The sequence below is a fragment of the Betaproteobacteria bacterium genome, assembly GCA_016709965.1.
GTDB classification, from domain to species: Bacteria; Pseudomonadota; Gammaproteobacteria; order Burkholderiales; family Rhodocyclaceae; genus Azonexus; species Azonexus amarohabitans.
On sequence record JADJLT010000001.1, the window covers coordinates 169,576 to 284,467 of the forward strand.

The 114,892-nt window shown below is 55.9% G+C and carries 112 protein-coding genes, 1 tRNA gene and 6 pseudogenes (2 of these 119 running past the window's edge); 49 read left to right on the plus strand and 70 right to left on the minus strand.

The genetic code is table 11. The annotated features are described in order from the left end of the window. Positions 1-1,060 carry the 5' portion of an endonuclease/exonuclease/phosphatase family protein gene (locus tag IPJ12_00905; GenBank protein MBK7645762.1) on the minus strand. It extends 227 nt beyond the left edge of the window, so the window shows 1,060 of its 1,287 coding nt (coding positions 1-1,060); its start codon is at positions 1,058-1,060; the stop codon falls past the left edge of the window. A 360-nt stretch (positions 1,061-1,420) separates the two neighbouring features. On the opposite strand from IPJ12_00905, the gene IPJ12_00910 reads away from it, so the two are divergent. From IPJ12_00910 to IPJ12_00925, 4 genes are all read left to right on the plus strand, one after another. Beyond that, entirely contained in the window at positions 1,421-1,594 is a 174-nt protein-coding gene (locus tag IPJ12_00910) for a hypothetical protein (protein ID MBK7645763.1), read from the plus strand. A 339-nt stretch (positions 1,595-1,933) separates the two neighbouring features. Beyond that, complete coding sequence (locus tag IPJ12_00915; protein ID MBK7645764.1) at positions 1,934-2,200, plus strand: hypothetical protein; 267 nt, start codon at positions 1,934-1,936, stop codon at positions 2,198-2,200. Further along, positions 2,200-2,385 (plus strand): hypothetical protein, encoded by a 186-nt coding sequence (locus IPJ12_00920; protein ID MBK7645765.1) that lies wholly within the window; start codon positions 2,200-2,202, stop codon positions 2,383-2,385. The genes IPJ12_00915 and IPJ12_00920 overlap by 1 nt, the downstream gene beginning before the upstream one ends. 56 nt (positions 2,386-2,441) lie before the next feature. Further along, complete coding sequence (locus IPJ12_00925; protein ID MBK7645766.1) at positions 2,442-3,623, plus strand: hypothetical protein; 1,182 nt, start codon at positions 2,442-2,444, stop codon at positions 3,621-3,623. A gap of 617 nt (positions 3,624-4,240) precedes the next feature. On the opposite strand, the gene IPJ12_00930 is transcribed toward IPJ12_00925, so the two are convergent. The 5 genes from IPJ12_00930 to IPJ12_00950 all read right to left on the minus strand — a co-directional run bounded on the left by IPJ12_00930 (position 4,241) and on the right by IPJ12_00950 (position 8,593). Beyond that, complete coding sequence (locus IPJ12_00930) at positions 4,241-4,786, minus strand: hypothetical protein (GenBank protein MBK7645767.1); 546 nt, start codon at positions 4,784-4,786, stop codon at positions 4,241-4,243. Further along, positions 4,783-5,106, minus strand: coding sequence for a hypothetical protein (locus IPJ12_00935; protein MBK7645768.1), 324 nt, complete (start codon positions 5,104-5,106; stop codon positions 4,783-4,785). The genes IPJ12_00930 and IPJ12_00935 overlap by 4 nt, the downstream gene beginning before the upstream one ends. Beyond that, complete coding sequence (locus tag IPJ12_00940) at positions 5,103-6,137, minus strand: hypothetical protein (GenBank protein ID MBK7645769.1); 1,035 nt, start codon at positions 6,135-6,137, stop codon at positions 5,103-5,105. The genes IPJ12_00935 and IPJ12_00940 overlap by 4 nt, the downstream gene beginning before the upstream one ends. Then, positions 6,134-7,513, minus strand: coding sequence for a hypothetical protein (locus tag IPJ12_00945; protein ID MBK7645770.1), 1,380 nt, complete (start codon positions 7,511-7,513; stop codon positions 6,134-6,136). Before IPJ12_00945 ends, IPJ12_00940 begins: the two co-directional genes overlap by 4 nt. Before the next feature lie 771 nt (positions 7,514-8,284). After that, positions 8,285-8,593, minus strand: coding sequence for a hypothetical protein (locus IPJ12_00950; GenBank protein MBK7645771.1), 309 nt, complete (start codon positions 8,591-8,593; stop codon positions 8,285-8,287). Positions 8,594-9,318: 725 nt separating this feature from the next. Here IPJ12_00950 and IPJ12_00955 point away from each other — a divergent pair. After that, positions 9,319-10,735: pseudogene (locus IPJ12_00955) on the plus strand (IS1182 family transposase). 114 nt (positions 10,736-10,849) lie between these two features. Further along, positions 10,850-11,110, plus strand: coding sequence for a hypothetical protein (locus IPJ12_00960; GenBank protein MBK7645772.1), 261 nt, complete (start codon positions 10,850-10,852; stop codon positions 11,108-11,110). 500 nt (positions 11,111-11,610) lie between these two features. On the opposite strand, the gene IPJ12_00965 is transcribed toward IPJ12_00960, so the two are convergent. Then, a complete protein-coding gene (locus IPJ12_00965) occupies positions 11,611-12,717 on the minus strand; it encodes a hypothetical protein (GenBank protein ID MBK7645773.1) in 1,107 nt (368 codons plus the stop codon). After that, a complete protein-coding gene (locus IPJ12_00970) occupies positions 12,707-13,345 on the minus strand; it encodes a hypothetical protein (GenBank protein MBK7645774.1) in 639 nt (212 codons plus the stop codon). Before IPJ12_00970 ends, IPJ12_00965 begins: the two co-directional genes overlap by 11 nt. Before the next feature lie 296 nt (positions 13,346-13,641). Between IPJ12_00970 and IPJ12_00975 the strand changes: the two genes are divergently transcribed. Further along, a complete protein-coding gene (locus IPJ12_00975) occupies positions 13,642-14,010 on the plus strand; it encodes a mCpol domain-containing protein (GenBank protein MBK7645775.1) in 369 nt (122 codons plus the stop codon). A 1-nt stretch (position 14,011) separates the two neighbouring features. Further along, positions 14,012-14,620 carry a hypothetical protein gene (locus tag IPJ12_00980; GenBank protein ID MBK7645776.1) on the plus strand — a complete coding sequence of 203 codons (609 nt, stop codon included), beginning with the start codon at positions 14,012-14,014 and terminating at the stop codon, positions 14,618-14,620. Positions 14,621-14,869: 249 nt separating this feature from the next. Here the strand turns inward: IPJ12_00980 and IPJ12_00985 are convergent, their stop codons facing one another. Beyond that, on the minus strand, positions 14,870-15,412 hold the full coding sequence (locus tag IPJ12_00985) for an endonuclease (protein MBK7645777.1): 543 nt from the start codon (positions 15,410-15,412) through the stop codon (positions 14,870-14,872). Positions 15,413-15,817: 405 nt separating this feature from the next. On the opposite strand from IPJ12_00985, the pseudogene IPJ12_00990 reads away from it, so the two are divergent. The 4 genes and pseudogenes from IPJ12_00990 to IPJ12_01005 all read left to right on the plus strand — a co-directional run bounded on the left by IPJ12_00990 (position 15,818) and on the right by IPJ12_01005 (position 22,015). After that, positions 15,818-17,176, plus strand: a pseudogene (locus IPJ12_00990) (IS5 family transposase). Between the two features lie 349 nt (positions 17,177-17,525). After that, entirely contained in the window at positions 17,526-18,587 is a 1,062-nt protein-coding gene (locus IPJ12_00995) for a hypothetical protein (GenBank protein MBK7645778.1), read from the plus strand. Next, complete coding sequence (locus IPJ12_01000) at positions 18,584-19,900, plus strand: hypothetical protein (GenBank protein MBK7645779.1); 1,317 nt, start codon at positions 18,584-18,586, stop codon at positions 19,898-19,900. The genes IPJ12_00995 and IPJ12_01000 overlap by 4 nt, the downstream gene beginning before the upstream one ends. Positions 19,901-20,014: 114 nt before the next feature. Further along, positions 20,015-22,015, plus strand: a complete 2,001-nt coding sequence (locus IPJ12_01005; GenBank protein ID MBK7645780.1) for a sensor histidine kinase — start codon at positions 20,015-20,017, stop codon at positions 22,013-22,015. A gap of 276 nt (positions 22,016-22,291) precedes the next feature. On the opposite strand, the pseudogene IPJ12_01010 reads toward IPJ12_01005, so the two are convergent. Further along, a pseudogene (locus tag IPJ12_01010) lies at positions 22,292-23,050 on the minus strand (tyrosine-type recombinase/integrase). A 62-nt stretch (positions 23,051-23,112) separates the two neighbouring features. Here IPJ12_01010 and traC point away from each other — a divergent pair. From traC to IPJ12_01070, 12 genes and pseudogenes are all read left to right on the plus strand, one after another. Then, a pseudogene (gene traC / locus IPJ12_01015) lies at positions 23,113-24,753 on the plus strand (type IV secretion system protein TraC). Between the two features lie 86 nt (positions 24,754-24,839). Continuing rightward, positions 24,840-25,208, plus strand: coding sequence for a hypothetical protein (locus IPJ12_01020; GenBank protein MBK7645781.1), 369 nt, complete (start codon positions 24,840-24,842; stop codon positions 25,206-25,208). Next, positions 25,205-25,801, plus strand: a complete 597-nt coding sequence (gene traF, locus IPJ12_01025; GenBank protein MBK7645782.1) for a conjugative transfer signal peptidase TraF — start codon at positions 25,205-25,207, stop codon at positions 25,799-25,801. The genes IPJ12_01020 and traF (IPJ12_01025) overlap by 4 nt, the downstream gene beginning before the upstream one ends. 10 nt (positions 25,802-25,811) lie before the next feature. Then, positions 25,812-26,210: a hypothetical protein gene (locus IPJ12_01030; protein MBK7645783.1), complete on the plus strand. Its 399-nt coding sequence runs from the start codon at positions 25,812-25,814 to the stop codon at positions 26,208-26,210. Further along, a complete protein-coding gene (gene traW / locus IPJ12_01035) occupies positions 26,207-26,842 on the plus strand; it encodes a type-F conjugative transfer system protein TraW (protein MBK7645784.1) in 636 nt (211 codons plus the stop codon). Before IPJ12_01030 ends, traW begins: the two co-directional genes overlap by 4 nt. Beyond that, entirely contained in the window at positions 26,839-27,867 is a 1,029-nt protein-coding gene (locus tag IPJ12_01040; protein MBK7645785.1) for a TraU family protein, read from the plus strand. The genes traW and IPJ12_01040 overlap by 4 nt, the downstream gene beginning before the upstream one ends. Beyond that, positions 27,854-28,612 carry a type-F conjugative transfer system pilin assembly protein TrbC gene (trbC, locus tag IPJ12_01045; GenBank protein MBK7645786.1) on the plus strand — a complete coding sequence of 253 codons (759 nt, stop codon included), beginning with the start codon at positions 27,854-27,856 and terminating at the stop codon, positions 28,610-28,612. Before IPJ12_01040 ends, trbC begins: the two co-directional genes overlap by 14 nt. A gap of 9 nt (positions 28,613-28,621) precedes the next feature. Continuing rightward, positions 28,622-30,727, plus strand: a complete 2,106-nt coding sequence (gene traN / locus IPJ12_01050) for a type-F conjugative transfer system mating-pair stabilization protein TraN (GenBank protein MBK7645787.1) — start codon at positions 28,622-28,624, stop codon at positions 30,725-30,727. Next, positions 30,724-31,098 carry a hypothetical protein gene (locus IPJ12_01055; GenBank protein MBK7645788.1) on the plus strand — a complete coding sequence of 125 codons (375 nt, stop codon included), beginning with the start codon at positions 30,724-30,726 and terminating at the stop codon, positions 31,096-31,098. The genes traN and IPJ12_01055 overlap by 4 nt, the downstream gene beginning before the upstream one ends. Before the next feature lie 8 nt (positions 31,099-31,106). Then, a complete protein-coding gene (gene traF, locus IPJ12_01060; GenBank protein ID MBK7645789.1) occupies positions 31,107-31,970 on the plus strand; it encodes a conjugal transfer protein TraF in 864 nt (287 codons plus the stop codon). Then, the gene (locus IPJ12_01065) at positions 31,967-33,415 is read left to right on the plus strand and encodes a conjugal transfer protein TraH (protein ID MBK7645790.1); all 1,449 of its coding nucleotides are present in this window, start codon (positions 31,967-31,969) and stop codon (positions 33,413-33,415) included. The genes traF (IPJ12_01060) and IPJ12_01065 overlap by 4 nt, the downstream gene beginning before the upstream one ends. 33 nt (positions 33,416-33,448) lie before the next feature. Then, complete coding sequence (locus tag IPJ12_01070) at positions 33,449-36,220, plus strand: conjugal transfer protein TraG N-terminal domain-containing protein (GenBank protein ID MBK7645791.1); 2,772 nt, start codon at positions 33,449-33,451, stop codon at positions 36,218-36,220. On the opposite strand, the gene IPJ12_01075 is transcribed toward IPJ12_01070, so the two are convergent. The 11 genes from IPJ12_01075 to rpoE form a co-directional block, all read right to left on the minus strand. Beyond that, positions 36,221-36,544 (minus strand): hypothetical protein, encoded by a 324-nt coding sequence (locus IPJ12_01075; GenBank protein ID MBK7645792.1) that lies wholly within the window; start codon positions 36,542-36,544, stop codon positions 36,221-36,223. A 295-nt stretch (positions 36,545-36,839) separates the two neighbouring features. Next, positions 36,840-38,075: a tyrosine-type recombinase/integrase gene (locus tag IPJ12_01080; protein ID MBK7645793.1), complete on the minus strand. Its 1,236-nt coding sequence runs from the start codon at positions 38,073-38,075 to the stop codon at positions 36,840-36,842. 194 nt (positions 38,076-38,269) lie between these two features. Next, positions 38,270-38,998: a DNA repair protein RecO gene (gene recO, locus IPJ12_01085; protein ID MBK7645794.1), complete on the minus strand. Its 729-nt coding sequence runs from the start codon at positions 38,996-38,998 to the stop codon at positions 38,270-38,272. Continuing rightward, the gene (gene era / locus IPJ12_01090) at positions 38,995-39,879 is read right to left on the minus strand and encodes a GTPase Era (protein MBK7645795.1); all 885 of its coding nucleotides are present in this window, start codon (positions 39,877-39,879) and stop codon (positions 38,995-38,997) included. The genes recO and era overlap by 4 nt, the downstream gene beginning before the upstream one ends. After that, on the minus strand, positions 39,876-40,544 hold the full coding sequence (gene rnc / locus IPJ12_01095; protein MBK7645796.1) for a ribonuclease III: 669 nt from the start codon (positions 40,542-40,544) through the stop codon (positions 39,876-39,878). Before rnc ends, era begins: the two co-directional genes overlap by 4 nt. A 3-nt stretch (positions 40,545-40,547) precedes the next feature. Next, a complete protein-coding gene (locus IPJ12_01100) occupies positions 40,548-40,898 on the minus strand; it encodes a DUF4845 domain-containing protein (GenBank protein MBK7645797.1) in 351 nt (116 codons plus the stop codon). A 10-nt stretch (positions 40,899-40,908) separates the two neighbouring features. Beyond that, positions 40,909-41,697 (minus strand): signal peptidase I, encoded by a 789-nt coding sequence (lepB, locus tag IPJ12_01105; GenBank protein MBK7645798.1) that lies wholly within the window; start codon positions 41,695-41,697, stop codon positions 40,909-40,911. A gap of 8 nt (positions 41,698-41,705) precedes the next feature. Then, positions 41,706-43,496 carry an elongation factor 4 gene (gene lepA / locus IPJ12_01110; GenBank protein ID MBK7645799.1) on the minus strand — a complete coding sequence of 597 codons (1,791 nt, stop codon included), beginning with the start codon at positions 43,494-43,496 and terminating at the stop codon, positions 41,706-41,708. A 58-nt stretch (positions 43,497-43,554) separates the two neighbouring features. Further along, complete coding sequence (locus tag IPJ12_01115) at positions 43,555-43,800, minus strand: glutaredoxin family protein (protein ID MBK7645800.1); 246 nt, start codon at positions 43,798-43,800, stop codon at positions 43,555-43,557. Positions 43,801-43,950: 150 nt separating this feature from the next. After that, complete coding sequence (locus tag IPJ12_01120) at positions 43,951-44,382, minus strand: SoxR reducing system RseC family protein (GenBank protein ID MBK7645801.1); 432 nt, start codon at positions 44,380-44,382, stop codon at positions 43,951-43,953. A gap of 1 nt (position 44,383) precedes the next feature. Then, a complete protein-coding gene (gene rpoE / locus IPJ12_01125; protein ID MBK7645802.1) occupies positions 44,384-44,983 on the minus strand; it encodes an RNA polymerase sigma factor RpoE in 600 nt (199 codons plus the stop codon). Positions 44,984-45,101: 118 nt separating this feature from the next. On the opposite strand from rpoE, the gene nadB reads away from it, so the two are divergent. Next, on the plus strand, positions 45,102-46,730 hold the full coding sequence (gene nadB, locus IPJ12_01130; GenBank protein MBK7645803.1) for an L-aspartate oxidase: 1,629 nt from the start codon (positions 45,102-45,104) through the stop codon (positions 46,728-46,730). Here nadB and IPJ12_01135 read toward each other — a convergent pair. From IPJ12_01135 to IPJ12_01175, 9 genes are all read right to left on the minus strand, one after another. Then, positions 46,705-47,142, minus strand: a complete 438-nt coding sequence (locus IPJ12_01135) for a hypothetical protein (GenBank protein MBK7645804.1) — start codon at positions 47,140-47,142, stop codon at positions 46,705-46,707. The two genes, nadB and IPJ12_01135, sit on opposite strands and share 26 nt — an antisense overlap. A gap of 23 nt (positions 47,143-47,165) precedes the next feature. After that, on the minus strand, positions 47,166-48,401 hold the full coding sequence (gene fabF, locus IPJ12_01140) for a beta-ketoacyl-ACP synthase II (GenBank protein MBK7645805.1): 1,236 nt from the start codon (positions 48,399-48,401) through the stop codon (positions 47,166-47,168). Positions 48,402-48,473: 72 nt separating this feature from the next. Continuing rightward, complete coding sequence (gene acpP, locus IPJ12_01145) at positions 48,474-48,710, minus strand: acyl carrier protein (protein ID MBK7645806.1); 237 nt, start codon at positions 48,708-48,710, stop codon at positions 48,474-48,476. Between the two features lie 73 nt (positions 48,711-48,783). Continuing rightward, entirely contained in the window at positions 48,784-49,524 is a 741-nt protein-coding gene (gene fabG / locus IPJ12_01150) for a 3-oxoacyl-ACP reductase FabG (protein ID MBK7645807.1), read from the minus strand. Positions 49,525-49,527: 3 nt separating this feature from the next. After that, a complete protein-coding gene (gene fabD, locus IPJ12_01155; protein MBK7645808.1) occupies positions 49,528-50,454 on the minus strand; it encodes an ACP S-malonyltransferase in 927 nt (308 codons plus the stop codon). A gap of 16 nt (positions 50,455-50,470) precedes the next feature. Then, positions 50,471-51,430, minus strand: coding sequence for a ketoacyl-ACP synthase III (locus IPJ12_01160; GenBank protein MBK7645809.1), 960 nt, complete (start codon positions 51,428-51,430; stop codon positions 50,471-50,473). Next, positions 51,431-52,459, minus strand: a complete 1,029-nt coding sequence (gene plsX / locus IPJ12_01165; GenBank protein ID MBK7645810.1) for a phosphate acyltransferase PlsX — start codon at positions 52,457-52,459, stop codon at positions 51,431-51,433. It abuts the gene before it with no gap. 54 nt (positions 52,460-52,513) lie between these two features. Beyond that, entirely contained in the window at positions 52,514-52,693 is a 180-nt protein-coding gene (gene rpmF, locus IPJ12_01170; GenBank protein MBK7645811.1) for a 50S ribosomal protein L32, read from the minus strand. Between the two features lie 18 nt (positions 52,694-52,711). After that, positions 52,712-53,263 (minus strand): DUF177 domain-containing protein, encoded by a 552-nt coding sequence (locus IPJ12_01175; GenBank protein MBK7645812.1) that lies wholly within the window; start codon positions 53,261-53,263, stop codon positions 52,712-52,714. Positions 53,264-53,312: 49 nt separating this feature from the next. Here IPJ12_01175 and maf point away from each other — a divergent pair, with 49 nt between their 5' ends. Beyond that, complete coding sequence (gene maf, locus IPJ12_01180; GenBank protein MBK7645813.1) at positions 53,313-53,894, plus strand: septum formation inhibitor Maf; 582 nt, start codon at positions 53,313-53,315, stop codon at positions 53,892-53,894. Continuing rightward, a complete protein-coding gene (locus IPJ12_01185) occupies positions 53,894-54,601 on the plus strand; it encodes an SAM-dependent methyltransferase (protein MBK7645814.1) in 708 nt (235 codons plus the stop codon). The genes maf and IPJ12_01185 overlap by 1 nt, the downstream gene beginning before the upstream one ends. A gap of 3 nt (positions 54,602-54,604) precedes the next feature. Here the strand turns inward: IPJ12_01185 and IPJ12_01190 are convergent, their stop codons facing one another. Genes IPJ12_01190 through IPJ12_01205 form a run of 4 tightly spaced genes read right to left on the minus strand, consistent with a single transcriptional unit; the run spans position 54,605 to position 57,549 of the window. Further along, positions 54,605-55,567, minus strand: coding sequence for a S49 family peptidase (locus tag IPJ12_01190; GenBank protein MBK7645815.1), 963 nt, complete (start codon positions 55,565-55,567; stop codon positions 54,605-54,607). Continuing rightward, the gene (locus tag IPJ12_01195; GenBank protein ID MBK7645816.1) at positions 55,560-55,919 is read right to left on the minus strand and encodes a Rieske 2Fe-2S domain-containing protein; all 360 of its coding nucleotides are present in this window, start codon (positions 55,917-55,919) and stop codon (positions 55,560-55,562) included. The genes IPJ12_01190 and IPJ12_01195 overlap by 8 nt, the downstream gene beginning before the upstream one ends. Next, positions 55,898-56,548, minus strand: coding sequence for an HAD-IA family hydrolase (locus IPJ12_01200; protein ID MBK7645817.1), 651 nt, complete (start codon positions 56,546-56,548; stop codon positions 55,898-55,900). The genes IPJ12_01195 and IPJ12_01200 overlap by 22 nt, the downstream gene beginning before the upstream one ends. Further along, entirely contained in the window at positions 56,545-57,549 is a 1,005-nt protein-coding gene (locus tag IPJ12_01205) for an RluA family pseudouridine synthase (protein MBK7645818.1), read from the minus strand. The genes IPJ12_01200 and IPJ12_01205 overlap by 4 nt, the downstream gene beginning before the upstream one ends. A gap of 400 nt (positions 57,550-57,949) precedes the next feature. On the opposite strand from IPJ12_01205, the gene IPJ12_01210 reads away from it, so the two are divergent. Next, on the plus strand, positions 57,950-60,604 hold the full coding sequence (locus IPJ12_01210; protein MBK7645819.1) for an Rne/Rng family ribonuclease: 2,655 nt from the start codon (positions 57,950-57,952) through the stop codon (positions 60,602-60,604). Positions 60,605-60,665: 61 nt separating this feature from the next. Here the strand turns inward: IPJ12_01210 and IPJ12_01215 are convergent, their stop codons facing one another. Both IPJ12_01215 and uvrB read right to left on the minus strand, forming a co-directional pair. Further along, positions 60,666-61,148, minus strand: a complete 483-nt coding sequence (locus IPJ12_01215; protein ID MBK7645820.1) for a low molecular weight phosphotyrosine protein phosphatase — start codon at positions 61,146-61,148, stop codon at positions 60,666-60,668. After that, positions 61,145-63,157 (minus strand): excinuclease ABC subunit UvrB, encoded by a 2,013-nt coding sequence (gene uvrB, locus IPJ12_01220; protein MBK7645821.1) that lies wholly within the window; start codon positions 63,155-63,157, stop codon positions 61,145-61,147. Before uvrB ends, IPJ12_01215 begins: the two co-directional genes overlap by 4 nt. Before the next feature lie 133 nt (positions 63,158-63,290). On the opposite strand from uvrB, the gene IPJ12_01225 reads away from it, so the two are divergent. Continuing rightward, positions 63,291-64,499, plus strand: coding sequence for an aspartate/tyrosine/aromatic aminotransferase (locus IPJ12_01225; GenBank protein MBK7645822.1), 1,209 nt, complete (start codon positions 63,291-63,293; stop codon positions 64,497-64,499). Positions 64,500-64,552: 53 nt separating this feature from the next. On the opposite strand, the gene IPJ12_01230 is transcribed toward IPJ12_01225, so the two are convergent. Then, a complete protein-coding gene (locus IPJ12_01230) occupies positions 64,553-66,247 on the minus strand; it encodes a hypothetical protein (protein ID MBK7645823.1) in 1,695 nt (564 codons plus the stop codon). A gap of 76 nt (positions 66,248-66,323) precedes the next feature. Between IPJ12_01230 and IPJ12_01235 the strand changes: the two genes are divergently transcribed. The 4 genes and pseudogenes from IPJ12_01235 (at position 66,324) to IPJ12_01250 (ending at position 68,728) form a co-directional block, all read left to right on the plus strand. Next, positions 66,324-66,399: transfer RNA gene (locus tag IPJ12_01235), tRNA-Asn, on the plus strand. A 420-nt stretch (positions 66,400-66,819) separates the two neighbouring features. Further along, positions 66,820-67,359: pseudogene (locus IPJ12_01240) on the plus strand (transposase). After that, complete coding sequence (locus IPJ12_01245) at positions 67,352-67,741, plus strand: site-specific integrase (GenBank protein MBK7645824.1); 390 nt, start codon at positions 67,352-67,354, stop codon at positions 67,739-67,741. The pseudogene IPJ12_01240 and the gene IPJ12_01245 overlap by 8 nt, the downstream one beginning before the upstream one ends. 672 nt (positions 67,742-68,413) lie before the next feature. After that, a complete protein-coding gene (locus tag IPJ12_01250; GenBank protein ID MBK7645825.1) occupies positions 68,414-68,728 on the plus strand; it encodes a hypothetical protein in 315 nt (104 codons plus the stop codon). On the opposite strand, the gene IPJ12_01255 is transcribed toward IPJ12_01250, so the two are convergent. Next, entirely contained in the window at positions 68,706-68,912 is a 207-nt protein-coding gene (locus IPJ12_01255) for a hypothetical protein (GenBank protein MBK7645826.1), read from the minus strand. The two genes, IPJ12_01250 and IPJ12_01255, sit on opposite strands and share 23 nt — an antisense overlap. 13 nt (positions 68,913-68,925) lie before the next feature. Here IPJ12_01255 and moaA point away from each other — a divergent pair, with 13 nt between their 5' ends. Continuing rightward, positions 68,926-69,999 (plus strand): GTP 3',8-cyclase MoaA, encoded by a 1,074-nt coding sequence (gene moaA, locus IPJ12_01260; GenBank protein MBK7645827.1) that lies wholly within the window; start codon positions 68,926-68,928, stop codon positions 69,997-69,999. A gap of 251 nt (positions 70,000-70,250) precedes the next feature. Here moaA and typA read toward each other — a convergent pair whose 3' ends face one another. From typA to IPJ12_01275, 3 genes are all read right to left on the minus strand, one after another. After that, positions 70,251-72,092 (minus strand): translational GTPase TypA, encoded by a 1,842-nt coding sequence (gene typA, locus IPJ12_01265; GenBank protein MBK7645828.1) that lies wholly within the window; start codon positions 72,090-72,092, stop codon positions 70,251-70,253. Positions 72,093-72,162: 70 nt separating this feature from the next. Further along, positions 72,163-72,552 (minus strand): group II truncated hemoglobin, encoded by a 390-nt coding sequence (locus IPJ12_01270; GenBank protein ID MBK7645829.1) that lies wholly within the window; start codon positions 72,550-72,552, stop codon positions 72,163-72,165. 21 nt (positions 72,553-72,573) lie between these two features. Continuing rightward, positions 72,574-74,811, minus strand: a complete 2,238-nt coding sequence (locus tag IPJ12_01275) for a YgiQ family radical SAM protein (GenBank protein MBK7645830.1) — start codon at positions 74,809-74,811, stop codon at positions 72,574-72,576. A 77-nt stretch (positions 74,812-74,888) separates the two neighbouring features. Between IPJ12_01275 and IPJ12_01280 the strand changes: the two genes are divergently transcribed. Genes IPJ12_01280 through IPJ12_01290 form a run of 3 tightly spaced genes read left to right on the plus strand, consistent with a single transcriptional unit; the run spans position 74,889 to position 78,318 of the window. After that, on the plus strand, positions 74,889-75,236 hold the full coding sequence (locus IPJ12_01280; GenBank protein ID MBK7645831.1) for an STAS domain-containing protein: 348 nt from the start codon (positions 74,889-74,891) through the stop codon (positions 75,234-75,236). Continuing rightward, the gene (locus IPJ12_01285) at positions 75,233-76,195 is read left to right on the plus strand and encodes an MBL fold metallo-hydrolase (protein ID MBK7645832.1); all 963 of its coding nucleotides are present in this window, start codon (positions 75,233-75,235) and stop codon (positions 76,193-76,195) included. Before IPJ12_01280 ends, IPJ12_01285 begins: the two co-directional genes overlap by 4 nt. 5 nt (positions 76,196-76,200) lie before the next feature. Next, entirely contained in the window at positions 76,201-78,318 is a 2,118-nt protein-coding gene (locus IPJ12_01290; GenBank protein MBK7645833.1) for a CHASE2 domain-containing protein, read from the plus strand. On the opposite strand, the gene IPJ12_01295 is transcribed toward IPJ12_01290, so the two are convergent. Both IPJ12_01295 and IPJ12_01300 read right to left on the minus strand, forming a co-directional pair. Then, positions 78,305-78,892, minus strand: a complete 588-nt coding sequence (locus IPJ12_01295) for an OmpA family protein (GenBank protein MBK7645834.1) — start codon at positions 78,890-78,892, stop codon at positions 78,305-78,307. The genes IPJ12_01290 and IPJ12_01295 overlap by 14 nt on opposite strands. Continuing rightward, a complete protein-coding gene (locus IPJ12_01300) occupies positions 78,885-79,343 on the minus strand; it encodes a FecR domain-containing protein (GenBank protein MBK7645835.1) in 459 nt (152 codons plus the stop codon). Before IPJ12_01300 ends, IPJ12_01295 begins: the two co-directional genes overlap by 8 nt. A gap of 21 nt (positions 79,344-79,364) precedes the next feature. Here IPJ12_01300 and IPJ12_01305 point away from each other — a divergent pair, with 21 nt between their 5' ends. Continuing rightward, on the plus strand, positions 79,365-79,763 hold the full coding sequence (locus tag IPJ12_01305) for an ATP-binding protein (GenBank protein ID MBK7645836.1): 399 nt from the start codon (positions 79,365-79,367) through the stop codon (positions 79,761-79,763). On the opposite strand, the gene IPJ12_01310 is transcribed toward IPJ12_01305, so the two are convergent. The 5 genes from IPJ12_01310 to IPJ12_01330 form a co-directional block, all read right to left on the minus strand. Continuing rightward, positions 79,760-82,246, minus strand: a complete 2,487-nt coding sequence (locus IPJ12_01310; protein MBK7645837.1) for an FtsX-like permease family protein — start codon at positions 82,244-82,246, stop codon at positions 79,760-79,762. The genes IPJ12_01305 and IPJ12_01310 overlap by 4 nt on opposite strands. After that, on the minus strand, positions 82,246-84,273 hold the full coding sequence (locus tag IPJ12_01315; protein MBK7645838.1) for an EAL domain-containing protein: 2,028 nt from the start codon (positions 84,271-84,273) through the stop codon (positions 82,246-82,248). The genes IPJ12_01310 and IPJ12_01315 overlap by 1 nt, the downstream gene beginning before the upstream one ends. Positions 84,274-84,363: 90 nt before the next feature. Further along, on the minus strand, positions 84,364-85,725 hold the full coding sequence (gene radA, locus IPJ12_01320; protein MBK7645839.1) for a DNA repair protein RadA: 1,362 nt from the start codon (positions 85,723-85,725) through the stop codon (positions 84,364-84,366). After that, positions 85,725-86,864, minus strand: coding sequence for an alanine racemase (alr, locus tag IPJ12_01325; protein MBK7645840.1), 1,140 nt, complete (start codon positions 86,862-86,864; stop codon positions 85,725-85,727). The genes radA and alr overlap by 1 nt, the downstream gene beginning before the upstream one ends. Then, on the minus strand, positions 86,861-87,763 hold the full coding sequence (locus tag IPJ12_01330; GenBank protein MBK7645841.1) for a LysR family transcriptional regulator: 903 nt from the start codon (positions 87,761-87,763) through the stop codon (positions 86,861-86,863). The genes alr and IPJ12_01330 overlap by 4 nt, the downstream gene beginning before the upstream one ends. A gap of 290 nt (positions 87,764-88,053) precedes the next feature. Here IPJ12_01330 and lplT point away from each other — a divergent pair, with 290 nt between their 5' ends. Further along, positions 88,054-89,319: a lysophospholipid transporter LplT gene (gene lplT, locus IPJ12_01335; GenBank protein MBK7645842.1), complete on the plus strand. Its 1,266-nt coding sequence runs from the start codon at positions 88,054-88,056 to the stop codon at positions 89,317-89,319. 181 nt (positions 89,320-89,500) lie between these two features. On the opposite strand, the gene IPJ12_01340 is transcribed toward lplT, so the two are convergent. After that, positions 89,501-91,132, minus strand: coding sequence for a sensor domain-containing diguanylate cyclase (locus tag IPJ12_01340; protein ID MBK7645843.1), 1,632 nt, complete (start codon positions 91,130-91,132; stop codon positions 89,501-89,503). Positions 91,133-91,316: 184 nt separating this feature from the next. After that, positions 91,317-91,880: a phasin family protein gene (locus IPJ12_01345; GenBank protein ID MBK7645844.1), complete on the minus strand. Its 564-nt coding sequence runs from the start codon at positions 91,878-91,880 to the stop codon at positions 91,317-91,319. A gap of 366 nt (positions 91,881-92,246) precedes the next feature. On the opposite strand from IPJ12_01345, the gene IPJ12_01350 reads away from it, so the two are divergent. Both IPJ12_01350 and IPJ12_01355 read left to right on the plus strand, forming a co-directional pair. Next, positions 92,247-92,486 carry a DUF2789 domain-containing protein gene (locus IPJ12_01350; GenBank protein MBK7645845.1) on the plus strand — a complete coding sequence of 80 codons (240 nt, stop codon included), beginning with the start codon at positions 92,247-92,249 and terminating at the stop codon, positions 92,484-92,486. A 65-nt stretch (positions 92,487-92,551) separates the two neighbouring features. After that, on the plus strand, positions 92,552-92,707 hold the full coding sequence (locus tag IPJ12_01355; GenBank protein MBK7645846.1) for a DUF3096 domain-containing protein: 156 nt from the start codon (positions 92,552-92,554) through the stop codon (positions 92,705-92,707). 349 nt (positions 92,708-93,056) lie between these two features. On the opposite strand, the gene IPJ12_01360 is transcribed toward IPJ12_01355, so the two are convergent. Further along, positions 93,057-93,440 (minus strand): PRC-barrel domain-containing protein, encoded by a 384-nt coding sequence (locus IPJ12_01360; GenBank protein ID MBK7645847.1) that lies wholly within the window; start codon positions 93,438-93,440, stop codon positions 93,057-93,059. Positions 93,441-93,524: 84 nt separating this feature from the next. Continuing rightward, the gene (locus IPJ12_01365) at positions 93,525-93,710 is read right to left on the minus strand and encodes a CsbD family protein (protein ID MBK7645848.1); all 186 of its coding nucleotides are present in this window, start codon (positions 93,708-93,710) and stop codon (positions 93,525-93,527) included. Positions 93,711-93,901: 191 nt separating this feature from the next. On the opposite strand from IPJ12_01365, the gene IPJ12_01370 reads away from it, so the two are divergent. Beyond that, positions 93,902-94,171, plus strand: a complete 270-nt coding sequence (locus tag IPJ12_01370) for a hypothetical protein (protein ID MBK7645849.1) — start codon at positions 93,902-93,904, stop codon at positions 94,169-94,171. Positions 94,172-94,329: 158 nt separating this feature from the next. Here the strand turns inward: IPJ12_01370 and IPJ12_01375 are convergent, their stop codons facing one another. Then, entirely contained in the window at positions 94,330-94,938 is a 609-nt protein-coding gene (locus IPJ12_01375; GenBank protein ID MBK7645850.1) for a chemotaxis protein CheB, read from the minus strand. Next, the gene (locus tag IPJ12_01380) at positions 94,928-95,263 is read right to left on the minus strand and encodes a DnaJ domain-containing protein (GenBank protein MBK7645851.1); all 336 of its coding nucleotides are present in this window, start codon (positions 95,261-95,263) and stop codon (positions 94,928-94,930) included. The genes IPJ12_01375 and IPJ12_01380 overlap by 11 nt, the downstream gene beginning before the upstream one ends. Positions 95,264-95,659: 396 nt before the next feature. Between IPJ12_01380 and IPJ12_01385 the strand changes: the two genes are divergently transcribed. Then, on the plus strand, positions 95,660-96,400 hold the full coding sequence (locus IPJ12_01385; GenBank protein ID MBK7645852.1) for a glutathione peroxidase: 741 nt from the start codon (positions 95,660-95,662) through the stop codon (positions 96,398-96,400). Next, positions 96,397-97,839 (plus strand): dihydrolipoyl dehydrogenase, encoded by a 1,443-nt coding sequence (locus tag IPJ12_01390; protein ID MBK7645853.1) that lies wholly within the window; start codon positions 96,397-96,399, stop codon positions 97,837-97,839. Before IPJ12_01385 ends, IPJ12_01390 begins: the two co-directional genes overlap by 4 nt. Before the next feature lie 161 nt (positions 97,840-98,000). On the opposite strand, the gene IPJ12_01395 is transcribed toward IPJ12_01390, so the two are convergent. The 7 genes and pseudogenes from IPJ12_01395 to IPJ12_01425 all read right to left on the minus strand — a co-directional run bounded on the left by IPJ12_01395 (position 98,001) and on the right by IPJ12_01425 (position 101,690). Next, positions 98,001-98,240 carry a hypothetical protein gene (locus tag IPJ12_01395; GenBank protein ID MBK7645854.1) on the minus strand — a complete coding sequence of 80 codons (240 nt, stop codon included), beginning with the start codon at positions 98,238-98,240 and terminating at the stop codon, positions 98,001-98,003. Positions 98,241-98,295: 55 nt separating this feature from the next. Continuing rightward, positions 98,296-98,746, minus strand: a pseudogene (locus IPJ12_01400) (hypothetical protein). A 145-nt stretch (positions 98,747-98,891) separates the two neighbouring features. Then, on the minus strand, positions 98,892-99,074 hold the full coding sequence (locus IPJ12_01405) for a hypothetical protein (protein MBK7645855.1): 183 nt from the start codon (positions 99,072-99,074) through the stop codon (positions 98,892-98,894). Positions 99,075-99,389: 315 nt separating this feature from the next. After that, on the minus strand, positions 99,390-100,175 hold the full coding sequence (locus IPJ12_01410) for a uracil-DNA glycosylase (GenBank protein ID MBK7645856.1): 786 nt from the start codon (positions 100,173-100,175) through the stop codon (positions 99,390-99,392). Next, positions 100,172-100,633, minus strand: a complete 462-nt coding sequence (gene rimI / locus IPJ12_01415) for a ribosomal protein S18-alanine N-acetyltransferase (GenBank protein ID MBK7645857.1) — start codon at positions 100,631-100,633, stop codon at positions 100,172-100,174. Before rimI ends, IPJ12_01410 begins: the two co-directional genes overlap by 4 nt. Further along, positions 100,630-101,319, minus strand: a complete 690-nt coding sequence (gene tsaB / locus IPJ12_01420; GenBank protein ID MBK7645858.1) for a tRNA (adenosine(37)-N6)-threonylcarbamoyltransferase complex dimerization subunit type 1 TsaB — start codon at positions 101,317-101,319, stop codon at positions 100,630-100,632. Before tsaB ends, rimI begins: the two co-directional genes overlap by 4 nt. A gap of 44 nt (positions 101,320-101,363) precedes the next feature. Next, positions 101,364-101,690: a hypothetical protein gene (locus IPJ12_01425; protein MBK7645859.1), complete on the minus strand. Its 327-nt coding sequence runs from the start codon at positions 101,688-101,690 to the stop codon at positions 101,364-101,366. Positions 101,691-101,813: 123 nt separating this feature from the next. Between IPJ12_01425 and ompR the strand changes: the two genes are divergently transcribed. Together ompR and IPJ12_01435 are read left to right on the plus strand one after the other, a co-directional pair. Continuing rightward, the gene (gene ompR / locus IPJ12_01430) at positions 101,814-102,539 is read left to right on the plus strand and encodes a two-component system response regulator OmpR (GenBank protein ID MBK7645860.1); all 726 of its coding nucleotides are present in this window, start codon (positions 101,814-101,816) and stop codon (positions 102,537-102,539) included. 4 nt (positions 102,540-102,543) lie between these two features. Beyond that, positions 102,544-103,845, plus strand: coding sequence for a HAMP domain-containing protein (locus tag IPJ12_01435; protein MBK7645861.1), 1,302 nt, complete (start codon positions 102,544-102,546; stop codon positions 103,843-103,845). Here IPJ12_01435 and IPJ12_01440 read toward each other — a convergent pair. Genes IPJ12_01440 through IPJ12_01450 form a run of 3 tightly spaced genes read right to left on the minus strand, consistent with a single transcriptional unit; the run spans position 103,835 to position 107,930 of the window. Then, positions 103,835-104,677 carry an HDOD domain-containing protein gene (locus IPJ12_01440; protein ID MBK7645862.1) on the minus strand — a complete coding sequence of 281 codons (843 nt, stop codon included), beginning with the start codon at positions 104,675-104,677 and terminating at the stop codon, positions 103,835-103,837. The genes IPJ12_01435 and IPJ12_01440 overlap by 11 nt on opposite strands. Beyond that, the gene (locus tag IPJ12_01445; GenBank protein ID MBK7645863.1) at positions 104,674-104,994 is read right to left on the minus strand and encodes a hypothetical protein; all 321 of its coding nucleotides are present in this window, start codon (positions 104,992-104,994) and stop codon (positions 104,674-104,676) included. The genes IPJ12_01440 and IPJ12_01445 overlap by 4 nt, the downstream gene beginning before the upstream one ends. Then, positions 104,991-107,930 carry an EAL domain-containing protein gene (locus tag IPJ12_01450; protein MBK7645864.1) on the minus strand — a complete coding sequence of 980 codons (2,940 nt, stop codon included), beginning with the start codon at positions 107,928-107,930 and terminating at the stop codon, positions 104,991-104,993. Before IPJ12_01450 ends, IPJ12_01445 begins: the two co-directional genes overlap by 4 nt. Before the next feature lie 449 nt (positions 107,931-108,379). On the opposite strand from IPJ12_01450, the gene IPJ12_01455 reads away from it, so the two are divergent. Beyond that, positions 108,380-108,790, plus strand: a complete 411-nt coding sequence (locus IPJ12_01455; GenBank protein ID MBK7645865.1) for a DUF4332 domain-containing protein — start codon at positions 108,380-108,382, stop codon at positions 108,788-108,790. Positions 108,791-109,035: 245 nt separating this feature from the next. Further along, the gene (locus tag IPJ12_01460) at positions 109,036-110,184 is read left to right on the plus strand and encodes a hypothetical protein (protein ID MBK7645866.1); all 1,149 of its coding nucleotides are present in this window, start codon (positions 109,036-109,038) and stop codon (positions 110,182-110,184) included. A 263-nt stretch (positions 110,185-110,447) separates the two neighbouring features. Here IPJ12_01460 and IPJ12_01465 read toward each other — a convergent pair whose 3' ends face one another. Further along, complete coding sequence (locus IPJ12_01465; GenBank protein MBK7645867.1) at positions 110,448-111,077, minus strand: hypothetical protein; 630 nt, start codon at positions 111,075-111,077, stop codon at positions 110,448-110,450. After that, a complete protein-coding gene (locus IPJ12_01470; GenBank protein ID MBK7645868.1) occupies positions 111,070-111,282 on the minus strand; it encodes a hypothetical protein in 213 nt (70 codons plus the stop codon). Before IPJ12_01470 ends, IPJ12_01465 begins: the two co-directional genes overlap by 8 nt. A 366-nt stretch (positions 111,283-111,648) precedes the next feature. Between IPJ12_01470 and IPJ12_01475 the strand changes: the two genes are divergently transcribed. Beyond that, the gene (locus IPJ12_01475; GenBank protein ID MBK7645869.1) at positions 111,649-112,071 is read left to right on the plus strand and encodes a hypothetical protein; all 423 of its coding nucleotides are present in this window, start codon (positions 111,649-111,651) and stop codon (positions 112,069-112,071) included. On the opposite strand, the gene IPJ12_01480 is transcribed toward IPJ12_01475, so the two are convergent. The 4 genes from IPJ12_01480 to ppsA all read right to left on the minus strand — a co-directional run. Beyond that, positions 112,038-112,742, minus strand: coding sequence for a hypothetical protein (locus tag IPJ12_01480; protein MBK7645870.1), 705 nt, complete (start codon positions 112,740-112,742; stop codon positions 112,038-112,040). The genes IPJ12_01475 and IPJ12_01480 overlap by 34 nt on opposite strands. Then, positions 112,733-113,311, minus strand: coding sequence for a hypothetical protein (locus IPJ12_01485; GenBank protein ID MBK7645871.1), 579 nt, complete (start codon positions 113,309-113,311; stop codon positions 112,733-112,735). The genes IPJ12_01480 and IPJ12_01485 overlap by 10 nt, the downstream gene beginning before the upstream one ends. Next, positions 113,278-113,703 (minus strand): hypothetical protein, encoded by a 426-nt coding sequence (locus IPJ12_01490; protein MBK7645872.1) that lies wholly within the window; start codon positions 113,701-113,703, stop codon positions 113,278-113,280. The genes IPJ12_01485 and IPJ12_01490 overlap by 34 nt, the downstream gene beginning before the upstream one ends. 354 nt (positions 113,704-114,057) lie before the next feature. Continuing rightward, on the minus strand, positions 114,058-114,892 hold the final stretch of the coding sequence (gene ppsA / locus IPJ12_01495; protein ID MBK7645873.1) for a phosphoenolpyruvate synthase. 1,541 nt of this gene lie beyond the right edge of the window; 835 of the gene's 2,376 nt are visible here — the last part of the coding sequence; the start codon falls outside the window, past its right edge; its stop codon occupies positions 114,058-114,060.

Consider the following 114,892-nt stretch of genomic DNA (forward strand, 5'->3'; position numbering starts at 1 on the left):
TGATCAGCTTGGCCGTTTTCGATGCTTCGCAGGCCAGCACTACGTCGGCACTGCCCGCGCATGTTGCCGAAAGCAATATTGCCTTGGACGAGGCCGGGACACCGTCGTTAACCTCGAGAACAAGGTTCCTCGTCGATACTGAAGACACTCGCGGCGTCGTCAGGTCAGTCCCACTATCGCTTCTGACTGGCTCAGAGCCAGCCACCTTGTTGGCCTCGTGCCACAGGTTGCGATTGAAGTCCCCGAGGACGATGAAGTAGTCCACGCCAATCGGAAGCTGCTCCCAGACCTCCTCTAGCGGTTGTACTTGCTGCTGCAGGATCGGGCACGGGTCGTTTGCCCCAACATTTCCATCCAAGCGGTCACCCTCTAAAGAAGACACGCAGCCCGATTTCAGGTGGACCGTGAAAAGGCGAACCTTTTTTCCGCGAAGGTTCAGCGTTACTACATACCCTGGCCGGACCCGCTGCTCCGGCGCGAGCTGCGGCAGCGACATCGCCTTGACGTCGGTACAAGCCTCCACGGCGTTGCCAAGTGCTTTCTTCCAGGCGAATGCGAGGCGCTGCACTTTATAGGCACTGTCGAACGAACACACGTTGTAGTCGACCGAGGCAGGGCCAAGTGCCTCCCTCACAGCCTGGGCTCCCGAGACCTCCTGGAAGGCGATGACGTCGGGCCGAACATCCGACGACAAGACTCTCCCGATCTGCGTCAGCCGCTTTGAATAGGAGGCCTTTGTTACCTCAATTCCCTTCCGCGCTACGGTAGTGTAGACGGCGCAAGGGGGCATCACGGACAGGTCAACTCCTTCCAGCGTTACTCGCGGCTCGGAGATATCCCATCCTTGTTTCGCGCCCGGCGTTCCCGCAGGCGCCAAGCGCCAGACACCCTGGGTATCCTTCGCATACGTCTTCGAGCACTGTGTAATCCACGGGGATAACTCCTGCTGAGAGATATGCCAGCCGAGATTCCAAGTTGCGATGCGCAACACATCGGCGTTAGCCAACAGCGGCGCCCCCAGCACCACACCAAGGGCCAATAGCTTGTAAATAGCTCGCATACGCCTCCTGCGTCGTCTAGCGTATATGATGGATGATTTCAATTCTGCACGCAAGTGCTTGGCGTTTGAATTAACCTGAGGATCTCGCGTGCTACTGAAAACGGGGGGACGTCGGCGTCGGTAAAGAAGGCGTCGAGTGGGTGCTGACCGAAACTCTCGAAGCCGCCCGGGTGGTCAAGGTGGGTCAACGCTAAGAGTTTCGAGAAAATCATCATCGACACGACGGTGGACGATGTTGAGCACTTCGGCAACGGTTAAATATCGGCGCATCTTTAGCAAGAGATGCGCTTCTGCCGTACTGCGTCCTTGGCCTGCCGCTGCATATTGATAAGATGCGCATTTGAACAACAATGGGGTGGCATGAGCGACCTGAAAGAAAGTTTTCGACAGCAACGCGCCGGAATGATTTTAGTTGTTTCAACGTCAAAGGGTGGTGGCAGTACCCTGTTGGCGAATCGGACGCCCGAATACCTAGCAAAGAAATTGCTGCAAAAACTGGTGAGCGAGGGGAAGCCCAAGTCAGAGTGCAATTGATTGCACAGCAGCGTCCCAATTACCGAGCGGCAGCGTACAGTGGCCACTGCGAACTCGCCAAGCGGCTTGATGCTTAGAAAAACTGAGCTGCGCGAACGACAGATAAATAATCAGATACCGACGTCGGCTGGTCGGCCTGATCTGACACTCAAGTTCGCTTAAGACACCGACAGCTAAGGGAAGCATATCGCAGGGCGCAGAGGAGAGAGGCTGGAATCCGTAGTTGACTATGGATTGCAGGTGCGGAAATGCTTCCAGAATTATTCTTGATTTTTATATGTATTTGGTACTAGCATGAAACGGCACTGATCACACTCGAGGCGCCCTTGGGGAGGACACATGTTGAGATGGAATAAAATCCTTTTAGGAGCCTTTGTTGCCAGTTGGGGTCTTGGCGGTCACGCTGCGGAGATCGGTATCGCGGCCTTCAACATAGCGTGGTCCGGCTCCGAGGCCGATTTCAACGAGCGCATCCGCGTTTGCAATGGCGGGTTGGTAAATTGGTGCGACACACGGGCCAAGATTGCCAAGGGCGATAACGAGCCCACGTCCAAGGAAGAGGCCGCTTCCTCTGGCAAGAGGTGTCGGATGGAGATCCCGACCTGATGCAGGTCACTCTGACCCTCACGACAGGATGCTCAGGCTTCGTTGGCCTTGACCACATCCTGATCAGCAAGGAGTTGAAGGCGCGCCAGAAGCTCTCTTCGGCAAAAGGCAGGGTCGAGCAGAAGGACTTGCAGGTAATTGCAACCAGCGACCACTGTCCGTGGGTCACGGTGCTCGAATATTGAACTCGCCATCCAGCGAATCCCATCGACCAGTAACTACCCTAACCATCATTTGAGCCATGAAGACTGAAGTTCGCAATTATGACGAATTGGCTGTTTGGTTGAAGTCCTCCGGGCCCGCCGTCGTCCAGTACCTTGACCTCCGTCCCATGTCAGCAGAAATCGCATCGCGCGACCTCGCTGGCTGCGCCTTTCTGGGCTGTGACATGGGAGCCGAACTCGCTAAGGCCGCGGGCGAGGCGCGTTGTCTGGTACTTCCTCCCATTGAGTATTCCGATGAGGCGCCGTTCAATCCGTACTCGGTGAGCCTTTACAAGCCATGTGAGCTCTACGCGGGCTATAACCCTAACGACTCAGGTACCTTTGACAAATATTTTGACCGCAAGGTGTACTTGTCTTACAAGTCACTCGGCCCGCCAGCTGAACTCAAGCCCGTTGCGGCAGACGTTCTGCTGCTGCGCCGCATGCATGACGCGACGATCGGAACTGCTCTGGACGACTTCGTCGCAAAGGCGAATGGCCGTATCGTCGCGGTCATGGGGGGGCACGACCGTCCACGCACCGACTCGGCTTACTTGGATGTCGCCCTTCTCGCGCTGGAATTGACGAAACGCGGCTACGTCATCGCCACAGGTGGTGGCCCAGGCCTCATGGAGGCTGCCAACCTGGGTGCCTACGGTGCCGGCTTTTCTAACTCTGAAGCGGTGGTTTGCGGTGCAGTTGAGCAGTTGAAAACGTCGCCGACCTACAAGGATCCAAACTGGCTGAGCGTTGGCTACAAGGTCTGGAAGGGTCTAGGCACGCCGTCCGATCCCGAAAAGAGCCGCAATCTAGGCATTCCCACTTGGTTCTATGGCCACGAGCCGCCGAACCTTTTTGCAACAGACATTGCAAAGTACTTCGAGAACAGCATCCGCGAGGAAGGCCTGCTGGCCATTGCGCACTCCGGAGTGATCTTTGCGGAGGGCAACGGCGGTACTGTGCAGGAGATCTTCCAGGATGCCTGCCAAAACTACTACCGAACCTATGCCCAACTTATGAGCCCGATGGTACTACTGGGGACTGCCTACTGGAACTCGGCATATTCGGACTACAGTAACCCGGATGATCGGAGACGGCCGATCTATCCGGTTTTGAAGAAGCTGGCATTTGAGAAGGGATTTGCCGACTACGTTCACATCACAGACAGTACCACCGAAGCGATAGATTTCATCGTCAAACATCCGCCTGTCAAAGCGTAGCGCCAACCGCTGGGCCGCCTGTCTCACTTTACTTCGGAGGGAAATAGAAGGTACGCATTCATTGTAAAGGGCAGAGCCTGACGTATTTCTGCTCCGAAAATTCTCGCGCCCGAATGGAGGCTACTGTCGGCAGTCTCTAAATTCGTTTCTGTGTTGGCCGGCCCTAATTTTCAAGCTTTTTGCCAAATGTTCGCAGGTTGCGGGATATGGGGCGCCAGACTTCTCGAAAAGCCATCCTGTACCCCCAGGTGGTTCCCGATCATCATTTGGCTCAATAAACGTAATCGCGGAAACAAACGGATAAACATATTCGTCCATCGCTAGCGAAGGCATCAGGAGGTTGGCCAGAGATCATGAGAGCTTTCCATGCAACCGGTGACGATGCCAACGAATGAATTAACTTTCACGATCCGAAACTGCGGTGGAACGAGAGATGCGAAAAATGCTGGAAGATATCCACTCACACTCAATGGAGGGATTGAACTTAATTGAGCTACGTGCTCATCGATAGGCTGATCGCTCCGCAAGACCATAACACTGGGAACCTTGCCCCCTTCCCCCAAAGGATTTGAGTCGCCCAGTTCGTAAGTAACGCACCTTCCCGGCGAGTGTTTCTATCACTGGCTAGATGCAGCGCCGCCGGGCCGTGCGGACGCCCATGCGTAAAGCATCTCGATGCAAGACTGTGTATCGAGCTGGTCCGTGCGCAGTATGGGACTGGCGGAGCGCTCCGCTAGCCCCCAATAAACGGATAAATAGTGTCCATGCCAACCAAGTTGGTCATCGTGCTCGTCCGGCCGCGCACCAAGTCGTGCCAAAGTGGTATCCAAGTCGGCCCAGCACAGCGTCGTGGGTATCCAATGGCGCCAGCAATTGAATAATTCCTCGGAAGCGGGCACGAATGACGCTACGGTCATCCATGCGCGATCCAGCACAAGTGGGGCATCGCCGGCGGTACCGAGACAGGCATCCAGCGCGGTGGCGCCGATGCGCAATAGCTCATCGATATCTTGCCTCTCGCCGGCGTGGAGCAGTTGCGCGCCAGTCTCGCCTGCGAACGGGCGCACCATCGTTCCACCCAAGCGCTCGGCTAGTGCGTAAGCCAGCGTGGTCTTGCCCGAGCCGTCGTGCCCATCGAGCGCGACGATTAGGCGTTCGCTCATACGAAGGGGAAAAGCCTTACCTCTAGCCCTGCGTCGTTGAGCTCAATCCAGTAATGCCGGCCGATGCCGGTTTGCAGCAGGCCACGCGCTTCGCCTTGCAGCGCAAGCTGCCCCTTGGGCGAGACCCGAAAGCCACCGGTTCTTTGCGCCGGTGAAATTATGATCTGGCTTTTTTCGACCGCCACGGTGACGTGGCTGCCTTCACCCTTGGTCATGTTCAAGGACTTGCGTGCCGCGACCGGCAGCGTGATGATGCCACCGGGCGACATTTTGAGCCGGCGATTCTTGACCGCGGTGGGTTTAGGTGCATCATTTTTCATAGTGCAGTCTCCTCTGGTTGATAAATGGGCGCCGAGGCGAAGTGCGTAGTCGCGTCTCCAAACACAAGCGAATACAACTTTTCATATTTCGCCAAGACGGCTTCTGGGCTGTCGCCGGAACGCCAAGAATCCTTGTCGAGCACCTCGGTATTGGCAGCGGCGACATCTCGCACACGCATGCAATCGGGGCTGACCTCCCCGTATAGTACCGAACCAGTGCAGTCGATAAAAAAGCAAATATCGACTAGGCGCAGTCCGGCGCGCGCAAACCGCTGCTCAATCCACAGGAAGGCATTGCGTGCTAATTTCTTGGCGTGGTGCAGATCGTCGATCCATAAGGCGGCGTAATCGTCAGGCAAGGGTTCGTCTGCCAGGCGCTTGCCGCTTTCATCCTGCAGGGGATGGCGCCAATCAAAACATACAACCGGTTCCGGAAACCGCGACCAGCGCTGCAGCGGCTTGCCCTGATGCCGGGTCGGATGCTGTTCGGTATACAGATAGCGATGTAGCGGCGAACCGATATGAAAGCGTTTAACGCGCACTTCCAGATTACAGGTATCCACTACCTTTTCCGCCAACAGCATCCCGATGGGTGTGCTGACCAGCCCCAAATAGGCTGAGCACAGCTGGAACGCACCCGGCTCCGCCGCCATCGCCCGGAACAATTCGGCAGTGAAACGGGTGCGCACGGCATCGGTTCCTGGGGCCACACCATAGCGATTATAAGTATACGAATAGACTGTCGGCAGCAATTGGGCCAAAGCTATGCGGGGAGTAAGCAGGCGGATCTCCTTGCTGTCGCCGCGCACCAAGAGGGGGAGCGATTCAAAATCCACATCAAGTTGCGCCAGGACTTGCTCGATCAGGCTATGCGTCGTCCGCATCGTGTCGACGCGTATCGTTTCGCCGCGTGGTCCGGACAGGATCAGTTGATGCCGTCGGTCAGAGGACATCAAATGTACTGGCAGTTGCAGGTCGCTGCATACGTCCAGCAAATACTCGGCCTCGGGCGGCAAAGCGAACGTGCTCATGATGACGAACTCATTGTTTCAGTGGAAAGGGCATCCGAATCGCGAATGACATGGAATTCGCGGTTCAAGGCATGTAGGGCCAGGCCAGTGGCTAGGGACGAGTGTGCTAGCGCATCGACTACCTGCCCGCGCGCGGCTTGTGCCTGCGCGCCGGGAGTATCAAAACAGACCGTCATTTTCAACCAGTCGTGAACTTGTTCTTTGGGCAGGCGCCGGCCCACCGCCCCAAACGTTCCTTTGGCCACGTTCGCAGGAATCTTGACGAAATATTCGTTGAGGTTGAGCCGGTCCGCGTCGCCGGGCGTCGACAAGCCTATCTCGCGGCTGAGCATGCCGAATTGCTGGCGTTGGCGCACGACGCCGAAGCTAAAATTGCGCGCTAGTAAAGTCGCCACCGGTTTGCGCACCACTACTGTCTCGCCGTACACGCACACGCCATAGTCAGACAGATTGTCACCTGAAAGCCGTTGCATGACCAATAACTCGTCGGGTGAATACACGCCGAGATTCAACTCTTTGCCTTGCCATACCGGAGAGGTATTAGAGAGCTTGCGCAACGCGGACACGGGGTCGTCCGTCACCACCAACGCATCGATATCAGCAAAATGTGCGCTTGATACGCTGGATCCATACACCACAATCGCGCGCAGGGACTGATCTAGCGCTTCGCGCACGGTGGAGACAAAGCCAAAGCGGCCGTCCGGTGGCAGATGCTCGGTGCAGCGCAGTGTTTCAAGGGTGCCCAACGAAGGAACGATCAGTTCCAATGCCTGTATGAACAGCTCGCGCAGTTGTAACAGCATCGGAACGCCGGTGTCGCCTTGGGTGGCGAGCGCTTGGATGCGCGCGTGCAGTTCGAGTGGTTGCAGTTCGGGCGCCACGCCCGCCGCTGCCAAGGTTCCGGCATCCCATAAACGATCGAATTTGCTGCCGATGGTGCCGGCCGAGTAGCGTCCCTGGATGATCGCAGCTGACAAGGTAACGCCGGAGAGAAACAGCACCGACTCCAGCCATAAACGCGACAGCGACTGGAAATCTCCCGGCACCGCTTCGTCGGCCCAAACCAGCGGCGGCACGGCAACCGGAAAATCCTCACGCACTGAAGCATAAAACCGCGGATGCAATAGCGAAGACAAACGCACTAGCGCTGGCGTGATCACGCGCGGATTGGGCAGGCCCTGCGCATGCGCCCAGCGCAACAATTGAACCAACTCCGATGCATTAACCTCTCGCGGGGTGAGTAAATACGATAAGGCATAAGGAGCCCCGCGCCAAGTGGCTAGGCGTTCCACTTTGCGCAGCCTGACGGGCATGTCAAATGGTGGAGCAACGCACGCGGTAGCATCGATACTTAACAGAGGTTCGGAGCCGATCATACCAAGGTGTAGTTTGTGTAAATGACCTGTTTCGGTGGTAGGCAGTTTCCCTTCGATGCAGTCATACTGATGTATTTAGCATTAAAGTGCAACTGATAATCTGCATGATTTAGCGCGGTAGCATTAATCGTGCGAACGACGGGAGCGACGGTACTGAGCGAAGTAACGCGGACGCTGTTAAGCAACAAACCGACGGGGCGTACGGCTCGTGCCGGATAACGCATGGCATTGGTGTCTGATCCTGTTGCTGAATGCCGTGCAAGTTTGTCGTAGTTGTGCGGCGCAGATCATCTTGACGCTCAGTGATTCGAGCCCTGCGCTGTAGTCGGCACTGGTCAAATTTGCGGACAGGAACGTTAGACCGTGGACCGACCTTGATTGGACACCGATGGCCAAGGGCTTAACTGCTTGGCAGTGTGAGTGTCGGCAATGCCCTGATTGCCGTCTTTCCCCGTCTGGCGTTCGTTGGCTGCAGAGGGGCGAGATGGGGAGTTCGACGGTGCAGGAAGCGGCAGTTCAACCGCCCGGTACTGCCACTGGCTGCAACCGGCTGGGATGCAACGGTTTGGTGAACGTTCGGCGGGGTTGCGGTTTCCTGGGACGCAAGTTCCTCGCAGGCATTGGCTGGGCTTGGAGTAGGTTGAAACCGGTCCCTGGGAACTCCAGCCCATTCGTATTCTCATTGGTTCGTGCCAAGCCCGTGGGTCGCGAAATAGACCTGTATCCGAGCCAACGTAAAGCTTGTGTCCGCCATCTCGGCCTCGATCCCAGTTAGCGATTTGTAGAGTTCCTGTGGCAGCTTGCGTCATCTGAAAGCGCATTGGCGAACGTCTCTGCATCTTTGCTGGCGACCTTTACCAGCATCAGTGCGTGTTTGACGTTCGACGGCGTTGCAACTGACTGCTGCGATTTCCACAGTAGATCACCTTCCCAGGCCCCGGTACGGCGCTCCCGCTGCGGCGGGCGCTCGCTGATCGATACCGCGTCTGGGATTCTGCGGCGATCGTCTGACTTCTGGGGTGATGGCGCGAACGTCGCATGGCTCGCGTGCGCCGCAAATTGCAGCAACTCTTTCTTCAAGACGCCACGGGCTTGAGAAAGGCTGCGATAAATCGTCTCGTGTGACCCTGATATTTCTCGTCGTCCGAGTAAGCACACTTCAGCCAACCCGCAATCTGCTCCGGTGACCACAGGCATTGAAGCTTCGTGGCCCGATGCGTGCCAAAGCGGGGTTCTCCGCCAGTCAGGTTTTGGGGCGACGTGCCGATCCCGCTGCCTGGTCGGCCTTGGCGCCGAAGCTTCTTGGCCCGCCGTTGCGATGGATCTCACGGCTAATCGGGATGGCGCTCTTTCAAGACGCGTGGCTATCGAACGATCGGTGACCGGATGCCACGCCCGCGATATTTCTTCGCGTTCGGCCAAGGTCAGCACCAAGTTCGATCGGCATCGTGGCACCGGCGTTATCCGCCGGTCTCTGCCAGGATGCGTTGTATCGAGAGTGGTTTCGATCAAACACTGGGCGATCTGCTGAGTGACTCCCCTTGCAACGCTCCACATCAAGGCTTTCTGGCTATCCGTGTAATAAATTCTCGGTCTCTGCTTCATCTGCTACACTCCTTCTGCTTACGCAGCTTTTAATGTGTTGCATCGACCGGTTGAATCCAAGGCCTGATTGCTGACGTAGCTTGGGGGACGTCACAACGGCAGCAAAGGCCGGAGGCTGTGTGAAAACACCCGGACTGTGTACTCCAAACGGGTGGTTGATGCGTTAAATCCTCTATGAGGATGGATGTCTGGAGGCTGGCATGAAGCGCTTCATTGAGGGTGACAATCGGCAGCAGATTACGCTCCTGCCGGAATCACTCGACGAGTACATCGATGCGGAGAATCCGGTTCGTGTTGTTGATCTGTTTGTCGACCAACTCGATCTTGGCGGCCTGGGTTTCTCTGTCGAGCCTGCCGCTACGGGACGGCCTTCATATCACCCATTGACGTTGCTGAAGCTCTATGTCTACGGCTATCTCAATCGCATTCAATCAAGCCGCCGGCTAGAGCGGGAGGCGCAACGGAATGTCGAATTGATGTGGCTGCTCGGGCGGCTATCTCCGGATTTCAAGACCATTGCAGACTTCAGGCGGGACAACGGCGAAGGCATCCGCAACGCCTGTCGTCAGTTTGTCGTGCTGTGCCGCCAACTGAATCTCTTTGCCCAAGCTGTCGTGGCCATTGATGGTAGCAAGTTCAAAGCGGTCAATGCCCACGATCGCAACTTCACGCGGGGCAAACTCGAAAAGCGGATGCAGGAAATCGACCGGTGCATCGAGCGCTATTTGACGGCAATGGATACCGCAGATCGCCAGCCAGCCGAGATTGCCGAAGCTAGAACTACTCGGCTCAAGGAGAAGATGGCAACGCTGAAGGCCAGGATGGAGCAACTCAAGGAAATTCAGGCTCAATTGAATCAGTCGCCTACTGGGCAAATCTAGCTCACCGATCCGGATGCCCGCGCCATGGCAACCAGTACCAGTCGGAGACTGGTGGGCTACAACGTTCAAACGGCCGTCGATACCCAACACCATCTCATCGTTGCCCACGAGGTCATCAATATCGGTAGCGACCGGCGCCAGCTGGCGAAGATGGTCAGGCAAGCCAAGGTTGCGATGGCCACGCCCGATCTCCCGTGGCTATTACCACGGCGAGGAAATTCACGCCTGCGAGGAAGTGGGTATCACCCCGTTTGTTTCGAAGCCCATTACTTCCTTAGCCAAAGCAAATGGCCGATTCGACAAGGAGGCTTTCGTCTTCGAGCCAGAGACCGGTGAGTATCAGTGTCCGGCTTGCAGCCGACTGATCTGGCGTTTCTCAACCGTTGAACGTGGCGCGCTGATCCATAAATACTGGAGCTCCGATTGCCCACGCTGCGCGATGAAGGAGAAATGTACGCCGAGCACCTATCGGCGCGTTGCTCGCGGGGAATTTGAATCCAGCCTAGAAGCGATGCAGAAACGCCTCGATAAGACACCCGAAGCCATGCGGACGCGACGACAGACTGTTGAGCATCCATTCGGCACGCTGAAGGATTGGATGGGGGCCACACATTTCCTGACGCGGACCCTGGAACGGGTCAGTACCGAAATGAGCCTGCATGTCCTTGCCTACAATCTGAAACGAGTTATGAAGATCATCGGCATTGCAGACCTAAACGCAGCCATGAAGGCCTAACCGGGCCTTTTTTCCCTTCTTATTCGGAATGCCAACCGGCAAACCCGAAATTGGCGGGCAGAATTTCTGCACCCAACCTGTAGCAGCCAAAATTTCCGAGCGTTCCTGCTGCATGTGCTGCCCGGTGGCTTTCATCGCATCCGCCACTTTGGCCTGCTGGCCAATGGTGGGCGCCGAGAGAATCTGGCGAAGGTGCGCGCGTTGTTGCAGGTAGTGCCAACACCCCAGCCGGAAACAGCGGATAGCTCGGACTCCGCAATACTGGCTCAGCCCACCTTCGTGTGTCCGGACTGCGGGGCGGCCATGATCGTCATCGAAACCTTTGGGCGTGGGCAACAGATCCGCGCACCACCGTTGCCGCAGGGAGTTTCATGAACGACAACCACCCAATCTTCTCGATGGCAGTTCATTGGCGAGCACCGATGCGGCCTTGCTTTGCCTTTCGGGGCGAGAGCTTCGGTTTTTACCGGGCGTCTCACCGGATAGAACGGCCTGTCGGCACGAAAGCCCGCATGCCGAGTGCCGAACCTTGCCTTGGGGCTACCAGAATATCGCTTCAAGCCAGGCTGCAGACGCTTAAATCCCCATAGCGGGATCGCCTCCGATAACCACCTCGGTTCACCCCGCGGTTTCCTCCCTGGGGGCTTCTCCAACGCCGGCCCATTGGCTCCGTCACATCCGGAACCGCCGGCGCGTAGGGGCCGGCATCGGACAACCCTTAACCTAACCGGACGTTCGTCAATTGCAGTGCGTTAGGCTGCAATGTATTGGTTACCTGCCGCCGGGTGGAAATCTGCGCTCAACGACAACTTCCCGAACTGACGAACTTACACAACCTTGAGCCGTTGCGGACGCGTCTAACCTGGCAGTGTGGCCTAGATCAAGAGTTCGCTTTCAACCTTGGCCCGCCATGCTGGATAACTGGTCGGGACGTCGGGCTGCAACTCTTGTGCGATACGCAGGACCAGCATGTTCAGTTCCTCAGACATCTGCGTTACCGCCACGACATCGGCTGCCGACTGCACGATCTTTCGGCTTCCATCCACGGCATCAAGCGTTCGCAACTGACTTTCGTTGTGCGCCAAGGTAAAGAACCAGTTCTGCAATGATGCGACGATTCTCCCCTCGTAGTAGGACTGATGAACCAGGTCGAAATCCTGCATCGCATAGACTAATGACATGATGTCGAAACTGGACAGCGCGATGGTCGAATCGGCATCCTCCTTCATGTTCTTGAGCAGGCGAATTGCCTTCTTACAACCACCTCCCGTGCGGGCCTCTTTCGCATTGATCAACGCTCGCACCTTGAAGGGGAAGTTAGTGACTAGCGCGTATTTCTTCTTGTCGTAGATCTGCACCCCCCTGTCGTCGTCATTACTAGAGCGCTGATAGGCCTCGGTCCTATACAACACGGACGGAACCACATCAATCTCACGGAGCAGCGAGCCTTCGGACATCCTGATGCATTTCGCCCCAGAATCATCCACCCTGGCAGCAGGGAAGGCGGAACGAAGGACAGTACAGGATTCAGAACGCAAGGTGCTAATTTCGGAAACAGCATTGCTCGCGCTGGCCGTATAACTGGACGAGGCCACACCATAAATGTCATACACAAAGAAATTTAATGGCCAAACGAGCATGTCCACATCGCTCACTCGTCGCAGATGCACGTTCAACGGTAACGAGCCTTGCAATTCGACCGTTACGACTTTTCCATTTCTCAAGAGCCCTGAGTCGAGCTGTTTTGCGACCCGTTCAGCCTCCCTATAACTGATGGCGGTGTACTTCGCATCCACTTCCTGCATGGATACCAGCGCATATTGGAAGCTCTTCGACTTGGTCTTGTTCTGGTAGCCCTGGGTTACTGAGTCCAGAAGTAAGCTGTCTTCGCTGAACGAGAAACTCTTGTTGAGTACAGCGACGCCCGTACCGTTGCGGCGCGCATTAACCCTGCTGAGACGGCTGGAAAAATCAGTTGCCACGTGTCTTCCTTGTTAGTTTCATGCAGCCGCCGGTGTAGCGGCCTCCACCGTTGAAATAGGTTGCTTCGGCTGTGGATCCGTCTCGGGAAATATGCCATTCGGCATAACCGAAATGCGCTTTGAGTTCGGGCTCCCCGGGCCGGGGTTCGTTGCGGTAGCTATACATTAAGATATAGCCCACGTCTTCCTCGACCAGGATAGAGGCAGCGACGCTGCGCGAGCGGGAGTGCTTTGTCTCGGAGTAGATTCTAATTTTCTCCCACCCCTGAGAAATGGTTACCTCTGCGGTCCAGTTATATTTGACCCCGCCAGTGGCGGAATCGATAGTCTCGCCGATGCAATCCCACTTGCCGCGCAGATCAGGGATATCGAGGACGAAATGCACCAGCCAGGTTCGCCACGCCCATTTGTCGAACGCGAGGTGTCCAAGCGTGTAGAAAATCGTAGCAGTGAGAGGCAGAGTCCAATAGGCGCGCGCGTGGAGGAAGCCCCAATGCTCTGCGTAGGTGATCGCACTGGCGATTAGGAGGGCGAGACCTGAGCTCGCCAGTCCGGCGCCGACGCCGAGGAAGCGCCCCACCGTTGCACGGCTATGACCTATGACTGCATATTCGTGATTAGAAGCCAAAGTTTCCCCTGTCGAGAAGGTTTCGTCTTTTGAGCCAGCACTCGTTTAAACTTCATGAGCGTCCATTTCTGTTCGAAAGCACTCATTTGACATGATGCCAGAAAGCAGTTACTTGGTATGCATCCCTGCGGCCGTAAGTCGCCGGCTAGTCTTCCCCATAACTCTGGACACTCGAATGACGGCAAATACTGAGCGGCGACATCCTCACGGGAATACGCCTTTCTCTGATTCACTCACCTTCCTAATACGCCTGCCTGTTGCAACGCAATCACTAACAGCGAGATGGTTTGTTTGAGATGATATATCTTACTATTGATGGCGACGATGTAGGCCAGCGGATTACCAGATTTTATCTAAATAATGATGAAAAATCGCTGGCAAATCTTAATGATTTAATGGGGAAGACAACGCAGTTAATTTCCACTTACCTTAAAAGTATTGGGTTTACCGTAATATTCTGCGGTGCGGATGGTGTAGCCGGATTTGCACAATATCTAAAAGTTCCAGAGTCGAATATCTTTAAGGAGATATCTGCACTAGGAGAGGGGTGCGCTACCTTCTCGGTAGGAGTGGGATGTACCTTGCGGGAATCGTACATCGCATTGATGTCGGCCAAAAGCGCAGGTAAGGCACAACTTCACAACTACAAAGACCTAATTGGTTGATATGTTCAGAATTATAAATATTTCTGTTTTAATCAAGATATTGGTCGGCATAACGGTTGCCTTCAGTATCGCGCTCTATGCAATGATCGACTGGTTTTGGGCTGGGACATCACTAATCAAGCTTTTTACAATTGCTTCCGCCGTGAGTGCGGTTTTGATAACTGCAGTAAGCTCAAGTTTTATATCTCGTAAAATATGGTCCTTACTGAGTTTATTTGACGGTTCCTTGTTTCCAGATATAAATGGTGCGTGGGAGGGTGAGATAACCTTCGGTGAAACCAAACTGGTAACGCGCGCAATCATTAGGCAAACACTGAGCTATACACAAATTGATTTGCACACCCCGACATCAAAATCTATCACTCTAGAGTCGACCCCAGTCACAGAAGGTGGGCAGGCGAGATTATATTATGTCCATCGTGTCACTCCGAGAAACCCTGATTGGTATATCTACACAGGCTCAACTCTCTTTGATATACGACGCGTGGAAATCAAAGGAAACGTTAGACTAGAGTTATCGGGAAGTTATTATACGGACCGAAAGACCACCGGCAGAATTCGGTTGCAGCAGTTCAGCAAGGAAGTCACAACTGACGTTTCTTATTATTAACTGTTTCTGGTGACAAGGCCCGGATAATAGTCACCGGAGAAGTTGGCGACGAGAATGCCACACGACATATTGATAATGGGTATAAATTCAGAGTTTATCCGACATTAGGGCATGAAGCCGAAGATAACAGTCGCCTCCACCGGTTGAATCCGCAGCACAATACTCGCCACTCATATGGCAACGGCTGTACGGCAGCTCAGGCCGACAACTAGCACCTTGCTATCCGGCCGGAATTAGTCCAAACAGCAGTTACCCTAGCTTGTAAGTGACTTTGGTATCGCTAACGATCAGCCGGCCCCGTTTGTGAAGCTCGGTAACCAAGCTTTCTACCTCAGCATCGGTATTCGGTTTCTGATGCTGCTTGAGCAGTGCTTTGATCGTGCTAGTCAACGTCGAGACTTTTCGTGGCCGGGATGCACCCCGTTTCTTTAAGTCTGACAAAACCAAGTCGATAGATGAGGATCCGCCATTGGTGGTTGCCTGAACAGGCTTTGGTGCTGAGGTGACGTGACTGGGGCTTGGTGCTGTAATCGGTTGTTGGCCGAGATTACCTGGACATTGAAAGTTGCCCCGTTGGTTGAGGACAATCTGCATCTTTTCTTTAATGGACTTGGAGCCCAGCAGGTGGTTGAGTGCTTTGCAGCACGCCACGCAGTTTCCATCGTCGTTCGTGCCACCGTTAGCGCTGGCCACCAGATGTTCAACGGAGACTTCGGCTTTCGGCAAGGGTTTACGGCAGAAGAAGCATTGGCCCCCTTGGGCAAACAGTAGGCGGTCGAGGTGATTGGTCATGGAAGCAGTCATCGATTCTTGCCAAGAATACCCACAGCATAACACTGGGACGCAATCCGACGGATTGATGACCAAATCATTGCTAATGACCTAAGGCGGCTTTGGCGACTTCCAGACTGTTGCATTAGGCATCAGGTCGTTGTTCGGCCATTGGGGTCATTGGGAATCTGCGTCACCAACGGCCGAATTGAACAAATTACCGGTCCTTGCCTAGAACCACCTGGCACGTCAAGCGATAGGTGCCCCGCTCAAGTAGACGGCTCATAGTCTGATTGATTAGTCGGCGCTGCAAAAAGCCTGAAACGCCCACAAACAGGAGATTTTCGCTGGAAATTCACCCCATGAAATCCCCGAGAAATTAAAATAATGGTCATAGAAACCTGAGAGAAATTGAGGGAAGTTCTGATGGCCACCGACGATTTTTTCCGCGCCCGACTCGATCAGATGATTGATCTGCGGCACCCCTTGGCGGCGCTGGCCGGTCGGTTGCCGTGGGCGCAGATCGAAGCCGCTTTGGCGCCGGCCTTTGCCCGCAAGGATCGGTTGGGCCAAGTGATAGCCGGCAATGACCTATTTGGGACGACATTGGAGATTGCGGGTGCTGGCGTCAGTGCGGCAGGGCGCCCGCGCCTGCCGATCCGTCTGATGGCGGCACTGCTCTACCTCAAGCACGCCTTCAACCTGAGTGACGATGAACTTGCTGCCCGCTGGTCGGAGAACGTGGTCTGGCAATACTTCAGTGGCCGGGCGTACTACACGCCGAATTTTCCCTGCGATGCCACCCAGATTGGCCGCTTCCGCACCGCCATCGGCGAAGCCGGGGTTGAAGAATTGCTCAAGGCGACCATCGACACAGCCGTACAGACCAAGGCCGTACGTCCGGCGGAGTTCGAGCGCGTCATCGTCGATACGACCGTCCAGGAGAAAGCTATCGCCCATCCGGTTGATAGCCGCTTGCTGGAAATCGCCCGTGCCAAGGTCGTGCAAGCTGCGAAGCGTGTTGGCATCAGCTTGAAACAGACCTTCGTCCGGGAGGGCAAGGAACTCCGCCGCAAGGCCGGTGGCTATGCCCACGCCAAACAGTTCAAGCGCCTGCGGCGTACGGTCAAACGCCAGCGCACCCTCCTCGGCGTCGTGCTGCGTGAAATCAAACGCAAACTGACGATGGCGACCAGTGAATCCCCGGGTGCCATCGCTCATCTGAACACGCTGCTCGAACGCGCCGAGCGCATCCGCCGGCAACAACCGAAGGACAAGAACAAGCTTTATGCCCTGCATGCACCGGAAGTCGAATGCATCGGCAAAGGCAAGGCGCGAAAGCCCTACGAGTTCGGCGTCAAGGCCAGCATCGCCGTGACCCACAAGAGCGGGCTGATGGTTGGGGCGAGGACCTTTCCCGGCAACCCTTACGACGGTCACATTCTCTCGGCGCAACTCGAGCAGACGCGCATCCTGCTCGAAGATGTCGGGCGCGAGCCAAAGGAAGTCGTGGTTGATCTGGGCTTTCGCGGCGTGGATCGTGACAATCCTCGGGTGGAGATCATTCATCGCGGCAAGTACAAGTCGCTGACCAGGCAACAGCGCCGGTGGCTCAAGCGACGACAGGCGGTGGAGCCGGCGATTGGTCACCTCAAGTCGGATCACCGGATGGATCGTTGCTGGCTTAAGGGGCAACTGGGCGATGCGCTGCATGCCGTGCTGTGCGCTACGGGTTACAACAACCTGCGCTGGTTGCTACGGGCCATGGTCCGTCTGGGCTTGAAGGCCGCTTTTTTGCGCCCGGTTTTACTGGCACTGATTGCGCATCTCGACAGCGATCATCCCCGCTCAAATTCGATCAATCAGAATTTCCGGTCGGCCGGGGCGCTCGGATGAATTTTGCAGCGCCGACTGATTAGGCATTGAAGAGAGGTCATTTTTACCCATACCGAATAGGTTAAGTATCCCATCAGGTTGGGCTCGTAACTAACAAGGCTTTCTCTCGTTGTGGACTTACGTTTCGCAGGAATCATCGCGCGGCACAGCGCATCCTCGTTGGCGCAGTACGTTACAATCGCATTCGATGGGTGATAAGCCTTTGTATATGTGCGTTGCGCAGAGAGAACGATAATAAATGGCGACAGAAAAGAGCGTTTCATTCAGATCGGATTTGGTATCAAACAGTCTCGATCTTATACAGAAGGTGGGCTTGCATTGCGCCAGAACATCACAGTTGATCGCAGGGATTGTTTCCCAGCTTGCTGTTTATACAGAAGAAGGCGTAGCCATGACGCCATCAGTATTTATCTGTAATTCCATCACTCAACTTGTCCAACTCGCTGGCGTCGGCGAACATATCCCGCTATCGGCAGACGTACCGCTTGAGTCAGCAGGCCCCAAGGTCCTCAAAGCTGCTGCGCCGCTTTGCTCTGGTAACTGGCGGATTTATATTGAAAGATCAGCCAACGGAGAGACTTGTAAGTATGGCGTATTTTGCGGAACCAGCGACCCATCGTCTTTGACGATTGATGAAGTCATATTGGACGAATACACCGAATCCTTCCCAGTAATTCGTATTTCGCAAAGTGCGACCAATAAAGTCGAGGTGAGAACAAATAGGGGCGATGGTATTGAATTTCGCTTTAATGACGATACCGACGTAGCCGAGATCAAGATTCATGAGCATATAAAATTGCTATCGGGGGCAATTTCTAACGGTAGCGGTCCGCAAAGTGAACTATTTGCCGGCTACATTGATCGCATCTTGTCGACCGCCATTAAAGACTGTCACGGAACACTGATTGCTGTTGTTCCGTCGAAAAATACGGTTGTTCCGGAAATACTCGCGGACAGCGTGGTCCTCGACCCACCTCTGCACCTCTATGAGCGATTCAAGAGGCATATAGATGAGGGTAAAACCGCTGCATCCGTTAGCCGTCTGCAGGCAGCATCCGAGTTGGTTTGCGGGTTTATAAGCAGCGATGGAATAACAGTATTTAACGATTCTGGCTACGTTCTCGGATACCGAGCGTTTGTTCATAGCGAAACGGGCGGAAAGCCGGTAGCTGGGGGGGCTCGAAGTCGAGCGTTTCAGACCATGAAGACGCTGGTGGGAACCGACTTGGCGGCAGCATTCTTTCGATCACAAGACGGCAGAACAGAATATATCCACGCAGCGATGGAGGAACTGATATGAACGCAATCGTCGTTTGGAAGGAACCGCAAGGTACAGTGGTTCCGAAAGCTGCAGACAACGCTCAAGCGATCGCGAGCGTGGCCAAGAATCTGAGCACGCGAGACCAGAAGCAGATTGTCAGCGCCTTCCAATCCGAGTCCTTCGAGATGATGGCTGGCTTTGTACTTAACAAGGCTCTGTCCCAACTTAAGCGCGCCCTTGCTTCTATGGGGATGACCTTCGTTGGAGAAATGCTTGGTCGAGCGGACATTAACGAAGACTCAGTCCCGACGGTAAGCATTTCGGACTATGAGGCCATTACTCTTGCGCGTGAATTGGGCGTTATAAATTCGACCGACTCAAAACGTTTAACGCAACATCTCGAACTGCTCGCTCATTTCGACAGTCTGAATACTGACGATGCGGAAAGCGAGGAAATGGCGCGGGAAGAGGCGCTATCGTTCCTTAGAACATGTGTCAACGCGGTCCTCGGTCGAGAAGGGAACGTGGCCCCCGCGGAGTTTGTGACATTTAGATCACAGCTCGAAAATCGCACATTCAAAGAATCAGATGCTGAGTTAGTCACGCTTCAGGTCGCCCCATATTTTTTCAAGAAAACGACTCTTAGTATTCTGATCGCGGGCGCAAAAACCAAAGCTGGCGCTCAATTTGAACACACACTTGGCAATATTGTAGTAATCGTTCCGGCTTTGTGGAAAAGCCTGCGCGATTCGGAAAAATACGCGCTGGGGCAAGCTTACGCAGAAGCAGTTAATTCCGGTGCCAGCCCAACCGTATTGGCGCTGAAGAAGGCGCTATCAGCCGTTCAGGGGTTTGATTTTGTACCGGAATCACTGAGGTCGCAGAGCTTTTCGGCTGCTGCATCCAACGTAATTTCTGTTCATACTGCTATGAACAATTTCTACAATGAACCGGCTGCGATCCAAGCGCTATCTCGGCTGGGCACGACAATCCCATGGCCTGCATTTCCCATATGCATGTCCGCAGTTCTGGCGGTGAAGCTCGGAAATGGCTACGGAGTATCAAATCTGGCAATTCCAATCGCAAACGATCTTTTGCGTCGAATGACCAAAAACCAATGGGATTACTACCTCAATGAGTGCTTGCCTGGCGATGAGCTTGTACTGCAGAAGCTCTCTTGGTACGAGCGCCCCCAGGCGAATTGGCTCTCGATGGCGAAAGAATTCCAACTTCCCACAAAGGCTGATAAGTCACCTCAAGTCACTAAACTCTTGCTTGCCAGTCAAAAGGCGGGCGGCTCAGCAGCCATAGGAGCGGCTGCTAAGGTGCTGTTGGATTCGATGCAAAAGTAGTCGTCGCTAAACAGTGGCCGTCCGATAATCTGTAACTTCGACGTGCGGGCTACCGATGTCCAAAGGCGTGCTTTCGCCGATTGATCCAGGTTTCTTTTTATTTGGCAGGCGACGATGAGCAACATCAATATTCAACGCGCAGTAGAGAACATCCGCTCGACGACGACGGTCTTCACCCCGATCGTCGAAGTCATCGTCAATGCGATCGAGGCCATAGAGGAGGCGAAGGTATCCACGGGGCTCATCCGACTTCACGTTCGCCGTTCCTCTCAGCAGGAGTTGGATGCCCAAGAGGGCGACTCGAAGATTTTGGATGTCCTCGTTGAGGACAACGGAATCGGCTTTACCGAAGAAAACCGGGCATCGTTCGATACCCTGTACAGCGCCCGGAAGATTCTCAAGGGCGGCAAGGGGTTCGGCCGATTCACATGCCTTCGATATTTCGATGATGTGCGGATCGACAGCACGTACCTCGGTAGTGGGTTAAGGCGCCGGCAGTTCGACATGGGAAAAGAGAACGAACTGATCGTCAATGAGCGAGTCTCCGATCCCAACCAAGATGGAACCGGAACGACGGTCACCCTGGCATCCGAGCGCACCGGAAAACTCCCCCGCAAGCTATCAAGCCTCGCCCGCGGGCTCGTGGAGTTGCTCCTTCCGTATTTTTCGACGAAAGGCTACGTCTGCCCAAGAATCGAGCTCGCCGAACTGGACGGGTCTGGACTCATCGTCCTAAACGACTACGTCGACAGTCCCGGTGCGATCATCCATGAGGTGACCCTCCCCAATGCGGCGTATACGCTCAAAGGGGCAGCTGGCCCGCAGGCCTTCGAGGTCCGGGTGTTCAAGTTCCTTTCCCCCCAAAACAAGGTCAGTAAGTTGAGCCTCGTGGCCCACAAGCGTGAGGTGACGGAGACATCCCTTGCAGGGTACATCCCCGAGTTCGCCGACGAGTTCATTGAGGATCCGGGCGGCGACCAGGGCAGAAGGCGAAACTACATCCTCAAGGCATATGTGTTCGGGCCCTACCTCGACGAAAACGTCCTTCTGGAGCGCGGATCGTTTTCCTTCCACAAGGAAACCGACCTGTTGCTCGGGATATCTCAGACGCAAATCGAGACCCAGGCGGCCGATCTCACGAAGGCGGCCGTACTCGATCAGGTCGTGACACGGCAAGAGCGAAAGCGCGAGCGTCTTCAGCAGTACGTCGAGGAGCAGGCCCCATGGTACAAACCGTTGATGAAGAGCGTAGATGCCTCGGCCCTGTCATCGATGGCGTCCGAGACGGATATGGAGGCTCTTCTGCACAGGGAGCAGTTCAAACAGGAGGTTCAGGTAAGACAGGACGTTGCATCGGTGCTTGCTTCCGACGACCCGAATCAGATCCTGCAAAGAGCTCGAGAGCTCGCCAACAGGGTATCCGAGACAAGCAAGAACGAGCTCGTCCATTACGTCGCCCTTCGTCGGCAAGTCCTCGAGATCTTCAAGCGGAGCCTCGAATTGACATCTGACGGATCATATCCATCCGAAGGCGCCGTCCATGACGTGATTTTCCCGACGAAGACTGACAGCCTGGAAATCGGCTACGAGTCGCACAATCTGTGGATACTCGACGAGCGGCTAACCTTTACCACCTATCTCGCATCGGATATTCCCTTGAATGGGGGCAATACTCAGCGCCCTGATATCATCGCCTTCGATCGCCCCGTCGCGTTCAGGACGGAAAACGAAGCGAGCAACCCGGTAACCATCTTCGAGTTCAAGAGACCGGGACGCGACGATTTCGCCAACCCGTCTTCGAAGGAAGACCCCATCGAACAGGTGGTCCGATACGTCAATGCGCTCAAGGCAGGAAAATATCGCACCCCGAAGGGACGGGAAATAAATATCGGCACCACCACGCCGTTCTATGGCTATGTGGTTTGCGATTTGAGCAATAAGGTCAAGCAATGGCTGCATGACGAAAAAGACTTCAAACCGATGCCCGATGGGCTCGGCTACTTCTCATGGCGGGGGAACATAAATCTGTACATCGAAGTTCTCAGCTGGTCGAAACTCCTCAAGGATGCCGAGATTCGAAACCGCGCCTTTTTCCATAAGCTCGGTATCCAATAGACATTTTCCAGATAGTAGATTTGAGCCGCGTCTAGGAGCCGTTGAACCTAAATCTGCACTGAGGCCAGCAGTTCGCATTCGCCAAATCGAAAGGCAGCTATTCGGGACGATGTCCTATCGAGCGGCTGCTAACCGTCGCATTCCTGACCGAAATTCTTACAAGTCGAACGGCGGCAAAGGCCGATTATGCAAAGGACCCGATTATGGAAAGCGGCCGGTCGGAACGCCTGTATCGCTCGTTGGCAGCGCCAGGTAGGAATTCCGACCTTTGCATAATCAGAGCGACTTCAGGAAGTTGATGAGCGAGTCGGGTGCCCGGTAGCGCTGAATCTTGGCCGTCGGTTCGTGTAGCTTGGCCAGGGCACGCTCCTTCATGGTCAGGTCGGCCTCGACGTAATGATGGGTGGTTACCGGACTCTCGTGTCCGAGCCAGAGCGCAATCACGCTGATGTCGACGCTGGCCTGCAACAGGTGCATTGCTGTCGTATGTCGAATGGTATGTGGTGAGACGCGACGCTTCGCCAAGTCAGGAAAGGCACCGGTTGCTGACTGCACTGCCAACGCCAATCTCAATGCGACATTGGTTCGTGTCATGGCTTGGCCATTGCGGTTGGGCAACAATGCGGACGTCGCCTCGAACTGCGGATTCAAGCGCAACCATGCGCGCACTGCTTTCACGGTCGAGCGCCACAGCGGAACACTGCGCTGCTTGCGGCCCTTGCCGTGCAGATGCACGCAGGCAGCACCAGCGTCGAGTACGACATCGCCAACCTTGACTGCGGTGATCTCCGAGACGCGAGCCCCTGCGTTGTAAAGCATCAGGAACAACACATGATCGCGTTGGCTGATCCAAGTTCCGTCTGGCGTGCCGATCACTGCCAGCATCTCATTGCGGGTCAGGTAACCGAACATCGGTCGCTCGAAGCGCTTCACCGGAACCCCGAGGGCGCGCTCAATGACCTGCAATGACGACACGTCCCGGTGGGCGGCGAATTTCAGAAACGACCGCAGTGCCGCCAGACGCGCATTGCGGCTACCGATGTTGCAACGCCCGCCGCTGTCCGGGGCCGGCGCCAACCCTGCGCAGTGAGGTCAAGATGAACACCGCCACCAGCGATCCCCATTTCGCCCACCCGCGTGAGCACGCCCATGCGCCGCGCTTTCCCTTCGGCGAGCCGGCGGACACACCGGCCGAACAGTTCGCCAACTGGCTGCCCTACTCTGGCTATCTCGCCGCCGAGAAAATTTTCGTGAACCGCGACAGCATGGGCGTCATGCTCGAACTGATGCCGCAGTCGGGGGCCGACGAGCGAATGGCGGAAGTATTGATCTCGCTCTACGCCAATTGCCCGCCCGGCACCGGTATCCAGTTCCATCTCTTCGCCTCGCCGCAAGTACGCAGCCAGTTGCGCCAGTACGCCAATCTGCGGGTCGAGGATGAGGACCAGGCCGAGCAGGCCAAACAGTGGGGCCGTCCGGCGCGCAACGGAAATCTGTTCCGCAAGCTGGCCCGCCAGCGTGTCGAGCACCTGCTGCAGGGCGCACAGAAGTCGCTGACCGCCGGCTTCCATTACACGATCCGGGATTTCCGCCTGATGCTGAGCGTCGCTTTTCCGGGTGATCCCGAAGACCTCAACAAGCGCGACGAACTACTTGCCCTGCGCGACTCGATGTCGTCCAGCCTGCGCTCGGCCTCGCTGCCCAATCGCGTTTGCGATGCCGCAGACCTGATCAACTGGTGTGCACTGTTCACCAATCCCGACCGCATCTCGCAGACCGATGCGCCGGACCTCAATTACGACGACGGCCGCGAACTGCGCGACCAGATCGTCGATTTCGACACCATCCAGGACCCGCATCCGAGCGGCCTGACCTTGTGGAAGGAAGCCAGTCCCGATGTACTGGAGGCGCGTTTCTACTCGATCAAGAGTTTTCCGGAACGCTTTGCATTGTGGCAGATGGGATCGCTGATCGGCGACCTGATGCAGCCGGCCTTGCAGTACAGCGCCCCCTTCCTGCTGACGCTTGGCGTCCAGGTCCTCGACCCCAACCTCACCAAGTCGGTGGTCACCGCCAACCATGTACGGGCGACGCAGAATGCCAAATCGAAGATGGCCGACGTCATGCCGGACGTCAACAAAAAGCTGCAAGACTGGACGGCGGCGGCCGATGCCATCGATACCGGCGGCAACCTGGTCAGCCTCTACCACCAGTTGGCAATATTCACCGCCCCCAACAAATCGGTTGCCGCCCACGAAGCCGCCAATGCGATCTGGCGTGGCCGCGGCTTCCAGCTCAATGCCGACGCCTACATGCATCGGCAGGCCTTGCTCGCCAGCCTGCCGATGACGCTGACCGAGAAGTTCCATAGGGACTTGGTCAAGATGCGCCGCGTCACGCGCAAGACCATGGCCAATGCCATTCATATGGCGCCGCTGATTGCCGAGTGGCGCGGCACGCGCACCCCGGCCCTGGTTTTCGGGGGACGGCGCGGCCAGTTGATGACCCTCGATATCTTCGACAACGATCTCGGCAACTACAACTTCGCCATCATCGGTGCCCCCGGCTCGGGCAAGTCGGTATTGATGAACGAAATGGCCTGGTCCTACCGCGCCATCGGCGCCAAGGTCTGGATGCTCGATCTCGGTCGCAGCTTCGAGAAACTGTGCCGCAAGGCCAAGGGCACCTATATCGAGTTCCGGCCCGACGTGAACATCTGCCTGGATCCGTTCACCCACAACGCCCCGATCGATGAATTGCGAGCCCAGGGCCTATCCATCGACGAGGCGATCAGCGAACTGCTGCACCATCGGGGGCATACGGCATGAAGCCGAATACCGCCCAGTTATTGCGCCAGGGTTTGCTGACGCTCCTCGTAGTTAGCGCCGCCCTGAGCGCCTACGACCGTCTCGTCCTACGCCCCGCACTGCTCATCGGCGTGGTCGACGTGGCTGACGTATACCGCGCCAAGGAAGCCGAATTTACTCAGATCCTGACCAAGGCCAGTTCCGAGGATGACCGGCAAAAAGCCCTCTTCATGGCGCGAAGCTTCGCCCAGCGCCTGCCGCTCGCCCTCGAGGAACTGCCGCGCGAATGCGGCTGCCTGGTCGTCCTCAAGGCGGCCGTGGCCGGACCGACCCCGAATACCGTCGATCTGACGGCCGCACTGCGCAGAAAGGTGAGCGCGCCATGAACAACGCCCCGCATCAACCGACAGTCGCCATTCCCGTCTCGAGACACACTCATGGGCGGCGAATCTTCGGGTGCCTCGGCGACTTCCTGTGCCATGCCCGCCAGCGCTGGTATCTCTACCTGCCGATCATCGCCATCTGGAGCTTGGCCTATATCCGCCTCTTCATCGATGCGACGCCTCGCGTGCCCATCCTTTTCAACTGGACACCGAGCCTGCCTTATCGCGTTGCCTGGCTGCAGCACGGCCTGCACCCACTGCAGCGCGGCGATTTTATTGTCTTCGCCTTTGCCGGCGAGGCGCAGCGCCGTTATCCGGGACTACACGGCCAGCCCTTCTTCAAAATCGTGCGCGGTTTACCGGGCGATACCGTAACCGTCGCCGGCCGGCAAGTGGCCATCAACGGCCAGGACGTCGGCGTGGCCAAGACAAAGGCCTATGACCGGCAGCCACTCGCGCCGATTGCGCCGACCGTCATCCCGCCTCGCTACTACTACGTGCAGGGCACCAGCCCCGATTCCTTCGACTCGCGTTACCAGGAAAGTGGCCTGGTTCGGGCGGAGCAGGTGATCGGCGTCGTGGTCCCGCTATTCTGAGATGCCGGTCATGCCCCGCACCCTCTCTAGCCTCACCTTGTTCGGTGTTCTGGCATTTTCCACCGCATGGGCCCAGAGCCCTCTGCCCGGCGCCCCATTGCCAGCCCCCCATATCAGCACGCCAGTGACGCAAGGCGTTCAGCCCTCTGACCACGTGCCACTGGCCGACTATCTCGCCCTGCTCCGGCAAATCGCCCCTGCCGCCGAAGCCGGGGCGCGGGATTACCTCGCCGCTTTCGCGCGGCGCTGCGGCCGCCCCCTGACGCCAGCCGAATTGCGCCGGGCCATGGCTGACGGTGACGGTGATCCGGCACTGATGGCATTGATTCAGGCGAACCACCTGGGCGACACCGCCGGGCGCCAACAACTCGCCGGACAAATCCGCTGTCCGGGCAAGGTGGCGCGATGAAACACCTAATCGCCTTCCCGCCCCTGCTCTTCGCACTGCTGCTGGCCGCACCCGGCGCGAGGGCCCTTGATCTGGGCGTCATCGGACCGAGCTATGAAATCAGCGAGCCGCATCTGTTGCTGATGATCGAGCAACGATTGCGCGACAAGGATCGCAGCGGCGAACTCAAGCGCCTCGAAGAACAGGCGCGGGAACGCGGCATCGCAACCGTGAGAAACCCGCCGCCGGTCGCCGGCCTGCACGCGACCGAGACGGCCAGGACCTTCTACTTCGATCCGAGTTTCAGGCTCGACCGCAACATTCTCGGTCCCCGGGGCGAGTTGCTGTTTGCCGCCGGCACCCGCAAGAACCCGCTGGAGGTGGTGTCGCTGTCCCGGCATCTGCTCTTTTTCGATGGGCGTGACGCGCGCCAGGTCGGCCGCGCCCGGCAGTTGATTGCCTTCTACCAAGGGCGGGTCAAGCCGATCCTGGTCGGCGGTTCCTACCTTGACCTGATGAAGTCATGGCGCATGCCCGTCTATTTCGATCAGCAGGGTCTGCTTACCCGCCGCCTGGGCATTACCCAGGTTCCTGCCCTGGTATCGCAGGAAGGACTGCGCCTGCGCATCGACGAACTGGAGATCGCGCCATGAGCCAACGCTGCTTCCTAAACAGCCTCCCTATCCTCCTGGCACTGCTCCTCGGTTTCTCCACCCTGCCGACCCAAGCCGCCGGCACGGCCACCTGCACCGGCAAGTTCCCGAATCCGATCACCGATATCTGCTGGTCCTGCATCCTGCCGATCAGCATTGGCAGTGCCCCCATCGCCAATTTCGGCGACCAGGAGGATACCGACAATCCGCCCAGCCCCGTCTGCAGTTGCCTGGTCAATCCGATTGTCGGTCTGTCCATCGGCTTCTGGGAGCCGGCGCGCCATGTCGAAGTGGTGCGCAAACCCTTCTGCCTCGTCTCGCTCGGCGGTGTCGACCTCGATCCGGGCATCCCGGCCCCCGAGGCTGCCCGCTTTACCCGCCCGGAAGGCGATGGCGACGGTGGCGGTTTCTATCAGGCGCATTACTACTTGAACCCGGTGATGTACTGGCTGGACGTGGTGACCGATTTTCCCTGCCTGGAGAAGAGTTCCTTCGATCTGGCCTACATGACCGAGGTCGATCCCTTGTGGGCCGACGATGAACTCACCCTGATCCTCAATCCCGATGCCGTGCTGTTCGCCAATCCGATCGCCATTGCCGCATGCGCCGCCGATTGCGTGGCGGCCTCGGTCGGCTTTGGCATACGCGAGATGTTCTGGTGCGCCGGTTGCCAAGGCGGCATCTATCCGCTCAACGGGCACGTCCCCTACCACCTCGGTGGGGTCAGGACGGCCGCGCTGATGGCCCAGCGCTTGAGCGCGAAGATGCACCGTGAGTTGGTGGCCTGGGGTTGGCATGGCAAAGACGGGCTGTGCGGGCCGTACTTCGAGCCGGTGATGGACAAGACCGCCTACAAAACCCAACTCACCTATCCCATTCCCAACACCGACAAGGAAGGCGGCCGCTGCTGCCAGCCCTTCGGGCGGACCACCGTGCTCTGGGGGGCCGGCAAGGAATACCCGGTACGCGGCGAGGACTTCGCCTTCATGTTGTTTCGCAAAAGGAATTGCTGTGTCGGCTACTGACCTCCATCGAACCCTCGCCTCCTTGATCCTCGGGCTCAGCGCCGCACTCGTTGCCGGAACTTCGGCCCAGGCCCAGATTTCGCCGGTCGTCACTGAGGCGGACATCGAACGCGCCCGGCGCGAGACCCCCACCGTCACCGAGCAAGATATCGAATTGGCGCGGCAGAAGAACGCCCTGCCGAGCGAGGCCGGACACCGATCAGCGCCGCCGAACAGCCCGAATATTGAGGCGTTGCCCAAGCCGGCGACGCAGATACCGGTCGACCTGGAAGCGCTGGCTCGCGGCTATGCCGGGCAATCCGATGCAATGGCTCAGGCCCAGGGGCTCACTGCCGGGCCAGGACTTTTCATCTTCGTCAGCCTGACCATGCCCCGCGCCACGCTGCAAGGTCTGGTCGACCAGGCGGCACGGGCCAAGGCCACCATCGTCATCCGCGGCTTTGCCAACGGTTCGCTGCGCGACACGGTTGCCCTGGTCCAGGGCTTGATCGGCCAACAGCAGGTGGCAATCCAGATCGATCCGCTGGCCTTCGACCGGTTCGCCATCAGCAAGGTACCCAGCTTCGTCTTGGTGCGCGACGGCACACGTCCCGTTGCCTGTGCCAGCGGCAGTTGCGCCCCAGCCGACAGTTTCCTGCGCTCAACTGGTGACGTCAGCCTGGATTACGCGCTGGAACACATGCAGCGCTCGGCGCCTGCCTTTGCTCCTGCCGCCGAACTCTTCCTGAAACGCATCAAGGGATAGGTGATCGCCATGCGCCGCCTGATCATCTGGATCACGCTGTTCTGCTTCGTCACGACGCAGAGCGCCGCTATCGCCGGACCGTTTGAAGAGGGCACCGCCGCCGGCCAGGTGGCCAACCCGGTCATTCGCGGCACGGTTAACATGCCCAGCGCCTCAAGTGCCGTACCGGAGTACACCACGACGCCACCGGAAACGGCGTATTACGGCCAGCCCAACCTGTCGGGTGCGGCCAATGTCCGTCTGAGCACCTGCGCGGCCAGTACCAACGATCCGGTCTGCCAGGCCCAGGATGGGGCGCTGACCTCGGCCAACACGCCCCGCCCGGCAGTCTCCGCCTACGATCCGGCAGTCACTGCGGCCCGCGACATCGCCCGCAATCCATCAAGCGCCTTGGGCAGCTTGGCCGATTATTACTCCGGCTGCACCACCGCCGAGGTCAGTAGCGCGGCAGGCACCACGACCAAGGTCTGCAACCGTTACAGCGGTGTCGGCAACTACACGACGCGGCGCGATCTGACGGTGGAGATAGATCTCCAGCCCAGTTGCGTTGAAGGCACCTGGGTCGCCCACGGCCAGGTCAACCGCAACGGCGCCGACTACATGGTGGCGGAAGCGCAATGCCAACTGCGCAGCGATGGGCTGCAGCGTTTTCGTTTCTATGCGGCGGGCGGCAAAGGGGCCTGCATCGGCTGGCAAACCGTCGACCTGCCGACCGCACCGGCCACCCAGGCCACCTATGTCACCAACCTCGCCCCCCATTGGGAAGGCCATTGCTGGAGCCCGTTCCAAGTCGTCATGGCGGCAGGTTCCGGCTGCACGAGCGGGACTTGCAGGTATACCTTCCAGTTCGGCTCAACGTGGAGCCTACCCTTATCGTTCGTCCAGCCGGCCATGGTGCAGCACGAGACCGATGTCTGGGTCGACAACAGTGCCATGCCAAATGCAGGTGGGCGCTGCACCATCACGACCGCCGACACCTGCGTCGACGGCCCGGCAACCAAGGCCATCGAAGGCCGCCCCGTGACCCGTGCCTGCTGGTCCTATGAGCGCACCCTGACCTGCACCTCGGGTGCCCCGGTCGACGAGTGCGCGCCGCTGGCCAGCATCGGCTGCACCCCGGCCAGCAGCACCTGCAAACAGATGAATGTCGGCAGCGGGCTGTGCGAGATTACCCAGGACACCTATACCTGCCCGGTCGCCGCGCAGACCACAACCACCGTTTCGAACTGCCCGGCCAACGTCTATTGCCTGGGTACGAACTGCTTCAATACCAGTTACACCAACGATGCCGACTTTGCCCGTTCGATGTCGCTGATGGAAGCCGGACGCGAGGCCGGCGTGTATCTCGACACCAGCAAAATGCAAGTCTTCAAGGGCGAAGGCAATCGCTGCCGCCACCGCCTGCTGAAGAACTGTTGCAGTTCCGACTCGGCTGGCGCCGGCATGACCAATCAGAGCCTGTTCGGTACGGGTTCGAAATTGGTCTACGACGTGCTGATGAATTCCCAGAACCGCGAGTTCCTCTACCAGGGCATGCAGGCCTTGCTGCTGGGCGGCGGTTTCAGCGGCAGCTTCACCACCTATGGCATCACCGTCGCGGTCAACGGTACGGCACTGCCGGCCAGTTCGGCCGTGCTCTATTCCGGTGAAAGCCTGGTCGTCGCCTTCGACCCCTGGTCGCTGGTCATCGCGATCGTCATCTACATCATCATGTCGATGTCGTCCTGCAACGAGGAAGAAGGCAAGCTCGCCATGAAGGAAGGGGCCGGCCTGTGCCATACCGTCGGCACCTGGTGCTCCTCCTGCTTCCGCCTCTTCGGCAAGTGCGTCTCCTGCCTCGAACACAGCACCGGCAAGTGCTGCTTCAACAGCAAACTGGCCCGCATCGTCAATGAGCAGGGCCGCGTGCAGGTCGGCAAGGGCTGGGGCTCGGGCGAAAGTCCCGACTGCTCGGGCTTCACCATCGCGCAACTCCAGAGCCTGAACTTTGCGGCCATGGACCTGACCGAGTTCTACGCCTCCATCGTCCCGACATTGCCCAATACCGGCGCGCTGCAGGGCAGCAATGCCGCGCGCCTGACGACTTGCTACTACGGACAAGGGAAGTGCCAATGAAGATCGCCTATGCCGCCGCCTTGATCGCCGGATTCGCGGCGCCGGTCATCGCCGATGACTTGCTCCGAGCCCCGGTCTCGGATCCGCGACCGGTCATGTTGGCCGCCCTCCAATCAGTCAATGGCGAGGCCCACGGCATCCTCAGCGGCGAAATTGCCGATGCGCTCACCCAGCGCTTTGCTGCCACCTCGCCGATCCACATCGACGTCACAACCGAGAAGCGCTACACCCAGGCCGGTTGTGCCCGCTTGAAAGTCAGGTTCTGGCAGGACGGGGTTCTACTGCCCGGTGCGTCGAGCCCACGCCGCCAGACCATGGATTTCGGCATCAACTACTGCCTTGATGGCCAGCCACCGCAATCTCTGAAGTAGGGCCACGCATGACGATCCTCAACCGCCCCGCCCTCCTCCTGCTGCTGACCTTCGCCGTGACGATCGGCAGCGATAACGCGGCAGCCCAGGATGCAGCCTCCCGCTACTGGTCCGACAGTTGGCGCGGCTGGCATTTCTATGAAACGCCGACACCAGAAGAGGTCAAACATCCATTACCGTCGGGCAAGGCCACAGCAACTGCGCCGCCCGCTCCACCCTCGCGTGCACCGGAACTGGTCGAATTCGAACATCTCCAGAAAACTCTGGAAGAGACGCGCAACATCGCCATCATGCGACCGAGCGAAGCCAATGTCCGGCGCTACATGGAACTGGAGTCCCAGGTCGTCGCCCGCGCCTCCTATTTCGCCGACGTCGCGCAGCGCGTTGCCTGGGCTACACCGCAACTCGACCCGACCCTGCAGGGCCGCCCGGTCAATGCCAAGGCCCTGGAGGTCTTCGACCAGGCCGAACTGGTGGATCGCTCGCACGCCATCGCCGACCTCGGCAAGGATCACGTGCTGTTTTTCTTCTACCGCTCGGACTGCCCGTATTGCCATGCCTTCGCGCCGACGTTGGCAGCCTTCCAGGCGCGACACGGCATCCAGGTCGTCGCCATCAGCGTGGACGGTGGTCCGCTGCCGAGTTTCCCCAATGCCCGCCCGGACAACGGCATTGCCAGCACCCTGAAGGTCAGTCAGGTGCCCGCTGTTTTTCTGGCCCAGCCCTTCACCGGAAAGATCTCTCCCATTGGCTTCGGGGTGCTCTCGGAATCTCAGTTACTCGAACGCATTGCCACTGTGTCCGCTCCGCAAGCCGAGGCCATGCTGCCTACAACCACGCAAGGTCTCGCCCTACCCCTGGAGGCGCCATGAAACATTACGACCATCCTCATTTGCGGCGTAGCGCTGCCACCTTCCTGGCGCTGCTGCTGGCGATCCCGTCCTTCCAACTGCAGGCCGGCGACCTCAACAGCGAGGTGAACAACATGTTCAACAATCTGGGCGCCATCGGCAACTACACCGCCCCCGGTGCCTTCCGTGGCCAGACCTTCAATACCTACACCGGCGGCAGCTTGATGATGCGCTCGCCGAACAAGGTTTATCAGTTGGCCGCCATCCAGTTCCCCAGCGCCAAGGCCGGTTGCGGCGGCATCGATGTCTTCGGTGGTTCCTTCTCGCACATTTCGGCGACCGAGTTCAAGAACATGCTGAAGAACATCACGGCCGCCCTGCCGGGGATCGCTTTTCAGCTTGCCCTGGAGGCGGTCTCGCCGCTGCTTGGCGGACTGACCAAGTGGGCCAAGGGACTGGAGACCTGGATCAACAATGCCCGCATCAATTCCTGCGAAACCGCCAAGGCCATTGTCAGCACGGCGGCTGAATCGATTGGCTACAGCTCTCAGGAAACCTGTGCCGATCTGGCCATCGAGATGGGCATGGAGAGCGACCGCGATGCGGCGCGTCGGCGCTGTGCGACGGATCGGCCCAGCATTCTGTCTTCGGCACGCTCCTCGGGCGACCCGAAGGTGAAAAACAAGGCGCCTTTCGTCGGCAACCTGACCTGGAAAGCCTTGCAATACACCGGCGCCTATCTCGACGATCAGGAGCGCGAACTGATCATGAGCCTGGTCGGCACGATCATCTATTACCCGGAAGAGTCGGCCCGTGACCCCGAGCCGATTGCCCCGACGCTGACTTCGATCAGCCAGTTGCTCTACGGCCAGGGTGCGGCCGCCGGAACGGATGTCGTGCAGCATGTCTTGAAATGCAACGACTACACCAATTGCGACGTCGTCACCTTGAACACCACGTACACCCACACACCCTTTACCGCCAAGGTAGAGGCGATCATGCGCTCCATTGCCGAGAAGATCACGACGCGCACCGCCATCCCCAATAACTCGACCGAGGTCGGCTTCGTCAATCAGACCACCGAGCCGGTCTACAAAATGTTGTCGATAGGCACCAGCATCCCGGGATCGGGTTTGGCCGACAGCCTGATTGCCCAGTATCGCGACGTGATTGCCGCCGACTACGCCTATGTCTTCCTTGAACGCAACCTGCGTCTGGGCATGGCCGCGCTGGACAAGAACTACACCCTGCAACAGTCGCAACGCGAGCAGGCCAACCAGGTCCGTCAGCGGGCGCAGGCCATGCTCATGCAACTCTCCCAGGAAAAGAATCTGCTCTACCAGAAGGTCGGCTCCTTCCGGGCGGTATCGAACCACCTGGAGCAACTCGAACGCCAATTGCGCTCCAGCATGCCGCAACACGTGATGGACATGCTCGGCCAACAGGCCGCTTACCTGTCGCAGTAGCAGTGACGCGATAGCGCGACAGGAGAAAGCACCATGTGGGAAATCTACGCCTACCAGAATGCCGACAGCTTGTTCGGCGTCTTCAATGCCGCCGCGGCGATTCACAGCTCGGGCGACTATGCAGCGGCGATGGCAGCCGTGGCCTTCTGCGGTTTTGTGGCCGCCCTGGTTGCCTATGCTTTCGCCCCCGAGAAATTGCAGGGCTGGAAATGGCTGGGCACAGTCGTGCTGGTCTTCTCGGTGCTGATCGTGCCCAAGGTCACGGTAGGCATCGTGGACAAGACCGGCGGTTCGGCCGTCAAGGTCGTCGGCAACGTGCCGTTCGGGGTGGCCGCACTGGGCGGCATCACCAGTACGATCGGCAATACGCTGACCAGTCTGTTTGAAACGGCCTTCCAGGTTATTCCGGGCGTCGGCGCCCTGCCGGTCGAACTGAGCTACCAGCAGAACGGGCTGATGTTCGGCAACCGGCTGATCCGCGAGACTGGCAACGTGGTTTTCCAGGACCCGGCCTTCCGCACCGACCTGATCAATTTCATCCACAACTGCACGACCTACGACCTGATCGATGGCACGCTCGATCCGGCGGTCTTTTCTGCGTCGGACGATGTCTGGCCGCTGATGGCTTCACCCAATCCGGCGCGCTTCAGTACGCTGACCGGCGCTGGCGGCAGTGTCGGCGTCGATACCTGCCCCAATGTCTATCTGAGCCTCAATGGCCGCTTGCCGGCCCAGATCGGCCGCATCCAGGGGCGTCTGGCTTTTCAGCTCAATCCGACACTGCCCGGCGCTGCCGCTGCAGCGGCCATCGCCGGACAAATCCAGCAGGCCTATATCAAGAACAGCATCGCCACCGCGGCAGCCACGGCGGCCGACATCATCCGGCAGAACGCCATGCTCAACGCGCTTGAGGACACCAGCAAGATCGTCGGTCAGAAGGTTAATGATCCGGCGGCGATGGTGCTGGCGGTCGGCCGCGCCCAGGCGGTGGCACAACAGAACGCCTCCTGGCTCAATTACGGCAAGGTGGCCGAGCAAGCGCTGCCCGTGTTCCGCAACGTGGTCGAGGCGGTGACCTACGCGATGTTTCCACTCTTCGTGATGCTCCTGCTGCTGACCAGCGGACGGGAGACAATGCTCGCTTTCAAAGGCTATGCGGCCGTGCTAATCTGGATTCAGTTGTGGCCGCCGCTCTACGCCATCCTGAACTACATGGCTTCGATCTACGCGGCTTACGACCTCGCCGCCGCTGCCGACCTCGGAACGGGGGGCAAATCGCTGGCATTGCAGACGGCTTCGACGATCTATTCGCGGGCAATCTCGGGGGAAGCCGTTGTCGGTTACCTCGCCATCAGTATTCCATTCATTGCGTGGGCCGCCCTGAAGCGCATGGAAAACTTCGGAACAGCGCTGGTCGGTGGCTTGTCGGGGTTACAAGGGATGATCTCTGGCGGCACCTCGGCCGCCACCGTTGGTAACGTCTCGATGGGGAACGTCGGTATGGACCAGATGCAACTGGCGCCCAACCGTACGTCGGCGTTCATGGGCAGTTGGCAAAACGACATTTCCGGAAATACGTTCTCGTCGAACGCCCTAACCGGTCGTACTGCCGTCAGCCTGTTACGAAATCAGGGGTTTGCTTCCAGGATGGTTTCGATGCGGGTGTCTGAGCAGGATGTGCAGCAAGCCAGCAAGCAGGTCGATGCAGCACAAAACGAGAGTGTCGCAGCCAATACCGAACGCTCAGCCATTCTGTCAGAGGCATTCTCTCGAGGATTGAGCAAATTGCGCTCATCGCGTAGTAGCAGCGGCTCTACGTCCAGTAGCTTCGAGCAAACGGGTGAAACATTGAATAGGCTGGATCAGATAGCTAAAGGAGTCGCCGACAGTACGGGACTATCGCAATCTCAGGTTGCCAGCATTGCCTTTGGAGCCTCTGGGCGATTGGGGCTGAATACTGGCGTTGCTAGCGCTTCAGTCCATGCCAATAGCGGCAAGGCTTATCAATCTTCGTTGACTTCCGACGAGCGGAAGGTTCTGAGCACCATGAGCAGCGAACAGTTGGCAGAGTTCAAACAGTTCGGTGACAGGGTGTCACGCGATGCTGGCTTCATGAGCGCAATCACCAACGATTCCCGCGAAGCGAACGACATAACAGCCCGGCTCGCCTCCACACATGCACGTTCGGAGCGCGCCGAGGCAAGTCTCACCGAACGTATGGCCTTCGCGGAACGCGTCTCTGCTGCCCACGAAAAGGGAGAAAGCATTTCCATCGACATCGCCCAGGACCCGCACAATCTGGAGATGTTTATGCGCTATGCAGAGCAGTATGGCGGCAACAGTGCCGCAGCCCATGCCTTGATGGAATCTGAATTGGCTCGGCAGTCCCTTCGGCCAAACCGGGTGTTTTCTGATGGAACTGCCCTGCCAGCATCCTTTGGAGACGTCAGGGAGCAACATGCACAACAGCGAAGCGATGCTGCGCTGACGCCAGATATCGATGGTCTACATCAATCCAACCGACTACAAACCTCCCGGTTTGGGAATGCCTCACTGACACATCGCGCCGCCTCCACTGTATCGCCTATTCGAGATGAAGTTCGCACCAGTGGCAATCAAATCCGCTCGGATGCTGCATCAAGCCGTGCAGGCTTTGACACCAAGGCTGAGATCGTCAAAACCGATGACGGAACGCTTGCATCGAAAAAGTCGCTATTGGTTCAGTCCGGCAAACAGGTAGGGAAGGATGCAGGAGCAACGATCGAGAATGCAAAAGATGTGGTGAAGGACCTACTGCGGAAGTAGTCAGTAAAGTTTGTCGGGATCGAACATATGCCTGTCGGGGGTAACCTCTGACGGCTTCGTGAATGGTGCATGCCCCCGGTCGCGCCAGTAATTCTTAACCAACTCGTCCTCCGGCGTACCTTCTCCGTACGGTAAGTCCAACCACGAAGCAGATTTCGGCAGCGGCTTGGAACCCATCCGCGTCAATCCGCCACCGATGGCGGTCCCAACCAGGGCGCCGATACACATCATGACAATCCGGGTTCCCCAGTCGCCATTTACGCCGGAAACCAAACCGATCAATACTCCCAGTGCAATGCATCCGATAAAAATGAGTTTTCTCATTTCGACCTCCTGCATTCAGACTACCTCTGATGGTGCAGGTTGCAAGCCTATGGCGACCTATCCAGCTAACATTTCCACTACCAAGACCCGCCGCCCCGGCCGATCTCCGATACGGGGCCCCTTCTTCAATACCAACTGGATCATCGCGAACAGCCGATGGAACAGGTAATCGACTTGATCCACGTCGATAACGGGCACCTGCGCGATCAGTTCAAGCTACTGAACTGAAGCAAGCTTTGGCTAAAGGTTGAAGGTAGCCGCCAGTATCGATAGGCCGGGGTAACTCCCGGCTTTTTTACGCCACTTGATTGAGCATCACCACGTTGTTGTGGATTTTCTCAAGAATATCCAGCTTGGTACTCCATTGCTCAAGTGCCTTTCGACGTTCAACCAAATAATCATGCTGGTCATAGACAGCGATCAAGCCACCTAACGTATGGTTCAAACATCGCTCGGCAATAGCTACAGGAACACCCAGTGCACCAAGGTGGCTACGCGCTGTTGAACGAAGGTCATGCGGTGAGAAGGCACGGATTTTGTCACCGAGATCCGCGCACACGCGCTCAAGAGCATGATTTACTGACCCTGGCTGCATTGGGTAATCACCTTCCTTGCGTTTCTTGATTACGGGGACAACGTAGTCAGACCTCCCCGCGATCTTTTTCAACTCTTGGAAGTAGCCAATGACTTGTTCGGTCAGTGGAACAACGAACTCACGAATTGATTTCCGGCCATCACCAGGAGGGATAAGCCATGTTTTCTTCTCGAAATCAACGTGAGCCCACTCTGCGAGCATCAAGGCTTGGATACGAACCGCAGTTGATAGAAGAATGCGAGTAACAAACTCAACGGTGCGGTTTGCCTTTCCCAAAGCAGTGAGCAGCGCCTTGATTTCGTCATCGTTCAGCATGATCCTGGTGCTGCCAGCCCTCCCTGCAACACCTGAGATGGCCTTGTGCGAGATACCAACGGCAGGGTTGATATTGATGATTTTCTTGCTCTGAGCGTGGTCGAAGATCGTTTTGACGACGCTGAGCACTTCCTTGACCTGCTTGGGATGCTTGGCGTTCACCCGCTCCAGAAGATCTACCAAGTCAGCACCACTAACGTCCCGCGCAGTCAGGTGGCCAATGGCCGGGAAAATATACGTCCTGATCTTCTGACGGCGTGAGACTCCGGTCGAGGCTGCCAGTCCGGGGAGAACCTTTTCCTCATAGTCGGCAACAAGGCTCTTAACAGTCATCGCCTTAATCTGTTCGTGCTTCTCAATCTGCTTTTCACGTCCAACGTCCATTCCCTGTTGAATGCGCACCCGGTCTGCAGCCGCCAATTCTCGAGCCTTTTTGAGCGAAATATCTGGGAACTTGCCAATTGTCTTCTCGCGCTGCTTGCCACCATAACGGTAGCGCAGCACCCATGAAGCGGTACCCGCCGCAGACAAAGTGAAAGTCAGACCATCGCCATCTGACTTGGCGACCGGAGCCGCTGCTTTGATCCAGTGCCGAATCTGAATATCGTTGAGAGCGCCCATTCTTGCCTCTGATCTATGAATTTTCCAGCTACTCAGCTAGCTACTCATGCTAGCTACTCAGCTGACTACTCAATATACCAGAGATGTTATGGGACGTTAAAACACGAAGAAAAATAAATTTGTTTAAATACGGTAACTTGGAGTCAACAAAAGAGCCAATTTTGATATGTCATGATACGTCACAACACATCAATTCATAGCTCTTGCAACTCCTTGAATATCTTGCGTGTTTCGAGTTCCTTGCCGGCTAGATAATAAGCCATCAACGTCCGCATCAATGCCTTGGCTTCTCGACGAGAACGGGGATCAGAGAAATCATCTGCTTCAAGATCAAGCAACGTCTTCCCTTTGACCACCTGAGCGGAGGCTTCGTCATGTTCAAGACGCACCGGACCTTGTTCCATGCGATAAGTGTAGAAAATATCGGGATGAATAGCATGACCGTCGCTGTCATGATTCAGCGTCAAGCCATATCCCAGTTCCTGCAGCAGTGCTTTCTCAAAGCTGCGCAAGTCTGCTTCGCGAAACTTTCCCAATGGATCTGCCGCCAGACGGCCCAGCATCTCGGCGTAGCTAGCAAATAGTTGCTCGTGCGCATCTTCGCGCGGCAACAAATTCATCAGCAGTTCATTAAGATAATAGCCACAGAACAAGGCTTCACCGGCCAATAAAGGCTGTCCACCCAGCCATTCAGCTTTCATCAGATTCAGCACTTCGCCCTTGCCGGCCCACGAAATCTCCAGCGGCTGAAAGGCCATCAACAGGCCGCGAATGGCTGAACGGGGACGCCGCGCACCGCGTGCCAACAGCGCTACGCGCCCAAAATCACGGGAGAATACTTCAACAATGAGGCTGGTTTCCCGAAAGGGATTGGTATGCAAGACGTAAGCCGGCTGGCCATCGACTTTGCTACGCAGGTTCATTCGTAACCGAGGCTCTTGAGCAGGCGTTCGTCATCATTCCAGCCAGACTTCACCTTGACCCAGACCTCAAGATAAACCTTGCCACCAAACAGGCGCTCCATGTCGTGACGGGCTTCCGTGGCGATACGCTTCAGTTGATCACCGCCCTTGCCAATCACAATAGCCTTATGGCCGTCCCGATCGACCACGATGGCCGCGAAAATTCGACGAAGGTCGCCCTCCACTTCGAATCTTTCAATTTCAACAGCAGTCGCGTAAGGCAGTTCATCACCAAGAAGGCGGAAGACTTTCTCCCGAATGTACTCGGAAGCAAGAAACCGCTCACTTTTATCAGTCAGGTCATCTTCCGGGAACATCAGTCCATCATTGGGCAGATGCTTTTTAGCCTCGCTCAGCAATTCTTCTGTCTGCCGCCCCTTGGCCGCACTGACCGGAACGATGGCCGCGTAATCGTGATCTGCAGAGACCTCTGCCAGAAACGGCAGTAAGGCAGTGCGATCCTTTAACTGATCGGTCTTATTCACGACAAGAATGACTGGCCTGTCCTTCGGCAGCAAGCGAACGACCGCCTGATCCTTAATGTCATAACGACCGGCTTCTACCACGAAAAGCACGACGTCGACATCACTGATGGTTTGCGTCACACCACGATTCATCGAACGATTCAGCGCGTTCGAAAACTTCGTTTGGAATCCTGGTGTGTCAACAAAGACAAATTGCGCATCATCCTTGGTCAAGATTCCGGTGATCCTGTGTCGCGTCGTCTGCGCCTTGCGTGAGACGATACTTATTTTTTCGCCAACCAGCCGATTAAGGAGCGTCGATTTACCAACATTGGGGCGACCGACAATGGCGATGTACCCGGAACGGATTTTTTTCATTCAGTAAGTTCTTTCAAGGCCTTCTCGGCCGCCACCTGTTCGGCAATTCGCCGGCTTGAGCCATAGCCGGTGGTCCGCAAAGGGGGGGATTCGATTTCACAGGTGACTTCGAAACGCTGTTCGTGGGCTGCTCCAGTGGCTTCCAGTAGCTGATAGCGGGGCAAACCCTTCTTGCGCCCTTGCAGCCACTCCTGGAGGCGTGTTTTCGCGTCTTTCTGAAACTGCCCGGGCTGCAATTTGCTGACTAGCGGCGCATATAGTGCCTCTATAACAATCTTTGCCGCATCAAAGCCTGCATCAAGGTAGATCGCACCAAACATTGCTTCCAGCGCGTCAGCAAGAATGGATGGACGAAGTGCGCCACCGCTTTTCAGCTCACCTTCACCTAGTCGCAAGGCGCTGCCAATGTCCAGATCGAGAGAGAGTTGGTGCAATACATTCTGGTTAACCAGATTTGAGCGCAACCTAGATAAATCGCCCTCAGGCAGGTCTGGATAACGATGAAATAAGACAGCAGCAATAACGCAATCTAGTACCCCATCACCTAGAAACTCGAGCCGTTCATTGTTTGGCGTACCAAAGCTGCGATGAGTCAGCGCCGTTCGTAAAAGAAGCGGATCAGAAAACGTGTGGCCAATGCGGCGAGCAATAGATTGCGCGGTCATGAGTTACCCCGCGGTAGTCCCCTTGTAATCGATGACAAGGCTGACATTCCAGAAAAGATGGATGCGTTTTTCATATGCAAAATCGATGACAACACGCCCACCATCCTTCGAGACATCCAGTTGACTCGAAGGAAAATCCAGCATGTCGATTTCAGCAAACTTGTCAAAGGCGTGTCGAACATCGGATACTGTCGCATCCGGACCGACCTTGCCTACAGTGGCTTTGGCATCTTTCAGAATCTTGTAATACTCAAGATAGGTAGGTGCTACCTTCATGCTCAATACCGCACCCAAAACCAGAATGATGCTCCAGAACAACAGCCCGGAAAGGGCAACGCCGCGTTGATTTTTCATCTTTATCCCCTTACCTGAATGAACCAATCCGGCTGAAATCGCTGAAGTTCAACCAGACAAAGAACGCCTTGCCAACAATATTCTCCTCTGGCACGAAACCCCACGCACGGCTGTCGCGGCTGTTGTCGCGGTTGTCACCCATCATGAAGTAATGGCCGGCTGGCACCTTGCAAATCACACCAGCAGCATTGTATGTACAGTTTTCGCGATGCGGAAAGTGAGCAGCGTCCGGAATAAATGCAGGTGCGTCGGTGTCGTTGAGCAACCGATGTTCTACATCACCCAGCTTTTCCACGAACTGCTCTGAGTAATACAACCGCTCCGGGTGAAGATAATCTCCCGTCTTTTGCAAGGCAACCGCTTGACCATTAATTGTGAGCCGCTTGTTCTGATAGGACACAGTGTCGCCAGGGAGGCCGACAACTCGCTTGATGTAATCCAGCGACGGATCCTCCGGATAACGAAAAACCATGACATCGCCACGCTGCGGCAAGTTGACATCGATAATTTTTTTGTTGATCACGGGCAACCGAATGCCGTAAGTGAACTTGTTGACCAATATAAAGTCCCCAACTAGCAAGGTCGGAATCATCGATCCAGAGGGTATCTTGAATGGTTCGAACAGGAATGAACGAAGTACGAAGACAATCAGGATGACCGGGAAAAAACTTGCCCCCCACTCTACCCACAGTGGCTCCTTGGCATCCTTGGCACGGAATTTTCGAAACTTAAGTATATCAACCGCGTAGAGCATGCCGGTAACGACAAGCAGCACGAATAGAATCAAGGCAAAGTTCATCGCTACTCTCAGTTATCAACACGCAGTACTGCAAGAAACGCTTCCTGCGGAATTTCTACACTACCCACTTGTTTCATACGTTTTTTACCGGCCTTTTGTTTTTCCAGCAATTTTTTCTTGCGTGATATATCACCACCATAGCACTTGGCCAGCACATCCTTGCGCATCGCCTTCACGTTCTCACGAGAGATGATATGGGAACCGATAGCAGCCTGAATTGCCACATCGTACATTTGGCGTGGGATCAATTCGCGCATCTTGCTTGCAAGTTCGCGACCACGATATTGCGCATTTGCACGGTGAACGATCAGTGACAATGCATCAACCTTTTCACTATTGATCAGGATATCCAGTTTGACCACATCGGCAGCCCTGTATTCCTTGAAATCGTAATCAAGCGACGCATAGCCTTTCGAACATGACTTCAACTTGTCGAAGAAGTCCATAACAACTTCGGCCATTGGCATCTCATAAACCAGTTTTACTTGGCGGCCGTGGTAGTGCATGTCAATCTGATTACCGCGCTTCTGGTTACATAGCGTGATTACGTTGCCCAAGTAGTCCTGTGGAACAAAGATGGTGGCCGTAATGATCGGCTCCCTGACCTCTTCCATTTTAGTGACATCTGGCAGCTTGGCCGGGTTTTCTACATCAACGATGCTGCCATCACGCATGACCACCTGATAGACCACTGTTGGTGCCGTTGTGATCAGATCCTGATCGAATTCGCGCTCCAGGCGTTCCTGCACGATTTCCATATGGAGCAGACCAAGAAATCCGCAACGAAATCCAAAACCCAAGGCTTGAGAAACTTCTGGTTCATATTGCAGCGATGAATCATTTAATTTAAGTTTCTCTAGCGCTTCCCGAAGAGAGTCATATTGATTCGATTCGACAGGGTACAACCCTGCAAAAACCTGCGGCTTGATTTCCTTGAAGCCTGGTAATGCCTCTGATGCCTTGCGATCCATCGTGGTGATCGTATCGCCCACTTTGGCAGCTTTCAACTCCTTAATACCAGAGATAACGAACCCGACCTCACCGGCTCGCAACATCTCCCGTGACTCGGACTTGGGGGCAAAAACTCCGACCTGCTCACACAATTGCTGGGCGCCGGTGGCCATGAAGAACAATTTATCCTTGGGTTTCAGGACACCGTCAATAACACGTACCAGCATGACGACACCAACGTAGTTGTCGAACCATGAATCGACAATCAAAGCCTTTAGCGGTGCATTCGGATCGCCCTTTGGTGGAGGAATGAGTGCAACAACTGCCTCAAGAATATCCTGAACCCCTAACCCAGTCTTTGCTGAGGCAAGCACAGCTTCCGATGCATCAATTCCGATTACATCCTCTATTTCCTGACGCGCGTTTTCTGGATCCGCCGAGGGCAGATCAATTTTATTCAATACAGGTACCACCTCAACATTTAGTTCGAGAGCGGTATAGCAGTTGGCAACGGTCTGCGCCTCAACACCCTGCGAAGCATCAACTACCAGCAAAGCGCCTTCGCAAGCCGAAAGCGACCGGGATACCTCATAAGAAAAATCTACGTGTCCCGGCGTATCGATCAAATTCAGGTTATAAACTTTGCCATCCCGCGCCTTATAGCTTAGCGCTGCGGTCTGTGCCTTGATCGTAATTCCGCGCTCTCGCTCGATATCCATCGAATCGAGTACCTGTGCTTCCATCTCGCGATCAGACAAGCCCCCACAAAGATGAATGATGCGGTCAGCCAGTGTCGACTTGCCGTGATCAATGTGCGCGATGATCGAAAAGTTTCGTATATGATCCATTGGTACCAGTAAAAAAGGGCGCTATCCGGCGCCCTTCCCTTTCAGAAGACCCTGAATTCTAGCGGATTCCAGCCAAATATTCACGGATTTTGGCTTCATCCAAAAAGTAGTGGCAAAGCTCTGTATCACCATGTAGCAAAACTGGCACCAGTTCATCGAATCTGGCCTCAAGCATTGAGTCGGTATCGACATCAATTATCTTCACAGCAACCCCGAACTCTTCCAGCAGCGGCAGCAAAGCCTCTTCCATGTCATGACAAAGATGGCAGTAGCTGCGACTTATCAGCAACAACTCAGTTGCCATTCAGACCCTTGATGGTAATAAAGGTTTGCGTCTCTCTACGCCGAATCAGAAGCGAGACTTTTCTACCATTGGCGAATTGATCCAATAGCCTATTGAACTGTGTGGTAGCAAAGGAAACCGCATAAACCGCCATGAATCTGAATTCGATTCTTATCGGGAAATAATATGGGGGCGATTTGCAAAAGCCGCTTCATCGCCGCGTGACCGCTGAATCACGTATATGTAGGACGTAATCAAACCAAACGCGCCACCCAATATTGCCCACAAATCGCTTCCCAATAGTGAGCCAAACGCCGCACCTAAAATTGTTGCGACCAATGGAATCCCATAAGCCAGATTCGCCGTACGGCGAACACTGCCAGCCGCAATGGCAATGGTCACGCTATCCCCAACAGCGGCACCGATAGAGTTTTCTACGTGGTACGTTTTCTGTCCAGCACAGAAAATTTGGGTCAGTTGCTGACCACCACAGCCACCTTTTTCATGGCAACGGCCACAGCCACCTTGATCAGGTTCAACGATGGCATTCTCCCCATCAAGTGACCGGACAACCCCTCTAATTGTCGTTTGTTCAACACCCATGCTACCAACGCTTATCGGATGCGGTATCAAGTAGGGGGCGAAGTTTTGCCGCCACAGCTTCACGAGCGCGGAAAATTCTAGAACGAACCGTGCCTATTGGGCAGTCCATAATTCCTGCGATTTCTTCATAGGACATACCGTCTATTTCTCGCAACACAATGGCCGTCCGCAACTCTTCTGGCAAGGAATCCATTGCGCAATTAATTGTCTCCCCAATTTGCTTGGTCAACAGGAGACTTTCAGGTGTGTTGATATCGCGTAATTGAGTGGCGTCATCAAACGTCTCAGCCTCATCGGTATCAAACTCTGTCGTAGTGGGTGCACGCCTTCCCTGAGACACAAGATAGTTCTTGGCAGTATTGATCCCGATACGATACAGCCATGTATAGAAAGCACTATCCCCACGAAAGGACGGCAAAGCTCGATAGGCTTTTATGAATGCCTCTTGAGAAACATCCTCCACTTCAGCGGAATCACGCACAAAACGCGACAACAAGCGACCCAACTTGCGCTGGTACTTGCTCACCAACTGGTCGAAGGCGCGCTTATCTCCGCCTTGCGCCCGCTCGACCAGTACTTGATCGATCTCGCGCTCACTCATGGTTGTTGATTTCCTGGGGATTGGACATGTCCATCTGTTATAGGCGCAGTATAGCTCAGCAGTTTTCATGAAGCGGAAAGGTATTTATCCCAAGTTGTGACTTTCTGTAACCGGATTTATGGTTTTCCGCGTGCTATATTTGGCGGAAAACAATCCCCCAGAGAACAGCGTGCAGAAATTTGACGTACTTATTATCGGTAGTGGGCTTGCGGGCCAATCTGCCGCATTACGCCTAGCATCACATTGCCGAGTTGCTTTAGTAAGCAAGCGAAGCCTCGAAGATTCAGCATCCGGTTGGGCGCAAGGAGGGATCGCAGCCGTTCTCGATAGCAGCGATTCGATTGAAGCTCACATTCAGGACACTCTTGTAGCCGGAGCATGGTTAAACGATGAAAAAGCAACCCGTTTTGTGGTCGAGAACGGGCGACATGCAATCGAATGGCTAATTGAACAAGGCGTCCCATTTACCAAGGACGATGCCGGTTATCACCTGACCCGCGAAGGCGGACACAGTGCCCGCAGAGTGATTCATGTGGCAGATGCCACGGGCTCCGCGGTTCAGGATACCCTGACCAGAAAAGTCCGGGCAAACCCAAACATCACGGTACTCGAAGATCATATCGCGATCGATTTAATTACTGGCGACAAGTTAGGAACCGGAGAAAAGCGTTGTTTTGGTGCTTACATCCTGAACACTCAAGATGGTGAGGTTGTGACCATCGGAGCAGCCAATACAATGCTGGCCACCGGTGGCGCAGGCAAGGTTTATCTCTACACTACCAACCCGGACACTTCTACGGGTGATGGAATTGCCATGGCTTATCGGGCTGGATGCCGTGTTTCCAACATGGAGTTCATCCAGTTTCACCCTACATGCTTGTATCATCCGCAAGCAAAATCATTCCTTATCTCTGAGGCAGTTCGCGGTGAAGGGGGGCTTCTCAGGCTACCAGATGGCACTCGGTTCATGCCTGAACATGATGATCGAGCCGAACTGGCACCACGTGATATTGTCGCTCGAGCCATAGACTTTGAAATGAAGAAGCGGGGTCTGGATTGCGTCTTTCTCGATATTTCGCACAAGGGTGAGGATTTTATCCGGACCCATTTCCCGAATATTTACGCAAGATGCATGGAGCTTGGTATCGATATTACTCAAGCACCAATACCCGTCGTACCTGCTGCTCATTATACCTGCGGGGGAGTTATCAGCGACTTGAACGGAAGAACAGATGTTGCAGGGCTTTATGTAGCTGGCGAAGCCTCATGCACCGGTCTTCATGGCGCCAACCGTCTCGCATCAAATTCCTTGCTCGAATGCTTGGTCTTCGCAGAAGCTGTGGTCAAGGATATTTTGGCCAACAACACCATAACTATTCCACAATTGCCTTTATGGGATGAAAGTCGCGTTACCGACGCCGACGAAGAGGTTGTTATCTCGCACAACTGGGATGAACTCCGACGCTTCATGTGGGACTATGTAGGCATTGTTCGCACGACAAAGCGCTTAATGCGAGCAGGACATCGCATCGCTTTACTAAAACGTGAGATTGACGAGTTTTATGCCAACTTCAGAGTAAGTCATGATCTGATTGAACTTCGCAACCTTGTCGCAACGGCAGATTTGATTGTCCGCTGTGCCATGCAGCGAAAGGAAAGCCGAGGGCTTCACTTTTCGAGAGATTACCCGGAGACAGCTACCAAGGTGAAGAATACCGTTCTCAGATGTCGCCGCCCGGCGCGATGAATTGAGCTTGCCAACGAAGAAACATCCTCAGATGCCTGAAGTCTGTATCCGTTAAGCTGTCTCTTGCGACAACCAAAGTGTGAATGGAACCTGCTTCAGTCTTTAGGCGAATAACGGTGAGCCACGAATGAACTAACGAATATGGCTGAAGTGCAACCTTCTCAAACTCCAATTCATCTGCTCTCGCCGCCAAAATATAACCACTACGCTCCAAGCGAATCTTCTGAAAATATGGCTTTAGATTAAGCCAAGCTAGAAGTGCAAAAGCCCACGTGATAAATACAAGTGCGGATTGTATCGACCTTGCCCCTGCAAAATAAAAAATGGACGCTGTCGCCAGAAAGACGAGTATCAGTACCGAAACATCCAATAAATGCGAACGGCGCAGTCCGACAAATACCGGAAGCTGCACCGTTCTCTCTACGACTGGTTGGCTTAGATTCGCTTGAATACTAGCGAGCCATTGGTCCCACCAAAACCAAAATTATTCTTCAGCGCCACGTCAATTTTCATTGGACGCGCTACATTCGCACAATAATCAAGATCACATTCAGGATCCTGATTAAAGATATTAATAGTTGGGGGTGAAATCTGGTTATGTATTGCCAGCACTGTAAACAACGACTCTATACCACCAGCACCACCTAGAAGGTGACCAGTCATCGATTTGGTTGAGTTCACCACCAACTGGTAGGCCGCATCACCAAAAGCTTGCTTGACTGCATCTGTTTCATTCTTGTCACCAAGAGGCGTAGAGGTGCCATGAGCATTCAGGTACTGAACCTCTGACGGAGCAACTCCTGCGTTCTTCAAGGCATTCAGCATGGAACGACGCGGTCCATCAGTATTTGGGGCCGTGATATGGTACGCATCACCGCTCATTCCGAACCCGATCAATTCTGCGTAAATTTTTGCACCCCGCGCCTTTGCGTGCTCATATTCTTCAAGCACCATGACGCCGGCCCCTTCACCAAGCACGAAACCATCGCGGTCCTTATCCCACGGCCGACTGGCTGTAGTTGGGTCGTCGTTGCGCGTGGACAAGGCCCTAGCAGCACAAAAACCGCCCATACCCAAAGGTGACACAGTCGATTCTGCTCCACCTGCAACCATGACGTCCGCGTCACCGTATTCAATGATACGCGCAGCATCACCAATCGAATGTGTACCCGTCGTGCATGCAGAAACCAAGGCAATATTCGGTCCCTTGAAGCCAAACTCGATCGACAGATTGCCAGATATCATATTAATGATCGAACCTGGCACAAAGAACGGGGAAACCTTGCGCACACCACCCGCAGTGTACTCGTCTTTGGTTGCCTCAATCAGTGGCAGCCCCCCGATACCTGAACCAATGGCAACACCAACCCGTTCCGGATCAGCTGCGCCCTCCTTGTCCAGACCGGCATCATGCACGGCCTGAATGCCAGCTGCAAGCCCGAAATGGATAAAGTCATCCATACGGCGCGCATCCTTGGCGGAAATATATTGGGTAATGTCAAAGTTCTTGACCTCACCGGCGAACTGAACCGGGAAAGTTGAGGTATCAAACTTGGTGACAGCGGCAATACCGGATTTACCTGCCAGAATGTTCTGCCAAGCTTCTTCGACGGTGTTTCCGACCGGGCTAACTATGCCCAAACCGGTAATTACGACTCTGCGACGTGCCAAGGTGCACTCCGAAAGCAAATGTAGCAAGGCCGGCCAAGGGGGCCGGCCTTGCCTGGGTCAACCAGAATTGGATTACTTCTTGTTGGCGAGGATGAAATCGACTGCCTGCTGGACCGTAGTGATCTTCTCAGCTTGGTCGTCAGGAATTTCGCACTCGAACTCTTCTTCGAGTGCCATGACCAGTTCAACGGTATCCAGGGAATCCGCGCCCAGATCGTCCACAAAGGAGGACTCGTTCTTGATGTCCGCTTCGTTCACGCCCAGTTGTTCGGCGACGATCTTTTTGACGCGCTCTACGATGTTATCCATTAGAAAAACTCCTTCCCCTCAGGGGTACGAAAAAAAACGTTACTAGTCTACCAAAAGCCGAGGCTTCAGGAAATCAATCCATAAACATGCCGCCATTCACATGCACTGTTGTGCCTGTGATATAGGCAGCAGCCGGGGATACAAGAAAACCGACAGCGCCAGCAATATCTTCAGGCGTACCAGCGCGCCCCAACGGGATCGACGCAAGCATGGCCTGCTTCTGCTCTTCGGTCAACGCATGCGTCATGTCCGTTGCAATAAAGCCTGGCGCAACACAATTAACTGTAATGTTACGACTACCCAACTCACGTGCCAGCGAGCGACTCATGCCCGCTACACCTGCCTTGGCAGCACAATAATTTGCCTGCCCAGGGTTACCTGAATAACCGACTACCGACGTAATATTTACAATGCGGCCAAAACGTACCTTCATCATGCCACGCATCACTCCGCGCGAGAGACGAAACACCGCTTTCAGATTAGTGTCAATAACCGCATCCCATTCATCATCCCCCATCCGCATTGATAGGTTATCACGGGTAATACCAGCATTATTCACAAGGATCGTGATAGCGCCAAATTCCTTGGTAAGGTCAGCCAAAACTGAATCTGTCTGAGCAACATCGCAAACATTAAGTGCGATACCTTTTCCTTTGACGCCAGCCTCTGAAAGATAGGCAGAAATCTTCGCGGCACCTTCCGCAGTAGTTGCCGTACCAATTACCGTAGCGCGTTGCTTACCCAATTCAAGGGCGATTGCACGGCCAATTCCACGAGTGGCGCCAGTAACCAAGGCCGTCTTGTCATTCAACATCTGTCACTCCAGACCCAGATTGGCTTCAATGGCCGCGACATCAGCCATGGCAACACCAACGACACCATCGGCGCAACGCTTGGTCAATCCAGCCAACACTTTCCCCGGACCGCATTCAACTACGGTTAACACGCCGAGAACGGCCATTTTCTGAATCGTTTCAACCCAACGAACAGGATTGAAAGCCTGGCGAATCAGGGCATCCTTGATTCGCGCAGGATCAGTTTCGATAGCAACATCAACATTGTTAACTACGGGAATTTGCGGCTCTTTAAAATTCAGTTCTGCCAAACGAGAAGCCAACTTGTCAGCCGCAGGACGGATCAGAGACGAATGGAAGGGCGCAGACACTGGCAAGGCCTTAGCCATCTTGGCCCCCCGCGCCTTGCACGCATCCATTGCGCGCTCAACCGCTTCCTTGTGGCCGGCAATCACTGTTTGACCGTTAGCATTGAAATTAACGGGCTCCACCACTTGGCCGTTTGCTGCTTCTATGCATGCAGCCACGATGCTTGGAGTATCCAGGCCGAGAATAGCGGCCATTGCACCGGTTCCCAACGGTACCGCTTCCTGCATCGCTGCGGCCCGCAAACGAACAAGCGGAACAGCATCCTTGAAATCAATCACACCCGAAGCAACCAGCGCGGAATATTCACCAAGACTATGCCCCGCAACAAGCGCTGGCTTGCGACCACCCTTTGCAATCCACAAACGCCATGCAGCGACACCAGCCGTCAGCATTACTGGCTGGGTATTTACCGTCTGCGTTAACGCTTCCGCCGGACCATCAGCAACCATGGCCCAAAGATCGTCCCCCAGTGCATCTGACGCCTCGCCAAAAGTTTCACGAACCACAGCTGCGTCGCCATAAGGTGCCATCATGCCAACGCTCTGTGAGCCTTGACCTGGAAATACGAATGCAAAAGACATGGTTTCGTCTCCTGGTTCAGAATTCAAACAGGGCTGCGCCCCACGTAAAACCACCGCCAACCCCCTCAACCAGAACCTTCTGGCCAGGCTGAATGCGACCATCGCGTACCGCTTCGTCCAGCGCAAGCGGTACAGAAGCCGCGGAAGTATTGCCGTGGCGATCAACTGTAACGATTACTTTATTGCGATCAATGCCAAGTTTCTTCCCGGTTGCTTCAATGATACGGATGTTGGCCTGATGTGGAATCAGCCAATCAACTTCAGTCGTTTGACGCCCTACCATCTGACAGACTTCCTCGGCAACATCAGCCAGAACCCGTACGGCAAACTTGAAAACAGACTGTCCGTCCATGCGCAAGAATGGATCACCGGTCACCTGCCCACCGGAAATCTGACCAGGAACGTTCAAAATACCATTTTGGCTTCCATCGGCATGCATTGCCGTTGCCAGAATACCCGGCTTATCAGAAGCCTCCAAAACAACCGCGCCAGCCCCGTCGCCGAACAGTACGCATGTACCACGATCGTTCCAGTCGAGAATACGCGAAAAAACTTCGGCGCCAATTACCAGTGCTTTTTTATGGCTACCTGAATGGATAAATTTTTCAGCGATACCGAGTGCATAGGTAAAACCGGCGCAAACAGCCTGTACATCGAAGGCAGCTGCACCCTTGTTTCCCAACTTGGCCTGAATCAAACAGGCTGTACTTGGAAAAATAAAATCTGGCGTAGAGGTCGCAACTACGATCAGGTCGAGATCAGCAGCTGAAACTCCAGCCATCTCGAGGGCTCGCTGAGCAGCAATCAAACCTAGTTCGCTTGATGTAGTACCAGCGTTTGCGAGGTGGCGATTACGAATTCCAGTGCGACTAACAATCCATTCATCATTGGTGTCAATACCACGTGCTGCCAGATCGCTGTTACTAACTGGATTGCCAGGAAGATAACTGCCGGTACCAGTAATTCGTGCGTACATTCAGATGCTCTCCAAGACCGCGATGGGGGCAGGCGTCATTTGCGCCAACCGACTGGTAATACGCTCTACAACACGGCTTTCAACAGCATCATAGGCACGTGAAATAGCGTTACCAAAGGCCAGCACATCGGCGGAACCATGACTCTTGACTGAGATACCCTTGAGTCCAAGAAGAATGGCTCCGTTGTAACGACGATGATCAAAACGCCTTTTGAAATTATTGAGTACTGAAATCGCAATCAAGGCAGCAATCTTGGTCAGCCAGTTTCGCTTGAATTCACTCCGCAAAGAAGAAGCCAACATCTGGGCAAGCCCTTCGGAAGTCTTCAGCGCGACATTCCCGACGAATCCATCGCAAACGATCACGTCAGCGTCGCCTTTATAGATACCATCGCCTTCAACGTTGCCTATGAAATTAAGACCCGATGTTCGTAAAAGCCCTGCCGCTGCCTTGACGACTTCATTGCCTTTAATGTCTTCTTCACCAATATTCAGAATGCCGACGGTAGGCTGATCCTTGTGCTCCATAGCGGAGACAAGCATTGCGCCCATTATTCCAAATTGCAACAAATGCTCCGGCCCGCAATCGACATTGGCGCCCAAATCAAGCATGTGTGTGTGACCATTAACCGTAGGCAGTGGCGCACAAATCGCAGGCCTGTCAATCCCTGGCAACATCTTCAGGACGAACCGGGATATTGCCATGAGCGCGCCCGTGTTGCCCGCAGACACACAGGCATCTGCATCACCAAGTTTGACTTGATTGATGGCAACGCGCATGGACGAATCTTTCTTGTTTCGCAAGGCGAGCGCAGGCGACTCATCCATGCCAACAACCTCAGAGGCGTGAACGAGACGAATACGGGAATCGCTGGCATGGGTAGCGAGCAATGGCCGCAAAACATCTTCTTGACCAACCAGAAGAAGATTCGCTGACGGATGCTCCGCAAGGAACTGAATGGCCGCAGGAACCGTCACAGACGGACCGTGGTCACCCCCCATGCAATCAATGGCAATGCGGGTTGTCATGGCAAAATAAAAGGCAGGCAGTTCACAAAGAACTGCCTGCCCTTCATTGAACGATTACTCGCCCTTGCCCTTGACGACTTTTTTACCGCGATAGAAACCCGCCGGGGAAATATGGTGACGCAAATGCGCCTCACCCGTGGTCGGTTCGACGGCAAGCGGCGGAGCGCTCAGGAAGTCATGTGCACGGTGCATGCCACGCTTGGACGGGGACTTTTTGTTCTGTTGAACGGCCATTTTATTACTCCAAAAAAATCAGTTCGGTTTACCTTGTAGCCCGGACAATTTCGCAAACGGATTGATCCGCTCACCAGCATCGGCCGCGCCAGGTAAACCACATTTTTCGTGCCGTGGCGCTACTGGCAAGGCGAGGAGGATTTCATCCTCAACTAACTCAACCACATCCAGTTCGCGCTCCACCGGCAGGAAATCCCGGGTGTCGTCTTCCAGTTCGTCTTGCGACAATTCGGCACCAGCAGGAACAAGTTCCAGCAAGCAATCGACGTCAAGATCAAAAGGTACAGCTTCCAGGCAGCGCTGACAGGCCAGCGGGAGCAAACCCGAAACCTCCAGATGCAGCATCGGCTCGCCGCCGTCACCCTTGAACCCCTCAAGACGGTAAACTACCTCTCCATCTTGACCCACCAGCAGATCATGCAGGCGATCGAGGCCCGAAATAGCCAGCGTTCCATCAAGAACACGACCATCTCTGGCAAATGCGAAAGCGTCAGAAATCCTTTTCAATCTTGACCTGTTGCGACTTAAACATTGAATGATATTATTTTTGGCTTTCCAAGTCAAAAACAAAGTGCTGCTTCAAGTATTCATCGCAACGCTTTGTTGTAAAGAGTCTTTCATGCCGCAAAACCTTATTCTTGCATCAACCTCACCATTTCGCCGCGAACTGCTTGGTCGCCTCGGCCTTCCCTTTGAAGTTGCCAATCCTAAAACTGACGAAACCCCCTTGCCCGGCGAGACACCAGAGAACTTAGCCTTGAGGCTATCCGAAGCCAAAGCCAGAGCGATTGCACGACTCCACCCCGACGCACTGATTATTGGAAGCGATCAAGTTGCTACGGTCGACGGCAAAATATTCGGAAAACCAGGAACTCATGAACGAGCCATTGCGCAATTGCGCGCACTATCAGGAAAGGCCGTGAATTTTTTTACAGGCATATGCTTGCTCAACACGAAAACTGATTCAGCCGAAGTTCGCGGGGTACCGATGGTAGTGACCTTCAGAAACCTGAGCGACCAGGAGATTGAGAACTACCTGCGGCGCGAACCTGCCTACAACTGCGCCGGATCGGCAAAATCTGAAGGATTAGGAATCGCCCTGCTCAGCAGCATGCGTGGCGATGATCCCAACGCGTTGATCGGACTGCCGTTGATTGCGTTATGCGAAATGTTGCGTAATCAAGGCGTGGCGGTTATCTGATGGCGGGAACCCTCTACCTGATACCCGTACCGCTCGGCCCCACAGCACCACAGGCGTCGTTACCCAGCAACGTACTGGCTGTTATCAGACCACTTACCCATTTTGTCGTGGAACAAGCCAAGACAGCGCGCGCATTCCTGAAAGTAGCCGGAACCGATGCCCCACTGCAGTCATTGCTACTTGAGGAGTTAAACGAGCATACCAAAGATAGCGCCCTAGATCGCCTGCTGGAACCCTTACGCGCCGGACACGATGTCGGCCTGCTTTCGGAAGCGGGCTGCCCAGCCGTCGCTGATCCTGGCGCAAATCTGGTGGCATTGGCACAGAAAGAAAATATCCGAGTAGTACCGTTGATCGGCCCCTCTTCTTTGCTGTTGGCCCTCATGGCTTCCGGACTGAATGGCCAAAGATTTGCCTTTCAGGGCTATCTGCCCACCAAGGAAGCGGATCGATCAAAGGCACTCCGCGACTTGGAGAGCGAATCAAGAAAGCGCCAGCAAACCCAGCTTTTCATCGAAACCCCGTACCGCAATCGCGCCATGTTCGATACCATTCTGCAGGCATGCCAGCCCACAACAAGGATGACCGTGGCTACCGACCTGACGCTGCCCACAGAATCAGTATTGACCCGGACAATCCTGGCCTGGAAAAAACAAACACCACCCGAAATCGAGCGGCGTCCGACGGTCTTCCTACTGCTTGCCTAGGCTTTAGTTAAGACGAACCCCTTGGGCGCTTTCGGAAAACCCCTTCCAAAAACCCGCAAACGTACTGGCGCCAAGGCGCTTGGCAAAGCGCTCGGCAATATTGTCTTTGACCGAATAATCAAGCACCTTTTCAGCCTTGATCACATCCCTGGCAACTGAGTCCACGCTGCCAAAATCATCAGCCAAGCCCATCTGAACGCTTTGGGCCCCCGTCCACATCAGACCGGAGAACATTTCCGGCGTTTCCTTGAGCCGCTTGCCGCGGCCGGCTTTGACCACATTGATGAACTGTTGATGAATGTCATTAAGCAACGTTTGCGCATGGGCCTTGTGCTGCGGCGCTTGCGGGGAAAATGGATCAAGGAATCCCTTGTTGTCCCCGGCGGTCAGCAGGCGGCGCTCGACACCCACTTTATCCATCACACCCGTAAAGCCGAAACCATCCATCAAAACGCCAATTGAGCCAACGATACTGGCCTTATTGACGTAGATTTTATCGGCTGCAGCAGCCACAAAATAACCACCTGACGCGCACATGTCTTCAACCACCGCGTAGAGCAACTTGTCAGGATACTTGTTTCGCAAACGACGAATTTCGTCATTAATGATCCCGGCCTGAACCGGGCTTCCGCCAGGGCTATTGATACGCAGAATGACCCCTGCGACATTTTTTTCCTCAAAAGCACTATTCAGGGCAGCGACGAGATTTTCGGCATTGGCTTCACCTTTGGCTTCGATAACGCCGGTCAGATTGACCATTGCGGTATGGCGCTCCTGATGCTCACCGGTACTACCCCAATCGACAACCGCAAATAACACTACCAGCAAATAAATAAATCCAAGCGCTTTGAATGCTATCCCCCAGCGACGTCTAGCCCGCTGCTCATCAAGGGCGGCAAACACCAGTTTTTCGAGGGTTTTCCGCTCCCAGGCAGAATCTTTATTGGGAATTTCGGGGTTATCCATAATTAGTTTCTTGCTCTAAAAAAATCTGTCCATCAATCTCTTGCACACGCAGAGGCTTCAACCCTTTTCCCTGGCATCTCCCACCGAGACATCTACCTGATTCTGGAGCATAAAGCGCGCCATGAATCGAGCAAATCAAGTATAGCTTGGAATCATCGAAGAATTCGCCGGGCTGCCAGTCGAGTTCAGCGGGAACGTGGCCACACTCATTGACGTAGGCATGAACAATCCCCTGAAAACGGATGACAAAAGCGGGAATCTCTCGTCCATATCGACTGACTGTAAAACGAACGCCCTTACCCGCCTCGACAACCTCCCGGGCGGGGCAAATCAGCCGAAATCCCGTAGCCATTTATCAAGTTCTAGAACACTATTCAGGCAAACAACCGGTTGGCACGCCAGCAAATGCTCGTGCGGATGGGCACCATAAGTTACCGCCAAGCCATCAACACCAGCGTTGCTCGCCATCAATAGATCATGAGAGGTATCACCGATCATCACAGTCGTCCCGACAGTTACCCCGAACTCAGCCATCAGTTCCTCAAGCATCTGTGGATGTGGCTTCGAGTGACACTCATCGGCACAACGCGATGCCTGGAAAAAGCGACGCAAACCTGAATGGTCAAACGCTCGCTCCAGACCCTGACGGCTCTTACCGGTAGCCACTGCCAACAAATGTCCGGAAGAAGCCAAACGCTCCAACATATCCGGAACGCCGTCAAACAATTTGAGCGTTTGGTCACCCGCCAGATAATGGTGGCGATATCGCTCAATCATGGCCTGATAGTTATCCGGCTTCAATTCAGGGACCGCATGGCGAAGTGCGTCAGCCAAACCGAGGCCGATGACATGGCGCGCACGTGCATCGTCCGGAATCGGCAAATCAAGATCAAGGCATGACGACTGAATGGCGCGAACAATGGCACCAGCCGAATCAAGCAGCGTTCCATCCCAGTCGAAGACAACCAGTTCGTATTTCATGTATTGCCCAATATCTGGTCCATATTTTCAGATTTGAATTCCTGCTCTTTTTTCCGGTTGACCGCAGCAATGTATCCACCCAGGCTATCGGGCAGCGGAGCAATGCACTCCAACGGCGCAGCAGTCAGCGGATGCCGAAAAGCCATACGCCAGGCATGCAGCGCCATGCGCTTCAGTCCATCACGCTTGAGATTCTTGTTGAGCGAGAAATCGCCATACTTCTCGTCACCCAGAATGGGGAACCCCAGATGCGCCAGGTGGACCCGAATCTGATGCGTCCGCCCGGTTTTCAACTGCGCCTCAAGCAAACTCATATCCGGCCAACGAGCCAGCAAACGAAATATCGTGTGCGACGCCTTCCCTTGCGGATCCACAGAAACGCGGCGCTCCCCGCCATCGGTGAGGTATTTGTGGAGTGGCAGTTTGACGTGCTGGGCCAGGTTCATCCAGCGCCCCTTGACCAGCACAAGATAACGTTTATCCGCTCCGGCGCCATGCTCTCGAAACATGTCGTGCAATGCCGTCAGGGCCAGTCGCTTTTTGCCGACCAGCAGGACACCAGAGGTTTCCCGATCCAGTCGATGCGCCAATTCAAGAAACTTTGCCTGCGGTCGCTGCCGGCGCAATGCCTCTATGACACCGAAGCTGACCCCGCTACCGCCATGCACCGCGATACCCTCAGGCTTGTCGATCACCAGCATTGCCTCGTCTTCGTAGATGATCGGCAGATCAACCCGCTCCTTGGCGGCCTCGTCGACCTCATTTTGCGGACGCTCGGCAATCCGGATCGGCGGAATACGAACATTATCACCAACCCTGAGACGGTAAGTGGCATCCACCCGACCACTATTCACCCGCACTTCGCCACTACGCAAAATCCGGTAAATATGGCTCTTCGGAACACCCTTGCAACGTCGAATCAAAAAGTTGTCAAGACGCTGCCCGATTTCCTCTTCGCCGATCACGGCATGTGTGACTGAATTGTTACCTACCACGGTCATATTTCTAATATACTGCCTGCGTTCTACGTCTCGGTTTGCAAGAGATGCCGAACCGTCAGACCGTTTGTGCCCTCGCGCTGAATGCGCGACCGCCAAGCGGCAGGCTCGAAAGTCTCACCTGTGCCAACTGCCCAGGCCAGACCAACGTAAAACGACTGGTTAAGTTCACTCACCAAAAGTAGTGATGTTAATGGATAAGCCCACTGTAAGCACGCACGGATTGCCCGTTGCAGGAATTTTCAGGTCGCGCATTTCAATAAAAAGCACGCGACCGTTTGTTGATCAGCACTTTCACCATCGCCTTTGCCCACCATTTATGACGCAACCCGAAAACTGAAACTGTCGCTGCCTGCCCGGGCGTTTCGTTGCAGCGTGTTGCTGTGCGCTGGAGCCGAAAATAATGAAACGCATGCTATTCAATGCGACACAGGCGGAAGAACTCCGTGTCGCCATTGTCGATGGTCAGAAACTGATTGATCTCGACATTGAATCCGCCGCCAAGGAACAACGCAAGAGCAATATTTACAAGGGTGTCATCACCCGCATCGAACCTTCGCTCGAAGCCTGCTTCGTCGATTACGGTGCCGATAGGCATGGTTTTCTTCCCTTCAAGGAAGTCTCCCGTGCCTTTTTCCAGCCGGGCACTGAAGCTGGTCGCGCCAGAATCCAGGACGCACTCAAGGAAGGCCAGGAACTGATCGTCCAGGTTGACAAGGACGAACGTGGCAACAAGGGCGCCGCCCTGACCACCTATGTTTCCCTGGCTGGCCGTTACCTTGTTCTGATGCCGAACAACCCGCGTGGTGGCGGTGTCTCCCGTCGCGTTGATGGTGATGAACGCGCCGAGCTGCGCGATGTCATGGATCAACTCGAAGTGCCCAATGGCATGAGCCTGATCGCCAGAACCGCCGCCATTGGTCGCCAGGCTGAAGAGCTGCAGTGGGACTTGAACTACCTGCTGCAACTGTGGACTGCCATTGACGGTGCCGCCCAGCAACAAAGTGGCGCCTTCCTGATTTATCTCGAAGGCAGCCTCGTCATTCGCGCCATCCGCGACTACTTCCAGCCGGATATCGGCGAAATCCTGATCGATACCGACGAGGTCTACGAGCAGGCCCGCGCCTTCATGGGCACGGTGATGCCGGGCAACGTCAATCGCGTCAAGCGCTACCGCGACGATGTACCGCTGTTCTCGCGCTTCCAGATCGAACATCAGATCGAAACCGCCTTCGCTCGCCAGGTCAACCTGCCGTCCGGCGGAGCCATCGTCATTGACCATACCGAAGCGCTTGTCGCAGTGGACGTCAACTCCGGTCGTTCGACCAAGGGTTCTGACATCGAGGAAACAGCGCTCAAGACCAATCAAGAAGCAGCTGACGAACTCGCCCGCCAGTTGCGCCTGCGCGACCTCGGTGGCCTGATCGTCATCGACTTCATCGACATGGAAAGCCAGAAGAACCAGCGCGATGTCGAAAACCGTCTACGCGATGGCCTGCGCTTTGACCGTGCACGTGTCCAGATGGGCAAGATCAGCCGCTTCGGCCTGATGGAGCTCTCCCGTCAGCGCCTGCGTCCCGCACTTGCTGAAACCAGCTACATCCCTTGCCCGCGCTGTACCGGCACCGGCCACATCCGATCTGCCGAATCTGCTGCGCTGCACATCCTGCGCATCCTCGAAGAGGAGTCGATGAAGGAAAACACTGGCGCTGTGCATGTTCAGGTTCCGGTTGATGTCGCCACCTTCCTGCTCAACGAAAAGCGCCCAGACATCCAGGCCATCGAGTTGCGCCACAAGGTCACCATCCTGTTGATTCCAAATGTTCATCTGGAAACTCCGGCGCACACCATTACTCGCCTGCGCCATGACGACCTGAACCATGACGAACCCCGCGAGCCTTCCTACCGGATGATGGACATGCCGCTCGAGGAAGCCATCAAACTGGCCACCCAGCAAGAGATTATCAAGCCACGCCAGGAAGCGGCCATCAAAGGTATTTCACCGGATCAACCGGCTCCCATCATGCCGGAAAAGGTTGCCGCCCCTGTTGTCATCGCCGCCCAACCAGAAGCCGGTATCTTTTCGAAGATATTCTCGTGGTTCCGGGCACCAGCCAAGCCGGTTGAACCAATTGCAGCGCCCGAGCCAGCCAAGAAACCCCGCGAAGGTCGCAACGAAAATCGTCGTGATCGCGATGGACGTCGCGGTAGCGGCCGAAATGGTAACAAGCGCGAAGAAGAGCGCGGGGAACGCAACAAGGAACGTGGCAATCGCAATGAGCGCAACGCCGAAAAAGCCCCCACTGACGAGCCTAATACTTCAACTGGCGATCGCCAGGAACGTCGTCCGCGGACCGAACGCAAACCGCGCGGTGAGCGCCCGCAAGTTGAAGCCGTTGAAAGCAAACTGAACCAGCAGGCAAATAACGTTGTTGATCAGTCGGCAGCCGTTATCCCGCTGCTGGGCACCGACCCAACTGATGCTACCGGCAGCGATGAGCAAGGCAATCGCCGTCGCGGTCGCCGTGGTGGTCGTGGCCGTGGCGAGCGCCGCAATGAAGCCGAGACAACTTCAGCACCGCAGGCCGTCGAAAGCCCGGCGCAAGAGACGACAACGCCACCGGATTTAGAGCCGGTAGTCGTCGTCATTCCAGCCCCGATTGCCGAACCTGTAACCGCTGTAGAAGAGCCAGCCCCCGTCGTTGAAATGGTGCCAGTCATTGGGGCTACTTCAATTGCACTAGTCATCCCCGAGCCGGCACCGGTTGTTCCTGCATTGCTAATCGAGCCGACACCTATCGAGGAGACTGCTGCGGTCAACCCGGAAATTAGCCAAAAAACTGAAGAAATTCCGCCACCAATGGTCGCGGCAGAACCGGTCGACATCACCTCGGCACTTGCCGAGAGTGGCTTGGTACTGGTTCAAACCACCACAACGCCTGTCGCAGTCGCTCCGGCCGAAACGCCGGTCAAGCTAGGTCGCCCTCGCAAGCAAAAGGCAGTGAGTGATCAAGCCGAAAGCGAGCCATTGGTGCTCGTTGAAACCGGTAACAATTAAAAAACTGCGGTAACGCGATAAAAAGGGGCTTCCTGTGAAGCCCCTTTATTTTGTCCGGATATCAGGAGCTTCCGAGTTTCTTTTTGATTTCGTCGACCAAGCCCAACGACGCATCCTCGACCATATCGAGGACAAGATCAAAACCGTGACCCAAGCCATAGTAAGGATCAGGAACTTCGTCATCCTCGAAGTTTTTTGAATAGTCCATAAACAATCCCAGCCGTTCTTGTTGCTCCGGCGTTGCCATACGCCTCAGGTTATCGAGATTGCTTTTATCCATGGCTAAAACCAGATCAAAATAATCGAGATCCTGACGCGCCACCTTGCGGGCCCGTAACTGAGAAAGGTTGTATCCGCGAACTGAAGCAGCCCGTTGGGTACGGGAATCAGGAGCTTCACCAGCGTGATAGCCATGCGTTCCTGCAGAATCAACTTCAACTTCATTACCTAGGTTATTGATTTTTATGAAATATCTTAAGACACCCTCTGCCGTTGGTGAGCGACAGATGTTGCCCATGCAGACAAGTAGCACGCGATAACTCATTTTGTCTCTCCGTAGGGGTCGTGCCGCGCTGCGCCGAATACCTGCTCCTTGAGGCGGAACAGTTCGTCGCGGGCGGCCGCCGCTTTTTCGAATTCCAGGTTTCTCGCGCACTCCAGCATCGCCTTCTCGAGCCGCTTGATTTCCCTCGCCACTGCTTTCTCATCCATTGCTGCGTACGCGACCTGTTGCTGCGCAGCCTTCAACTCTGTCTGAACTGATGCCGAATCATAAACCCCATCGATGATGTCCTTGATCTTTTTGGACACGCCGCGCGGAATGATTCCGTGTTCCAGATTAAAGGCTATTTGCTTCTCACGCCGCCTGCCTGTTTCGGCAATCGCTTGCTGCATGGACCTTGTAATCGTATCAGCATACAAGATCGCTGTGCCATGGATATGGCGAGCAGCACGCCCGATTGTTTGAATTAGCGAACGTTCGGATCGCAGGAACCCCTCCTTGTCAGCATCCAGAATTGCGACAAGCGACACTTCCGGAATATCCAGGCCTTCGCGTAACAGGTTGATACCGACCAGCACATCGAACTCACCCAGGCGCAGGTCGCGGATGATTTCTACGCGCTCAACGGTATCAATGTCCGAATGGAGATAACGTACTTTGACACCATTGTCCGCAAGGAAATCAGTCAAGTCCTCCGACATGCGCTTGGTCAGCGTCGTGACCAATACGCGCTCCCCGACGGAAACCCGCTGGCCAATTTCCGCCAATAAATCGTCCACCTGGGTCGATGCCGGGCGAACAATGACCTCCGGGTCGATCAAGCCTGTTGGCCGCGCCACCTGCTCGACCACCTGCCCGGCATGCCGCTGCTCGTAGTCTGCAGGCGTCGCCGAAACAAAGATGGTCTGTCGCAGATGCGCCTCAAATTCGTTGAACTGCAACGGCCTGTTATCGAGTGCCGATGGAAGCCGAAAACCATAATTGACCAAATTTTCCTTGCGAGAACGATCCCCTTTGTACATCCCCCCCACCTGGCCAATGCTTACATGCGATTCATCAATGAACATCAGGGCATCGGCTGGCAGGTAATCAATCAGCGTCGGCGGAGACTCTCCCGCCCTCCTCCCGGAAAAATGCCGGGAGTAGTTCTCAATCCCCTTGCAGAAACCGATTTGATCAAGCATTTCCAGATCAAATCGGGTGCGCTGCTCAATCCGTTGTGCTTCGACAAGCTTGTTGCTGTGATTAAAGTATTCAATACGTTCGCGCAGCTCTTCCTTGATGGCGTCAATGGCACGCAGCACCGTAGCGCGCGGCGTCACATAGTGGGATGCCGGGAATACCGTGAACCGCAAAGCCTTGTGCAACAGATGGCCGGTTAGCGGATCGAAAAACTGCAACGCTTCAACCTCATCATCAAATAGCGAGACGCGAATAGCATGCTCAGCATGTTCGGCCGGGAAGATATCAATGATGTCGCCGCGGACCCGGAAGGTGCCGCGATGAAAATCCATCTCGTTACGGTCGTATTGCATGTCGCTAAGGCGCTTGATGATGCTGCGCTGATCCAGCTTGTCTCCGACCCGCATGGTCAGGATCATGTTGTGATATTCGTCGCGGTCGCCAATGCCATAGATGCATGAAACCGTCGCGACAATCACCACATCACGGCGCTCTATCAGGCTTTTCGTTGCCGATAGCCGCATCTGTTCAATGTGCTCGTTGATCGCACTATCCTTCTCGATGAACAGATCGCGTGATGGCACATAAGCTTCAGGCTGGTAGTAATCGTAGTAAGAGACGAAATACTCAACCGCATTCTCCGGGAAAAACTCCTTGAATTCAGAATACAGCTGCGCCGCCAGTGTCTTGTTTGGCGCCAGCACCAAGGCCGGACGGCCGGTACGGGCGATGACATTGGCCATGGTGTAGGTCTTCCCGGAGCCCGTGACACCCAGCAAAGTCTGAAAGGACAACCCATCTGCCAAACCTTCGACAAGCGCCTGAATTGCCACCGGCTGATCACCAGCCGGCGGGAACGGTTGATGCAAACGAAACGGGCTGCCATCAAAGCAGACTACCGGAATGATTTTGTTGGTTTCGCTCATGCTAAAATTCTTCGGTTTTTCGTCGCGTGGCAAATTGGCTGCGCGAACACTATTTGTATTATTCCACGGAGTTCCTATGTCATCTTCGATCTTCGCAGCGGTAGAAATGGCCCCGCGCGATCCTATCCTCGGTCTGAACGAAGCTTTCAATGCTGATGCGCGCACCACCAAAGTCAACCTCGGCGTTGGCGTGTATTTCGACGACAACGGCAAGATTCCCCTGCTGGCTGCCGTAAAGGCAGCAGAGGATGTTCGCGTAAAAGCCGCCCTGCCACGTGGCTATCAACCTATCGAAGGTTCACCCGCCTACAACCAGTCCGTGCAAAATCTGCTTCTCGGCAAAGAGTCCCCGCTTATTGCAAACGGTCAGGTCATTACTGCCCAGGCCCTAGGTGGCACGGGTGCCTTGAAGATCGGCGCCGACTATCTGAAGCGCCTGAATCCGGACGCCAAGGTATACATCAGCGACCCGTCCTGGGAAAACCATCGCGCCCTGTTTGAATCATCAGGCTTCGTGGTCGAAAGTTATCCCTACTACGATGCAGCCACGCGTGGCGTCAATTTTGATGGCATGAAGGCATGCCTGAACGGGTTGCCTGCCGGCTCCATCATTCTTTTGCACGCTTGCTGCCACAACCCCACAGGCGCCGATCTATCCAATTCACAGTGGGGCGAAATCGTTGCCATCTGCCAAAATCGTGGTCTGGTTCCTTTCCTCGACATGGCTTACCAAGGCTTCGCGGATGGCATCGACGCTGACGCAGTTGCCGTCCGGGCCTTCTCTGCATCCGGCCTGCAATTCTTCGCCTCCAGCTCTTTCTCCAAGAACTTTTCGCTGTATGGCGAGCGCGTCGGCGCCCTCTCCATCATCACCGCCGGCAAGGATGAGTCGGCTCGCGTCATGTCGCAGGTCAAGCGCGTTATCCGCACCAACTACTCCAACCCGCCAACGCACGGCGGCGCCCTGGTTGCCGGTGTTCTAAGCTCACCAGAACTGCGTCAAATGTGGGAAACCGAACTCGCCGGCATGCGTGACCGTATCCGTGCCATGCGCACAGGCTTGGTTGATGCCATCAAAGCACAGGGCGTGGCCCAAGACTTTTCCTTCGTTGCTCAACAACGCGGCATGTTCTCCTACACCGGCTTGAGCTCAGCCCAGGTTGATCGCATGCGTGAGGAGTTCGGTATTTATGCTGTGTCGACCGGTCGAATCTGTTTGGCCGCGCTGAACACCAAGAATCTGGACTACGTGGCAAAAGCCATCGCGGCAGTGACCAACGCCTAGTCGTCGCCTACCGTTTGCAAACAAAGGGCGGAACTAAGGTTGTTCCGCCCTTTTTATTTGCGGGTTGTTGCGCTCAAATCGGGCAACGTACCAAAAATACGAACCGGCGCATGCTGACTTGCCACAGAGGTCTGCAAGGTAACGACCATATTGCCTTCAACCTGCCCATCGCGCCCTGAAACAAACTGACCAGCCGCCGTCACCATTCCGGCATCCATGTACACCTCGCGACCGACTACCTGCTTGGGTGAAATGCTGACCGTTGACCGCAAGCGATCAAATTTCGTAGCACCTGCACGCACCGCTGAAGCGCCATTGCGACGAGCCGCCTCACCCAAGTCAACACCATGAACGACACCACGGGTAATTTCAGTACTTAGTACGGCTTCCAGATTGCCCCACAAGCCATCCCAGTCGCGTCCAGTTGAACGCAATCTAATCGTGCCACTCATATCGCCTTCGATTTTCAACGACGGCGCAAACGCCGCGCTGATCTTCCGGCTATCAAGTCGGCTCAAGGTTCCATCGCCCGACATCGACAGGCCATTGCCCCACTCTAGCAACCAGTTACCCCGCAGAATGCCGCCGAGAAAAGTGGTATCGATATTCTGAATCAGCAATTTATCTTTTCGCAAACTTCCCTTGGCCTGCAAGGAGGCAAACGAAACGGGGGTACCCGCAGGTTGCCAGGCCCGGCCTTCAATATTCAGCGCGACGCCGTTATCGCCAGGTAGCGCATCAATCAGCAAGGTACGATCAACCGTTTCGAAGGACGCTTTTTCAATCGAACCGTCGATCCGAAAAGCCAGCTCACCGTAGAGATCGGCCATTGCAACACTTTCGCCAAGCCTTACGCGGGATTGTTCAATGATGATCTTACGAATTACAACACCGGAATCTTCCGGTACGCCTCCGATAAACATGGGGAATGCGACCAGCCGATTTGCTGAAATATCGGCACCAGAAACGCTCGCAAGAGTAATTTGATAAGAACCTTTGCCAAGTAATGAAAGCGGGGATGCGATCCGTACCTCCGCAATGCTGCTATCTGACGACTCTCCGATATGAACCCCGGACAATTTAAGGCGCGGACTCGGAAACAAAACTACGGATACATGGTCGATTTTCACCGGGGCCCTGAGTAACCGTGATGCTGATGACTCGATTCCAGGCTTGAACTGCTCGTACGGGTAAAAAAGAACCGTACAAACAAGGACGCCCAATACAGCAACAACAAACCACATCATCATGCGTCCGCGAGATACACCCCGCTTAAACCGGCGAGACTCGGAATCTGTTTTTTTTTCGGTCAGTACAGTAGTTGACTGGAATGCCTCGCTCTCGGCAAAAGATGATACTGGAAGAACCGGCTTGCCAAACGAAGAGAAATTACGGGTAACGCCATCGTCTTTGGTCGACTCACTAGCGAGCGACTTCGGTCCAAAAGTCGAAAACTGGGACATGACAGAATGATCACCTTGTGGAGCACCTCCATTGGCAGCCTTTTTGCCCTCCTCCCAAATTGATACAGCCTCTACCGTGGGGGCTATGAAGCCCCCCTCCTCCAACTCCCGCAAAGCCGACTCAACCAGTCGAGGATTTCCGATCTTTGAGGTCAATTCCTCAACACTCATTTTTCCGTCAACTTGAACCAGCACCATGCGTAAATTACGCTGGACGACGCGCGTACTTTGGCGAACTGCCTCGTCACCAATCGGCGTTTTTGCAAAAACTAAATTAGGATCCATAAACCAATATTTTTCTTCTTGAAAACCACAAGATGCTTGACCAGAGTGGATTCTACTCCTATAATATTGCCTCTGTTCCTCGATAGCTCAGTTGGTAGAGCGCCGGACTGTTAATCCGTAGGTCCCTGGTTCGAGCCCAGGTCGGGGAGCCAAAAAATTCTGTTGTAATTCTTGCACATAGCCAATCCTCCGGGGTTGGCTTTTTGCATTTTGGGGCACCTATAGACGGAAAGTCCGTGGGTCGGTATTGGGGTGAGTGGCGGGCCGCGCTAAGAAGCCCGAATCCAACGTCAGCATGAATGCACAAACTATGCTCTCCATGTATGGCGCTTTCATTGCGAACGGCAATCCAAAGACATAGACTGGTACTTTTCCATGTATCCATAGCCCCGTATTACTTGGACGGGGGACAGTTCAGCTAAAAGACGACAAATGAAAACGATTAGCTTTGTGAATATGAAGGGTGGTGTTGACGCTCGTTGAAAACTGACCAGAAAAGCGAGGTTGTGCGCGCTGAAAATTGACCAGGGTGATTAACTAGTCCGCTCATTTTTTGAGCAGGATTTTAGGAGATGATCACCATGAAGGATCTGGGAAGGATTCGGCGGTTGTTTTACCGGGATGGCGTGTCGCTATCCGAGATTTCGAGGAAGACGGGGTATAGCCGGAACACCGTCAAGCGTTGGTTACGGACGCCGGAAGGCACGGAGCCGAAGTACGAACGGGAGAACCCGAACGTCAAGATTGCGCCCTATGCGGCGCGACTCATCAAGGCGCTGGAAACGGATGCTCGGCGCCCGAAACGGGATCGGCGTACGGCGCTGAAACTCTTTGGTGAATTGCAGGCGGCCGGATTTACGGGCACCTACTGCCGGGTCACTGAGTTCATCCGGCGCTGGCGTTCCGATGGTGGCGCGGCGGTCAGCAAAGCCTTCGTTCCGCTCCACTTTGAATTAGGCGAAGCCTTCCAGTTCGACTGGAGCGAAGAGCATTTGGTGATCGGTGGTGTCTGGCGCAAGATTCTCGCCTCGCATCTGAAGTTCTGTGCCAGTCGGGCCTTTGTGGTTCAGGCCTACCCGACGCAAGGCCACGAAATGCTGTTTGATGCCCATACCGTTGAATGCCAGCGCCATTGATGTCCTTGGGCAACTTGGAACAGAAGGTGAGTTTGAGCATCTGTTTGTCAATCGCACCTATCGCAAAGAGAACCCGAATTACGGCAAGCCCTACACAACAATCATGAAGGTATGGTCAAGGTTGCGTAAGGCTGCCGGACTGCCGCATCTTCGTTTGCACGATTTACGCCATCAATACGCCAGTTTCTTGGTGAATTCAGGCCGAACCCTGTACGAAGTTCAGCAAATCCTGGGGCATTCTGACCCTAAAATTACCATGAGGTACTCTCATCTGAGCTCAAAGGCACTGCAGGATGCCGCCAACAGCGCTTCAATCATCATCAAGGGCGCATCTCAGGTGCCGGCGGTGGCGGAGTAGCTGGCTCGACTCCGGGACGGGTGCAGTTTGCCCGCCTTGGGGCCGGGTTTGGCGCAGGCTTGGCGACTGCGGGAGCGGCATGATGAGGCCCTATCTTTGCCCCACGGTGCCCACAGGCGGCGCGGACGGAGGTCGGGTTCGCGGTGTGTGAAGAGTCTGAGGGTGAGTATCGGCGCCGTTCGGGGCAGGTTCGCGAAAAACGTCGATATTCGATTGATTCGCTTCGGGAAATATTGCGGGATGCAGGGATTCGCGCCGGTCAAGTTCGGGATAGGCTCGGCTACGGCTGGCGGCCGAAAATGGCTGGTGGAGTTGCTTGTGCTGCATCGGTTAACGGGGCCGACCCGTCGTGGTTCGTTCTTCTGTTAATCCGTAGGTCCCTGGTTCGAGCCCAGGTCGGGGAGCCAGAATACATCAAAAAGCCCAGCCCATTTGGCCGGGCTTTTTGTTTTTCAGCCAATGAATTCAGCATTCGAAAACGTCCATTTGAGTAGATATTTCCTGATATTCGACAATGATAACATCATCGCCAGCCACTTATTCCTGTGCTGGTAATGATGAAAATAAGCAAGCTAATCGTGGGCAATTTCCTCGGTTCGTGAAATAGTTCGCTGACTCGCCCTCGGACATCCTCTAGTTTACGTAATCATTATGGAGAAAAGAGGAATCGTGATGTCCTATTTCACGCAGGACAACCTCAGCGCCCTTGAGGCGACTGCGACGACGGCTGCAGCCTATCTGGATGCATGCGACTCTGGCGCCCGTTTTGTCCGACTTGACCCCGCCTATTACTGTGCCTGCGGGCGACTATTGGTCAAAATATTGTCGCTGGTAGACGCGAGCAAGAATTTTCCAACGCTTCTGGAACAATCCGCCGCAGTTCGGGAAGTTGTCGATTCCATTCAGATTGGACGGCGTATCGACCTCAACTCAAGAGTGTTTTATCCCGAACTTGCGGTTCTCCTCAATCGCGTTGCAGCGACTTGATGGCGATTAAAGGAAGCACACGTCCATCTTGAAGTTTTGCAGGGCGATGGTCACTCCCCTCGCCTGGCAGTGAATTATTGCTGACAAGAAACTTTTCCATTTTTGATCTATCTACTTGTTCAGTAATGTTCAGGCGCCGATAATCGGCGTCCAGACAGCAGACTCCCTCCTTGTCAGTCGCCATTGAATTGTCCGCCATGCAAAATGAAACCCTTAGGCCGGAACTGACGCCTGTAGGTCTTGCCGATTTCACGCCAAACATCACCCAAAGTACGCTGAAGCATAGTGACGGCACGCTAGTGGACAAGTACGGACGGCGAATCACCTACGTTCGCCTGTCGATTACCGACCGCTGCGATTTTCGCTGCACTTATTGCATGGCCGAGGAAATGACCTTTCTGCCCCGCAGCGAGGTGATGAGTCTGGAGGAGTGCTTGCGCGTTGCCGAAGTGTTCGTTGGCCTTGGCGTCAACAAGCTCCGCGTTACCGGCGGTGAGCCGCTGGTACGCAAGGACGCGACGTGGCTTATCGAACGACTGGGCGCCCTGCCCGGACTTGATGCGCTGGTATTGACCACCAACGGTTCCCAGCTCGACCGATTCGCAGCGCCTTTGAAGGCGGCTGGCGTCAAGCGCATCAATATCAGTCTGGATTCACTGAATCCGGAGCGCTTCAGGAAAATCACCCGGATCGGTGACCTGTCCAAGGTACTGCATGGCATTGAGGCGGTACGCAAGGTTGGCTTCCAGCGAACCAAGCTGAATACCGTCATGATGCGCGGCATCAACGACGACGAGTTTGTTGACCTGGTTCATTTTGCAATTGCCCACGAGCTTGATATCTCCTTCATTGAGGAAATGCCGCTAGGGGAAATTCAAGGGCGTGCCAATACCTATATCTCCTCGGAAGAAACGCGCCAGATCTTGTCCCGCCATTTCGAACTGATTCCATCCGCTGAAAATTCGGGCGGCCCTGCCCGTTACTGGCGAACACCGGGTAGTGAATCGCGGATTGGATTCATTTCGCCGCACAGTCACAATTTTTGCGATACGTGCAACCGGGTACGGATAACCGCCAAGGGAGAACTGTATCCATGTCTCGGTCAGAATGATGCCTCCAATCTGTTGCCCAGTCTTCGTGCCAGCGACGACAACACCGGCGTACGGCAGGCGATTATCGACAGTATGGGCATCAAACCTTTCGGCCATGACTTCACGCAGCAGATGAATGCTCCGCAGGTGGTTCGCTTCATGTCAATGACGGGCGGTTAGAAAAGGCCTTTACCGAAGACCACCGGGAATATCGGATTTCCCGGTCACAGATCAGCTTTTGAATTTCTCGAATAATTTCCGGTTGACCGTAGCAATCAGCAGCGGGGGCAATTTGCCGCTTGCAGCAGCTGATATCTCCACCAGCCCTAATAATTCGATCCATTAAAGCAAAAAGGCGGCCCATTGGGCCGCCCTTTTACTTATTCGCGCCTGCACCCGAGAGGGCTGGCTGCAATTTCAATAATGCGTGATTACAGACCGCGAACCGCGCGCTTGCGTTCGATTTCTGTCAGGTAACGCTTGCGCAGACGAATCGACTTCGGCGTCAGTTCGACCAGTTCGTCTTCTTCGATGAATTCAACAGCGGCTTCCAGGCTAAGCTGAACAGCCGGGACCAAGCGAACGGCTTCGTCAGTGCCCGAAGCACGAACGTTGGTCAGCTGCTTGCCCTTGATCGGGTTAACCACGAGGTCGTTTTCACGGCTGTGGATACCGATGATCATGCCTTCGTACAACTTGTCGCCCGGCACAACGAACATACGGCCACGATCCTGCAGCTTCCACAAGGCGTAAGCAACGGCTTCGCCGTTATCCTGTGAGATCAGCACCCCATTGCGGCGCTCGGCGACGTTGCCATCTTTGACCGGTGCGTATTCGTCGAAGACGTGGCTCATCAGGCCGTTACCACGGGTCAAGTTCATGAACTCGCCCTGGAAGCCGATCAGCCCACGCGCCGGAATACGGTATTCGATACGGACGCGACTGCGGCCGTCCGGCACCATGTCCGTCAGGTCGCCCTTGCGTTGGCCAAGGCTTTCCATAACGCCGCCCTGAGTGTCTTCTTCGACGTCAACCGTCAGCAACTCATACGGTTCGCATTCAACTCCTTTGATCGTCTTCTTGACGACGCGCGGACGGCCAACAGCCAGCTCATAGCCTTCGCGACGCATGTTTTCGAGCAGGATGCCGAGGTGCAGTTCGCCACGACCGGAAACGTCGAACACGTCACCGTTACCCGTGTCATGCACGCGCAGGGCCATATTAGTCAGCAATTCCTTGTGCAGACGATCGCGGATCTGGCGACTGGTCACAAACTTGCCTTCAGTACCGGCTAGCGGGCTGGTATTAACCATGAACTGCATGGACAGCGTCGGCTCGTCGATCTTCAGCAGCGGCAACGATTCCGGGTTTTCCGGATCGGTCACGGTACAGCCCAGCACCAGGTCTTCAATACCGGTGATCTGCACGATATCGCCAGCGTGGCCTTCTTCGAGTTCGATCTTGTTCAGGCCCTTGTAGCCGAAAACCTGGCCAATCTTGGCCTTGATCGGGGTGCGCTCGTGTTCGGCAGCTTCTTCTTCGGTGCCGAACATGACCAGCACATTCTGGCCGGTCTTGACCTTGCCCCGATTGATCTTGCCGACGCCTATACGACCCACGTAGGACGAGTAATCGAGGGCGGTAATCTGCAGTTGCAACGGCGCTTCGATGTCGGTATCCGGTGCCGGCACGTGACGAAGAATCGTATCGAACAGCGGAATCATGTTTTCGCGCGGCTGATCCAGTTCCATTGCGGCCCAGCCATTGAGGCCGGAAGCGTAAACGATCGGGAAATCCAGCTGCTCGTCGGTGGCACCCAGCTTGTCAAACAGGTCAAACGTCAGATTGACGGCCTGATCAGGATCTGCGCCATCGCGGTCAACCTTGTTAACCAGCACGATCGGGCGCAGGCCGAGGGCCAGTGCCTTTTTGGTGACGAAACGGGTTTGCGGCATCGGGCCTTCGGCAGCATCGACCAGCAGCACCACGCCATCAACCATGCCCAGCACGCGCTCGACTTCACCACCGAAGTCCGCGTGTCCCGGCGTATCAACGATGTTGATGTGTACGCCTTCGTACTCGACCGCAGTGTTCTTGGAAAGAATCGTGATGCCACGCTCTTTTTCCAGGTCGTTGGAGTCCATGACGCACTCGACCAGTTGCTGGTGAGCGGCGAAAGTGCCGGACTGGCGGAGCAGCTGGTCAACCAGGGTGGTTTTGCCGTGGTCAACGTGAGCGATGATGGCGATGTTGCGAATCGGACGAGCGGACATGGGAAGGCCTGAAAAATCAAAGGCGTGATTCTATCACTGATGGTGCGCCGCAACATCACCGCACGAGCATTTATCCTTCTTTATTTCGCATGAAATCAGCGGTATGGAAGAAATTATCCAGTAATTTCTTGCTCAACGTTTTTTCAATGCCGACATCCTCCATGGCGAGAACCATGCAGGCCACCCACTGATCACGTTCAGCGATACCGATTTCAAAAGGCATGTGCCGACCACGCAGGCGCGGATGGCCAAATTTTTCGACGAACAAATCGGGGCCGCCCATCCAGCCGGACAGGAACATGTAAAGCTTGTCGCGGGAACCCGCCAAATTGGCCGGGTGCATAGCGCGAATGCCCTGGAACTGGGGTACGGTGTCCATCAATTCATAAAAGCGGTCGCAGAGTTTGCCGACGACAGCATCGCCGCCGATTTTTTCATACGTGGTAGTCGTGTTTTCCATACGTGCTTCCGACACTTCGATTTAAGGTTTACGTCCTGATGGGCGACCGCGTAGTGGCGTCGCCGGCTTGCCCGGTCGGGCCAACGGCTGCCCAGGCTGGCGAACCGGACGTTGCCCGACGCGCGGCGTAGCGCCGGTTTTTTGGTTTTGGGCGGTTTTTTCCGGTTGACCGTAGGACTTGCCCGGCACACCAGCCGGTTGCCAAGCGGGGATCAACTGCTTCTTGCCATTGCCGATCAGATCCGAGCGCCCCATTTCCTTCAGCGCTTCACGCAGCATCGGCCAGTTGACCGGGTCATGGTAACGCAGGAAAGCCTTGTGCAACTTGCGTTGGCGGCCGTTGCGGACGGTGCCGACGATCTCGCTGCTGCGCGTCACCTTGCGTAACGGATTGCGTTCGCTGTGATACATCGTCGTCGCCATGGCCATCGGCGTCGGGATGAAATTTTGCACCTGATCGAGGCGGAAATTGTTCTTTTTCAGCCATAGCGCCAAGTTCAACATGTCTTCGTCTTCAGTACCGGGGTGGGCCGCAATGAAATACGGGATCAGGTACTGCTCCTTGCCCGCCTCGCGGGAGAAGCGGTCGAATAGCTGCTTGAAACGGTCGTAGGAGCCGATGCCCGGCTTCATCATCTTGGATAGGGGCCGCTCTTCGGTATGCTCGGGCGCAATTTTCAAGTAACCGCCAACGTGATGCGTAACCAGCTCCTTGATATATTCCGGCGAGCGAACGGCGAGGTCATAACGCAGGCCGGAGCCGATTAGCACCTTTTTGACCCCCTTGACCTCCCGAGCCTTGCGATACAGCGAGATCAGCTTGCTGTGATCCGTATTCAGGTTCTCGCAAATATCCGGGTAGACACAGGACAGTCTGCGGCAGGCCGATTCGATTTTCTCGTCCTTGCAGGTCAGGTGAAACATGTTGGCCGTCGGGCCGCCGAGATCGGAAACGATACCGGTGAAGCCCGGCGTCTTGTCGCGCATTTCCTCGATTTCACGTATGACCGAATCTTCGGAACGGCTCTGGATGATGCGACCTTCGTGCTCGGTGATCGAACAGAAGGTGCAGCCGCCAAAGCAGCCGCGCATGATGTTGACCGAGAAACGGATCATTTCCCAGGCGGGTATCTTGGCGTCACCGTAGGATGGATGTGGCCGGCGGGCATAGGGCAACTCGTAGACACCGTCGAGCTCTTCGGTGGTCAGCGGGGTGGGCGGCGGATTCAGCCAGACATCGCGTTCGCCGTGGGCCTGAACCAGCGCACGGGCGTTGCCGGGATTTGATTCGAGGTGGAAAGTACGCGACGCATGGGCATAAAGCACCGGGTCGTCCTTGACCTGTTCGTACGACGGCAGGCGAATCACCGTATGGGCGCGACGTTCACGACGACCAGCCAACCTTTCCTCGCGGGATACGATGCGCACTGTGTGTTCACCCGGTGGTGGTGCTGGCTTGGTCGTTGGCGCAGAGCTGCCAGTATCCATGGCGTACGGGTCGGCATGCTTGACCAGCGCTCCCGGCGTATCGACCGAGGTCGAATCCATCGCCTCCCAGTCATCCGATGGCAACCAGCCGGTCGGCACCATGAACCCCGTGCCGCGCAGATCGCGAATCTCGTTAATTTTCTCGCCCTTGGCCAGACGGTGGGCCAATTCGACGATGGCCCGCTCGGCATTGCCGAAGAACAACATATCGGCCTTGGAGTCAGGCAGTACCGAGCGACGAACCTTGTCCGACCAGTAATCGAAATGCGCGATGCGGCGCAGACTGGCTTCGATCGACCCCACAATCACGTTGCAACCGGGGAAAGCTTCGCGGCAGCGCTGGGCATAAACGGTGACCGCCCGGTCCGGCCGCTTGTTGGGCTCACCATTCGGCGTGTAGGCGTCATCCGAGCGAATCTTGCGATCAGCCGTATAACGATTGACCATCGAATCCATGTTGCCGGCGGTGACGCCGAAGAAAAGATTCGGTTTTCCCAGCTTTTTGAAGTCGACCGCGGAATTCCAGTCTGGCTGACAAAGAATGCCCACGCGAAAGCCTTGCGCTTCGAGCAAACGCCCAATCAATGCCATGCCGAAACTGGGATGGTCAATATAAGCGTCGCCGGTCACCAGAATGATGTCGCACGAATCCCAGCCGAGCGTATCCATTTCGGCGCGGGACATGGGCAGGAAAGGGGCGGGACCGAAGCGGTGCGCCCAGAATTTGCGATAGCTGAAGAGCGGACGCGTGACTTGCTGATTTGAATCCATGCAATATTTTACCCGAGTGTGCCGAGGGGCATGGCATACTTGGTTCTTACCCAAAAGCCCAAATCCCTTGCGCGATGATGAATCTTCCCACCCGCGAACAGGCCGGTGTACTTATTGTTTCCGTCAGCGGTCGAATTGACCACATCACAAGCGAAGAGTTCACTCAAGCACTTGATCCCCTGCTCGATCATTGTGCTGAAAGCCAACCCTCCCTCCTTCTCGACTTTTCCGGCGTCGACTACATTAGCAGCGCCGGCCTGCGTGTCCTGATGATGGCTTCTCGCCGCTCGAAAGTGCAAAAAGGCACATTTGCCATCGCGGCGTTGCAACCCATGGTTCAGGAAGTCTTTGCGATCAGTCGCTTCAACTTGATCGTGCCGTGTTATGCCAGCGTCGAGTCTGCCTGCAAAGTTATCGGATCATGAAGCAGGTGATTTTCTGGGGGACACGCGGTTCGCTGCCGGTCTCCCTGTCTCACCGTGATGTTCGCGAAAAAATTGTTGCAGCTTTGACTGCAGCCAATGGCAAAACGTTCAAAAATCGGGAAGCACTGGACGAGTTTGTGAATAATCTGCCGTTTTCGGTAGCAGGCACCTTTGGCGGAAACTCTTCTTGCGTGGAGATCGTGGGTGACGGCCCGGAACATTTTATCTGCGACATGGGGAGTGGCGCCCGCCCCCTCGGCCAGGCCAAAATTGCCCGCTTCGGTGTTCCCAATCCGCAAACCTATCATATCTTCATCTCCCACCTGCACTGGGATCACTTGATGGGTTTCCCGTATTTCGCACCGATGTACATTCCGGGAAACCGCATTGTCGTTCATGGCTGCCATTCGCATCTGGCGCAGGCAATTCGCCAGCAAATGCAGGCACCAAACTTCCCGGTTGACTATTCGCAGGCAGGGGCCACGATCGAATTTGACCTCATGAAGCCGGACGAGACCCGTTATATCGCCGGACTGAACATCACGCCCACACTGCAAAGGCATGCGGGTGACTCCTACGGATTCCGATTCGAGAGCCTGGATCGGACGGTGGTCTATTCAACCGACTCCGAGCACACGCTGGATAATTCGGCCGAATATGAAAAATTCAGGCAATTTTTCGACAAGGCCGATCTGGTCGTTTTCGATGCGATGTACTCACTGGCCGAAGCCGTTTCCGTCAAGGCGGACTGGGGGCATTCCAGCAACATCGTTGGCGTCGAGCTTTGTCAGGCGGCGTCAGTCAAGCGGCTTGCCCTCTTCCACCATGAACCTGTCCATGACGACAAGCAGCTCGCCCGCCTCGCCATCGAAACGCGTCGGCTTGAGCAAATTACCCGTGGCGGCCATGCACCGCTCGACATCATTTCTGCCTACGACGGGCTGACCATCAACCTGTGACGCCAATGGCCGGCCTGCCCCTCGCCCTAATCCGGGCCGGACATGGTCGGGCCTTGCCGTTTCTGTTGCTGATCGTCGGCGCCACGTTGTTATATTTCATTGAGCAAACACCATTGCTCAGCATTCGCGAAGCACTGTTTGACCAATATCAGCGCACGATGCCCAGGGCCAGAGACAGCGAGCCGGTCATCGTGGTCGGCATCGATAGCCAAAGCCTGGTCAAATATGGCCAATGGCCCTGGTCCCGTGACATCGTCGCTCAGTTGGTCGACCGGGTTCAGGCAGGAAGGCCACTCGCAATCGGGATCGATATCGTTTTTTCCGAACGGGATCGTTACAGCCCGGCGCTTCTCGGTGCGCTGATTCCCGGACTTTCGCAAAACGATCTGGCGGCACTGCCTGACCCTGACGAGCTGCTGGCCAAAGCGTTGGCCGGGCCACCCACCGTACTGGCCGTTGTCGGCCTGAGCAAACCACTTCCCGGTTCGACGCAACCGGCACGGCCACTACCCGAATTTATCCAGAACACCCGCCTCACCCAGGCCGTTCCTCAATATCTCGGCGCCCTCACCAGTCTTCCGATCCTGGAAATGGCGGCAGCCGGGGAAGGCGTGATCAATGCCAGCCCGAGCGTACTGCAATCGAACAGTGAACACGGCGTATTGCGGCAAGTCCCGACATTCGCCTTTATCAACCAGTTGCCATTTCTGTCCCTGCCGCTTGAAATGGTTCGGCTGGCACTTGGCGAGGGCGGCCAGGTAGTCCCGGAAAACGGTCCGCATGGCATGAGTGCCATTCGTATAGGAGACTATCGGCTACCCACGCAAGCCAATGGTGAGCTATTGCTGCATTTCGGCCGAGCATCTTCAAATTATTACCTTTCTGCGGCCGATGTTCTGGCCGGCGTGCATCCACCCGAACTCTTTGCATCCCGCTTTGTCATCATCGGATTCAATAGCACCGGCCAGCAAGACCGGATCGTCACACCGCTCGGTGAAAGTCTGCCCGGTGTCGATATTCACGCCCAGGTCGTCGAAAGCCTGCTCAGCGGCCAAGCACTGAAGCGTCCCTACTGGATGCCATACGCCGAAATGGCCACGCTGTTGCTCGGCGGCCTGATTCTGATTGCTACCACGCCGGTACTCCGTCCACGTTATGCCGTCTTCAGTTTTGGAGCATTGAGCCTGCTCATCGTGGCTGGCGGCTACCTCGCCTTTTATGTTGGCGAATGGGTGTTTGATGGCAGCTCGCAAGCGCTTCTGCTCAGCCCGGTGTTCATTTCATTGTTGGGAAATACGCTGGTAGCGGCCGATGCCCGGCGCAAAAACGCGGAATTGCAATTGCAGAACAGTCGTGAGGAGGCAGCCCGCATTTCCGGCGAACTGGACGCCGCCCGGCGCATACAAATGGGGCTGTTGCCAAACCCTGCAACGATCTTTGCCGGTGAACAACGTTTTGCCATTGGCGCCCTGCTCGAACCGGCCAGCGCTATCGGTGGCGACTACTACGACTGTTTCATGCTTGACGAGCAGCGCCTTTGTCTGGCGATCGGCGATGTTTCCGGCAAGGGGGTGCCGGCCAGCCTGTTCATGGCCATTTCCAAAACACTGACCGGAACGCTGACACGACGACAAACCGACCTCGGCAGCGCCGTGCGCGAACTAGGCAATGAGTTGAGCTGGAACAATTCGGAATATCTTTTTGTGACAGCCTTCATCGCCATACTGAATGTTAACTCGGGCGCCATGGAATATGTCTGCGCAGGTCATGACGCCCCGCTCGTTCTGCATGATGGTGCACTAACGCGTATCGATACCACCCAATCCGGCCCCCCCCTGTGTGCGGCGGATGACTACTTTTATGTTGCAGATCGACTGCAACTGGAACCCGGCGACCGGATATGCCTGTTCACCGATGGCTGCACGGAAGCATGGGACGGCTCAAACATGTTTGGCATGAAGGGTTTGCAGGCGGCTTTCCTCGCTAGCCGAACCAGCAATATCCAAACTGCCACCTGCGAACTACGCGATAGCGTCCGCCATTTTGAAGCAGGCCATCCGCCATCGGATGACCTGACCATACTGTTGCTGGAATGGAACGGATACCCGCTTAACGCACGTTGATTTCAACCCGTCGATTTTTTGGCTCATCGACCTCGTCATCAGTGGCTACCAACGGGTCTCGTTCTCCCCGACCAACGGCCTCCATTTTGCTCGCAGGCACCCCGGATTCGATCAAAAGATCACGCAGACCTTCAGCACGCATTTTTGATAGCCTGTCGTTTTCGTCAACACTGCCGACGCGGTCGGTATGGCCGATCACCATGACTTCGGAGGCCGGGCGCTGGGCAATTTCCTGACGAATACTGACGAGTGCTTCCCGGGATTCCGGCGTCAGCGTATTGCCACCAGCCTCGAAATACAGCACGTAACTTCGCGGACGCATCGGTTGCGCGCCAAGTGCCTGCGCAAACCGCTCCTGCACCTCTTCCACTGACGATTGATAGGCCTTGTTGCTATCGATGCTGCGTTTCACCGCGGCATACGGTTGATTCAACAAGACCTCGCCTGCGGCATCGCGGACAACAACGGCACTCTTGTGTCCATCGGCTGACGGCAAAAGAATAATCCGCTCGCTGGCACAACCGCCAAGCATCAGCATAGCGGCAAGGGAAAGGGGTAAAACGGAACTACTCATCGCTGCTCCCCGCCACTTCAATCACAAACTCTGTGCCACGCACCCCCAGCACCGAGGTAGGCGTATGGAAATCGACCGACTCCGGTGTCCGCTTGGCGATGCGCCCGGAAGCCACGGACAACGTACCCTTGCGAACGCCAATGGAGATATTGCCATCCTGAGTCGTGTCGCTAAAGGCGAATTTGTCGATGACGATCAATGAATTCGGGCCGGCTGAGAGCAAGGTGTTGTCACGCAATGTGATCCCTACCGAGCCATCGGAACCAGTGCGGATACGATCAGAAACCTCAATTGCAATGCCTACCTCGCCCATCATCTTTTTTCCATCGCGTTCAATGCTGACCAGCCCCTTCGCGACCTTGATCATTCCGGCCGAATCAGCGCCATACGCGGACAAGCTGAATAACGAAAACAGCAGCACGCAAACTGCCGCCCAATGTGATTTAATCATCGCAAAACCTTCAGTGAAACAATGTCTGCCCATTTTACGGATCTTTCCGTCCGCGCGCGCACTACCGAACTGCCCGAACTGCTGGAAGCCATGGCAGGTCGGGCGTTTGAACTCGGCATTGCGGACGACGATGTGGTCCGCCTGCGTTTGATCGCGGAGGAACTGTTTACCAATACCGTCACCCATGGCCACCAGGGCGATAGTGACCGAACCGTCACACTATCGCTGCGTCACAGCAACGGCGTATCGACCTTGCATTACGAAGATGATGCCCCGCCCTTCGATATTTCGAAAATTGGCCAAAAATTCGCGTCGACCGTGGAACTCGGTGGTCTGGGCATCAGCCTGATCCGTGGCATGAGTAAGGCGCTTCGATATGAACGCCAGGGGCAACTCAACGTTACCGAAGTCGATCTCTAGGCACCATTGCGCAAAGCAAGCAGGGGCGGGGCGGCGATCAACTGACGCACCGCCAGCCAGCCGATCATCACCGCCAGGAACGCACCGCCAGCTGCCGACAGCATCGGCAACAACCAGCCGAAGGACAGCGCCAGCTGAAATACCTGCTGACCAACCAGATGCCCGAGCACCATGGCACCAATAGATGCCATCAAGCCGGCCACACTGCCGATGACAGCCAGCTCGATCAGCATGGCCTGACGCAACTGCCTGCGGTGCGCGCCCAAGGCGCGCATCACCGCCAACTCGTAACGACGCTCGTCAAAACCCGTCAATGACGCGGAATACAAGACGATGCCGCCGGCAAGAAGGCTGAACAGGAAGACAAACTGAACGGCGCCGGCCACCTGCCGGATCACCGCCTGCAATTGCTGCAGCACCGCCCCAACATCAATCATGGTCAATCCGGGAAAGTGCCTGACCAATTCAGGACCGACATCGGCTTTTGCATTGGGCAGATGAAAACTGGTGATGTAGCTGGCCGGTGCATCTTCGATAACACCGGGCGGAGTCAACACAAAGAAATTCACCCGCATCGAATCCCAGGACAGCTTGCGCAGGCTACTGGTACGTACCCGCTTTTCGACACCTGCCACCATGAAAATCAGTTCATCACCGAGCTGGATACCCAGCGTCCTGGCCAGCCCCTCTTCGACCGAGGCCAACCCCTGCCCGGCTTCTGCGGGCAAAAACCAGCGTCCCGCACTGATCTGGTTGCCAACCGGCAGGCTGCTCTGCCACGACAGATTGAACTCACGCTCGATCAAACGCTGGGCACGTTCATCTTCCGGAAAACTGGCCGGGCTGACTTCCCTGCCGGCGATCTTGAGGAGCCGGGCGCGAACCATCGGCAGCAGATCTGCCTCAATGCCACTGGCCCGTAATTGGGCAAGCACCGCCTCGCGTTGTTCAGGCTGGATATTGATCACAAAACGGTTTGGCGCATCGGCCGGCACCGATCGTTGCCAGGCATCCAGCAATTCGGCGCGAATCACCGTCAGCAACAGCATTGCCATCAGGCCGATTGCAAGCGCCACAATTTGCACGGCACTCGTTGATGCATGGCGCGTCAGGCTGGCCAGCCCTAGCCGCCAACCGAAACCGGCGCCACCGCGCAAGCGGGCGATCGCGATAATCACCAGGCGGGCAAACAGCCAGAAGCCACCAAGCGCGACCGCAAAGCCCCCGGCCGCCCAGCTGCCAAGCCGCACATCCCCGGCCATCCACATGATCAATCCGGCCAGCAAAACCAGACCAAGCGCGTACCCACCCAGCAGCAGCGGTTGCGGTGGACCCAGCTCGCGACGCAGCACGCGTAGCGTCGGTACACGAGCCAGTTGTATCAGGGGGGCAAAGGCAAAGCCGAAGAGCAAGACACCGGCGACCCCGAAGCCACTGGCCAGCGGCAACCATCCCGGCGCTGGCAATTTGAGCACGAGCAAGGCGGAAAGCCAGTGAATCAGGGCAAAATGCGCTGCGTAGCCAACGATACAGCCGACCACCGCAGCCAACCCGGCCAACCACATGAAAAGCCAGGCGTGGAGACCCAGCAGCCGGCCATGCGTCATCCCCAGACAGCGCATGACGGCACAGGCATCGAGATGGCGCTGCATATAACGTCGCGCAGCAGTCGCAACGGCCACAGCAGAAAGAACCACCGTCAGTACCGTGGAAAGACCCAAAAAGCGCTCGGCGCGATCAAGCGCACCGCGAATTTCCGGCCGTGCGTTGCGTGCATCTTCCAGTCGCTCGCCGCGGCCCAGTCGTTCTGACAGCCACCCTTGGTAGTCAGCAACTGCCTTGGTCGCGCCGGACGCCAGCAACGTGTAGCGTATTCGTGCGCCGGGCTGAACAAGACCGGTCGCCGCAATATCCTCAAGACTCATCATCAAGCGCGGCGCCAGGCTGAAAAAATTGACGCCACGGTCCGGTTCACGGGTCAGTATGGCGGCGACCGTCAATGTCTTTGCGCCCACCGTCACCGTGCCACCGGGCACAACCTGCAAGGCCGCCGACAAGCGTTCATCCAGCCAGACGGTGCCTGGCGTCGGCCCGCCTTGCACCGGGGCGCCAGCCTGGCTGGCTTGCGGACTGGTCTCGACCTGTCCGCGCAGCGGATAGGCACGGCTGACCGCCTTGATGTCGGCCAGTTGGGCCTGCACGGAGCCTATCACCATGCTCGGGAAAACCATGGTCTGTGCCAGTTGCAGGCTGCGCCGCAGGGCCTCGGCAGGGTAGTCGGCGGCCAGGGGATGATCGGAAACAAGAATGAGGTCGCCACCCATCATTTGCTGGGCTTCCCGCTCCAGGGCCAGACGAACGCGATCGGCAAAAAAGCCCACGGCCGTAACCGCGGCTACGGCAATGGCAAGCGCAGCAAACAACAACCTGAGCTCGCCAGAGCGCAACTCACGACCCAGCACACGCCAGGCGTGTCCGATCATCACAAACCAGCGAACCAGCGGGCGCGAAATTCCGCGGGTGCTACCGCTTTTCCGTGCAGATGCCCTTGCAGTTGCTCACATCCGAGATTTCTGAGAAATTCGGATTGCTGGATTGTTTCGACGCCCTCGGCGATCACTTCAAAACCCAGGCTGCGGGCGAGTTCCATCACCGTCTTGATAATCGCTTCATCGCCGGGATTCTTGCCGATCCCCTCAACGAACGAACGATCAATTTTCAGTTGCTGAACCGGCAACATCTTGAGGTAACTCAGCGACGAATAACCCGTACCAAAATCATCGAGCGACAGGCTGATACCCAGATCACGCAGGCGTTCGAGCAAGTCAAAGGCTTCACCGCCCACCGCCATAACCACAGATTCGGTCAGTTCCAGCTTCAAGCGGGACGGCTCCATACCCGTTTCGTCGAGAATCTGCCCCAGTATGTCGAAGAATTCCGGGCGCTCAAGCTGTTTGACGGACAGATTGACCGCAACTTGCGGGAGATCGAAGCCGCTCATGCGCCATTGCATTACCTGTCGGCAGGTCTCGCGCAAGACCCAGTTACCCAGTCCGATAATCAAACCGGAATCTTCGGCCAGCGGGATGAAACGCATCGGCATGACCAGACCGAGCTCCGGACTGTTCCAGCGCACCAGCGCCTCGGCACCGACCAGGCGTCCAGTACCCGTTTCAACCTGGGGCTGCAGGTGCACTGACAGTTCGCCGTTGGCCAGGGCCCGACGCAGGAGATTCTCCATCTGGATGCGCTCCTGCGCATCGCGAGTCATTTCCGGCGTATAAAAATGGAAATTGCCCCGCCCCAATGCCTTGGCGCGATACATCGCGGTATCAGCGTTGCGCATCAGCGCCAGCACACTGTCACCGTCACCCGGGGACTGGCTGATACCGACCGATGCGGTCAGGAAGAGTTCATGATCGCCCAGTTTGAACGGGTAATCGAAAGCAGCAAGAATTTCACGGGCAAGCAACTTCACCTCGTCCTCACTGCGCACCGCCTCCATCAGGCAAATGAATTCGTCCCCGCCAAGGCGGGCCAGCATGTCGATCAGGCGAACATGTTCGGACAGTCGCGACGCTACCGAAACCAGCAATTCGTCGCCCACCCCATGGCCAAGCGAATCATTCACCTGCTTGAACTGGTCGAGGTCTATGAACAACACGGCCAGTCGCTCGTTGCGACGCGCTGTTTCCAGCAGGCTTTCTTCCAGGCGCTCAATGAAGCAACGGCGGTTGGCCAAGCCGGTCAGCGGATCGTGGTAGGCGAGATAGTTGAGCTTGCTTTGCGCCTGACGCCGCTCGGAAATTTCGCCTTCGAGCTGGGTATTGGTCCGCTTCAGCTCGTCAGTACGCGCTGCCACCTGAATTTCGAGCGTATCGCGCGCCGCCTTGATACGACCTTCCTGATCCCTGAGAATCCCCTGGGCTCGGCGAACAACCAGAAACTGCATCAGGTACAGCAAGGCAAAGACCACCACCACGCCGGCCGTGACCATCCACAGGCTGTGGTTCAACTGGTCCACGAAGGGCGTCACATTTTGATAAATCTCGAAAACGCCCTCGACTGCTCGGTCCTTGCCATGGATGGGGATGTAGCTGGCGAGTACATCAACATCTGACAACGCCCCCTCGAAGCTATCGATATCGTTTCGATGGGTCAGATTGCTGAATATCCGCCCGTTCATCGCTGATTGAAAACCCGGGTTAGCCAGACTGCTTTCACCAATCTGTTTGCTATCGGTCGAAAAAACCGTATTGCCGAGGCGGTTGTAGATCTTGACCTTGATAATGGCGGTGTCGTGCATCAGATCGAGCACATCGGTACGCATCTGGTTCGGCTCGGTCGGCTGCTCGAGAAAATCGGCATCCCGGCCCATCGAGTCGCTCATCAGCGATGCCAGTGAGCCGCGCAGTGAGTTCTTGAACACCTGGGCCATGGCAACATTGCGGCCTTCGGCCAGATCCTGCATCTGCTGCAGCGAAAGCTTCTGGTAAAGCGGTCCTAGCACACCAGCTGCAAGAACGATGAGAATGAAACTGACGGTTGAGAAATAGCGTGAAAGATTAAACATATAAGCCGAAATTGATATTTCGTTAGCTTATTCCATCTCACGGATCCGCGCCACCGCCTCTTCAACCCGCTTGACTGCGATAACTTCCATGCCGGCAATGGCCTGCTTGGGTCGGTTTGCCTCCGGAATCAGGGCGCGCGTAAATCCGAGCTTTGCCGCCTCCTTCAGGCGCTCCTGCCCACGCGGTGCCGGGCGAATTTCACCCGCCAATCCAACCTCACCAAATACTATAAGTTTCGAAGGCAATGGCTTGTTTTTTAATGATGATGTGATCGACAAAAGGACTGCCAAGTCAGCGGCAGGTTCGTTAATCTTGACCCCGCCGACGGCGTTGACAAAGACGTCCTGGTCAAAGCAGACAATGCCGGCATGGCGATGCAAAACCGCCAGCAGCATGGCCAGACGCTGCGGGTCGAGGCCAACCGTCAGTCGTCGCGGGTTGCCGTGCGAGGTATCGACCAGCGCCTGAATCTCAACCAGCAGCGGCCGCGTGCCTTCCTGCGTCACCATGACACACGAGCCGGCCACATCCTGGCCGTGCTGTGACAAAAAGAGCGCGGAAGGGTTATTGACCCCCTTCAACCCCTTGTCAGTCATCGCAAAGACGCCGAGTTCATTGACCGCACCAAAACGGTTTTTGACGGCACGCACCAACCGGAAGCTGGAATGCGTATCGCCTTCGAAGTAAAGCACCGTATCAACGATATGTTCGAGCACGCGCGGCCCGGCCAGCGCGCCCTCTTTCGTCACGTGACCAACGAGAATGACCGTGATACCGGCTTGCTTGGCCAGCCGGGTCAATTGTGCCGCGCACTCGCGCACTTGCGCGACCGAACCCGGGGCGCTGGAAAGTTGATCTGACCACAGGGTCTGGATCGAGTCGATGACTGCCACCACCGGCTTTTCTGCCTGCAGCGTAGCAAGAATGCGCTCCAGATTGATTTCGGCCATCAATTGCAGCTTGCGGGTATCAAGGCCGAGGCGACGGGCACGCAGGGCCACCTGTTCGCCGGACTCCTCGCCACTGACGTATAGCACCTTGCTGTCGACTGAAAGATGAGCCAGCGCCTGCAACAACAAGGTGCTCTTGCCGATACCGGGATCGCCGCCAATCAGCACGACGGCGCCATTGACCAGCCCGCCGCCGAGCGCCCGGTCGAATTCACCAATGCCGGTAGCGATCCGCTCGACTTCGCGCGCCTCGATCTCGGAAAGGTTCTGCAATTTGGCAGCGGGCGCCAGCGACTCGAAGCGGCTGTTGGTCGGCGCCTTCTCAGCTACCGTTTCGACCAGCGTGTTCCAGTCATTGCAACCGGGACACTGACCTTGCCATTTCGGGCTGGTCGCGCCGCATTCGGTGCAGCTATAAATTGTTTTGATTTTTGCCATTATTTCCGGTTGACCGTAGGACTGGCCTTGGATTCTGTAGTCGCCACCGTGTCGACCACGCTGACCGGAACGCGTGGCGCCAACGCACAGAAAAGTTCGTAGGCGATGGTACCCGCAGCTGTCGCGACCTCGTCGGCCGGCACGATACCGCCGACACCCTCGCCCCATAAGGTAACGGGTGCGCCAATGCCGGCTTCCGGAATATCCGTGAGATCGCAGGCCATCATGTCCATCGACACTCGACCAACCGTCGTCGTCCGCTTGCCCATTACGGCAATCGGCGTACCGCTTGGCGCATGGCGCGGATAACCGTCGGCATAGCCACAGGCAACGACCCCGATGCGCATCGGCTTATGGGCGGTAAATGTGCCCCCGTAACCGACACGATCGCCAGGGGCGACATCCTGCACGCCGATAATGGCAGTTTCCAGCGTCATGGCTGGCTGTAGACCGAGCGACTCAGCAGTAACTTCGGCGAACGGGCTGGCGCCATAGAGCATGATGCCCGGGCGGACCCAGTCGCCATGCGTTTGTGGATGGCGCAGGATAGCTGCCGAATTGGCCAGACAGACCGGGCCGCGCCAGTCGCTGGTCATCCGGCGAAAATTGTCGAGTTGCTCGGTGACACCGCGTTCGCCGTCGGCTTCGGCGAAATGGGTCATCAGCGTGACGACAAGCTGCGGCATTTTCTCGAGAACTTCTCGGGCCTTGGGCAAGCTTGCAGCAGTAAAACCCAGCCTGTTCATGCCGGTATTGAGTTTCAGATACATTGATACCGGCACGCCGGCCGGCAAGTTTTGCACGATCAACTCAAGCTGTTCGGGACAATGAACCACGCTGGTCAACTGATGCTCGGCAACCGCCCGTACGTCGCGCGCGCTGAACACGCCTTCAAGCAGCAGTATGGGCTGTTTGACGCCGGCTTCGCGCAGCGCAACGGCGTTTTCGCACTCGAGCAAGGCAAACCCATCGGCCTCGGCGCGCAGCGCTTCGACGGCCCGCCACTGACCATGGCCGTAAGCATTGGCCTTGACTACGGCCCAGGCCTTGGCCTGCGGTGCTTGCCGTTTGGCTAGCCGGTAATTGTGAAGGATCGCAGCCGGCGCAATGCGCGCACGGATGGGACGCGAGGTTTTCATAAAGCGATTTCTTTCAGTTTCTTCTTGGCAAATTCAATAAAGGTCGCTGCCAGACGGGACTGGAAGCGATCCTGCGGAAAAACAAAATACAGGCTGCGCGTCAAAGGCGGATTGAGCGGGATGGCGATCAGCTCGCCCAGCTGAACTTCCTTCTCAACCACGGCACGCGACACGATGGCAAAGCCGAGGCCGGTAGAGACGACGCCCTTCAAGGCCTCCGGGCTACCCAGCTCCATCTGCATTTTCAGGCTTTCCGGCGCGATCTTGTGGCTGCGGAAATAGAAATCGGTAATTTCACGTGTGCCCGAACCTGGTTCGCGGGAAATGAATTCGTATTCAGCCAGCACTTTGGGCCTGACCGACTTCAGGTTGGCCAAGGGATAGTCCGGCGCACAGATCGCCCTGAGTTCATCCTCGCAGCAAATCTGGCTGGTCAACCCGTTCAGTTTTGCTGGCGACTCGATCAGGCCAACATCGAGCGTATGTTCGGCCACCCGACTTTCGATGCTTTCCGAGTTGGCAACAATCAAGCGCGCCCGAACCTGCGGGTAAAGCGCGTTGAATTCGCCCAGCACGCGCGGCAACATGAATTCGGCGATGGTCGTACTGCCCCCGACAAGCAGCGGGCCGCGCATTTCGCCGGTCATTTCGGAAAGCCGCGTCTCCATTTCGTCGGAGAGCGCCAGGATGCGCTTGGCGTAGGAGAGCACCAGCTCCCCGGCCGGCGTCAGCGAAATGCTTCCATGCCGACGCTCGAACAGCCGCGTGCCGTACTGCTCCTCCAGCTGTTTGATCTGGAAGGTAACGGCCGGCTGCGTCATGAACAAGGCATCGGCAGCCCGCGTAAAGCTCAAATGTTTGGCAACGGCATGAAAGACCTGCAAGCGCCGGTCAGCCATGATTTTTCTCCTGGGGGTGTGCGGTCAATATTCAATCACATTCCATCGTTCTTACGATGGGCAACTTCAAATTTGGGCAAAATTTCCGGTTGACCACGGGGGCTTCTGGCAGAGCTCCGGCCCTCGATATTGATTGACTGTCATCAAGATTTAACCGGCGCTACCTAGGCTCCAATGATTTAGCTGGAGATTGCGCAACGATGCACAACGGCGATGATCGCGCAAGGCTTGCGCCGAATCCTCAGCGTGGTATAAACCTCGCCCAAAGTCATATAAGAGACAAATATTTCGTGCCGTTCGGCTTCTTCATCATCATGGCTGCGCAGTTCTTCTCCGCGCTGGCCGACAACGCCCTGCTGATAGCTGCCATCGCCGCCCTGCGCGAGATGCATGCACCTTCAGAATATGAACCGCTACTCAAGACTTTCTTCACCGTTTCTTATGTGGTGCTGGCCGCCTTTGTAGGCGCTTTCGCTGACTCGATGCCCAAGGGCCGGGTCATGCTCATCAGCAACACCATAAAAATTGTCGGTTGCAGCATGATGTTCTTCGGTGCTCATCCTCTTGTCGCCTATGCCGTGGTCGGTCTCGGCGCGGCCGCCTACTCGCCGGCCAAATATGGCATCCTGACCGAATACCTGCCGCACCGGTTGCTCGTCGTCGCCAACGGCTGGATCGAAGGCCTGACGGTCGCCGCCATCATCCTGGGCGTTGTCATCGGTGGCACACTGATTCGCCCGGAAATTGCCCAGCAACTGCTTGCTTTCGATTTTCCGCTGATTGATACCGGGGTCGACACCATCGGTGAAATGGCCCTTAGCGTCGTCGCGGTACTCTATATTGTGGCGGCGGCTTTCAACCTTTATATTCCCAATACCGGCGTCGATCACAAGGCGCTGAAAAAAAATCCGATCTATCTGATCCACGAGTTCAACCATTGCCTGTCGCTGCTCTGGCGCGACCGGCTTGGTCAGATATCCCTGGCGGTTACCACCCTGTTCTGGGGCGCTGGCGCCACCCTTCAATTCATCGTGATCAAATGGTCGGAGTCGGCGCTGGGCCTTGGCCTGTCCAAAGCGTCAATGCTGCAGGGTGTGGTCGCTGTCGGCGTCGCTATCGGCGCCATCGCTGCCGCCAAATTCATCACGCTGCGCAAATCAGTCCGCGTCATTCCGCTGGGTATTGCCATGGGCCTGATCGTGCTGGTCATGAATTTCGTGACCAGTGTCTGGATTGCGGTGCCGCTGCTAATCCTCATCGGTGGACTGTCCGGCTTCTTTGTCGTCCCGATGAACGCCCTGCTCCAGCACCGCGGTCATATCCTGATGGGTGCCGGCCATTCGATCGCCGTGCAGAACTTCAATGAAAACATCTCTATTCTGATCATGACTGGGCTGTATTACCTGATGGTCAAGATGGATCTGTCGGTCTACTGGGTAGTAACCCTGTTCGGACTATTCGTCAGCGGACTGATGTACGTCATCCGTCTGCGCCACCTGGCCAACCAAAAAGCACAGGACGACGTCCAGCATCTCGACGACTCCGGGCACCATTGAACAGTTGCCGGGCTGTATCTCTTTCACAGAACGGGAACGGGAATCCTTCGAAGCACTTGTTTGCCCAGCTCCGGGAAGCAGTTGCCTGCCCTTACCTGCCGGTGGGAAAAATGGAAACGGCCCTTCCCCGAATTCTTGCGAATATCAAACACTGGAAATTTGCTTTAATAAACTTCAGACCTTATTGGCCTTTGGCACAAAACCGAACCTGATTGCCTCCGGCATGCTTGGCTTGATACATAGCCACATCGGCCCGTCGCAAAATGACGCCCTGGGTCACTTCCTGATGGTTGATTAAAGCGATTCCAATACTTGCTGTGCAGCGATACTCAACAGACATATCCACATTACCGACGTGAGCGATGTCGAGGATGTAAGGTTCGGACAGTGCTGCACGCAATTTTTCGGCAATGTACTCCGCTTGCGTGATGGATTCCGCCTCGTCGACATCGAGCTGGCCGAGCATCACGACAAACTCGTCTCCGCCAAAGCGGGCCACGGTATCCATCTCTCGCACACCGCATTTAAGGCGCTCCGCAACTTGGACCAACAGCAAATCGCCCACGTCGTGTCCATACGCGTCATTGAGCGGTTTAAAGCTGTCCAGATCAAGGAACATCAAAGCGCCAAAACATGCACTACGCGAACTCGCCGCCATGGCTTGGCGCAAGCGATCGCTGAACAACCTGCGATTAGGGAGTCGCGTCAGGGGGTCATGGAACGCCATTTGATGCACCTGTTCCTGAAGCCGCTTTCGCTCGGTAACGTCGCGTGAAACCACAACCACACGTATCACTTGCCCTTCCTTGTTCTTGATTACACTACCCCGTGATTCCATTTCACGGATGCTGCCATCGGCTAACACGAAGCGATAATCAATTTGGCGCCCCTCGCCGGATCGCACCGTTTCCATGAACACTTGCTTGACTCGTTCCCGGTCATCCGGGTGCACTTCGGCAAATGAATTCGTACCCTGCAATTCGCTCAGGCTACCGAAAAACTGTTGATAGGAAGGGCTGCTATAGAGGCGTCGGCCCTCCGGATCAAGGACTGCAATGAAATCAGAAAGATTCTCGGCGATTAGATGGAAGAATGCCTCCTGCTCCCGCAAAGCATCTTCCAGCCGCTTGCTCTCCGAGATGTCCCCAAAGGTCGTGCGATACACTCGCTCATTGCCGGCCCCGGGTTCGCGGACTGTGTTTAGACGAGCCCAGAATGGCGTTCCACTTTTAGTCACCATGCGGAGATCACAAGAATGCAGCCCCTCCGTTGAAACGAGTTGTTGGCTGTAGCGGTAAAACGTATCCTGTTCTTCGTTGGCAATAAAACGGCGAATTGGCTGTTTGAGCAAAGAATCCCGAACCACACCCAACAACTTGGCGGCGGTCACGTTGGCTTGCAGGATTATCCCTTGGTCGTCGAGGGTGCAGTAACCAATTGGCGCCAAATCGTAGAGATCACGGTAAAGAATTCGGGAAGCCTCCAGTTCAGTCTGAACCCGTCGTAGTTCTTCATTCTGTAACTCAAGCTCTATCTGGCGAACTGTCAACTCGTGCAACAGTTTTTGCGGTTCGACATCTACAGGCAGGGGAACTGGCAGATTTTGGTGGGCAACACTCTCTTCTGCCTTGAGACGCAATTCATTCAGGCTCCGTGCATCAGCACTCTGACTCATCAATGCCTCGAATCTTTCGTTTCGCGATGTCCGAGCAAGGCTGGCGAATAGCTGACCATTAGTTGATTGCCCCGCCCAAATGACGGCTCGCTCTTCAAACCAGCAGGCCACCACAATATCTGCATATTCGTTTCGCATGCTTCATAACTACACAGCCTCTCGAATTTGGACGATCCTAATGGCAACCCCGTTACCTTTGCCCTTCGTTTCTTATAGCTGGCTCCTCGCTTTATCCTTTTTCATGAGCCCCCTTATTGCGATAGTCATCTGCTTGAAAAAGCCCCTGTAGGCGGGGCGTCTAGCGAGTATCAGCGTCAATTATTCAGGCGGACTTTTTTGAAGTCATATTCGCCTGATTTACCACCCGCGACGTTATATCGGTCATTGCCTTGCGGTTGGCTTCTGTGACCGCGGCAAACTGCTGCCCAATACCTTTGAATGCATCAAATCCCTTGAGCCAGCCAGCGTGGTTGCTCAAGCCATTCCCTGGTGACGCGAGGTAGGTGGTTATCAGCTTGGTGATCTCTTGTTGCGCTTCGGTGGCGATTTCCTGCACGCTCTGAAAATATGCTGTCACGCTCTCGCTCACGGCAAGAGGAACTGCATTTTTTGCCTTGGATGACGGCATGGCACCCTTCAATTCCAGCATTGAGGTAGCGGATGCGGCACTTTCTTCGAGCGAACTACGTGTAGCGCTTAAGTTCAGTGCAGTCAATTTCTCCATACTGGAAATTGCAATTTCCGAAAATGCCATGAAGGCATCGGTGTTTGCTTTGATCGCGTGGACCATATCAGAGCTTGTATTCAGCATATATTTCCCTTTTTTGGCAGAATCAGAAGAATCTCGGCAGGACAGGCATTTGGCCAAAACCAGAATGCGCAGCAATCTACTTGCTTCAAGTCTATGACCTGGCATCTACGTGGTCTGTACGATAGCGCACACAGGGTTGAAAAATAAAATGTCGAGCCGGAGTCCGCGCTCTTGCAGCCTGCCCCCAAATCTATCCAATCCCTAATCCTTTCAAAGCCACGCCATTATTTGACTGTGCAGCGCCCCCCCGTCTGACTGCAGCCCATTGGTGTCACTTCCAGCGAATGAATCAACTGTACGGTAGCGCACATCAATGCAAATCAAGATGGCGTACCTTTCTATTGCCGATACACGGATGACAGATTGACAACCTGCCACCCAAATTTATATCCAATAAAGTGGGCCAGGTTTTCATGCCCACAGAACATAACTGGAGTAACAATGGAAGCCCAATTACATTCCATGGCCAATCTGTTTGCCCAACTTGGTTTGTCGGCAGAACCTGCCGATATCGACAATTTCATCACCGCACGGCGTCCTCTGGGCAACGGCATTACGCTCTATTGCGCGCCATTCTGGACGGATGCACAGAAGGCCTTCCTCAAGGAAGAGATTATGTGGGACGCCGACTGGGTGGGCGTTGTTGACGAACTAAACGCGCGTTTTTCCGAACATCATTGATTCGCCAGTCTGATCTGACTTCAGCCCGACATTGAACAACCCGATACCAAAAGAGAGGTACTTTCGTGAACATCAACTTGGGACTTACACCGCTGATATCGCTCATAGCCGGGATTCTGATTCTGGTCATGCCCCGCTTGCTGAACTATATCGTTGCCATTTATTTGATTGCCATCGGGCTGATAGGGCTCTTCGGCGCCGGGAATCTTCATCTTCGATGAATCCAATGGCGGAAGCCTCCAGGCTGCTGGCAAGTACGCCGGGACACCATTTTGTTTTGGCGGGCATGCTGCCTGGATGCCCCCAATCCGCCAAAACGTCTGCCGAAGGCGTCCTTATTCCCCAAGTGCGCGAAATATCAGTATGTGCGCATCAAGGAAAGGTCCAATTTCAGCATTTCAATTTTGGTCATTTTTTCCGGTTGACCGCAGCATCTCGCCTTGTTCAGGCGAGGCAGTGTTATAGGGCAGTTTTACCAGAATTTCGATTCGCTGGCCTCTCGGCCAGACGATTTCGGCTGATGCGGCCCAACTCGGTCGCATCAGCATCAAGCATGCTTGCCAACAAGGTTCAATGCGTTGTGCCGTAATAGGCGTGGATGCTCTTTTCCCAAGTAGTATCGGCCATATTGGGCCAGTTGTCGGCGTCGAAGCCCGGGGCACTCTTCAGACGTTCTTCATCGGTGTCCATGACAAATCGCTGATTTTCTGTATCAACTGTCAAGGCGTTCCAAGGTACGGCAAAAAGCTTCTCACCAAGGCTGAGGAAACCGCCGAAGGACAGCACGGCGTAACAAACTTTGCCACTTTGAATGTCCAGCATGAGTTCCTTGATGCTGCCCAGCTTTTCGCTTTTCAGGTTATACACGTCGTCAGCTGCGAGCGTACTGGCGCTGAGCAACCTTGATGCAAGCTGGCTGGTAGTGGTTATTTTGGTATTGATCGTTTCGTTCATTTGTTACTCCTGAGTTTATCTGGGGACTGACTGAGAGGGAAAGCTGAGGGCGTTTCCCGTCATTTCCGAAAACGTTTCGAACGCTTATTTACCCTTGACGGCATCCTTGACGTCTTCTTTCAGGTCGCCGTAGGCCGCCTGCGCTTTGCCGCCCGACTTTTGAATCTTTCCTTTCAATTCCAGATCGTCGTTGCCGACGAGGTTACCTGCGACTTCCTTGACTTTGCCTTTGGCTTCTTCAACACGACCCTTGGCTTGATCCTTGTTCATGGTTAACTCCTGAAATTGAAATTGATGGGGCAGTCGCCGATATTGCGATCCGGCACCTGTGAAGGAGAGAATAGGCAAGACGGCGTTGGCAATCGGTGCGCTGGCACCCATAGCAAACGGGATCAAGCGGCAACATGGCAAGGCGCATACGAAAGACAGCCTGGAGCGGTCCATTCCAAGGCGTATTGAAGATGACGATGCGCACCGAGATGTGCTTCGCAACCAAGGCGGTAGCGGTGTCGGCCGACAGAACGACGGGAATGGCCATCGGCACTGCTTCGCGGGTTATTGCAATTTCAGTCGACCAGCTCGGGCATCCTTGGCGCCGTGGCGCCAAGAACAATCTTATGGTGCCCGCAAAGCTGGATGCCTCACAGCCTTTTCTGCCGCGCTCGGCGCTTTATCGCAGGCCAAAAAATGACAAGACGGCGAGCACGACAACGACCAGTCCGACGATGTAAATAATGTTGTTCATTTGAAATTCCTTTCGCGTAGAGCGGCGAGCGATTCGTGTGTTAAAGGTGATTTAGTGCCCGTCGGAATTCACCTTACGCCGCACAGCCGTCAAGCTCTGTACGCCAGCACGCACAAAACTGTCCGAAAAATCGCCCGTTCATGGCTATTCACCGCGAGCAATTCGCACAATTTCCCCGGCAATTTCTTCGGGTGACAAAATCAAGTCGATGCAGCCACTGGCAATCGCGCTTTCCGGCATATCGGGCTGCTTTGCGGTACTCAGTTTTTGAGCAATCGTAATGCCGCCAATCTCCTTGATGCCGCACAGTGCGTCGGCGCCGTCACCGTCATAGCCGGAGACAATGACTGCAATCAGCTTGCCGTCCCAGTGTGCAGTCAGCGAGCGCAGAAAGACGGTAATCACATCAGGCCAGCCACGGGGCTTTGAAATGGGCTTGAGGTGGAACTCATCGCCATCGACGTGCAAATCCCGATTGGCCGGAATAATGAAAACGTGGTTTGGCTCGATCAACAGCTTTTCGGTGATCAGGTCGACCGGCATGGTGGTGAAGCGCGGCAGCACTTCATGGAGTTGCGTCGGCACGACGGTAATGTGATTGACGATAACAATAGCCACGCCCATGTCGCAAGGCAGGTTCTGCAATAGCCGGATAAAGGCGTCAAGCCCCCCGGCTGAACCACCGACGCAGACGATCGGAAACTTTTTCAGCACACTCTCCGATTCGACGTTGATGGCTTTTTCATTCGGCATCTTCGCCTCGATTTGGCCAGAACCATGAAAAATATTGAAACATGACCAGTTCCCAGCTGAAACTTCCAAAGCCTGGAAGGTCTATGGTCAAGACTGCCTGGTCAGTACAAATATTATTGATCTGATGGTCATAGGCAACCTTGGAGTCGGCACCTTTGAGGGTTCTGTAGGCTTCGGCAACATCCTTGAATTTGCGTTCACCATCACGATCCTTGGTGACATCCGGATGAAAGCGCTTGGCCAGGGAACGAAAAGCCGATTTGATCTCCGCACAAGAAGCGCATCGATCAATCTGCAAGGTTACATAGTGGTTCTGGCGTCTCATTGAATTCTCCTTCGATTTGGCGTACCGCTTTGCTGGATGTCGCCTGTCGTGGATAGGTTCAGCTGTCGCCATTACCTCAAGCTGACTCGGCAGCGACTGTTCGTCTGTTCGCTACCCCGCATAGCCATTAAATCAGCCAAGTTTCTCGATTTTCGCCAAGCTGTACTTGAATAATGATTGGCCAGTCAAGACCGGATTCTTGCTCTCGTACAACTTGCCCAATCGCCATAGCGCGCTCTGGCCTGCACCAAATCGGCGCCACCAGGGACCAGGACAATGTGAAAGTTTCAGCTATCCGCAGGCGAGAACTGTTGGCTGGCGCACAGAGGCGGGCTGGACAGCGGCGTATTTTTCAGGCTTCGCGAACGCACATGCCAACACTGGAGAACCATAGCCATGCCCAAGTCACAAGAAGGTCAGCACATTCCGGCAGTCACTTTTCCGATTCGAGTCAATGGCGAATGGGAGAAAGTCAGTACCGATGCCTTGTTCAAAGACAAGACAGTGGTGCTTTTTGCGCTGCCTGGCGCCTTCACGCCTACCTGTTCCAGCATGCACCTGCCTCGCTACAACGAGCTGGCCGAAACGCTAAAGGCAAATGGCGTCGACAGTGTGATCTGTCTGGCAGTCAATGATCCTTTCGTGATGGAAAGCTGGAAGGAAACCCAAAAAGCGGAAAGCATCTATTTCCTGCCCGATGGCAATGGCGAATTCAGTACCGGCATGGGCATGCTGGTCGACAAGTCGGATATCGGCCTGGGCAAGCGGAGCTGGCGCTATTCGATGCTGGTGAAGAATGGACTGATCGAAAAGATGTTCATCGAAGCAGAAGTGCCAGGTGATCCTTTCAAGGTTTCCGATGCCGACACCATGCTCGACTACATCAATCCCAAAGCAGTGCCGCCCCCCCGAATCACCTTCATCAGCAAACCCGGATGCCCGCATTGCGCCCGCGCCCGAGAGATGCTGAACAAAAGGGGCGATCGCTTCGAGGAAATAGAAATGGGTAGCAACGGCATCAGCTACAGCACACTGCAAGCAGTCAGCGGCAAGGGAACGACGCCACAGGTCTTCATCGACGGCCAGCACATCGGCGGGGCTGACGAACTGGCTGCCTGGCTGGCGAAGTCCAAATGACGCCGATCAATGTCGATGTCGCCATTATCGGCTCCGGGACAGCCGGCATGGGCGCCTACCTGAGCGCCAGAGCCCATACCGATTCGATCTTGCTCATCGAAGGCGGCAACTACGGAACGACTTGCGCCCGTGTCGGCTGCATGCCGAGCAAACTGTTGATTGCAGCAGCCGAAGTTGCGCACCAGGCGCGCCATGCTGATCGATTTGGGATATATGCCAGGGAGCTGGTGGTCGACGGCCCGGCAGTGATGGCGCGGGTGCAGCGCGAACGTGATCGCTTTGTAGGATTCGTTCTGGCCACCGTCGATGCCATGCCGGGCGGTGTCCGGTGGACGGCAAACGTCTGTTTTCAGGATGCCAATACTCTAGTGACGCCCAAGGGCCAGTTGATTCACGCCCGGCGCATTGTCATCGCCGCGGGCAGCAAACCTGTCTTGCCGCCATTGCTGCAAGAACTGGATGCCCACCTGCTGACCAGCGAGAACATTTTTGAATTGCCGACCCTGCCGAAAAGCCTGGCAGTTTTCGGGACCGGGCCGCTCGGCATTGAATTGGGACAGGCAATGAGCCGCCTCGGCGTCGAAGTCATGATGTTCGGCGTCGGCGGCGGCATTGCGGGGATTCACGACCCTGAGATGCGCGACTACGCGAACAAAATTTTGAATCTTGAGTTTTATCTCAATGCGGAGGCGAACGTTGATTCTGTCAGCGAAGCCGAAGGCGGGGTCGTAGTCCATTACCGGCAAAAGGACGACACTCGGATCACAAAGGAGTTCGACTATGTGCTGGCGGCGACCGGTCGGGCGCCGGACCTTGCCGGACTTGGCCTGGCAAATACCGGACTGCAACTGGATAAACGTGGCGTGCCACTATTTGACCGCTACACGCTGCAATGTGGCGACAGCACGATCTTTATTGCCGGCGATGCCAGCAATGAGATTCCCCTGCTGCATGAAGCCGCTGACCAAGGGCGCATTGCCGGCGACAATGCCGGGCGCTATCCCAATGTCCAACCGGGGCTGCGCCGTACGCCGCTGGCTATTGTCTTCTGCGACCCACAAGTCGCTTCGGCCGGCGCCTCCTTGAAAACCTTGAGTCAGCACTTCCAGGGACGCTTCGCGGTAGGCTACGCCTCCTTCGAAGACCAAGGACGCAGCCGGGTCATGCTGCGCAACAAGGGGATGCTGAAAGTCTATGCCGAAGTCAGCAGCGGCTTGTTACTAGGCGCCGAAATGTTCGGCCCTGGTGCCGAGCACATCGGCCATCTGCTGGCATGGGCAGTGCAAAAACGCATGACGGTGGATGAAATGCTGGAAATGCCCTTCTATCACCCAGTCATCGAAGAAGGATTGCGTACCGCATTGCGCGACGTGAAGCATCAATTGCATGCCGGTCCGGCAGTCGTCGATCAAGGCATGGATTGTGGGCCGGGTTGCTGAATGGTGTTGTTGTCCGTCTGGTGCTTGATCCAGTTTTGGTCAGGTGTTACCCACTGCCACCGACGAGCATTCTGCAGGGATTGGAAGGTGCGCTTCGGGTATCGTTTTGACGGGATGCGCGTTGCTGGACCTTCTGACATCCTAAACACATCGCTTGTTGATTACTCTGCAGTCACCCGCCAAATCATATTTCCAACGTCGTTAGCGACCAGCAGGGCACTGCGCTTGTCGAGCCCCACGCCGACCGGCCGTCCATGGGCGCGGCCTTGCTCGTCGCGAAATCCGGTCAACACATCAACCGGCAGATTGCCATCTGGCATCCCGTTTGCGAACAAAACGAAGGTCACTTTGTAGCCGCTATGCGGCTGGCGGTTCCGAGAGCCGTGCTGGCCGACGAACATGCCGTTGGCGAAGCGGGATGGCAAGGACGTGCCGGCAGATGAGGCCTATCCAAGTTCACACCGTACTAACAGTATCCTTTAATTCACCGACTGTTGCCTTGATGATCTCCCGTGCCACTGCCGTTTCATGCTCCGTTTTAGCCTGCACTAGCAGAACAACTTGATCACTGGCAATGGCGTCCCGGACCAAGTCAGAAAGCCAGCCGTCCTTGTGATCAACACCATTGCTGGCCCCGGCCGTAGCACCGACAAAGGCGCCCAGGCTGGCACCCCAGCCCAGCATGACCAGCGGTGCCCACTGCCGTACCGATCGCGCCGTCGACCAGCACGTTGGTCAGCACTTCATTGTTCTCGCCTTTGAGTTCGACAATGGCCGGACCCGATTCTGCGTCGAAAATCTGTAACTCGGCACGCGGCAGTCCGCGCGCGACGAGGCTGGAAAGTGCGCCTTCTGCCTCGGCGCGGTTGGCAAAAAAGCCGGATACGTGATGGCAATATTCGTTCATGGTTGTTCTCCTGTTGGGGATCCGCAGGTTACGGACGACAGCCTAGCCCCGCAACTGAGCGATTGGATATGTCTGGATTACCCAATGACGGCGAACCAGACAAGGCGCTATATCATGCCTACTGGCCGATGCTGCAGTTGAGTGTTCAGCGGATTTCATGGCGTCGATTCTCTGAACGGGAACGGCTAAGCTTGCGGGCCTGCGGCCTGAGATACAGCGACATCAAAGGCGTTACCGAAATCCCGTGCAGAATGATGGAAGCGGCGACTGCAGACAGCTTGATATTGATCGCCTGATCAGCCAACTGGCCGGACAGTCCATGGTTCAAGACAAACATCAATCAATAGACATGGGCAAACTGAGTTTTCTGGGCATTGTTGGTAGCCTGCGCAAAGTTGCCTACAACCATCTTGCCCTGAAAGCTACGCAGCGGTTACTGCCGGACTTTCGGAGGGATTACCTCAATGATTTACCTTATCGGATGCAGCGTCTTAATTCAAATCCGAGGGATTCGCGCGGGACGATTCATCATTTCAATAGGCGGCACAATGTTCCGCCTCATGACACCTTTTCCCGCGGTCAACCGGAAAAATCCGCCAAAATCGAAATATTCAAAATCAGTTTCAGCCTGCCACCCGGCCGGTCAGAACGGCAATTCAGGGGTTGTCTGCTCGCCGAGCAGGCGCCGGGCGAAGAGCAGATCTTCCCAGGCCTTGGCCTTGTCCGGCAGATTGCGCAGCAAATAGGCCGGGTGATAGGTGACCACCACCGGAATCCCGGCGTATTCGAAACGCTGGCCGCGCATGGCGCCCAGTGTCTTGTCGTCATGCAGGACGGCATGAACTGCCGCCTTGCCGAGCAGCACAATGATTTTGGGTTTAAGCAGCGCTATCTGTCGTTCGAGATAAGACCAGCAAGCTGCCATTTCGGCAGACTCCGGTGTCCGATTGCCGGGTGGCCGGCACTTCACCGCATTGGCAATGTAGACCCGGTTGCCGCGGGCGATGTCGAGTGATGCCAGCATGTTGTCGAGCAACTTGCCGGCCTGGCCCACAAACGGCTCGCCCTGGACATCCTCGTCGGCACCCGGCCCTTCGCCAATAAACAGCCAGTCCGGATTCAAATCCCCCACGCCAAGCACGGCCTGCTTGCGTTGCTGGCAAAGCGGGCAGAGACGACATTCGGCGACCTGCTTGCTCAATGTCGGCCAATCCATTCCGCTGATCGCAGTCGGTGATACCGGCACTCGCGGCGCCTCGGCAATCGGTTGCGCTGCAGGCATTTGCGGCACGTCTGGGTCGGCGCTGGAGATTGAACGTTCCGGCGCCTCCTCGGAAGCGGCTGTCACTACGGTTTGCCCCGGTTCGCGTAATACCCAGATTGGCGAAATGCCCATTTCAATCAGCATCTGCTCGCGACTCAGGGTCATGCCAGTTCCTTGTCAAAAATCAGCGCATCCTCGCGCCCGACCACCGCCGGATAATAGCCTTTGCGAAGTCCGATCTGGCGAAATCCGAAGTGACGGTATAGCTCGACTGCCCGCTCGTTGGACGGCCGGACTTCAAGAAACAACCGGCTAGCGCCGCCCAGTCGGGCGCACTCCATGGCATGGCGCAGCATCCGCGCGCCGTAGCCCTGACCTTGGTAACGCTTGCAGATGCCGATGGTCAGCAGGTGAGCCTCATCAATGACCGACATGACCACCGAAAACCCGATCAGATCGCCACCCATCCTAAGCACCCAGACGCTATAACCGGCGGTCAGCGAATCCGCAAAATTGATGCGTGACCAAGGGAACACCTGCAAAGTCGCTTCGAGCGCCGCCACGGCATCAAGATCGTGCTCGTTCATCGGGAAGAATTCGGCGGCGATCGTCAGGCCACTCATGCTCGCCCACCCTCGCTGAGCCGCTCGGCAACGGTCTTCGCCACCTTGTCACGGATGTACAGAGGCGCCGCCAGCGCAGCATCGATGCCTTCGCCCCGCATCGCTCGCGGCGCTGCCAACCGTACTAAGGCAGCAGCCGTCGGTAAAACGCCGGCCTGTACGGCAATACCGACAGCATTCAAGCGCGCAGCCAGCACCGGATAAGCGGTCATCGCATTGCCGCAGGCCAGCCAATCCGGCTCACCCGGCAAGACCACGGCATCCGGCGACGCGACGCGAATATCGCCCTGCAGCACATAAACGCCATCGATCAAGCGATAGCTGCCGGCATAGATCTCGCCCATCCGCGCATCCAGCAGCGCAAGAACGCGCTCGGCACCTGCCAGAGAAGCGATGGTTTCAAGACTGGTCACCGGTATCAGCGGTAGACCGGCAGCCACCGCCAACCCCTGCGCGCCACCGCAAGCCACGCGCAAGCCGGTGAAGGCGCCGGGACCGACGCCAAAGGCAATCGCATCCAGTTGGCTGACCTTCAATCCGGCTTCGGCCAGCAATTCACGCACCAGCGGCAACAGGGTTTCAGAGTGCGAACGTCCCGTCGGACAGGTGCGCTCAAGCACCTCCCCATCACGCCAAAGCGCACAGGAGCCTAGTTCGGTAGATGTTTCCAGAGCAAGTATCTGCATGGGCCGGCATTTTACCGGAGCACGCTCCCGGCCGGGGTTCAATCTCAGCGCCAGTTGCGTCCGCCACGCCTTTCGCGTTGCTCGGGCCAGCCGCGCTGCTCGCGGATTTGCTGGCGCAATTCGCGCCGTTCATCCGGTGGCACATCCCGCCAGCGTGGCGAGCCTTCCTGCTGGCGGATTTCACGCTCCTGCTGCCAGTGCTCACGCATTTCCTGGCGTATCTGTCGCCGCTCATCCGGCGGCAAATCGCGCCAGTAGCCCTGCTGCGCCCACACGCCCCCGGCTGAGCCAAGCAGGCTCAGCAACAATACGGAAAGGGCAATGCGACGTTTCATGATGGCAAGCTTGGACTTGAGTTCAGGTGCAATCATTGTCCATCGACTGGCGCTGTGCAAGTATCAGGAAATGTAAGAATATGTTTCCCGGCCGCCTGCCGACAATCCTTGTTACCATTTGCGGCATCCAACCCCCTGTCCGCCTATATCCTTGCCAGCATGAACGAACAACACTCACACATCCTTGTCGTCGATGACGATGCCCGTCTGCGTGACCTGCTGACCCGCTATCTGGGTGAACAGGGTTTCGAGGTCAAGGCAGCCGCCGATGGCCAGCAAATGGACAAGCTGCGCGCCCGCGAACACTATCACCTGATCGTGCTCGACCTGATGATGCCGGGCGAAGATGGCCTGACCATCTGCCGCCGCCTGCGCGGCCAGGGCGACCTGACGCCGATCATCATGCTGACCGCCAAGGGCGATGAAATTGACCGCATCGTCGGCCTCGAAATGGGCGCCGATGATTACCTGCCGAAACCGTTCAACCCGCGTGAGCTGCTCGCCCGCATTCACGCCGTGCTCCGGCGCCAGGGCAACAAGCCGCCCGGCGCCCCGGAAGATGATCAGGAAACAATACGTTTCGGCAATATCGAAGTCGATCTCGCCGCCCGTACCCTGACCCGGGGCACTGAACTCCAGTCGCTGACCACAGGGGAGTTTGCCGTGCTGAAGGTCATGCTCCAGCACCCACGCCAGCCCCTCTCCCGCGACAAGCTGATGACGCTGGCCCGCGGTCGCGAGCAAGGGCCATTCGACCGCGCCATTGACGTTCAGGTTTCCCGGCTACGCAAGCTGATCGAAGCCGATCCGGCGCAACCGCGCTATCTGCAAACAGTCTGGGGCTTCGGCTACGTCTTCGTGCCGGACGGCGCCGCGCGAGATTAATCCGATGCCGCGCACGCTACTGGCGCGCACTTTCCTGTTGCTCGCCTTGCTGGTGCTGCTGACCACAGCGGCCTGGCTGAGCCTGTTCCGTTACATTGACGCCGAACCACGTGCGCGGGAAAGCGCGCAGTTGGCAGCCTCGGCGGTCAACCTGATTCGCGCCTCGCTGTTTGCCGCAGCACCGGAAAAACGTCTTGGCCTGTTCGCCGAATTTTCCACCCGCGAAGGTATGCGTCTGCTGCCCGCAGAGCCGGAAGACAAGATCGAGCCCATGCCGGACGGGCGTTTCATTCGATTGCTGCAAAGCGAACTCGAAGCCCGGTTGGGCGAGCACACCCGCATTGCCGCCAGCGTTGATGATATTCCCGGTTTCTGGGTCAGCTTCCGTCTGGATGAAGGCGACGATGAAGAATACTGGCTGGTTCTGCCCCGTGAGCGGGCAAAGCGCAGCATTGCCACCCACTGGCTGGCCTGGGGCGCATTGGCCTTTGCGCTGGCGCTGGCGGTCGCCTGGATGATTGCTTCGCGCATCAGTCGGCCGCTCAAGGCCATGGCGATTTCGGCTGAAACCGTCGGTCGAGGCCAGATCCCCCATCCCTTACCCGAAGATGGCGCCGAAGAATTGAGTCGTCTGGCTATCGCCTTCAACACCATGGCGGCCGACCTACAGCGTCATGAAAAGGACCGTTCCGAAGTCCTGGCCGGCATCTCGCACGACCTGCGAACACCGCTGACCCGCCTGCGGCTGGAAGCCGAAATGAGCATCGCCGATGACGGTGCACGCCAGGGCGTGGTAGCCGATATCGAGCAGATGGAGGCCGTGATCTCCCAGTTCATGGACTACGCCCGAACCGAATCCGGTGAAACACCGACGCTGACTGACTTGTCGCACCTCCTCGCGGGCATCGTCGAGCGCCAGGCTTGTGTCGGCCATCCGCTGATCGCTGCCATCGAACAGATGCCGGAGACAATGCTCCGACCCAAGGCAATCAGCCGCGCGGTGACCAATCTGGTCGACAACGCCGTGAAATATGGCGGTGGCGACATCACATTGGCGGCTGCTACGGTCAACGGGAAAATATCGATAGAAATCAAAGATCACGGGCCGGGCGTGCCTGAGGCAGATGTCGAGCGACTCAAGCGCCCATTCACCAGACTGGAGTCGGCGCGAACCAATGCAACCGGTACTGGCCTTGGGCTGGCCATTGTCGAGCGCATCGCCCGCCTGCACGACGGTCAGCTCGATCTGTTGGCGAATGCGGGCGGCGGCCTGATCGCCCGCCTAACGCTGCCAGTCAGCCGCTGAACGCTACACAGGCTTCATCCATGCTGGCGACAACTTGCTGCAGCACGGCGGAAACTTTCTCGCCATTCAAGCGAAGGCGTTGCCAGGCTGTCTGATCGACGGGCAACACCATTTCACCTGCGCTTCGGGCCAATCCCAGTCCGTGAGCGATGGCATCCGAAATATGGATGATATCGGCCAGCGAGTCGGCGGTAGCGCCGGAGGGGGAGTGATGGTCGATGACAGCTGAGTGCAGCGATGATGGAAAGTGCCACAGTTCGGCCAGCAAGCCGCCAACGGCTGAATGGTCAATGCCAAGTACGTCACGCTCGGCCACCACCAGCGAACAATCATGATGCTCACGATAGGCAAGCGCCCTGGTGTACTGTTCGGCAAAGCAACTGGCCAAGGCCAACTCGCCGATATCGTGCAGAACGCCGGCCGTGAAGGCCAATTCCGGATTGCGTTCAGACAGCACGGCCAGCGCCCGAGCGCCAAGACCGGTGCCGATACTGTGGCGGATATATCCATTCGGATCAAACCCCGGACACTGATCGGCGCGAAAGACACTGTTCACGCTGACCGCCAGCACCATGCTGCGTACAGCCCGAAATCCGACCAGAACGACCGCATCGTTGATCGTCGCGACGCGGCACTGCAAGCCATAGAACGATGAGTTCGCAATACGCAGCAGGCACGCCGTCAGCGCCTGATCCTTGGCGATTTGCCGCGAAAGCTGCCCAACATCCATATCATCCTGATTGAATGAAGCAAGCAGGTCGCAAACAATGCTTGGCAGCGCAGGTAGACACTTCAGCCGGGCAACGATTGCGTCCTTTGGCAGAAAATTCATGCGCAGCGTTCCAGCTGAAACTCAAGAATGGCTTTATGGAGCGCCTGTGTGGCCTCACCCTCGCCGGCCTTGCGGAACAACCGGGCCAGTTGTTGTTCGATTTCTGCCTGGCGGGCCGCCAAAACAACAGGATCGAGCATCTCTTCTCGTTCGATGACCAACTGGAGCACATTCCGCCGTTGCAGGCTTTGCAGGATGCTGTCTGTCAATAGCGCTGCTGCAGGCAAAAGCACGCGCCCGCTATCATCCATCACGGCCATGGCCAGCCGCATGCCGGGCTGGGCGTCCTTGATGGCGACGGTATCGTGGACGATCATTTCCCGACTTCCTCCAATAACAGCAGGCGCCCATTGGCCGAACCATCGAGTGCAATCTGCCGCCAACGACAGATGTAAGTCGCATCATCAAGGGTAACCGGGAGTTTATTGTCACAAACCGTTGCTTCAGGCAAAACGGCCTCCAGGGAGGCCCCCGGAACCGCGCCACGGGCCGAAAATTTCTGCAAGGCCACATCATTGGCCAATGCGATCAGACCGTCATCATCTATGCCAAACACCGGCCACGGCATCTCGGTCAGGACCTGCTGCAGGAGCAAATATCCTTGTCGCTCCTGAGCCAGCAAAATCTTGTTCTCTTTCGCCAGACGTATACGTTCTTCTTCAACCCGGACGAGCTCTCGCTCCGCTATCTCGACTTCATGCGACAAGCGGCTGTACTCATCCGAAATATATCGCCGGGAAAGCGCTTCTTCGACAATCAACTGCAATGCCCCTGCATCAATAGGCAAATGAATGACGCGATGAACCGCACCGGAACTGCTCAAGGCTGCGACCGGTTTGCGAGTCCACTGCTTTTTGTCGGCGAGCAGGATACGCTCGCACTGCGGTTGCGACTGCGCCGCCTGAGCAATCAGCGCGACAGCATCGAAATCCTTGCGTGGCGCACCGCAGACCAGCACATCCACCAGGTTCCCGGAAAACCATTGCAGGGCCCCTTGCAGGTCAGGCGCAGAACAGACCCGGTGCCCTTCACGGACAAGCTTGGAAATGACGCCCTCAAATCCGTCAACGGCGACAAACAATGCCATGGGCTTGCGGGTGCCGGAGCGCAACAGCGTCATAGGCAGACGTTTGTCGTTGCTCAACAAATCGCTCATTCCCGACGCCGCGAGGGGGCGCGAGAAGAAATACCCCTGAATGACGTCGCACTGGTGAGAAATCAGCAGGGCCAGTTGTTCAGGCGTCTCGACCCCTTCGGCGACAACCTTGAGTTTGAGGTGGTGCGCCATGGTGATAACGGCCCGGGTAATCGACGCATCGTCCGAATCAGCCGCAATATCCTGGACGAAGGAGCGATCAACCTTGACGGCATCCAGCGGGAACCGCTTCAGGTACGCCAGACTGGAATACCCAGTGCCGAAATCATCGAGTGAGATGGTGACCCCCATCTGCTTGAGCGCCGTCAAGGTGCGAATCGCCGCATCGGCGTTATGCATCAGCATGCTCTCGGTAATTTCAAGATCGAGGCAAGCCGGCGTCAGGCCGCTATTTTGGAGGGTTGCTGCGACATCGGCGACCAGTGTATCGGACTGCAACTGGCGGGCCGAAAGATTGACTGAAATGCTGGGAATATCGAGCCCGGCGGCCTGCCATTCGACCGCCTGCCGGCAGGCCTCCTCCATCACCCAGCGCCCGACTTGGACGATCAGCCCTGTTTCTTCGAGCAGGGGAATGAACTGGTCGGGTGGCACGATGCCCCGCCGCGGATGCTGCCAGCGAATCAAGGCCTCAGTACCGGTAATCCGTCCGTTGGCACAGCTGGCCTTGGGCTGATAGTGAAGAATGAATTCGTTACGCAGCATGGCATTGCGCAACTCGGTCTCCAGCAAGAGTCGACTGCGAATTTCGTCGTGCATGCCTGCTGAATAAAAATGGTAGCAGTTCCGCCCCTGATCGCGGGCATGGCGCACTGCAATTTCCGCATTGGACACCAGCTCATGAACGTCGCCACCGTCCTGCGGAAAAAAGACGATGCCCAGACTGGCGGTGGCGAAGACATCCTGCCCATCAACCCGTACCGGCATGATCAAAGTATCGATGATGCGACGCGCGACAATGCTCGCCTGCTGATTGTCTGCGACATCCGGCAACAGCACGCCGAAGAGATCGCCACCCAGCCGTCCCAATAGATCGGAGTCGCGCAGCGATCCGGAGAGGCGGCCGGCCACCTGGCGCAGCAACTCGTCGCCCGAGGTATGGCCGAGCGTCTGGTTCAATTCACGGAAGCGGTCGATGTTGATGAGCATCAGGCTCAATGGCAGATTGTTCCGATTCGACAATGACAGCAGACGCTGCACCTGATCGTAGAACATCAGCTGATTGGGCAGCGCCGTCAAGGCATCGAAATGCGCAAAATACGGAACCTTCCATTTATCGGCCAGCAGACTCGTGATATCGCTGGCCACACCACCGATGCTGACAATTGCGCCTTCCTCGTTGCGCACCGGGAAATTCCGGGCGTGCAACCAGCGCAAGCCTTCCCCCGGACGCTGGACGCGGAATTTGATGTCAAGCCCGCCCATTCGCCGTGCATGCATGGTCGCAACGACCCTGGCGCGGTCGTCCTCAAGCACATATTTCAGCCAGTCCTTGCTGTCAGCATAGAGCGCCTCGACGTAGCGCCCCCAAATCTGTTCGTAACCCTTGCTGATATACGTGACGCGCCAGGACTCGACATCAACCAGCCAGTAACATTCGGGAATATTGCTGGCCAATTGGAAAAAGCGGGCCACACCCTCGTCGATTCGATCAACACTTTCGGTACTGACCAGCGCCTGGTGCTCTTCATAAGAGAGCTGGATTCGTGTGCATTCGCGCTCAATAACGGCAAGCAGGCGACTCGGATTGCTCTTGAAGACAAAATCACAGGCGCCGTTTTCAAGCAATCCAAAAGGAAAATCCATCGACCCCCGGTCGACGGTCAAAATCACCGGGATGTGCGGCGCGATTTCCTGCAGCAGGTCGACGGCATCTTCCGGTGAAAACCCGGGCAAAGTGCAGCTCAGCAGAACCACATCCCATGTCTCGTCGCCGAGTGCGTCTTCAAGCGCTACACGCTGCGATATCTGCCGGGAATAGAGGCTATGCCCGCCCCCCTGAAGCGCATCCAGAAGACGCTGTCCGTCGCGGTCGACAGCTTCCAGCAGCAATACGCGCAGGATTGCCGTGCTATCGGAACGGACATCTTGATCCAAAAAAGTCTCCCAGTTGGCCCAGCGGTATGCCCCGCCGAAAGCATCTAAATTATTCGGTTCATTGCCTTAACTGTTATTACCGACATCTGGCGCAAAAACTTTAGGAAGAAACTGGACGCGGGGACAAATTCTCGAAAACCGCCACAGACAAATGGCATACCCGGTGCCACGAATCTATCTTTCATGAAAGGACACAGCGCCATGATTTCTCGTTTTGGCTGTTTTTCCCGGTTGACCGTGGCACGAAGAAAGCCTCTTGAGGTGCAGCAAACACGGCCAAGGCAGAAACTGGCCTTCAAAGCGAGTTATCCAATCAATTTCTCCGAAAACTGACATTAAATGGTGGCATTCGTCATGGATAGAGCAGTATTTTGCTACAAATCATTACTTTTCACGCCGCTCTGTGGTCTAGACTTTCAGTTCCATCAAACATCAACCGGAGTGGAGATATGGCCAACAAGAAAATTGAGGACGTTGAAGGAATCGGACCTGCAATCGGCGAAAAACTGCGCAACGCCGGCATCAAGGACACGGACACCCTGCTCGCCAACTGCTGCACGCCCAAGCAACGCAAGGACCTGGCCGCAAAAGCCGGGCTGACAGACACACAAATTCTGAAGTTCGCCAACATGGTCGATCTTTACCGGATCAACGGCATTGGCTCCGAGTATGCCGAACTTCTCGAAGCCGCCGGCGTGGACACCGTCCCCGCCCTGGCACGGCGCAACGCCACCAACCTGGCGGCCGCGCTGGCCGAGGTCAACGAGCAGAAGAAGCTGACCCGCCGCGTGCCCCCCGAAGCTGACGTCACCAAATGGATCGATCAGGCCAAGGAACTGCCGCGCATGCTGGAATATTGATTCGACGTTGGCACAAAAAGCGAAAAGGCCGGGATCTCTCCAAGCCGGTAACCAATAGTGTTTAAATTCTCGCTAACCTAGAAAAATCAACATTTTAGCCACCGAAGGGAACCCAAGCGGTTCCCTTCGCTTTTTGGCGACACTGCCGTCCGCTCTCGTCCCGCCATCGCATCATATCTTTCGATGCCAATCGACTGTTTTAGGGTTCGCGCTTAAACTACCGCATCGATAGAGGGAGATGCAACATGGCGTTGGGGCAGGACATCGAAGACATTAGGGTTGGAATCAAGGCAGGCCGCTTTTCCAACGAGGCTTCCGTATCGCAGGGCATCGTGATGCGGATTCTCCACTCTCTCGGCTGGCCGACCTACGATACCCGCGTCGTGTGTCCCGAGTATTCGCTGGCAGGCCGCCGCGTCGATTTCGCCCTGTGCCATCCAGCGGGCAAGCCCATCGCCTTCATCGAGGTCAAGCAGATAGGCCAGAGCGACGGGGCAGAGCGACAGCTATTCGAATATGCATTTCATGCTGGCGTGCCGATGGCGATACTGACTGACGGGCAGGAGTGGAATTTCTTCCTTCCTGCCGAGCAGGGCGACTATGGCGAGCGGCGGGTGTATAAGCTGGACATCGTCGAGCGGGCCGTAGAGGAATGCACCGCCCGCCTCGAACGTTATTTGCGCCATGACGCCATCGCTTCTGGAGCGGCAATCGGCGCCGCCCGCGAAGATTATCGGAATGTCTCCAAGGAGCGCCAAATCCGTTCAACCCTGCCTGTCGCTTGGGAGCGGCTGGTCGAGGAGGAGGATGAGATGCTTTTGGAGATCATCGCCGACAAGGTGGAGAACCTTTGCGGCTTCAAGCCCGATCCCGATAGCGTCGCGCTGTTCCTCAAAGCCAAGACCAAGGGCGCCGTCGCTCTCGATACCATCCCGCCGCGTCTCGCTCCCGCTCGCCAAGCGGTATCGCCTATCGCTGTCCAACCAGCTCTCGCTCCTGTCCATATTCCTGCGGCGTCTCCGCAGCTGCGGCAAGGCGCCGCCTTCCCCGCATCCATCGGCTTCACTCTGGATGGACGTCATCATTCGGGGCGCAACGCCTGCGATGTGATGATCAAGGTGTTCGAGGCCTTGGCAGAGAAGGATAGCTCCTTCCCTGAACGCTTCGCCGCCCTGCCCAAGCACGGTCGAACCCGCCGTTACCTATCCCGCACCGCCGAAGAGCTCTATCCAGGGCGTCCCGATTTGTGCCGAGAGCATTCGACGAAGCTGAACGCTGGCTGGTGGGTTAGCACGAACCATAGCCGCGCGACCATTGGACGCATCATCGAGATGGCCTGCAATGTGGTCGGGCTTCAGTTCGGCTCTGACCTATCCGCCAATCTTGGAGATTGACACTTGATTACAAGGGAAATGCAACCCGCGCAACTGAGGTAGATTTGCCATGAGATTTCCAGATAGCTTGTGCCAGCTAAGCACTATAAACATTGATCTCGTCAAGATATATGTAAATCATCGAGAATCAACATTTAAGCGTATGTCGTCGTTTTTATCGGTTTTCAAGCAAGCCGATTTATTGGTTTTCTGTGGCGGTTTCTTTGATGCCAATCCAGAAGACGGTTTCTGCTCGTAATCAACAATCGTGTTTTGGCTTACATTTATTTCGCATTCGCCAATTTTTGCGGTCTTGAATCAGCTGTCCCGCTTCCATGTTTTAAACCTGTCTCTGTCGGCTTGATCATTGAATAAAAATCGCGATCTTTTATCAAGATAGCGCCAATAAGAATTCCAATGATCAACACCCCAACGAACATTATGGCACCGTAGTTGTTCAGACTGCCATAGGTGCCGTCCCGATTATCACTTCCACTGTTTTCTCTCAAAAGGCGTTGACCATTCGTTTGCGGAAATAAGTATCTGACAATTGCAATAATAGCGACGCCTGCCTGCGCAACCGTTCCTGCTATAAGTGCGATAATCACTTTTTCCGTAATTACCCTTGCTTCCGCGCTCTCATATTCCTTGAAAATTAGAATCACATCAAAAAGCGACAACAATGTTATAAGGAAAATAACCCATAGGTTTAGGCGAGAGAAAATCAGCTTCACCTCTTTAGCAATCTCAAGCCTGAGACCGCTATCTGCTCTCATCCCATCAGCCGCAGCATTCAGCATATTGGCTTTTGCTTCGGAAACAATCGATTTTCTAGTTGGAAATGGGGATATCGACTGCTCGAGGCTATCGAGACCCCCACCATTTTCCGGAATGCCATCATCCTTATTAGGCATTTATTTTCTCAAATGCTCTTATTGGTATATGCTTGTTTTCATGTTGGCGATCATTAACGATAATTGTGCCGTCGGTTTGCCTGTATCGCTCAAGGTATTCGAATAAAAATATGGATTTCTCAAGTGCGTCTCGCACATCCACAGCGTAACCCTTGTTAACCAGATCACGAAGTATGTCTGTGTCGATCTCAAATATTTCTTTCATCTTCATCTCCTTTTTGCTCTTATTATCTCAAACAGATGATTTATATATAGCGCCACCGGTCTGGTGATCGATATATGTATATCGCGGCGTCAACACATACAAAGGCCGCTCGTCTAATAATCTTAAATTTTAATTTTGAACATTTCCAGGTTGTGCGACAAACGGAATGCTCGTGCATCAATAATCTAACCTATTGAAATTAATAATTTTATTTCAGCTTGATTTAATGCATTTTAGGCACCATTATTTGTTCACTTATAAGGTGCCAATCGATGAATAATAAAAAATTCAGATGACAAATCGAAAGATATTGAGGATCTGAAAGCTCTGCTGAATCACCCAAAGGCTGACGCGGCGACCAAAAAATTGATCGAACGGGAGATCGTAAATATCCATGCGTGCTCGAAGGGCGAGGCGGAAGCTTTGGCCAAGGAGATTGCCAGCCACCACAAGCCAGCGAAGTTCGACTGGGCAGCGAAGTTCGGGCTGCAAGCGGAGGCGGTTAAGACGGCGGCACCCCAAAAGCCCGACGGCGGAATCAAGGCGGCGCAGCCTACGCCGAAGAAAGAGCCCTTGCCCGCTCCATCAACAGAGCCTGAACCTAAGAGGGACAGCAAGCAAAAGCAGAAACTTGCCTCCTGCTCTTGCGGGGAAACGGTCGCTCAGAATGTCGCCCGATTCTGCTGGTTCAACAAGGCAAGATTTGGCGGGGACATCCTGCATCCCTTGCCAAGAGAAGGTCGGCAAGGGATGAATCAGCCCGCCCTGAAATTCAGAATATCCTCATAGGTCATCACCCTGTCCGCCAGTTGCAGCCGCATGGCGGGCGTCGTCTTCTTCTCGCTCTTTTTCAGGTCGGGCGGCGTCCAGACGAAATTGTGGCAAGCCCGAAGGATGGTCAGCAGCTTCTGAATATGTTCAGGACGGTAGGCCGAGTAGGCGTAATAACTGCGGCCGACGCTGGCCGAGATGACGGGGCGTTCCAGCATTGTGCAGTGGCGACGGATGCGGTTGAAGAAGCTGTCGGTCTGATGCAGGGAGACGCGGCGGTGAAGCTTGGCCAGATGTTCGAGCTCGTAGTCGCCTAGGTCAGTCAGCATGCAGCTCGCCTTGTCAGGTTCGCTCATCGTGGGCAGGGGATGGGCAACCCAACGGTCCTTCCATTTTCCGATTTCCCGCGCCGCCCTGATCTGATCCATGAGCATCAGGGTTTTAACCTCATCATCGTCCATTTCAGGGTGGCGCTCCGCGTATTCCTTGAACAGCTTCTTGCTGGCGGCGATGAGCCTCCGCTTAGCGTCGACGGTCAGCTCTTTTTCAATGCGAACATAGAAGGCGTCGACCTCGCGGTCCTTGATGCGCCTCTCGAATGCAGCGAGGCAAGCCGCCCTCATTCCAGAGTCCTGGTCGAGATAGAAGCGAACCTTCTCAGCCTTCGCGAACAGCCGCTCTAAACGCATGAAAGCCCCATAGAGCGTGTATTCGGAATGGACGAGCACCCCTGACTTCGGCAGGTCCTTGTCGTTGTCGATGAACTCCGAGGATTCGACATTGGCTTTTTCTCGGCGTATTGGTATTGGCAGCTGATGTCGTCCGTCAGCGTCCAGCCGCTTTTCTTCCTGACCGATTCAGCTGCCGCCCGAGCGAAATCCTGCCGCAGCCAGAGCCGAGCGAACTTGCGGTGCGGGGCCGGCAGCGCTCCGTCTCCTGTCCGCTTGGCGACCGTCTCAACCCAATCGGGATCGATCTCGTGGTCGAAGTTCGTGTGCATGCCGAAGCAGTAGCCGGTGAAGTTGTCGGTGGCGGCCACGGCATGCAGAATGACATTCGCCTTGGTTTCCCGCTTCTTCCAGTTGCAGGCGTATTCCTGCCTGTCGACGCCGACCGCGAGGCGGCGGATGCTCATCTCGGGAAGCCTTCCCTCGTAATGAGCGAGGAATGCGAGAGCCTGCCGATAGATGAAGTCGATTCGGTCGTATAGAACCTTGCCCGAAATCATCTCAACCTCGCGGATTCGACGCAGCGGCATCTTGTTGACCAGCTGCTTGAAAATGGCGAGGTCGGATCCTTGTCGAGCTTGCGCCGCGCTGTCGGGTCGAAATCGTCGGGCTTGACGGAGAAGGTCTTGCCGCAGCCTTCCGCGCGGCAGCGGTAGCGTTTTGAGCCGCTCTTGGTCGTTCCGAAGGCGTAGTAGGCGCCCTCCGTGGAGATGCCTCGGCGATGGTTCTCGCAATCGACCTCAGGACACGACGGCTCGGGAAAGGTCTCCTTGGTCAGGCGCCACGCTTCCTCGAAGATGCCTTGATTGCTCTTCAAGGGGAATTGCTCATTGCAGGTGTTGCAGCGGGCGTCAGGGGGCCCTTTGCCGCTGGCGACGACGGTATAGCGGTTATTCGCCCCGCGGCCGCGCTTGGATTCCATCTCGACGGGGATGCCGAAATTGGGGCAGGACGGGTTCTTGCAGAAATTGACGTTGACGTCGGCGTATGCGACAGGGACACGGGGAGTATTTTTCGCTTCGGCTGCTTCGGAGCAGCCTCTGCTATGCAGGACGGATCATATGGCTCGTCGAACGGATGGTCATGTTCTTGTTGTTCTTCAACGGCTTGCGGTTTGTGTTCCATGCTTAATCCCGAGAGTGAGCCCACAACGGAATTGTAGGGCGCTCACTCTCAGTTTTCAACAAATACAGTTACCGGCTTGGGATCTCTCCCGGCCTTTTCAATTTTGGCTATTTTTTCCGGTTGACCGTAGCAAGTACGGCCAAGGCAGAAATCAGGCCTTCTTGTGGCTGGCCAGTTGCGTCCAGGTGTCGACCACCGTATCCGGGTTCAGCGAGATGCTGCTGATGCCCTGATCCATCAGCCATTCGGCCAAATCGGGGTGGTCGGATGGGCCCTGGCCGCAGATGCCGATGTATTTGCCCATCTTGTTGGCAGCCGAGATCGCCATGGAGAGCAGCATCTTGACGGCCGGGTCGCGTTCGTCGAAGAGGTTGGCGACGAGGCCGGAGTCACGGTCGAGGCCGAGCGTGAGCTGGGTCAGGTCGTTGGAACCGATCGAGAAGCCGTCGAAGTGCTCGAGGAATTGCTCGGCCAACAGGGCGTTGGACGGGATTTCGCACATCATGATCAACTTCAGTTCGTTCTCGCCGCGGACCAGACCGTGTTCGGCCAGCAGATCGACGACGGCCTTGCCCTCGCCCACGGTGCGAACAAACGGCACCATCAGCTGGACGTTGGTCAGGCCCATTTCTTCGCGGACCTTCTTCATGGCGCGGCATTCCATCTCGAAACAGTCGCGGAATGATTGCGCGATGTAACGCGAGGCGCCGCGGAAGCCGAGCATCGGGTTTTCTTCTTCCGGCTCGTACAGTTCGCCGCCAAGCAGCTTGCGGTACTCGTTGGACTTGAAGTCGGAGAGGCGAACGATGACCGGGTTTGGCCAGAAGGCGGCGGCGATGGTGGACACACCTTCAACCAGCTTCTCAACGAAGAATTCCTTCGGCGAAGCGTAGCCACGAGCGCGACGCTTGATTTCCTCGCGCTTCGAAGCCGGCAGGCGCTCGACGTCGAGAATGGCCTTCGGGTGGATGCCGATGACGTTGTTG

Bases quoted from the DNA above. Each gene is read 5' to 3' on its own strand.
- IPJ12_00910 (MBK7645763.1), top strand. From the start codon at position 1,421: ATGAGCGACCTGAAAGAAAGTTTTCGACAGCAACGCGCCGGAATGATT.
- IPJ12_00915 (MBK7645764.1), top strand. From the start codon at position 1,934: ATGTTGAGATGGAATAAAATCCTTTTAGGAGCCTTTGTTGCCAGTTGG.
- IPJ12_00920 (MBK7645765.1), top strand. From the start codon at position 2,200: ATGCAGGTCACTCTGACCCTCACGACAGGATGCTCAGGCTTCGTTGGC.
- IPJ12_00925 (MBK7645766.1), top strand. From the start codon at position 2,442: ATGAAGACTGAAGTTCGCAATTATGACGAATTGGCTGTTTGGTTGAAG.
- IPJ12_00930 (MBK7645767.1), bottom strand. From the start codon at position 4,786: ATGAGCGAACGCCTAATCGTCGCGCTCGATGGGCACGACGGCTCGGGC.
- IPJ12_00935 (MBK7645768.1), bottom strand. From the start codon at position 5,106: ATGAAAAATGATGCACCTAAACCCACCGCGGTCAAGAATCGCCGGCTC.
- IPJ12_00940 (MBK7645769.1), bottom strand. From the start codon at position 6,137: ATGAGCACGTTCGCTTTGCCGCCCGAGGCCGAGTATTTGCTGGACGTA.
- IPJ12_00945 (MBK7645770.1), bottom strand. From the start codon at position 7,513: ATGATCGGCTCCGAACCTCTGTTAAGTATCGATGCTACCGCGTGCGTT.
- IPJ12_00975 (MBK7645775.1), top strand. From the start codon at position 13,642: ATGATATATCTTACTATTGATGGCGACGATGTAGGCCAGCGGATTACC.
- IPJ12_00980 (MBK7645776.1), top strand. From the start codon at position 14,012: ATGTTCAGAATTATAAATATTTCTGTTTTAATCAAGATATTGGTCGGC.
- IPJ12_00985 (MBK7645777.1), bottom strand. From the start codon at position 15,412: ATGACCAATCACCTCGACCGCCTACTGTTTGCCCAAGGGGGCCAATGC.
- IPJ12_00995 (MBK7645778.1), top strand. From the start codon at position 17,526: ATGGCGACAGAAAAGAGCGTTTCATTCAGATCGGATTTGGTATCAAAC.
- IPJ12_01000 (MBK7645779.1), top strand. From the start codon at position 18,584: ATGAACGCAATCGTCGTTTGGAAGGAACCGCAAGGTACAGTGGTTCCG.
- IPJ12_01005 (MBK7645780.1), top strand. From the start codon at position 20,015: ATGAGCAACATCAATATTCAACGCGCAGTAGAGAACATCCGCTCGACG.
- IPJ12_01020 (MBK7645781.1), top strand. From the start codon at position 24,840: ATGAAGCCGAATACCGCCCAGTTATTGCGCCAGGGTTTGCTGACGCTC.
- traF (MBK7645782.1), top strand. From the start codon at position 25,205: ATGAACAACGCCCCGCATCAACCGACAGTCGCCATTCCCGTCTCGAGA.
- IPJ12_01030 (MBK7645783.1), top strand. From the start codon at position 25,812: ATGCCCCGCACCCTCTCTAGCCTCACCTTGTTCGGTGTTCTGGCATTT.
- traW (MBK7645784.1), top strand. From the start codon at position 26,207: ATGAAACACCTAATCGCCTTCCCGCCCCTGCTCTTCGCACTGCTGCTG.
- IPJ12_01040 (MBK7645785.1), top strand. From the start codon at position 26,839: ATGAGCCAACGCTGCTTCCTAAACAGCCTCCCTATCCTCCTGGCACTG.
- traN (MBK7645787.1), top strand. From the start codon at position 28,622: ATGCGCCGCCTGATCATCTGGATCACGCTGTTCTGCTTCGTCACGACG.
- IPJ12_01055 (MBK7645788.1), top strand. From the start codon at position 30,724: ATGAAGATCGCCTATGCCGCCGCCTTGATCGCCGGATTCGCGGCGCCG.
- traF (MBK7645789.1), top strand. From the start codon at position 31,107: ATGACGATCCTCAACCGCCCCGCCCTCCTCCTGCTGCTGACCTTCGCC.
- IPJ12_01065 (MBK7645790.1), top strand. From the start codon at position 31,967: ATGAAACATTACGACCATCCTCATTTGCGGCGTAGCGCTGCCACCTTC.
- IPJ12_01070 (MBK7645791.1), top strand. From the start codon at position 33,449: ATGTGGGAAATCTACGCCTACCAGAATGCCGACAGCTTGTTCGGCGTC.
- IPJ12_01075 (MBK7645792.1), bottom strand. From the start codon at position 36,544: ATGAGAAAACTCATTTTTATCGGATGCATTGCACTGGGAGTATTGATC.
- IPJ12_01080 (MBK7645793.1), bottom strand. From the start codon at position 38,075: ATGGGCGCTCTCAACGATATTCAGATTCGGCACTGGATCAAAGCAGCG.
- recO (MBK7645794.1), bottom strand. From the start codon at position 38,998: ATGAACCTGCGTAGCAAAGTCGATGGCCAGCCGGCTTACGTCTTGCAT.
- era (MBK7645795.1), bottom strand. From the start codon at position 39,879: ATGAAAAAAATCCGTTCCGGGTACATCGCCATTGTCGGTCGCCCCAAT.
- rnc (MBK7645796.1), bottom strand. From the start codon at position 40,544: ATGACCGCGCAATCTATTGCTCGCCGCATTGGCCACACGTTTTCTGAT.
- IPJ12_01100 (MBK7645797.1), bottom strand. From the start codon at position 40,898: ATGAAAAATCAACGCGGCGTTGCCCTTTCCGGGCTGTTGTTCTGGAGC.
- lepB (MBK7645798.1), bottom strand. From the start codon at position 41,697: ATGAACTTTGCCTTGATTCTATTCGTGCTGCTTGTCGTTACCGGCATG.
- lepA (MBK7645799.1), bottom strand. From the start codon at position 43,496: ATGGATCATATACGAAACTTTTCGATCATCGCGCACATTGATCACGGC.
- IPJ12_01115 (MBK7645800.1), bottom strand. From the start codon at position 43,800: ATGGCAACTGAGTTGTTGCTGATAAGTCGCAGCTACTGCCATCTTTGT.
- IPJ12_01120 (MBK7645801.1), bottom strand. From the start codon at position 44,382: ATGGGTGTTGAACAAACGACAATTAGAGGGGTTGTCCGGTCACTTGAT.
- rpoE (MBK7645802.1), bottom strand. From the start codon at position 44,983: ATGAGTGAGCGCGAGATCGATCAAGTACTGGTCGAGCGGGCGCAAGGC.
- nadB (MBK7645803.1), top strand. From the start codon at position 45,102: ATGGTTTTCCGCGTGCTATATTTGGCGGAAAACAATCCCCCAGAGAAC.
- acpP (MBK7645806.1), bottom strand. From the start codon at position 48,710: ATGGATAACATCGTAGAGCGCGTCAAAAAGATCGTCGCCGAACAACTG.
- fabG (MBK7645807.1), bottom strand. From the start codon at position 49,524: ATGTTGAATGACAAGACGGCCTTGGTTACTGGCGCCACTCGTGGAATT.
- fabD (MBK7645808.1), bottom strand. From the start codon at position 50,454: ATGTCTTTTGCATTCGTATTTCCAGGTCAAGGCTCACAGAGCGTTGGC.
- IPJ12_01160 (MBK7645809.1), bottom strand. From the start codon at position 51,430: ATGTACGCACGAATTACTGGTACCGGCAGTTATCTTCCTGGCAATCCA.
- plsX (MBK7645810.1), bottom strand. From the start codon at position 52,459: ATGACAACCCGCATTGCCATTGATTGCATGGGGGGTGACCACGGTCCG.
- rpmF (MBK7645811.1), bottom strand. From the start codon at position 52,693: ATGGCCGTTCAACAGAACAAAAAGTCCCCGTCCAAGCGTGGCATGCAC.
- maf (MBK7645813.1), top strand. From the start codon at position 53,313: ATGCCGCAAAACCTTATTCTTGCATCAACCTCACCATTTCGCCGCGAA.
- IPJ12_01185 (MBK7645814.1), top strand. From the start codon at position 53,894: ATGGCGGGAACCCTCTACCTGATACCCGTACCGCTCGGCCCCACAGCA.
- IPJ12_01190 (MBK7645815.1), bottom strand. From the start codon at position 55,567: ATGGATAACCCCGAAATTCCCAATAAAGATTCTGCCTGGGAGCGGAAA.
- IPJ12_01195 (MBK7645816.1), bottom strand. From the start codon at position 55,919: ATGGCTACGGGATTTCGGCTGATTTGCCCCGCCCGGGAGGTTGTCGAG.
- IPJ12_01200 (MBK7645817.1), bottom strand. From the start codon at position 56,548: ATGAAATACGAACTGGTTGTCTTCGACTGGGATGGAACGCTGCTTGAT.
- IPJ12_01205 (MBK7645818.1), bottom strand. From the start codon at position 57,549: ATGACCGTGGTAGGTAACAATTCAGTCACACATGCCGTGATCGGCGAA.
- IPJ12_01210 (MBK7645819.1), top strand. From the start codon at position 57,950: ATGAAACGCATGCTATTCAATGCGACACAGGCGGAAGAACTCCGTGTC.
- IPJ12_01215 (MBK7645820.1), bottom strand. From the start codon at position 61,148: ATGAGTTATCGCGTGCTACTTGTCTGCATGGGCAACATCTGTCGCTCA.
- IPJ12_01225 (MBK7645822.1), top strand. From the start codon at position 63,291: ATGTCATCTTCGATCTTCGCAGCGGTAGAAATGGCCCCGCGCGATCCT.
- IPJ12_01230 (MBK7645823.1), bottom strand. From the start codon at position 66,247: ATGGATCCTAATTTAGTTTTTGCAAAAACGCCGATTGGTGACGAGGCA.
- IPJ12_01245 (MBK7645824.1), top strand. From the start codon at position 67,352: ATGCCCATACCGTTGAATGCCAGCGCCATTGATGTCCTTGGGCAACTT.
- IPJ12_01250 (MBK7645825.1), top strand. From the start codon at position 68,414: ATGTCCTATTTCACGCAGGACAACCTCAGCGCCCTTGAGGCGACTGCG.
- IPJ12_01255 (MBK7645826.1), bottom strand. From the start codon at position 68,912: ATGGCGACTGACAAGGAGGGAGTCTGCTGTCTGGACGCCGATTATCGG.
- moaA (MBK7645827.1), top strand. From the start codon at position 68,926: ATGCAAAATGAAACCCTTAGGCCGGAACTGACGCCTGTAGGTCTTGCC.
- typA (MBK7645828.1), bottom strand. From the start codon at position 72,092: ATGTCCGCTCGTCCGATTCGCAACATCGCCATCATCGCTCACGTTGAC.
- IPJ12_01270 (MBK7645829.1), bottom strand. From the start codon at position 72,552: ATGGAAAACACGACTACCACGTATGAAAAAATCGGCGGCGATGCTGTC.
- IPJ12_01275 (MBK7645830.1), bottom strand. From the start codon at position 74,811: ATGGATTCAAATCAGCAAGTCACGCGTCCGCTCTTCAGCTATCGCAAA.
- IPJ12_01280 (MBK7645831.1), top strand. From the start codon at position 74,889: ATGAATCTTCCCACCCGCGAACAGGCCGGTGTACTTATTGTTTCCGTC.
- IPJ12_01285 (MBK7645832.1), top strand. From the start codon at position 75,233: ATGAAGCAGGTGATTTTCTGGGGGACACGCGGTTCGCTGCCGGTCTCC.
- IPJ12_01290 (MBK7645833.1), top strand. From the start codon at position 76,201: ATGGCCGGCCTGCCCCTCGCCCTAATCCGGGCCGGACATGGTCGGGCC.
- IPJ12_01295 (MBK7645834.1), bottom strand. From the start codon at position 78,892: ATGAGTAGTTCCGTTTTACCCCTTTCCCTTGCCGCTATGCTGATGCTT.
- IPJ12_01300 (MBK7645835.1), bottom strand. From the start codon at position 79,343: ATGATTAAATCACATTGGGCGGCAGTTTGCGTGCTGCTGTTTTCGTTA.
- IPJ12_01305 (MBK7645836.1), top strand. From the start codon at position 79,365: ATGTCTGCCCATTTTACGGATCTTTCCGTCCGCGCGCGCACTACCGAA.
- IPJ12_01310 (MBK7645837.1), bottom strand. From the start codon at position 82,246: ATGATCGGACACGCCTGGCGTGTGCTGGGTCGTGAGTTGCGCTCTGGC.
- radA (MBK7645839.1), bottom strand. From the start codon at position 85,725: ATGGCAAAAATCAAAACAATTTATAGCTGCACCGAATGCGGCGCGACC.
- alr (MBK7645840.1), bottom strand. From the start codon at position 86,864: ATGAAAACCTCGCGTCCCATCCGTGCGCGCATTGCGCCGGCTGCGATC.
- IPJ12_01330 (MBK7645841.1), bottom strand. From the start codon at position 87,763: ATGGCTGACCGGCGCTTGCAGGTCTTTCATGCCGTTGCCAAACATTTG.
- IPJ12_01340 (MBK7645843.1), bottom strand. From the start codon at position 91,132: ATGCGAAACGAATATGCAGATATTGTGGTGGCCTGCTGGTTTGAAGAG.
- IPJ12_01350 (MBK7645845.1), top strand. From the start codon at position 92,247: ATGGAAGCCCAATTACATTCCATGGCCAATCTGTTTGCCCAACTTGGT.
- IPJ12_01360 (MBK7645847.1), bottom strand. From the start codon at position 93,440: ATGAACGAAACGATCAATACCAAAATAACCACTACCAGCCAGCTTGCA.
- IPJ12_01365 (MBK7645848.1), bottom strand. From the start codon at position 93,710: ATGAACAAGGATCAAGCCAAGGGTCGTGTTGAAGAAGCCAAAGGCAAA.
- IPJ12_01370 (MBK7645849.1), top strand. From the start codon at position 93,902: ATGACGATGCGCACCGAGATGTGCTTCGCAACCAAGGCGGTAGCGGTG.
- IPJ12_01375 (MBK7645850.1), bottom strand. From the start codon at position 94,938: ATGCCGAATGAAAAAGCCATCAACGTCGAATCGGAGAGTGTGCTGAAA.
- IPJ12_01380 (MBK7645851.1), bottom strand. From the start codon at position 95,263: ATGAGACGCCAGAACCACTATGTAACCTTGCAGATTGATCGATGCGCT.
- IPJ12_01385 (MBK7645852.1), top strand. From the start codon at position 95,660: ATGCCCAAGTCACAAGAAGGTCAGCACATTCCGGCAGTCACTTTTCCG.
- IPJ12_01390 (MBK7645853.1), top strand. From the start codon at position 96,397: ATGACGCCGATCAATGTCGATGTCGCCATTATCGGCTCCGGGACAGCC.
- IPJ12_01395 (MBK7645854.1), bottom strand. From the start codon at position 98,240: ATGTTCGTCGGCCAGCACGGCTCTCGGAACCGCCAGCCGCATAGCGGC.
- IPJ12_01410 (MBK7645856.1), bottom strand. From the start codon at position 100,175: ATGACCCTGAGTCGCGAGCAGATGCTGATTGAAATGGGCATTTCGCCA.
- rimI (MBK7645857.1), bottom strand. From the start codon at position 100,633: ATGAGTGGCCTGACGATCGCCGCCGAATTCTTCCCGATGAACGAGCAC.
- tsaB (MBK7645858.1), bottom strand. From the start codon at position 101,319: ATGCAGATACTTGCTCTGGAAACATCTACCGAACTAGGCTCCTGTGCG.
- IPJ12_01425 (MBK7645859.1), bottom strand. From the start codon at position 101,690: ATGATTGCACCTGAACTCAAGTCCAAGCTTGCCATCATGAAACGTCGC.
- ompR (MBK7645860.1), top strand. From the start codon at position 101,814: ATGAACGAACAACACTCACACATCCTTGTCGTCGATGACGATGCCCGT.
- IPJ12_01435 (MBK7645861.1), top strand. From the start codon at position 102,544: ATGCCGCGCACGCTACTGGCGCGCACTTTCCTGTTGCTCGCCTTGCTG.
- IPJ12_01440 (MBK7645862.1), bottom strand. From the start codon at position 104,677: ATGAATTTTCTGCCAAAGGACGCAATCGTTGCCCGGCTGAAGTGTCTA.
- IPJ12_01445 (MBK7645863.1), bottom strand. From the start codon at position 104,994: ATGATCGTCCACGATACCGTCGCCATCAAGGACGCCCAGCCCGGCATG.
- IPJ12_01455 (MBK7645865.1), top strand. From the start codon at position 108,380: ATGGCCAACAAGAAAATTGAGGACGTTGAAGGAATCGGACCTGCAATC.
- IPJ12_01460 (MBK7645866.1), top strand. From the start codon at position 109,036: ATGGCGTTGGGGCAGGACATCGAAGACATTAGGGTTGGAATCAAGGCA.
- IPJ12_01465 (MBK7645867.1), bottom strand. From the start codon at position 111,077: ATGCCTAATAAGGATGATGGCATTCCGGAAAATGGTGGGGGTCTCGAT.
- IPJ12_01470 (MBK7645868.1), bottom strand. From the start codon at position 111,282: ATGAAAGAAATATTTGAGATCGACACAGACATACTTCGTGATCTGGTT.
- IPJ12_01480 (MBK7645870.1), bottom strand. From the start codon at position 112,742: ATGCGTTTAGAGCGGCTGTTCGCGAAGGCTGAGAAGGTTCGCTTCTAT.
- IPJ12_01485 (MBK7645871.1), bottom strand. From the start codon at position 113,311: ATGCCGCTGCGTCGAATCCGCGAGGTTGAGATGATTTCGGGCAAGGTT.
- IPJ12_01490 (MBK7645872.1), bottom strand. From the start codon at position 113,703: ATGGAATCCAAGCGCGGCCGCGGGGCGAATAACCGCTATACCGTCGTC.